This is a genomic window from Cellvibrio sp. BR, assembly GCF_000263355.1.
In the GTDB taxonomy this organism is placed as follows: Bacteria; Pseudomonadota; Gammaproteobacteria; order Pseudomonadales; family Cellvibrionaceae; genus Cellvibrio.
In genome coordinates, this window is record NZ_JH668203.1 from 57,672 (window position 1) to 173,014 (window position 115,343).

Genomic DNA, 115,343 nt, shown 5'->3' on the forward strand with positions numbered 1-115,343 from the left:
GCACTTCATATTTCGCCATTTATTTTTCCTTCTCAAAACTTACAAAAAAACAAAGCCGCTGTCTCCAGCGGCTTTGTTTATTGGTTGCCAATAACGCTATAACTTAAAAAGTATAACGCAAGCCAACCTGGTAACGAGCCCCCAAATCTTCCAGGGATAACAACTGAGCCTTTGAGCGACCATGAGTTCGATAGTTTTCACCAGTTACGTTGATACCTTCAGCTGTGACGCTCAAGTTATCATTGATTTCGTAACCAATAGAGACATCGATTTGTGCATAGTCCTCAACATATTCAGGTTGATTGCCGCCGCCTGCAGTCCGACTTTCAAGGAAGCTGTCACGCCAGTTGTAAGCAACGCGTACTTGCCATGCATCGCGATCGAAGAAACCAACGAAGTTAGCAGTATCTGACAAGCCTGTCATAGCAAACTGACCTTCGGTAGTCAGGTTATCAAACTCCACATCCGCATCAACCATAGTGTAGTTTGCTTGTACCCCAAAACCTGAATCACCAAACCAGTGTTGTACTGCGAATTCAAGACCATCAATCACTGTAGCCTTGTCATTAACAGGTTTGTTGACTTTCCACATCAGTAGCGGATCATCTCCATCAGCGCGAACCCAACGTCCATTGTCAGAAATAAAGGCCGAATCAGAATTTTCCAACACATAAGTGTGCAATGCTAATTCGTTAGCTTGTGGTATTCCGCTACCTACAGCCAATTGACCTAAACGCACGTCACGCAATCCGTAAGCAGACTCTTCAACAATTTGCGTACCAATGAAGTTATCAACGTCCTTGCGGAAATAACCCAAGGATACATAACTATCCTCGGTATAATACCATTCAGCAGAAACATCGGTATTAAAGGACTCCATTGGCTTCAAGTTTGGCACACCAGCGTTCGCAGTGCGGTTATACAAATCGTTCAAACCAACATCTGGACGCAAATCAACATAACTTGGACGACCAATAGTTTCGCTTAAAGAAAGACGCAATTTCAACGAATCAGTTGGGCTAATATCGAAGTCAATATTTGGCAACAAATAGTCATAAGAGCCTGAACCGGTTTGTAATGTTTTTTCACTTTCATAACGTACAGACCAGTCGTTGTCACCTTCCCACCAAAGTATTTCAGGCTCATTTACCAATGAGCGAGAGCTTACGTCGGTTTCTTCGTAGCGAACACCAACAAGTACATTTGATTCCATGCCGCCAAGTTCAAAATTAGAGTTAAATTGAACGTAAGCTGATTTAGATTCTTCTTCAATAGTACGATTAGTGGTGTAAATATTGTTCCATTGGATTTTGCCATTTACGAAATCATAGAAATCCGCTGGATAGGCTCCACTTGCATTAATTGCTTCGGCAGTTTCTATAATTTTTGGCAAATTAGCATCAACACCGATAAAAAATAATGGGTCATTGGTGGTTGAACCGTAATCGGGGAAGTCTTTACCAAAATCGCGCAACTCAAAATACTGGTCAGGATATGCAGCTGGATCTATACCATCCCAGTTACCAACACCTTGACGGTTATCACCTGACGCAAGACTTTCATTTGAGTCCTTACGCTGCTCAATACCAAATCTAAGTGCTGCATTTTCAAAGAAGCCGGAACCATTAAATTGAAATTCACCAGACAATTGCGTCTGTTCAATTTCAGTGCGGTTGCGCGAGCGTGGGTTATTGGTCATAGCGCCGCTAACATCGCCACCATCAAGTACGCCATTACAGTTACCACTACGGTATGGATCTCGCGGGGCGCGATTACGTAAAATACAATCATCAAAAGTCACACTCATCAAAGGCATGCTTTTGGACCAATCAACGTATTCACCAGTAACAACGTTGGCATTCATGCCAACATCAACACCATCACTAGCATTTTTTGCGCTAGAGCTGTGATGATCAAGTGCCAATGAGAATTGATCATTCACTTCAAATGCAAGATTGAGACCGACTGAATTATTATCGGTGTAAGACTCAACATGAGCACCAGCGAAGGACACATCTTTCAAGCGACTAACGCCGTTAGTAAGATAGGACTCACGGTAAATAACCGGAGTGCGAACAGCGCCATTGTCGAAGGTTAATTCTGAAATTGCATCGACATTAAACCAAACTGATTGTTGTGAGCGATCTGAAGTACGATCCAAACCGGAGTATGTGTAATCCAGAGTCGCAGTCAAACGCTCAGTTGGTTTGAATTGAAATACTGCTTGAGCATTGGTGCGCTCGCGCTCATTGTCTTGGACTTCATAACGCAAATCGGTTGGCAAGGCGTACAAATCGCCGTGATTTGGAGCATTATTGATTACTACGCCATCTTTGAAGCGTTCCACTGAGCGCTTGGTAAGATCTGGATTAGTTGAATCCCAAGTATTAATGTTTGCCCAGTTGTTTACAAAGTTGTTCGCGTTTGAATTGTCCCGGCGCTGATAAGAACCGGTAATAGCAACACCAAAGGTATCGTCATCGTTAACCCAGGAATACAACCCTGAAATTTCTGGTGTAATTTCATCACCTACACCCGAGCGCACAGTTTCATCTTGCGTTGCTTTCACGCCAATACTAGCGCGACTACCTGCTTCCAGCGGGCGAAGTGTTTTGATATTGATGGTGGCGCCAAGCCCACCTGTAGCTATATCCGCGCGGCCGGTTTTGTAAACCTCAACACCGAATACTGATTCTGATGCAAGATTGGCAAAATCATAGGCACGAGTTGATGAGTCGCCAGTATTGTTATTAGCAACTGCAGGCATTACGCGACCATTTAAGGTCACCATGTTCAACTCAGCACCAATACCACGAGCAGTTACTTGCGAGCCCTCACCATCAGAGCGATTGATGGATAAACCAGTGATACGCTGCAAAGACTCTGCGAGGTTTGTATCGGGCATTTTACCGATATCTTCTGCAGAAATTGCATCCACAACACCCACTGCATTGCGCTTGGTATCCATCGACTGCATTACCGATGCACGAATACCAGTAACCATCACCTCTTCGAGTTGACTGTCCTGTTGCGCCAACGCCATTCCGCTTACCCCAGCCGCCACTGAAGCAACTGCTGTGGTTAAAAGTTTCTTCTTAAAGCTTATTGTTTTGTACATGGAGCCCTCTCCTTTATTATCGTCGGGATTATATTTCCGGTACTGCTATGCCTGAAGCACGGCCCAAAGAAAGGCAACGCCTCAAGCATTTTCGCTCCAAACCCTGCAAGCGAATTCGCTCTCGCCTATCGCTGTCGTTATTAAAACGATTGCATGACTTTAGCCGAGATAATTAAACATAAACGTTAGAGTCGATCTCTTTTTCTTGCCAAACACTCAGAATGAAAAGTCAGGTGCCACTGATTTATTTTTTTGTTAACTGGAGCCAAAATTACCCCCATGTGACAGCGCTGTCAATCGATTAAAAATTAACTTTACACATATTATTTAACGAGACATGCAGAACACCTTATTGTCAAAAAGACACAAATAAGGTGTTTTCAGCTACTACAACTGCCAATCAATAGGAGATTTTCCTTGGGAGTGTAAGTAGTGATTTGCTTGGGAAAAATGTCCGCAGCCGATGAAACCGCGGTGTGCAGATAAGGGAGATGGGTGCGGTGCCTTGAGTACTAAATGCTTTTGTGGGTCAATAAAGGCAGCTTTTTTCTGGGCGTAACTTCCCCATAAGAGGAAAACAACACCAGCACATTGCTGATTTACCAGCTGAATCGCCTTGTCAGTAAATTGTTCCCAGCCCCGCCCTTGATGCGAACCGGCGGCAGCCTGTTGGACAGTCAATGTGGCATTGAGCATGAGCACACCTTGATTAGCCCATGCTTGTAAACATCCATGTCCTGGATGCTTAAAACCTATATCGCGCTGCAGCTCCTTAAACATATTTTGCAACGACGGCGGCACTTGAACACCCTGTTGCACCGAGAAGCATAAGCCATGAGCTTGATTGGGGCCGTGATAAGGATCTTGCCCAAGGATTACAACTTTGACCTGATCTAACGGCGTACTGTTGAATGCATTGAAAATATTCCTGGACTCCGGATAAATAACTTTACCCAGTTGCTTTTCCGCCAGCAGAAAGGCTTTTAACTGCTGCATGTAAGGCTGCTCAAACTCTGGCGCCAAATGAAGTAACCAGCTGGGATGAATATCTATCTTTTTAGCAGTCGCCATGATTTAACAGCCTCAGAATACTTACAAAAACACACAAGCAGAACTTTCAGGCAATAAAAAGCCCGACACCAGGCCGGGCTTTTTACAAGACTTACTGCGAAAAGTAAAACTTAGAGCTTGTCGCCGTGCTCAGCCAGATATTTAGCAACACCTGCTGGCGATGCGTCCATACCTGCGTCACCTTCTTTCCAGCCCGCAGGGCATACTTCGCCGTGTTGCTCATGGAAAATCAATGCATCAACAGTGCGAATGGTATCGTCAATGTTACGGCCAATTGGCAAGTCGTTAACGATTTGAGAGCGCACTACACCCGCTTCGTCGATGATGAAAGTGCCACGGAAAGCTACACCATCAGCAGACTCTACATCGAATGCTTTAGCAATTGAGTGGGTAATGTCAGCAACCAGAGTGTAACGAACTGGACCAATACCACCTTCGTTTACTGGAGTATTACGCCATGCGTTGTGGGTGAATTGTGAATCGATAGAAACACCAATCACTTCTACATTGCGCTTTTTGAACTCTTCTACGCGGTGATCAAATGCCAACAGCTCTGATGGACATACAAAGGTGAAGTCCAATGGATAGAAAAATACAACAGCTTTTTTGCCTTTGGTGGCTTCAGCAAAGTTGTAACCGTCTACGATTTCACCATTTGCCAATACGGCTGATGCGGTGAAGTCAGGTGCTTTTTTACCAACTAATACGCCCATGTTTAATCTCCTGATAGTTAAGACTGAGGGTTGAGGTTCAAAAATAAGGACAACAGCAATCGGATACCAAATCTATTCACTGTATGTGACGATTGGATGGTCAGTTATTGATTGCCTATTCTTCGTCGATAGTGCGTGGCTATCATACACATGCCTAGCCCTATGTCCCATTGATTTTCTATATGACAATTCCAAAACTAAGACTATTGGCCAACAACTGGCACCAAAATATATAAACAAGTTATAAGAAATAATAGCAATGCATTTCAAATAAGAATTTATCTCACAACTTGTTGACACAACTTCTCATTAGACTTAGAGTTTCATTCGTAATCATATTGAAGCCGCCTCTGCGACTTTGAGATCACTTCCTGAACAATCTGTGGAACTGTGCTATGTACGTTTGTGTATGCAAAGGCATAACTGATAGACAAATCAAAGCCGCTATTGATGATGGCGCCAATTCCTTGGGGCAGCTGCGCAAAGCATTGGGTGTTGCTAGCCAATGCGGTAAATGTTCAGTAATGACGCGCGAAATTCTGAATGAAGCGCTCAACGATACCCCTATGATCAACGGCTTACCGCAATTCTACGCCCTAGCCTAACTCCTGCTGCGCCGAATCAAGCACTAAAAAGAATCTAAATCATTTCGATTTTTAGTGCTTTTTCCTTCCCCATCAAATACTTAGATAAAATCCTACGCTTGACACTGAGCCATTCGGCGACCAGACTCTCCTTTTGTTATTTGACGCATTAAGGAGAACTCCATGAAAGGCGATCCACAAGTCATCGCAGTATTGAACAAGGTTCTGGGCAACGAGCTGGTGGCGATTAATCAATATTTCTTGCACGCACGCATGTACAAAGACTGGGGCTTAAAAGAGCTGGCCGATCACGAATATCACGAATCTATTGATGAAATGAAACACGCGGATGCATTGGTCGAGCGTATTCTGTTTTTAGAAGGGCTTCCAAACTTGCAAGACCTGGGTAAATTGCACATTGGTGAAAATACGCCGGAAATGCTCAAGTCTGACTTAAAACTCGAATTGAAAGCGATTCCTGACCTGCGCGACGGCATCATCATCTGCGAAGGTGTGCGTGATTTTGTAAGCCGCGACCTGTTAAAAAGTATCCTCGAATCCGAAGAAGAGCATGTTGATTGGCTGGAGACCCAGCTGTCATTGATTGATACTGTCGGTCTGCAGAATTATCTGCAGTCCAAAATGGGCTCAACCACTTGATTCTGAATAGCTGCCTGGAAAGGTATTAAAAGATAGTAAAAAGGAGCCTGCTGGCTCCTTTTTACTGTTGTGCTCGCGAGGGTTAAACCCACCCATTCCCTAATCTACATATTGATCCAACCATTTAATGCCCGCAATTTGAATACCCGGTCACCATGTTTTAGTACTACACCATCGACCAAAATATCCTGCACCACAAATTGACCGGTAGCGACTATATTGCCCACCCCCAAGGTTTGCCCGTTGATAACCACGCTGCTAATGCCACCGGCCAGATAATCATGACGCTGGTAGCTGATGGTCGGCATCTTCTGTTTGGTATTCCAGGGCAGCTCGTTAAAGTCCTGGACATGAGTCATGGAGTCAAAGGTGCGCGCAGGCTCACGCACAACCTCCGCAGGTGGCAACGCCGCTTGGGCCACTGAAGGACTAGCGAAAGGATCTACTACCGATTCCGAACCCGTCGCTTCTTCAGGGGCATAGAGTTGACTTACATCAGCCTCCATTGTTGGTTCTGGCGCAGCATCTTCCGCATAGAGATCTTTTATATCAGTCGCAGCAACTCCACTGCTATCCGGCCGGACAGCAACAGCACTCGCCAAGCTGGCGGCAGATTGAGAGGGCAACGGTTGCTGCGGTTGGACTGGAGCCACTACCGCCGGTGTTACAGGTTGACTAACCGGAGGTTGCACCTTGGCGGGCGCGGACTGAACGGGCGAAATAGCAGTTGCTGTCGGCGAGGTATTGGTTGTTTGCCAGCGCCAGATAATGACCGCCACTAGTACAATAATTAGCGCAGCCGCAACCCACCAATACCATGCACGGGCAGACTGCTCCGGTTCCAGCGCCAATGGCCGATGTTGGGTATTCAAATCCGGTACCGGTGTTTGATTTTTACGCTCGGTATCGGCGCGATTGAGGGCATCCAAAATTAACGACATAGAACTACAGCCCTTGTGCTTCTGAACCCTGCACATTTAAAAGCGCAGGTATTTTTTGTTCATCCAACTGGACCAGTGGTTTATCCACCCCCAGCACTTCATTGAGGCGACGCAAGGTTTGAGCGCCTATAACACCATCCGGCAGAATGTTTTGCGTGCGCTGAAAAAGCTCTACCCGTTTTTTAAGTTTTTCAGTGTAAAACTGGCGCGTCAGGGGTGCAGGTTGCTGATCAAGCTGGGCAAACTGTTCTGCCACCCAAGTGACTAAATCGCTTTTATCGCCCAACTGCAAACTTTTTTCGAACCCTTGCGGACGCGACCAGACATAATAAAAGTCGCCCGTCCACAGTGGCGCTATATCGCGCCAAGGGATAATCCGCTCCACCCCATTTTCGATAATCAGCACATAGTTTTCACTCAGCCCGACCAACAACAGGTACACCCACTTTTTATCGCTGGTCGCCAAGGTCATCAAGCCCGGGCGATTGATGTCCTTTAATTCATCCCAGGACGCGAGGCGCACTTTTTCGCAACTGTAGTTCACCGCAACCGACGCAAGGCACGGGTTGGTGATATCGCCTACAGCAAGGGAAAGATGATCAAACAGTACCAATTGCGCCGCCACTAAATCCCTTGTCGCCATCGCAATCAGTGGCGATTGTTCGTTCTGGGCACTGGATGACGCTGTACTACTTGAACTTGCGAATAAGGAAGATGATTGCGTTGGCTCATTTACTGCTTCCGCATTGGCCAAAGGTGCAGAGCTGGTTGAGAGCTCATCCGGCAACAAAAACCATACTGCCACCATCACCGCTGCAACAACTGCAACCAATAAGGCATGCCAGGAGGTGCGGGCAGCAGCAACTTTCTCCTCCTGGTGGGTAGCCGTGCCCGCGACTTCTTTGGCGGCAGAAGCGAAAATCTGTTTATCGATGTTGTGCTGATTTTGCGCATAGGCGCCGAGCAATAACCGTTCGCAGAGCACGTTGATTAACCGTGGAATACCACCGCTAAATTCGTGAATTTTTTTAATGATGGCATCGCTAAACGGGCGCTGATGATCCGGTAGACCGGCAACTTTCAGGCGGTGATGGATATAGGCTTTGGTTTCGGCGGGTGTAAGCGCTTCCAAATGAAAGCGGGCAGTGATGCGCTGGGATAATTGCCGCAATGCCGGGCGTGCTAATAGTTTTTTCAACTCAGGCTGCCCCACCAGCATAATTTGCAGCAGCTTTTCAGTGGTAGTTTCAAGGTTGGTAAGCAGGCGAATCTGCTCCAGCACCGGCACTTTTAACAGCTGCGCCTCATCTATCAGCAATACGGTTTTACGACCTTTGCGATGATTATCCAGCAGGAACTCATTGAGCGCGTCAGTCAGGTTTTTAACCGTTAACTCGTCGCTGATGTAACTCACCCCCAGCTCATCACAAATTGTGCAGAGCAACTCAGGCGCATTGGCCGTGGGGTTAAGGATAATCGCGATATCGGTATTTTCCGGCAGCTGCTCCAGCAGACAGCGAATAATTGTAGTTTTACCCGTGCCCACCTCGCCGGTGAGCATTACAAAACCACCGTTTTGGATGCCGTATAATAGGTGCGCCAACGCTTCCCGATGCTGATCGCTCATAAAGAGATAGCGCGGGTTAACGGCGATAGAAAAAGCGGGCTCTTTTAGCCCAAAAAATTCGTGATACATAGACGCAGCGGGACACAGTTATTATGAATGGCTAGGCAGGCCGGAATCATAACAGGCCGTGTCGGATACAGGCAGCCTCTTATTAGGTTGACGCACGCAAGCAACACCAGAATTGCCTAACACCGATCTCAAAAATGCACCCCCGCACCACGAGTAGCAACTACCGCTTCAATTTGATGCTGACTCCACAGGGCTTTGGCCAAAGCTTGCAGAGCATCCGGCTCGCCGTGTACTAAATAAAAGCGCGGGCTATCCACAAAACCGGCGGCCCAATCCAGCAATTGCTGCTGCCCGGCATGGGCGGAAAAACCGCCCAGGGTGTGAACTTTGGCGCGCACCATAATCTCCTGGCCAAAGAGTTTTATCTTCTTCACCCCATTTACCAGAATGCGCCCCAATGTGCCTTGGGCTTGGAAACCCACAAACACTAGATGAGTGTTTTTCTGCCAGAGGCGATGTTTGAAGTGATGGCGAATACGCCCGCCGGTACACATTCCGCTGCCCGCAATAATGATCGCCCCCGATTTGACATGATTGAGCGCCATGGACTCCTCCACACTGGCAGTAACAGTCAGACAAGGCAGAAACTCACTCAATGTGCGGCTGCGATATTCACTCATCACGGCGCGATCTTTGGCGTGCCAGTCATGGCGCATCTGCTCATAGACCTCAGTCACCGCGCCGCCCATGGGGCTATCCAGATAAACCCGCCAACCCTGCAACTTCCCTTGGTGATACATCACCCCTAACTGGAATAGCAGTTCCTGGGTGCGGCCGATAGCAAATGCAGGAATCAAAATATTGCCATTATCTGCCGAAGCTGCCGCCAGCACCTCCTCAAATTCAGCGATAGTGTCATCAAATGAGCGATGGTTACGGTCGCCATAAGTGCCCTCCATCAACACTACGTCGGCATGACGCAGTAGCGTCGGCTCAGGCATTAAGGAGGTGTCGGGATTACCCAAGTCGCCGGAAAAAACCAGTGTTTTAGTGCTTTCTCCCGCTCCCAAATGCAACTCAACAATCGCGGAACCAAGGATATGTCCTGCATCGTGAAACACCAGATTCACGTCAGCCCCGATTGCCTGAAGTACACCATAGGTGGAGGGTTCACAGAGCGCGAGGGCACGCTCCACATCCAAATCATCATATTCCGGCCGCAGCAATTCCTTGCCGGCACGTTCGCGGCGCAGGTTTTCGTAATCCAGATCGCGCAGATACAAACTCAGGGCATCTTTTAGCAAGATGGGCAATAAGCGTGCGGTGCCCTCGGTGCAGTAAATACTGCCGCGAAAGCCACCGCGCACTAACCGCGGCAAGCGGCCACTATGATCCAAATGCACATGGGACAAAATCACTGCATCAATAGCTGCCGGATCAAAGCTGAATGCCTGCTCTTCGCTGCCCTCCCCCTGCAGAATTCCACAATCAAGCAGGTAGCGTTTGCCAGCCGTTTCCAACAAATGACAGGAGCCGGTGACTTCCTGAGCCGCCCCCAAAAAAATGAGTTGATGCGCTTTGGCGTTATTCATACCGACTCCTTTATTGTTTTGACTTTTGTGTGCTCTCTATGGAGCTTAGCAGCTAAAGCGCCGCGCCGACTTGTCAGCTGGCGTTCCATTTTTCTGCACCTATCCCATGTTTAAAAGCCGCCTCAAACTGGCACACATTTCACCTTATGCTGTGCAACTATAGGTGGGTAGTTACTGCTGTCGGGACAATAAAGAGACCAGAGGAATTTATGATAAAAACCCTAACCACCAAACACCTCCCAATACTGCCAGCTGGTTTGGTATTACTAGCGAGCTATCACGCACAGAGTGAGAATGCGTTAATCGCCTACCCCGGTTACACCGGCGAATATCCAGGTTACACCCTGAAAGTCGATGAGCGTTTTGATCGTCTGGATAACATGCTATGGCGAGTAGGCGACGGCGCGGTGGGTCATGAGTCGGCGTGCCGTTTTACGCCACAAGGTGCGCAAGTAGAAAAGGGCTTACTGCATTTAATCGTCAACCAGGAAAAAGTACCCGCCAGCTGGTCAGAGGATCATCAACAGGAAAAGCGACCCTATGAGTATTCCTGCGGCGAATTGCGTACCGCACCCACTAAAACCATCAAATACGGGCGTTTTGAAACACGTATGAAAGCCCCTGCTCGTAGCGCTGCCAGCGGTTATATCTCTTCTTTGTTCACCTATACCAATAGCGGTTCACCGCGCGAGTGGGAGGAGATTGATGTGGAGCTGGAGGGCGGCCGCCCTGACAAGTTCCAAGCCAATTTGATTTATGGTTTGGATACCCCCAATTGGGTTGCTACCCGCGAATGGGGTGCATGGGAAGATAAAATTGAAGTAGGCCCGGTTGATGACTGGCGGGTATTTGCCATCGAGTGGGCACCCACTTTTATCAAATGGTATGTAGACGGCAAACTGGTCAAAACACTCGATCAGAGCCAGCTGGACTGCAAACCCGAATGTGCGCCCGGGCAGAAAAAGCCAACACCGATTCCCGACAACCTGACATCACTCATGATGAACTTCTGGATTCCCAACGATGAAATTCAGGATGTATTCGGCGGCAATAAAAAACACAACACCTACCCGATGGTGACTCAATACGACTGGATCAGAATTTACCAGTTGGATTCAGCCCCACTCGCGAATTATTGATTAGGTTTTTCTATCACCCGCAAAACGCATCTGCTCGACTACCCATTCCCCCTCCAGCCGACTGCTCCAAGGTCGGCTTTTTTACGTATAAGTGCTGGCTTCTGGTGCAAAGCGCGGCAGGTTAGATTGCCCGCCAAGCCCCAAATTGATACCATTGCGGCCTTTTTAAGCAGGGGCCCTTTTTTTACAGGCAACTCCTGGTAAGCAGCCCCCCTCGGCCGCAACCCTCTCCCGCCTTTATTATTGATTTCCTTACACAGAGAGTTTCTATGTCAGTTGATTTTCGTTCAGCTCCGCTATCCGCTTTGGCCAATCACGACGAGTTTGTACAGCGTCATATCGGCCCGGATGCCCAACAAACTGCCGCTATGCTGGCAACCCTGGGCGTCAGCTCAGTCAAGGAGCTGATCGACAAAACGGTGCCGGACAATATCCGCCTGAAAAACGAACTCAATCTGGGCGATGCGGTCAGCGAAGCCAATGCACTGGCCCAACTCAAAGCCATCGCCAGTAAGAACAAGATCTTCAAAAACTACATCGGCATGGGCTACCACGACACCCACGTGCCACTGGTGGTGCTGCGCAACGTATTGGAAAACCCGGGTTGGTACACGGCTTACACGCCCTACCAACCCGAAATCGCCCAAGGCCGTTTGGAGGCATTGCTCAACTACCAGCAAATGATCATCGACCTGACCGGGATGGAAATGGCCAACGCTTCGGTATTGGATGAAGGTACCGCCGCCGCTGAAGCCATGGCGATGTGTAAGCGTCAAAACAAGAAAAGTAAATCCGACGTGTTTTTTGTGGATGCAGATACTCACCCGCAAACCATCGCTGTGGTGAAAACCCGCGCCGAACATTTCGGTTTTGAAGTTTTTGTCGCCAAGGCCGATGAACTTATCAATGGCGACTACTTCGGCGCCCTGCTCTCTTACCCAGGCTCTAGCGGTCAGGTACGCGATTTAACCGCGCTAATTGAAACCGCCCATAACAACAATGCACTGGTAACAGTTGCATCGGACTTAATGGCGTTGATGCTGCTCAAATCTCCCGGCGCTATGGGCGCCGATGTGGTGGTCGGCACCAGCCAACGCTTCGGTGTGCCTATGGGTTTTGGCGGCCCGCACGCCGGCTTCTTCGCTTTCCGCGATGCTTACAAACGCTCCGCTCCCGGCCGCATTATTGGTGTGTCAATTGACGCGCGCGGCAAACAAGCACTGCGTATGGCGATGCAAACCCGCGAGCAACATATCCGTCGCGAAAAAGCCAACTCCAATATTTGTACCTCGCAGGTATTGCTCGCGGTGATGAGCGTGTTCTACGCGATTTACCACGGCCCCGACGGCCTGAAACGTATCGCCAACCGCATTCACCGCTTGACCGCGATTGCTGCAGCTGCATTAAAAGCCAAAGGTTTCGGCATTACCAACAACCAGTTCTTCGACACTATTACCGTCAATGTTGGCGACAATCAAAAAGCGATTTATCAAGCCGCATTAAACGCCGAAATTAATTTGCGTTTGATGGGCAGCGATTCATTGGGCATCAGCCTGAATGAAACAACGTCTGCTGCTGATCTGGAAGCATTGCTTGCTGTATTTGGCGTAACCGGAATTGAACTGACGTCATTTGATGAGCAAGTGCTTGCCGGAAAAAATATCACCGCCAACAACGCGATCCCGGCTGATTTATTGCGTAGCGATGCGGTATTGTCCCATCCAATATTCAACACCTATCACAGCGAAACTGAAATGCTGCGCTATTTAAAGCGCCTGGAATCAAGAGACATCGCGCTCAATAACGCGATGATTCCACTCGGCTCTTGCACCATGAAATTAAATGCAACTGCCGAGATGATTCCCGTCACCTGGCCGGAATTTGGCAAGTTGCATCCCTTTGCGCCGATTGACCAAGCCGAAGGCTACAAAGAATTATTCGAAGAGTTACAAGAGATGCTCAAAGCCTGCACCGGCTACGATGCCATCAGCTTGCAACCTAACGCTGGCTCACAAGGCGAGTACGCCGGCCTTGTTGCGATCAAAAAATATTTTGAAAGCAAAGGTGAAACCCAGCGCGATATTTGTTTGATTCCCGCATCAGCGCACGGCACCAATCCCGCATCAGCACAAATGGTGAGTTACAAAGTCGTCGTAGTTGCCTGCGATAACAAAGGCAACGTTGATCTTGCTGACCTCGCAGAGAAAATCGCCACTTACAATAATCAAATCGCCTGCATCATGGTGACTTACCCATCCACGCACGGTGTATTTGAAGAAGGCATTACGCAATTGTGCGATATGGTTCATGCAGTCGGCGGCCAGGTCTATATCGACGGCGCCAACATGAACGCACTCGTCGGCGTTGCCGCACCCGGTAAATTCGGTGGCGATGTGTCGCATTTGAATTTGCACAAAACTTTCTGTATTCCCCACGGCGGTGGCGGCCCAGGCATGGGGCCCATCGGCGTCGGCAAACACCTGGAGCCCTTCCTTGCTGCGCATCCGGTGCAAGCAGTTCCGGGAACTGATGTAAACAACGGCACTATTTCTGCTGCACCTTGGGGCTCCGCCAGTATTCTGCCGATCAGTTGGATGTACATCAAAATGATGGGCGCTGTGGGTATGCGCCAAGCGACTGAATTTGCGATGCTGAATGCAAACTACGTAGCGAAAAAATTGGAAGCCGCTTATCCGATTTTGTACAAAGGCACCAACGGTTTTGTTGCCCACGAATGCTTATTGGATTTGCGTCCCTTAAAAGAAGCGAGCGGCATCAGCGAAGAAGATATCGCCAAACGTTTGATGGACTTCGGTTTCCACGCGCCAACCATGTCGTTCCCGGTTGCGGGCACATTGATGATCGAACCAACCGAATCCGAATCCAAAATCGAATTGGATAAATTCATCGAAGCGATGCTGATTATCCGCAACGAAATCGAACAAGTGATCAAGGGTGAAATTGCCGCTGAAGCCAGTGCCCTGCACAATGCACCCCATACCCAGGACGATGTACTGGAAGAAAACTGGACCCGCGCCTACTCACGTGAAGTTGCCGGCCGCCCTGCCAGCTGGTTGAAAAACCACAAGGTATGGCCAACGGTAAACCGTATCGACAACGTGTATGGGGATCGGAATTTGGTTTGCTCATGCCCGAGTATCGACAGCTACATGGAGTAAAACAGCGCACGCACCATTATTTTTGACTCAAAATTGTAAAAGGAGCTGGTTAAGCTCCTTTTTCTTTGGGCATTTTTGGATAACTTCCTGTATATTACGCCGCTATTTTCCAACCCTGCATTTTCTAACCTTGCATAACATTAAGAGAGTCCTATGGCTGACTTATCCCTTTACAGAAACATCGGTATCTTCGCTCACGTGGACGCCGGTAAAACCACTACCACCGAGCGTATCCTCAAGCTCACTGGCCGTATCCACAAGCTTGGTGAAGTTCACGAAGGTGAATCCACTACTGACTTTATGGAACAGGAAGCTGAGCGCGGTATTACCATTCAGTCAGCAGCGGTAAGCTGTTTCTGGAAGGGTCACCGCTTCAACGTTATCGATACCCCCGGACACGTTGACTTCACTGTGGAAGTGTATCGTTCATTGAAAGTACTCGATGGCGGTATCGGCGTATTCTGTGGCTCAGGCGGCGTAGAGCCTCAGTCTGAAACCAACTGGCGCTATGCGAACGACGCCAAAGTATCGCGTCTGATTTTTGTTAACAAACTTGACCGTATCGGCGCTGACTTCCTGCGCGTTACCGATCAAGTGAAAAAAGTTCTGGGCGCCAAGCCTTTGATCATGACGTTGCCAATCGGCCGCGAAGATACCTTCGTTGGTGTTGTAGATTTGTTGACTCGCAAAGCTTACGTATGGGATGAATCTGGCCAACCAGAAAACTACACCATTACCGACGTACCAGCCGATATGGTTGACGACGTAGAAATGTACCGCGACCAAATGGTTGAAAATGCGGTAGAAATGGACGACGACCTGTTGATGGCCTACATGGAAGGTGAACAACCTTCGGTGGAAGACATCAAACGTTGCATCCGTAAGGGTACTCGCGACCTGGCTTTCTTCCCCACTTTCTGTGGTTCAGCTTTTAAAAACAAAGGCATGCAGCTGGTACTGGATGCGGTAGTTGATTACCTGCCAGCACCACAAGAAGTTAACCCGCAGCCTTTGACTGACGAAGAAGGTAATCCAAACGGTCAATTCGCCCTCGTGGATGCGAATGAGCCGTTCCGCGCGCTGGCGTTCAAAATCATGGACGACCGTTTCGGCGCCCTGACTTTCGTGCGTATCTACTCAGGCGTACTGAACAAAGGCGATACCATCCTTAACTCTTTCACTGGCAAAAGTGAACGTGTTGGCCGGATGGTTGAAATGCAAGCGAACGAGCGTACCGATCTGACCACCGCGCAAGCCGGTGACATTATTGCGCTAGTAGGCTTGAAGAACGTACAAACCGGTCACACCCTGTGTGATCCAAAGCACCCTTGTACCCTTGAACCCATGATCTTCCCTGAGCCAGTAATCTCGATTTCTGTTACTCCGAAAGACAAAGCCGGCGTAGAGAAAATGGGTATTGCGATCGGTAAGATGGTTGCAGAAGATCCTACCTTCCGCGTTGAAACGGATCAGGATTCAGGCGAAACCATCCTGAAAGGTATGGGTGAATTGCACCTGGATATTAAAGTAGACATCCTGAAGCGTACTTACGGTGTTGAGCTGATCGTTGGCCAACCACAGGTTGCCTACCGCGAAACCATTACCCGTGAGATCGAAGACAGCTACACCCACAAGAAGCAATCAGGTGGTTCTGGTCAGTACGGTAAGATCGACTACCGCATCAAGCCGGGCGAGCCAAACACCGGCTTTGTATTCAAAACCTCATGTGTTGGCGGTAGCGTTCCAAAAGAATTCTACCCAGCGATCGAAAAAGGCTTCAAGTCAATGATGGACACCGGTCCATTAGCTGGCTTCCCGGTATTGGACGTTGAAGTTGACCTGTTCGACGGTGCGTTCCACGCCGTTGACTCCTCGGCAATTGCGTTTGAAATCGCTGCAAAAGGCGCTTTCCGTCAATCTATGCCAAAAGCAGGTCCACAACTGCTTGAGCCAATCATGAAAGTTGACGTTTACGCTCCAGAAGATCACGTAGGTGATGTTATCGGCGACCTGAACCGTCGTCGCGGCATGATCTCTGGCCAAGAAGCCAACGTGACTGGCGTGCGTATCAAGGCTGACGTACCCCTTTCAGAAATGTTTGGTTACATCAGCACCCTGCGTACCATGACTTCAGGTCGCGGTCAGTTCTCTATGGAATTCTCTCACTACTCCGCATGCCCTGCGAACGTGGCTGAAGCAGTAATTGCCAAAGAGAAAGAAAAAAAAGCTGCCGCTGCTAAAAACTAAGGTTTAAGCAAACGCAAATAAGAAGGCCCCGCCAGTGCAAATTGGCGGGGCTTTTTTATGCAGTGAATTATTGTTTTGAAAAATTAGATTGGTCGCCGCAAGATTCGGGTCGCACTAACCAACATGCTTATTCATACTAAGGGCAACCATCCGGCAAATCCCCTTAGCGAGCTTAATTGTGATGCACCAACACGATATTGATTATGCCCGTATTGCAGCGGCCATTAATTTTATTAAAGATCATTTACAAGATCAGCCATCGCTGGATGAAATTGCGACTGCAGTGCAACTAAGTCCATTCCATTTTCAAAAGCTGTTTACCGAATGGGCTGGTGTAAGCCCCAAAAAATTCATGCAATATTTGACCTTGGAATACGCCAAATCCCTGCTCAGAAACGCTGATGCCACTCTGCTTGATACAGCACATGCAACCGGGCTATCGGGCACAAGTAGGCTACACGATCTATTCATTAGCCTTGAGGGAATGACACCGGGTGAATTTAAAAATGGTGGCACAGGGCTACAAATTAATTACCATTTTGCAGAAAGTCCGTTCGGGCAACTGATAGTAGCCTCTACCCACAAAGGTATCTGTCATTTGTTTTTTGTAACGGATAAACAACAAGCTATCGATAATTTAATTGCACGCTTTCCTAAAGCGTCGTTTAAGAACACAACGGATAAACTCCAACAAGATGCACTTAGCTTTTTTCAGAAAGATTGGCACCAACCGGATAAAATTAAACTCCACTTATCCGGCAGCCCCTTTCAACTAAAAGTATGGGAAAGTTTGCTCAAGGTTCCGATGGGAGCATTGGTAACTTATGGCACTATCGCAAAAAACATCGATAAACCCAGCGCCACCAGAGCGGTGGGTACAGCGATTGGAAGTAACCCAATCGCATTTTTAATCCCCTGCCATCGCGTGATTCAAAATACAGGGCGGCTGGGTGGATATATGTGGGGAGAGACGCGAAAATCAGCCATTATTGGCTGGGAAGCCGCACAGAAAAATAGTTAAGCGAAGAGCAGCAGTATGGATCTTTTTGAACACCTGAATAGTGAACCGCACAATTTATTGCCCTACAACGGCGAGGTGTTTTACTACGGAAAAATCCTGACACAGGAACAAGCTAATTATTATTTTCACGCGCTCATGGAAAAAATAGCTTGGGAGAATGATAAGGCGATGATCATGGGCAAAGAAATTATCACCAGGCGCAAAGTGGCATGGTATGGCGATGCCCCCTTCAGCTATACCTATTCCGGCACAACTAAAACCGCCCTGCCCTGGATCAATGAACTACTGGAACTCAAACAACTGGCCGAAACCGAAAGTAAAGAGTCATACAACTCCTGTCTGCTCAACTTGTATCACACTGGCGAAGAAGGTATGACATGGCACAGCGATGCTGAAATCGCCCTGAAGAAAAATGGGGCTATAGGTTCATTCAGCTTGGGCGCTGAACGAAAATTTTCTTTCAAACATAAAAAAACCAAACACCCTGTGGCAGTTATACTCGAGCACGGCAGCCTATTGGTTATGAAGGGCGAAACCCAAACCCATTGGCTGCACAGCTTACCCACCACAAAAAAAGTATTTACACCGCGCATCAACCTCACCTTTCGCTGTATCGTCCAACCTTGACGCACTCACCTGATTGAATGCTTTCTGTTGCCGATCAAATACGCCAATTGCCTGTGCCCAACAGACCGTAATTTGTATGCAAAGCAATAATATCCAAATCGCAAACTTCTGCACGGTGAAGTACATTTGTCACCTCCTCCCTATAGATTGATTACTGAAACTCCCATGTTATTAATAAAGGTGACAGAATATGGCACCAAATAATGGGAATTCAGTATGGGCAAAAATAATCGCTATTCACAAATAGACCGCCACGACCAATTGCTCGGATTACTGCGATCAGCTGATAGCCATAAAGTGGATGATCTTGCCTTCTCACTCACGGTCAGTCGGCGCACGCTATTGCGGGATTTGGATTTACTCAAACAGCGTGGTTATCCCATCGAAACCGAAGCGGGTCGCGGTGGCGGTGTGCGACTGTATAAACACTGGGGAATTGGGCGGCTACAATTAAACTATCAGGAAGTAATAGACCTTCTACTTTCAATATCCATTATGGAAAAACTGAACTCACCTATTTTTCTCACCCACTTAAACAGCGTCAAAAATAAGCTCTTTGCCAGTTTCCCTACAGAACAGCAAGCGCGCATTAAAAAAGTCAGGGAGCGTTTATTGATTGGCGAACTAGCGTCTGATTTTGTTACTAGCAGTTACCAAACCATTACCAGTAACGCCACCACACAACAAATAAGCACCGCATTCTTCGAACAAAAATCACTCTATATAGAATATTGCGATGAAAAGAAAAACCACAGCAAGCGCCGCATAGAACCGCATTATCTATTTTTGAATTGGCCCGTCTGGTACATACTGGCATGGGATACTGATAAAGATGCTTCGCGCTGTTTCAGACTGGATCGCGTTCAAAAAGCAACAGCGGAAAAAGAAGGGTTTCGCTTGAAAAAGGCGAACATATTAATGGAAGAAGCCGAGAAATATGCGAAAAAACTTTAGCGTGAGAATAATATAAATAAAGGAGATTATTAATCTCGCGGTTGCCACGCCTCATTTATTATCGCCCAACGCTCGTGATCCTTCCACTCAACCCCACCAATTCGCAAATAATTGCGAGAAAACCCCTCTTTTACAAACCCCGCTTTCGCAACTAACGCAATTGATGCAGCATTTTCCGGTTGAACATTGGCTTCCAGGCGATGTAAATTCAACACCTCAAATGCCTCTTTCAACAATAAAGCCAAGCCGCTGCGCATATGGCCTTTACCATGATGTGGATGAAATACTTCATATCCCAAATAGGCCGACTGAAAGTTGCCACGAATAATACCGGAGATGTTAAAGGTACCAATAATTTCATTAGTACCACGTTTACACAAAAAATAACGTCCTTCCTGCTGCAGGTAGGAGTTAAAATCGCTCGGCACACACACCCAAGGGTGATGGATAGATAAACTACGCGCATAAGCGAGCCTAATTTCATGTAAATCACCAAGTGCAGGCTTTCTTAAATAGACCATAAAAAACTCCTGAAAACCGTGCCCTCAATTACACCCTTAGCAAACCACGAAAACCTCTGACAGCATAATAGGACTCAGCGCCGTTATGGTAGACAAATACCTGGTTGTAACGGCGATCACAAAAAAGTGCGCCACCAAGCTCGCGGATAGACTCAGGGGTTTTCACCCAGCTTGAAGATTTCTTATCAAATTCTCCAAGCATTTGTAACTCGCGATATTGCTGTTCCGAGAGCAACTCAATACCCATAGACTCCGCCATTTCAACCGCGCTGCCATCAGGCTTGTGCTGTTTGCGCGATTCAAGTGCTTTACGGTCATAACAAATACTGCGCCGCCCAGTGGGGCTTTCTATTGAGCAATCGCAAAAAATAAATTCGCCCGTCGCATTATCACAGCCAATAACATCTGGCTCACCACCCGTGCGCTCCATTTCAAAAAGCACAGACAATTTTTCCACGTTTACCACTAATTTCGCCGCCACCGCCGCCCAATCAATCCCCACATGGCGACGAGTATTTTTCTCAAATCGAGTTTTAAGAACATGTATAAGTTCATTTATCTGTGTATCTTGCATAAGCTCCCTCCAGTCGTTAACTAAGCATAATTGTTATAGTGCAATAACCGTGCAGTACAATAAAATAACATATGAAAATATTAGTAAGCCATAGATGGCAACTCATACCGGGAAACCAATAAGTGCGATTAAGCAAGCGATTAACACAAATTGAGTCCTTGGTGGGCGCAGGCTACACCCACATATGGGACTGCTGCTGCGACCATGGTTTGTTGGGCGCCGCACTGCTATCACGTCAGGCAGCAGCACATATCCATTTCGTCGATATAGTGCCTGAGTTAATGCACGAGCTGAAAAATAAATTGCAACGGTTTTTTCCCGCCGATGCCTTAACCGCGAATAAAAGTACAAATTCCCGGTGGCATATTCACTGCTTGGATGTGGCATTGCTGCCATTAGATCACGTCGTTGGTAAGCAGTTAGTAATTATTGCGGGAGTGGGCGGTGATTTAATGACTGACTTCATCGAGGCAATCTGCACGCGTCACCCGACACTTGCAATAGATTTTTTACTCTGCCCAGTACACCATAACTTCACGCTTAGGCAGCAATTGATAAAACATGGTTTTGATTTACAACGCGAAGTATTAATAGAAGAGAACCAGCGGTTTTACGAGATTTTATTAGTTACCAGAAATCCACGCAGAAAAGCACTATGTTGTTCCGTTAACCCTGTCGGGGATCAGCTGTGGCATTGCGCTGACACCGAACAAATCACTATTGCCCATCAGTATTTGCAGAAAACCGTCGCCCATTATCAACGTATGCAACTGCGACCGAATGTAGATGTGCAGCATATAATTGATGCTTACAATGCAGTCAATGTGACTAGCGATTGAAACACTAAAAATACTTAACCCAGCGCCAACTGCTTTTACGCTTGAGCAACGCAAATTGTTTAGTTGGCCAATATAAAAGCACCGCGAGCACCACTGCAATTAGCCACACCCACCCCATATGCGCTACGCCAAAATAATCGCCGTGATTTTTTCCGCACAGCAATACGCACACCTCATAAATAACCAATAACACGTATAGGTGTAACAGGTAAAAGAACATGGGCGCTGCGCCATAGTGAGCGAGAAGATTACTGATTTTTTTCATTCGCCCTGCTTCCAACCAGCGCAGCAGAAAAAACATCACACCCAAGGTCAGCAATAAAAAATCCAGCGAGGGTGGATATTTGGTGAGGTTTAAAAATGACATTACCGTTTGCAGCGGGTTTTGCATCACCTGCCAAGGCAAGGTTTCCCCATAACTATTGGTGACGCGCAGTAACATAAATGCCGCCAGACACACACTACCCAAGCCGATTAACTTCGTAGCACGTTGGCTGCTGGAAAAAATATGGGCGTAGAGTGGCCCCGCCAAATAGCCAAGAATAATTACACCAATCCAGGGCAATACCGGGTAACTGGCTTTGAGTCGCACTGGACCTTCAGCGATTAAAAAGTTACGGTCATGCAATATAGTCCAGAGGGAATAACCCCATTCGCCGGGAGAAAATTGTATCGGCCCGAGAGCATTGTGGCCACAGACTATTAACAATCCTAATGCGAGTAACACGTATTTGTGCCAATGGGCGATTAACCCCAGCACTACCATACTCACGCCTATGGCCCAGATAACCTGCAACCAAATAGTGTGATAGCTACCCATCCATGAAAATGTGACCAGCGTAAATTCCAGCGCAATTAAAATCAGGCCACGCGTGATTAAAAACTCGCGCACTGGCCGCTGGCCGCCATCGTTTTTGTGTTGATAAAGCCATGCCGATAAACCTGTTAAAAACACAAAGGTTGGTGCACATAAATGCGCCAACAAGCGGCTAAAAAAAAGTATCAGCGACGTTGTTTCTACATCCATGGGGTCACTAATTTGATGATGATAAAATACGCGCTCACGCACATGATCCAACAACATAATTAGCATCACCAAGCCGCGCATCGCATCGATACTATTAATACGTACAGAGAGATTCATCGCGGCTAGCCGCCCGGTTTTATTCAGCATGGTTAACAACGTCCGTTAAAAATCGTACCGAAGGCTCACGCGCACACTGCGCGGCTCACCCGGCTGCGTCCAAAGCGGCGAATAGGAATTGAGTACATAATTTTCATCAAATAAATTATCTACCACCGCCTCCACTTGCCAGCGCGGAGTAATGGCAAAGGAACCAAATACCGACATCAACGTATAGGCAGGCAGTTGATAATTTGGGTTGACGGTATCGCCCAAACGCTCGCTGATATAGCGCACCCGCACACCAATATTGGCATCACGATTATAAATACGCAGCTGTTGCTTAAGCATTGCGCTCACACTGTGATCCGGCACATTGGAGATCGGACTACCAGCAGGCACTAACACACCCCACTCTATATTGACTGAATCAACTGCTGTGCCAGTATCCAAATAAGTATAAGAAATTTGTGCCTCAAGGCTGTCAGTGAGTGCACCACTTACATCGATTTCAATACCGCGACTATTTACCGCACCGAGGGTTGCAGAGAAGCCGGCATTCACGGGATCAGTGGTGAGCATATTGGTTTTTTCTGCATCAAAAAGTGCGATGGTTAACGCCCAGTCCGCAAGATTTATTTTGGTACCGACTTCAATCGATTCACTCAATTCCGGCTTAAAAGCATTGCCAGCATAATCAGTGCCGCTGAGCGGCACAAAACCTTCGGAATAACTCGAATAAATCGTCATGGCGGGATTCACCACAAACACCACACCAATGCGTGGCGACACCTGGGTATCATCCGCGTGCGACACAACATTTTTTAATTGCTCATGAATTTCCTGATCATAAGTATCCACTCGCACACCCACAAGCGCGCGCCAGCGATCGGTTAATTCAATTTGATCTTGCAGATAAACGCCAGTTGCCTGCTGGTGTTCCAAATTGGCATAAAGGGTTGCCGGTGTTCCCGCAACCGCTACTCCATACACGGGGTCATTGATATTGATTACGTAACTGCCTCTGACACCACGATAGCGTCCGAGCAATGTAAATAATTCGTAATCATAAGCATCGGCGCCGATTAATAAATTATGTGTCATCCCCGCCAGCGAAAGCTCACCGCTGAATTCAGCGCGTAGGGTTGTGTCTTTTGAATAATAATCGCGATAGCGACGCTGCCGCGTGAGCGTGACACCATCGTCGTAGAGTGATTGTCGGCCTGCGGCTAACTCTGCATCCGACGAGAAACCATTTAACTCGGATTCGCGATATCCAACACCAGTGTTAAATGACCAATCGCTCGACAATTGTTGTTGATAGGTTAACTGATGCCCTGTGGATTCAATCGTCGTCGGGCCATCACCCGGCTCACCCAAATAACGGCTGCGTGGCACCGTTTTAAAATCGTTATTCAACACCACATAACCGCGATCAAATAATTGCTCCTGTTTTAAATATTCAAACTCATACAGAAGCGATGCGTCGTCATTCAGCTTATAAAGTAATGAAGGTGTGATGACCTGTTTATCGCTCGTCACGTAATCGCGGAAACTACCATAATCTTGCACGGCACCATTGACCCGCAGTGCGAGCTGATCACTAATAGCTTGTGTGTAATCGCCTTCTACACGCTGCTGCTCAAAACTACCGCGGGTTACTTTTACATAACCCTCACTCGTGAATTGCGGTTTGCGTGTGATGATATTGATAGTGCCGCCGGGTTCGGAGCGACCATAAAGGGCTGAGCCGGGACCTTTTAGAATTTCAATTTGTTCGATATTGGACACATCGCGGTGACCACTAAAACCGCGCCCGCCATTAAACCCATTAATCAAATAGCTGGAGGGCATATTTTCATTGCCGGGAAATCCGCGCAGCGAAAAACTATCCCATAAACCGCCACCATCGTTCTGACGCGCGATGCTGGCAGAGAAATCCAGGGCTTCCTGAAAACGCGTAAGCGCCAGATCCTGAAAGGTCGATTTTTCGATAACTTGAATTGCTTGCGGCAACTCGGCACGGGGAATATTGCCGCGATAGGCTTGGTGCTGATGAGTAACCAACACCTCCTCGATTACCTCACCGCCCCTGCTTTCTTGCCCATCTACCGCAAGAGAAAAGCCACTCCACGATAAAATAAATGCTAACAAATTGATTTTAAAAGATTTTCTCATAGCAAACAGCTTCACACACCAATAAAACGTTATAATATAACACTATCTGTATGGCATACAAATCATTCAGCTTGAGCTCACCTGATAATGAGGGACAGAGAGCCGCGCAACAGGAACAAAGCGGATCAACAAAAAAGGAGCCAATTACTGGCTCCTTTTTCGATAAGCTTGTTGTGAAGCGTAAATATTAAGGTTGGGGATTCCACCCGCTGCCATTGCCAAAATTACTGAAAATGGCGGCGCGGCTGCTGTAATCGCTCATCACTTCCTCCTCAGTCAGCGAGTAAAAATGTGTCCAGCCACTTATATCTAACGGCGAACCGCTCAGGGTTTGTGTATTGAACTGACGTAACCCGGAGTTTGCCGAACCCACAACCGAAGGTGTATCGGTAAACGCATTACTTTTAATGTGCGCATCCACTTTGCAGTTAATTAACGCGATGCTGTCAAAACTGCTGCTACCACCGGTGCGCCCAATCACAGATTGACCATCGGGAATGTTGTGCCCAAGTGGGCCGGGGCCACGAGTAAAGTTAGAGTTTAAAAACACATAACCTTTATCGTTTACCGTAGGTGTGCGCGCTTGTAGTACATACCCTCCGCCACTATTGCCACGGGAATCACCGAGTGAACGAATTTCGCTTTCTTCAAACAGCGACACACGATTACCACCCCAAATAAAATCCACATTGCCAGCGATTAATGAACGATAGAACCAGTTATAACCTTTGAGCGAAATTGTGTCCTGCTCGCTGATTAAACTGATGTACTTGCCAATTAAACGCCCTTGGTCGCTATTAAAATAAATAGTTTCCGCTTGGCCGCCCTCACCAATCAACGTGGTGTTAGTGAGCGTGAAATGCTCAAGCACTAAATTATCCACCGATTCAATTAACCAAACCGCGCGGCCACCCAAAGCGCCTTCGGCAGTGCCGGTACCACCCGCGCCGGGGTTGAGTGTATTGTTGTTTTTATAGCGGATTTGTACGCCCTGTTGCGATTCACCGCTAATGGTCAGGTTGTTTTTATTACGCAGCAATAATGGCTCTTCATAGATTCCATTTTTAATGTGGATCTGCGTTTCAGTATTGATTGGAATATTTGCCATTACATAATTCAGCGCGCCTTGCAGCGTGCTGAAATCGGCAGGTGCATCATCATCCACCGTGATCACCGTACCGCTGGGTGCGTTTGGTTTGGTGGTAAAAATCCAACCGCCGGCTTTGCCCAAGCCATCAAATGCGAGACCACCAATCGTTGCATTAGTAATTGCACCCGGGCTGATACTGACGTAATAACTGGTGCCGTAATCCAGTGTTTTGTGGGGAGTGATATACAGGCTGTTGCCCTTCACTTCCACCAACGGCGCATTGATGGTGCGTAAGCGGGTTGGATCTGAACCTATATAGAGTTTTTCATCCACTAACTTGATGGTATCCACTACCGAGTCATCACTGAGTTTATAAATACGAATCGAACCCGCTGATGCGAGAGTTGGCGGCGAATCAAAGGTGATGCGCAATTTTCCATCCACCTGCGATTCCACGGCATTCACCGCAGGTTGTGTTAAACCATTCAAGTTATACACAGTGGGCGATTGCACAAATTGCGGCGCAATGCTGGCAATAATACTGCGTGTTAAATTTGGCTCACTGTTACTGATAAAAGTAATAGTTGCACTACCCGCACCTACCGGCACCAAATTTACCTGATTGCCCGAGCGATTAATTGCTACTACGTTAGTATCGCTACTCACTACCGAAAATTCATCTTCACTCAGGTCTGGCTTTTTGGCGCTTACCGTGACCACATAGGGCGCGTTATTTACTTCGCTGGCATAACTGACCGCGGCGGGAGAAATGTTTAATTGCGGCGGTTTGTCATTGGCATTGCCGATTTTTATGTCGTCAATTTCAAAGGATTTGTTTTTGGTATACAAACCAATAACACCTTTTCCGCTATAGGTAGCGTCGGTAAAGTTGCTACCGACTTTTTCGCCATTTAAATAAATTACATGCTGATTGCTGGTCAGTTCATAACGCACGGTGTACCACTGACCACCGCAATTACTGCCACAAGAATCAAAACGAATTGCCTGTTCGATAGGGGTATTAAACCGCGTCATTTGCGTGACAGCACCATTAATGCGTTTGGCATTTTCTACACGGGTGCTGGTGGTAGCATTTTGTACATTTAAACCGCCGCCGTACCAATTGTTATCATCCACATACCGCGCCAGCATATAAAGATGCTTGTCACTGGTGGTGCTATTAGTACGTGGGCGAATTTTTGCCTCGATAAAATAATCTGCCGAAGGAATGCTATTCATTACTGATTGATTCAACAGCAACAAAACACCACCGCTACTGCTAGCGGTAAAACGTAGACTTTTATTGCCATGCTCTTCATAAATATCAAACACACCATTGGCTTGAGGCGCGACATTATTTGCAGCAGTTTTCACATCCCAATTAGCAGTATTTAACCCACCGGAAAAATCATCGCAAAAATAAAGGCCAGTTGCCGGGCAGCTAAACACTGTGGCAATACTGGATTGTGCGCTGCTGCTCGCAACACTGCTGGACGATGAACTAACTGGCACTATCACAGCACTGCTTGCGCTGCTGGAAGATAGTGATGCAAGTGAAGATGAAAACTTCGCACTGGAAGCAATAGATGAACTCGATGAACTGGAAGGAACATAAACCGCTGCTTCCACGCCAGCACCAGGAATGTGTTTTACCAGGCTATACCAATAAACTTCAGCATTACTGTACAAACCTTTTACTTCAGGATACAGCCCGTGCAAGTCAGTAAACATTTCCCAATTGTCGGCAGCACTGTATGGGTTTAATCCATTCGCTAATTCCCACGCATCCGGCATACCGTCAAGATCAGTATCCAAGGGCGCAGCTGCAGAATTTAACGTGGGGTAACCGCCAACATCATTTGGTGAATCAATAATGCCGTTACCTGATGCACCACTAGCGCCGGCACCATTAACAACATCATTTACCACACGACTGTCGATAGCATCGCGACGCAAACTCGCACCGGAGGATTGCACCACCAGACCAAATGCATCATCCGGCGAATGGGTATTTACCTTGGCGTGATCTGCCATCGCAAAGGCGGTGGATTGAATGATTAACTCTTTTAAACTTGCATCATCGTAACGCACACCGTCTACATTGTTGGCAGTGACCTGCGGATTACCCTGTAAGAAATTGCCCTCCACAAAAACACGCCCAACCGGTTTTGCTACCGCACCATTTACCAGAAATTTCGGATCGAGTGTGCCTGCTGCTAATTGTGCATTGTAATCATTCAAGGTGGCGATGCGATCTTCTTCATACAGTGGGCGACGGCCACTCGCTAATACAATAAAATTTTTCACGCCGGACGCAACCGTCGCCGGGCCCGGCTTGTAATAGTTATTAATAAATTGCACATCGCGCCCTTCAGCGCCGTAAGGAGGATATTGCACATTGTTATAGATAATATTGTTGCGAATGTCCGCTACGCCATCCACACTCGGAATCGTTTTATTCGCAGTCCATTTATCCAAAATACCATCGATACGTGGATTACGGCTTTTATGATGAGCTAACATATTGTGGTGAAAACTGGTATTCACACCGCCCCAGTTACCACCATAACCATGTGACCCTTTTTCATGCCCGGAATTATTTAAACTTTCGCTCACAATATTCCATTGAAAGGTCACATTGTTGCTGGCATAAAGCGATGCAGTTTCATCTATTGCCCAACTGAAACTGCTGTGATCTACGATAATATTATTCAAATAACGCCCATCCAGCGCATCCACTTCTTGCGGCACCTGACCGGGGCGCGAGCGGATAAAACGAATCACCACATTATTAGTACCTTCTTTAATCCGGAGTGCTGCACCGCGCAACGTAATGCCATCCCCCGGCGCAGTTTGCCCGAGAATACTCACATCCCCATTGACGATTTCCAAATTTTTAGTGAGCTGAATATAACCACTTACCGCAAATAAAATAGTGCGCTTACCGGTTCTGTTTACGGCATAGCGCAAAGTGCCGGGGGTATCGGTATCCGCCAAACTTGTCACGTAATAAATATCGCCGCCGCGCCCACCCGTTGTTTTTGCACCAAATCCTTCCGCACCAGGAAACGCACGCGCAATTGTATTGAGGCTATAAAAAACTTCGCCGCTCGCCTGCCAAACCATTGATGATTGATTAAAAGGATGACTGCGATTGTGCCTGATGGTGATGGTATCGCTACTGGTGATGGTTTGATGCGGTGTTAAGTTGCCGATTGCAACGTCGCCATCAATAATTTGAGTGCCCTGCCCCGCTGCTATTAATTTTTGCGCCGCGTTTTTTAATGGCACTTCACCATTGCTCAGCGCGACTTTAAATACATAATCGTATTCAGTGCGATTGATGCGGGTTTCGCTCACTTTTATTAGCGACGTAACATTGAGATTAATGTCTTCGCTGGCGACCACTGATCCGGCAGCTGCGAGCGCAGAGCCAAACAACACCGCCCTCGCATATTGTCCTAAATAGTTACTGATATTTTTCATTAAATTTTCCTCACAGATTATTATTGCTTTTTCAAGGCTGATTAATTCTTGAAGCGTTATTCGTTTTTAAAGGGCCATAATTAAACGATGGCTGTGACTGGCTGTTTAGTTTTTCTGGTAAACGCCAGTGCCATACAGCCAAGCAATAACAGCAACACCGTGGAAGATTCAGGAACAGCCTGGGTCACAACGCGTGTTTGGCCTTTGCCAAGCGGATTAAAATCAGCGTCATAGACTAAAAAATCGAGCGCACCCGGTGCGTCAAAACCTGCGTAACTAAATGCAATTTTGAAACCGGACAGTGCATCGCCAAATGCTAGACCGGCGAATGAATAACTATCCAAAAAACCATCACCCAATAGCGCATCTGGCTGCACCACCAAACTATCCCAAGTGAAAGGGCTGGCAACAATTGTCAGATCGGCAAAAAGCTCGGGGGCAAAAAATACCGTGAATTCATGAATGAATTGATCGGGCTGATCATTGTGAATCGTTAAATCCATCGTCCACAGATTGCTATCCACTTGTTCATAACGTGTATCGATCACGACCGCATTGCTCTGCATAGCCAACAAGATCACACACAGCGCGAACAGATATTTACAGGGATTATTAATAGTCATTTTCCTTACCTCAAAGTTAACGTTGTTATTAGTCGCACCGGAAATTTGAAAAAAACCTGACCCTCAAGCGCTGATTGGCCTGATTAACATGCCGGCCTACTGCTGCCGGGTTGAGGGAAACTGGCTTTTATCAGCCTGATGGTGCCATTGGGGCGGTTGATCCCTCACCTGAGGTGCGGAAACAGCCAGGTAATACCGAAAATAACCTTTGCCTAACTCAAAACTGCTTATTGTTTTTATCTCTCACCACATATGGTTAGTTAAACCATATGACATTATGGTAATTGTGACCATAATTTATATCTAGTATGCTAAGTCGAAATAGCAAAGGATTTTGTCGTCAGATTCATCAAAAGACCCGAAATAATAGAGAGGGCAACAACCAACACTTTTACATACGGATAATGTTTTTATCGGCAAAAAAACCCCAAAGATAAAACCACAAAAGGTAAACCGATGAACAAATCGCTTATTCAGCGCCTCGCTTTTTATACCAGTTGCCTGTTAACGGCTGGCCTGCTCGGCTGCAACACAACGGCTACAAACACTCTGACCTCTGCAGCCAACTCGCCCTGGCAGGCGGATTTAGGCAATGGTTTTTACAAAAATCCGCTGATTCATGCCGATTATTCCGACCCTGATGTGATTCGGGTCGGCAAGCGCTATTACATGACCTCCTCCAGCTTTAACAACTCTCCGGGGCTGCCACTACTGCAATCGGAGGACATGGTGAATTGGGAGTTGGTGGGCCACGCCCTGCCCCAACAAGTGCCAGCCGAGGTATTTGCCAAACCACAACATGGCAAAGGCGTGTGGGCGCCCTGTTTGCGTTATCACAACAATAAATTCTGGATTTTTTACCCAGATCCGGATTTTGGTATTTACGTCATGACTGCGGAGAATTTTGCAGGCCCCTGGAGCGCACCGCATTTGTTGTTGGCAGGCAAAGGGATTATCGACCCCACCCCACTCTGGGACGAGGATGGCAATGCCTACCTGATGCATGCCTGGGCTAAAAGTCGTGCAGGTATTAACAATATGCTGACACTACGCAAAATGTCGCCCGATGGAAAAACCTTGTTGGATGACAAAGGTGAAGTAGTGATTGATGGCAATAAAATTCCCGGCTACATAACGCTGGAGGGACCAAAATTGTATAAACACAATGGCTACTACTATGTGTTTGCGCCATCAGGTGGTGTGGAGCATGGCTGGCAATCCGTATTTCGCGCAAAAAATATTAATGGCCCCTATGAACACAGAACCGTATTGGAACAGGGTTATACCTCAGTGAATGGCCCCCACCAGGGCGCTTGGGTACAAACGCCAGAAGGTAGCGATTGGTTTTTTCATTTTCAGGAACTGCGCGTCTATGGTCGCATAGTGCACTTACAACCCATGCACTGGGTAAACGATTGGCCGGTAATTGGCAAAGATGCGGATAACAACGGCACCGGCATGCCGGTACTGCGCCATAAAAAGCCCATCGCCGGAAACTTTGCGATTAAAAACCCCGCAACTACCGATGAATTTTCCAGTGAGCAACTCGGGTTTCAGTGGCAATGGAACGCTAACTGGAAAAGTGATTGGTATTCATTAAGCGCCAACAAAGGTTCCTTGCGTTTATACGCCGTAAATGATGAAGGCTACAGGCAGCAGCAAAACCTGTGGCATACACCATCACTCTTGTTACAAAAATTACCCGCCGATGAATTTGTAGTTGAAACCAAACTTGCATTGGAAAATTTAGCCGTTGGCGATACTGCCGGTTTGATTGTTTATGGTTTTGATTACCAGTGGCTTGGTATTAAAAAAACAGAAGCAGGACAAGAACTCATCTTAATGAACTGCACCAACGCCGAAGCTAATTGCAAAGAAACTCTGCTATCCCGCACCACTTACAAATCAGCGAAAATTTACTTGCGTATGACGCTTGAGCGCGGTGGTGTAGTGCAATTTTCCTACGGGGAAACTGCTAACTCCATAAAAAATATAGGCGAAACCTTTACCGCCATCCGCGGCCGCTGGGTAGGTGCACAAATGGGCCTGTTTACCTTAGGAAAAGCTAAGAGCTCGTTTGTGGATGTGGATTATTTCAGGGTGAAAGCGTTGTAGGTTCGTTAATTTTTACACCATAAAAAAACGCCATTAGAGAGAAGCTTTGATGGCGTTTTTATGATGAAAAAGAAAGATTAATCTGGCTGATAAATACTAATGGCATCGCGGCCACTGGCTTTGCTCATGTAAAGTGCTTCGTCCGCAAAGCGGATTAATTCTTCCGGGGCGCCATGGCGTGAACAGGCGATACCGATACTGAGCGAACAGGCGCGCTGTAATTTATTACTGTGAAGTTTTACGTAACCACTCAAACGCTCTGCCAATAACTTTAACCCATCGCTGTCGGTATTCAGGGCGGCAAGAATAAATTCATCACCGCCGACACGACAAGGGATGTCAGTGCTGCGCGCGATATGTTTCAACCCGTCACTGACGATTTTGATAATTGTATCGCCAGTTTCGTGGCCAAATTCATCGTTGAATTGTTTAAAGTCGTCGATATCAATCATCATTACCGACAAGGGTTGTTTGTTGCGACGGCTCAGCTTGATGGCAAATTCGTAGCGATGCTGGAACGCGCGGCGATTGAGCAACCCCGTTAAGGGATCGGTATTGGCAAGCGTGGCAAGGTTTTCAATTTGATCGCGCAGCGAATCCACTTTTGCTTCCGCGTTGCGCGCATCTAGCATGAGTTTTAGTTGTAGCGCGAGGGCGTCGGCAATATAACTGAGGCTTTCTATTTGATGGTTGCTCAGTTCAACTTTGTCATCGCTGGCACCGCACAGCGTACCAATCATTTGGTCGGCAATTTTAATCGGGAGCACCACAAAACTTTGCATCCCCAGAAGCGCTCCACCACTTTCGGGGAACCGTACTTGCACTTCCGCCGTTGCGGTAAGCTGTTCAGAGAGCATGAGCTGGCACATAGAGTCAGTCCAGGCGACCTGCGAACCTGACTCTACTTGCAAACTGCCCGTATTTTGGGCGAGCACCACAGTTTGCTGCTGCGCCTGCCAGTCAATGGTGGTTACAAAAGATGTTTTAAGCCCGGTGATATGGGTAATCAATTTCAGTAACGGGGTTGCCGCACTGATAAACGCATCTTGCTCTATTACTTCCAAACTGTTCATTAGTGGTGTCTCATAAACTCAACCCACAGTGTAGTGTAACTACGGGCAAAGGCAACAAAACACCACTGCTCACACTGGATTAAAAATGCTTATTTTGCCAGCCAGATTTCATCCAATTTTTTGCGCGGCGAAGGAACCTCTTTTGCACGCAACGGTTCGGGTAAAGCGTCTGTATTTCCGTGTTTGCCAATCACAAAAGCCATAATCACTTCCTCGCTGTTGTCATCCAACGTAAAGAATGTTTTTGCGGCGTCTTTGTGGATGCCTGCCATACCATGGCAATGCAAACCTTCCTGTTGGGCTTGCAATACCATACTCATCCACGCCGCACCCGAATCAAAAGCGCTATGGGCATTAGGTTTGCCGTTATGTTCAAAATTCTTTTTGGCAGCCAGAAAACCAATCACCGCTGCATCTTTAGCCCAGACTTGGTTGGCATCTACCAGCAATGCCAGATAATCGGCAAACGTCGAGTCGTTAGACGTGTAAAAGCGCCAGGGTTGAGCATTAAAACAGGAAGGGGCAAAACGCGCAGCATCAATAATGCGCGCAAGCACTTCAGGTTCGATACTGGTCTTGGTAAAAGCGCGTGGCGACCAGCGGTGTGAAAGCTGCTCCATAACCCCGGGTAGTGGATCGCGTAAGGAAAAATCAGTCGACATATAACATCCTCCCAGATTGAATACAGTGAATTAAACCAGAAGCTACGATACACGCAATCGACGATTGACGTATAGCCTTGTGATATACAAACCCGGAATAAGATTCCATTACTAGAAGCCCCACCAAGGATAAGAGAAATGCTATGTGCGCGAGCCAACAGAAAAACAATCCTCACAATGATAAAAATACCTCATGCCTCCAATTAAATGGAAACATAGCCAACCAACTAACACAGGTCTCAGCATTGCGATGCAGCCTATTGAACCGAAATCATCCTCCGCGGAAAAACAGCTAACCGAACTAATGCAAACCAAACCTGCTATACAAAAATTGCGCATTCTCACACTGAATATGCATAAAGGTTTTACGCCTTTTAACCGATTTATTTTACCGGAGTTACGTGAGGCGATACGCTCGCTATCCACTGAAATTGTGTTTCTCCAGGAAGTGCACGGTAGTCATAAACAACAAGCAAAGCGCCACGCTACTTGGCCCGAGACATCACAATATGAATATCTAGCAGACACTATTTGGCCAGAGTTTTCTTACGGACGTAACGCGGTATACCCGCATGGAGATCACGGCAACGCAATACTCAGCAAGTATCCCATCATTCGCTTCCAGAATCTGGATGTTTCAGTAGGCAAAATCGAGCAACGCGGGATTTTACATACAGTGTTGAAAGCTCCGGGCCACAATGAAGTACATGCAATTTGTGTACACATGGGGCTGCGCGAACACTACCGCACACAACAGTTACAGATGTTATGCAATTTGATTGAGCGTATCCCACCAACGGCACCTATAATTATCGCTGGCGATTTTAATGATTGGCGCAAGCGCGCCGACACCATTCTGGCGCGGTGCAACTTGTATGAAGCCTTCGTTAGTGAATATCAGCAACCCGCAAAAAGTTTTCCCGCACGTTGGCCGTTACTTTGCTTGGATAGGATTTATGTGCGTAATGTCACCACAAAAAATGCCCAGGTTCTATTTCAACGCCCCTGGTCCCACCTTTCCGACCACGCACCTTTGATGGTGGACATTCAGCTATGAAAAATAATTGGCGTGATGGTAATGACCTTACACTGCTTATTAACGGTGAGGAGTTTTTCCCGCGCGTCTTTGAAAGTCTACGAAACGCTCAGACAGAAATTTTGCTAGAAACTTTTATTATCAAAGATGACCCTATAGGCCAAACGCTTCAGCGGGAATTAATAGCGGCAGCGCAACGGGGAGTGAAAGTCGATATCACGATTGACGGTTATGGCAGTGGCGATTTAAGCGAGGATTTTACTGCGGCACTGATGGCGGCCGGGGTACGGTTACATATATTTAATCCGCAACCAAAACGCTGGGGAGTGCACCTGAACGTGTTCAGACGCTTGCATCGCAAACTCATTGTCATTGATCAGAAACTGGCATTTATTGGTGGAATCAATTTTTGTTTTGATCACATTAGCAACTCCGGCCCCGATGCCAAACAGGATTATGCCGTTGCAGTACAAGGCCCGGTAGTCGCAGACATTCACCAAACTTGTATGCACCTGTTAGTCACTGCTGCTGGCTACAACGAAAAAAACAACCCTATTCAACACACCACAACCACCGAGTCACCCGCTGCCGGTAGCCTACTTGCAATTGCTGCCGGTAGCGTACGTGCAATTGTAGTACAGCGTGATAATGCTCAACACCGCCGGGACATAGAACGGCAATATTTATTGGCTGCACGCACCGCGCAAAAGCGCCTGGTTATTGCCAATGCGTATTTTTTTCCCGGCTATAGATTATTGCGAGAATTGCGCCGGGCGGCGCGGCGCAAAGTAGAAGTGATTTTAATTTTGCAAGGCCAATCCGACGTTCCCTTGGCCTGTGCGTTGTCGCGTTTACTTTACAATTATTTATTGCGTGCAGACATCACAATCTATGAGTACTGCAAACGACAATTCCATGGCAAAGTAGCCGTTATGGATGAACACTGGGCTACGATTGGATCGAGCAATTTGGACCCGTTGAGCTTGTCATTAAATTTGGAAGCAAATCTTGTTATCGAAGATGAAGCGTTTAATCAACAGCTTTACCAAAACCTCATCACCCTCGCTGAACACAGTTGTGAAAAGTTAACACTAAAAAACACCTTGCGTGGCTTGTGGTGGCGAGCACCACTGATTTTTTTGAGCTTTCATTTCTTGCGTAAATTTCCCACTATCCTTGGCTGGCTACCGGGGCACGCGCATCATTTACAACTCGCGACACGCGCCGAACCAAACCCTTAAGGATAGTTTTGAACTTTACGGATAGTTCAGAACTTTTTTAATGTGCTGGATATTCTCACCTACCCACACCGGATTCACAGCGCCCCAACTCTGAATGGAATAAACCCCGTGGGTATTTTGCAGTTGAATATCCAATTCATGAATCGCGGCGAAGGTATCTTGCGCTGTACGCCGAGGCATACCGGTAGCCGCGATAATGTTGGGTACAGTGTTAATACCCTGTTCCACCAGATACGCAACGTAAATCCGGCGATAAAAGCTGGTTTTGGTTTTGCTGTGTTCACTCATCATATTAAGCAATGTTAAAACTCCTGAAGAATTCAAAAGAACCCACTTGGTGCAGGCTCTTTTGATTTGATTACCTATATCAATCAGCCATCGTCGGGTAATCAGTATAACCGACAGCATCGGCGGTATAAAAAGTAGATGAGTCAGGTGCATTGAGCGATGCGCCCAATTTAAAGCGGGCAGGTAAATCCGGATTGGCAAGAAACGGAACACCGAATGCAATTGCATCTACTTTTCCCGCAGCAATGGCCGCCGCGGCTTCGTCGGCTGAATAGCCCATGTTGCCTACTAATACCCCTTTATAATGCTCGCGCGCCGGTGTCATAACATCACCTTGCTGCGCCTGAAAAAAATCACCGCGCATCATATGCAAATACCCGAGATTAAAATCATTCAAACGTTTTGCCAACCAGGTGGTAAGTGCGATGGGATCGCTGTCGATCATGCTGTTGTAACTATTGAGAGGCGACAAACGCAAACCAACCTGCTTGCTATCCCACACTTCGCACACAGCGGCAATCACTTCCAGCAGCAAACGTGCCCGATTCTCAATCGGTCCACCATAGGCACCGCTGCGTTTGTTCGAACCATCGCGCAGGAATTGATCCAACAAATAGCCATTAGCACCATGCACCTCTACGCCATCAAAACCGGCTGCTTTTGCATTGATCGCCGCTTGTTTAAACCCGGCAACAATCCCCGGCAATTCGTCATCCGTTAACGCGCGCGGTTCGGTATAGGGTAATTTACCTTCAGGCGTATGCACTTCATCCTCAATCGCAATAGCACTCGGCGCAACGGGTTGTTTTCCATCGTTAAGGGCGGGATGACAAGCGCGACCGCCATGCCATATTTGCAAGAAGATCCTGCCACCTTTGGCGTGAACCGCATCGGTCACTAAACGCCAACCATCAATCTGGGCCTGCGAGTGAACTCCCGGCTCTTGCCAAAAAGCCGAGTTTCCCTCCATCGCCATAGTGGCTTCGGCTATGATTAAACCGGCGCTAGCACGCTGGGCATAGTATTCAGCCATCAGTGCATTGGGCTGATGCTCAAGACCGGCGCGGCAACGAGTAAGGGGTGCCATCCAGACGCGATTAGGAAGTTCAAGGTTGCCCATCTTCAAGGGGCGAAAAAGGATTTCGATAGTGCTCATAAAAACTCCGGTTAGCAGGTTGTTGAATAAGTTGTAAGCGATTCGGTACGCTTAAGCTGATTGAAACGATCAACCTGAGCGGGATAAGGTGTTTTATCATTACCTTAACACCCAGTAATCAACTTCACGCATTTTTTACGGAGAATTGCACATGCTCATCAACTGCGTCGCTTATCAAGAGGGGAAAAAGCTTTGCAGTATTCCCGTCGAAGAAATAAGTGATTATGTGAAAAAAACCGACTGTTTTGTATGGGTAGCCTTAAAGGATGCAGAGCCTACGGAATTGCAACAAATGCAGCAGGAATTTTGCTTGCATGAACTAGCAGTAGAAGATGCCCATACAGGTCATCAACGTCCTAAAATTGAAGAGTATGGCGATTCATTGTTTGCGGTGATGCACACTGTGGAATTTGTTGACGGTGAATTAAATGTTGGCGAAGTGGATGTATTTGTCGGTGAAAATTATGTGCTTTCTACCCGCAACCGTACCCAACAAGGTTTTCTCGGGGTGCGCGCCCGTTGCGAGCGCGAGCAGCATCACCTTGTGCAGGGTTCGGCATTTGTATTTTATGCGTTGATGGATGCCGTAGTAGATCGCTACTTTCCGATAGTCGTCGCATTTGAAACCGAATTGGAAACGATTGAAGACCAAATATTTACCAAAGGCTCCCAACGTACCAACATCGAGCGGCTGTATGAATTAAAACGGAAAGTAACCATTTTAAAACACGCAGTGGCACCACTCATGGAAGCCGTAGGCAAATTGGATGGTGGACGAGTGCCGCCCATTGTTGCCAATACCAAAGATTATTTCCGCGATGTACACGATCACCTTTACCGTATCAATACGTCTATCGATGCCATCCGCGACACCATAGGCACTGCTATTCAGGTGAACTTATCCATGGTGAGCATCGACGAAAGTGAAGTAAATAAACGTCTCGCCGCCTGGGCCGCCATATTTGCAGTAGCCACTGCATTTGTAGGTATCTGGGGGATGAACTTTGAGCACATGCCGGAACTAAAATGGAAATACGGCTATCCGGTGTCATTGGGCATTGTCTCGGTAATTTGTGTGTACTTGTATTACCGGTTTAAAAAATCGGGCTGGCTGTAATAAAAAATCACCGCGCAAGGCGGTGATTTTTTCGACGAACAAGCTCATTTCAGCTTATAGCTTCCTGCAGGTTTTTAATCGCCTCAACGGCAAAGCACTCAATGTACTCACCCTGCGCAATTGCGCCTATGGATTTTTTCAAGGGTACACGACGTGGGGTAAATTCAAATAATTCACTGCGCTCGGCGTAGTGGCGCACGCGCTGGCTCACCAATACCTCGCCCGGTTCAGCCGCCGCTTCCATACGCGCCGCCATGCTCACAGCGACGCCTTCCAAATCGGGAATATCGGTCACTTCGTTGTGCACCACTAACACTTCACCCAACTCAACACCAATGCGCAGCTCAAAACCAGCGGCACGCAATACGTTGCGGATCATGCACGCGCAGGATAGACCGGCGGTGGCATTTTTAAAGGTGACGCGCAATGAGTCCCCCTCCATGTTCGGGTGACCGGCGGCAAATTTTTTCAGAATGGGTTTTACCAAACCGCGAAACAGCGACAACTTTTCCGAGAGTTCACCATCCGACCATTTGGAAAACCCTTTGAGATCCATAAACAAAATGGTGAGGTTGCGCACCTGCTCGTGTTCATGATCTACCGCCAATTCCAATAAGCGCGGCCAAAACTCTTCGCGAATCGCCGCAACTTTTTCTTTGAGTTGAAAATGTAACTGGGTATTGTTGCGCAACATTAGCTGCGCTAATTGAATACGCTCTGCTTCTGCCTGCAATTGGTTTTTTAATTCCGTGGGGTTATGACTTCCCACCTCCTCCACCACAAATTTAACCAGCGCGCCACCAGCCACATCACTGATGGATTTCAAACGCAAAATAGTACCCCAATGGACTGCCGCTAAATGCTCGATAAAAATAGGTAGCGTGGCGAGTTCATGATCCGCCAGGCGATAGGGGTAACGCAATTCAATAGTAATCGCCTCGGCAAAAATACGCTCAAATTCATGGGGCCGATAAGTTGTTTTTTGTTTTGCGGATTTATCCCAAAAACTGTGGGTGCAACGAATATTATTAATTACCCAATTGGCCATATTGGCGTTCCAGAGCTTGGCACCACTGAGCTGGGTATTAATTAATTTTGCTTTGGCTAAGTTTGCTTCGCGCAAATCGCAATTACTGAGATCGGCATTAGTAAAATCGACTTTGTTCAAATCCATCCCGCGTAAACTTACGCCGGCTAAATTGACTGATTTACATTGTGCGCCCGTTAAATTGGCATCTTGTAGATCGCAATCCTGTAAACAGGCACCAACCAACAAAGCACCGGATAAATCCGCACCGCGCAAATTGGCACCGGTTAAATCGGTGTTGGTTAAATCCACACGCGCCAACTGTTGGCCTTCCAAATTACTGCCAGCTAACGAAACATCGCGCAGCATTAAACCGCTAATGTCCTGACCGCGAAAATCAATGTGCTCTAAAGTGGCATTTGTGGTATTCGCAGTGAGCAAATTCGCAAGGCGCAACTGTGAATAACTTAAATCGCAGCGGGTTAAATTAGTCGCAATTAATTTTGCCTGGGAAAAATCATTGTGCTGCAACTGCGAGCTATCACAATTGGCCCAAATTAAGTCCGCCTGTTTAAACACGCAGTGGGTAATGGTGGCATTGCGTAACGACACTTTGGAAAGGTCGTAATGGCTCAAATCCATTGCTGTTAATTCAATACCGTCTAAATTGATGGTGGCTGGTGCGCCTTTTTTGCGCCACTGGTTCCAGGCGCTCGCGCCCTGTCTCAGTTCATGTAGTATCCGTTCTTGATTCATGTATTCCGTCTGGATCGTCTGTAGATGGTGGATGTTATGGCGCGTTCAGTGTGAAAGCACGAGGCTCACAACAGGCGCTCTGGATTAATTATCAGGTACTGCAGGCTGGGCATTTTACGTTCAATTGCCCTACAGAGTCATGTACTTGTATACACCCACTAACCCAAGGCGTTAGCAACTGTACAACTCCCCCCACAACCAGCATCCAATCGGGCGTTTTCCGGGGAATGCTTTAACTCGGGGGAGGCTTTCTTTATAGTACGCCCGCTGAAAAAATTCTCCCGTTATTGGCCCTGGCCGATGACTTTTTCTACCGAGGTTTAGCCCCATGGCTCAATACGTATACAGCATGCACCGGCTTGGCAAAGTTGTGCCGCCCAAGCGTGAAATTTTGAAAGACATCTCCCTGTCATTTTTCCCCGGCGCCAAAATCGGTGTGCTCGGCCTGAACGGCTCGGGAAAATCTACCCTGCTGCGCATTATGGCGGGTGTGGATCAGGATTTTAACGGCGAAGCCCGCCCTATGCCGGGCATCAAAATCGGCTACTTGCCGCAGGAACCGCAGCTAGACCCAGCCAAAGACGTGCTGGGCAACGTGCAGGACGGTGTGCGCGAAGCGGTAGATGCGCTGGCAGAGCTGGATGCCATCTACGCCGCCTACGCCGAACCCGATGCCGACTTTGATGAACTCGCCAAAAAGCAAGCCAAGTGCGAAGACATCATCCAAGCGTGGGATGCGCACAACCTGCAGCACACGTTGGAAGTTGCGGCCGATGCATTGCGCCTGCCGCCGTGGGATGCAGACGTGACCGTCCTCTCCGGTGGTGAACGTCGCCGTGTGGCGCTCTGCCGCCTCTTGCTGTCGCGCCCCGACATGCTCTTGCTCGACGAACCCACCAACCACTTGGATGCTGAATCCGTTTACTGGTTGGAACAATTCCTTCACAGCTTCGCTGGCACCGTAGTGGCCATTACCCACGACCGCTACTTCCTCGATAACGCCGCCGGTTGGATTCTGGAACTCGACCGCGGCCACGGCATTCCCTACGAGGGCAACTACACCAGTTGGCTGGAACAGAAAGATGCCCGTTTAGAGCAGGAGCAACGTGCGGAAGCTGCGCACCAGAAAGCCCTGAAAACCGAATTGGAATGGGTACGCCAAAACCCCAAAGGCCGCCAAGCCAAGAGCAAGGCGCGTCTGGCGCGTTTTGATGAATTGCAATCGCAAGAATTCCAGGCCCGTAACGAAACCAACGAGATCTACATTCCGCCGGGTGAGCGTTTGGGCGACAAAGTCATCGTGCTGGAAAACGTGAGCAAGGGTTATGGCGATCGCCTGCTGATTGACAACCTGTCACTGAGCATCCCTAAGGGTGCTGTGGTGGGTATTGTCGGCGGTAACGGTGCGGGTAAATCTACCCTGTTCCGTATGATTGCAGGCACTGAAAAACCCGATAGCGGTACTGTGACTATTGGCGACACCGTAAAAGTGGCCTACGTAGAACAGAGCCGCGAAAACCTGGACGATAAAAAATCGGTATGGGAAGCGGTATCCGACGGTTTGGATATTTTGAAAATCGGCAACTACGAAGTTAGCTCGCGCTCCTACTTGGGTCGCTTTAACTTCAAGGGTGGCGATCAACAAAAACGTGTGGGTGAGCTCTCCGGTGGTGAGCGCGGCCGCTTGCACCTGGCCAATACCTTGAAACAAGGCGCCAACGTACTCTTGCTCGACGAACCGTCAAACGATTTGGATATCGAAACCCTGCGCGCGCTGGAAGATGCGATCCTCGCCTTCCCCGGCTGCGTATTGGTGATCTCGCATGACCGCTGGTTCCTCGATCGTATCGCAACGCATATCCTCGCTTACGAAGGTGATTCCGATATTGTTTTCTTTGAAGGCAACTACACGGAATACCACGAGGATTTCGTCAAACGTAAGGGGCATGATTCACAGCCGAAGCGGATGAAGTACAAACCGCTCAAGGCGTAAAAAGAAAGCAAAAGGCAGCCGTAAAAAGCTGCCTTTTTTTTCGCCTGTGTCACACTCCACCAAACCTGCACGCTCAATAAATACAACGACAATCACCACAACACTTGGGGAGTTTCCATGATCCAACAACGCCTGTTAATGATGCTACTGCTACTTGGCTGGTGCGCTGCGGCCAACGCCGAATCTGCCGGGTTAAACCTGACCAATACCTTTGCGGGCTGGTTCTGTGTGGGGCTCTTTGTAATAGCCTATGCATTTGTGATGCTCGAAGAGAAGTTCCACCTGCGCAAATCCAAACCGGTACTGGCAGCAGCGGGCATCATTTGGGTGATTATTGGTTGGATCTACACCCAACACGAACAGTCTGCCCTGGCTGAAGCCGCGTTTCGACACACCTTGCTGGAATTCGCAGAGTTGATGTTATTTCTGCTGGTAGCCATGACCTACATTAACGCCATGGATGAGCGCGGACTATTTAATGCACTGCGCGGTTGGATGATTAAAAAAGGCTTCACCTACAGACAGCTCTTTTGGATCACTGGCCTAATGGCGTTTTTCATCTCCCCCATTGCCGATAACCTCACCACTGCGTTATTGATGTGTGCAGTAGTATTAAAAATTGCTGAAAACGAAAAAGCGTTTATCAACATGTGCTGCGTCAATATTATTGTCGCCGCCAATGCAGGTGGCGCGTTTAGTCCTTTTGGTGACATAACCACATTGATGGTTTGGCAGGCCGGTAAAGTGGACTTTTTTACCTTCTTTAATTTGTTCATTCCATCGCTGGTAAATTTTATTGTACCCGCAGCGATTATGAGTTTTTTCATTAAAAACAAACCCTCACACAAGGATGCAGAAGATCTATTTTTAGAAACCCTCACTTACAAAGAGGGTGCGTTTCCAATCCTTTTTTTATTCCTTGCTACTATCGCCAGCGCGGTTCTTGGTCATGTAATCATTCACATGCCGCCGGTATTGGGCATGATGTTGGGTTTAGCCTATTTAAAAATCTATGGTTTCTATTTACGCAAAAAAGGCATAGTGGATTTAAAAAATGCCGAACAAATGCATACCGACTTTATGCCCAACAAAGATGAAAACCCCATCACCAAAGTGCCACTGCCGTTTGATGTATTTCAACCTTTGGCGCGCCTGGAGTGGGACACACTGCTATTTTTCTACGGCGTGATTATGTGTGTGGGCGGTTTGGGTTTTATGGGTTATTTAACCTTGCTGTCCGAATCGCTCTACGGCAATTTCAGCCACACCGTATCCAACGTAAGTTTGGGTTTGATCTCAGCGGTTATCGACAATATCCCGGTGATGTACGCCGTATTAACCATGGCCCCCGATTTCTCTCAAGGCCAATGGCTGTTAATTACCCTCACCACCGGTGTCGGCGGCAGTATGCTATCAATCGGTTCGGCGGCGGGCGTGGCACTCATGGGTCAAGCTCGCGGCTATTACAGCTTCCTCGGCCATTTGAAATGGACACCTGTAGTAGTGCTCGGTTACTTCACCAGCATTTATGTACACATTTGGTTAAATGCTGCGCTGATGTAAATAAACACGCCACACGAAAAAATAAAAAACTAACCGCAACGCAGATTAGCATTACTAATCTGCGTTTTTTTATTCGCACAAATGTGATTTGCCATCTACATTCATCCCGGTGCGGCAATATTTTTGCTGCACTGCATAAACGATGCACAGTGTCGGCAAATTCAACCGCCAGCTTGTACATCCGTAATATCGCGTAATACCCACTGGATTATCACGCCAGATATTATGATCAGTGATTACTCATTGTTTGATTTTTATTATTCAACGAGTAATCGATTCACCGCTAAACAGGGAGTTGATAACTATGCGGAACCTTCTAAAAAAACTTGCAACCAAAATAAGGATTCGTTATGAAAAACCTCACACCACCCACCCAAGTATTAATTGATACCGACGCCGATTTTGATGATTACCTGGCGATGTTGTATTTACTCAAACATCCCGCCATTCAAGTTACTGGCATTACCGTCACCGGCACTGGCGACGTGCATTTAACACCCGGCGTGCGCAATGTTAGCAATATGCTCACCTTGCTTGATGATCCCGCTGCACTAAAAATTCCTGTTGCACGCGGCGCACAAGCGCCGATGATTTACAGCAACACCTTTCCCGGCAGTGACCGCACCGCAGCCAACGAACATTACAACGCCGAATTTCCTGCCACTAATCCAACGCCTACTATTGATTGCGCACAAACTTTTTTGCGAGAGTATTTTATTAATAGCACTACCCCCACCACGATATTGTGTATTGGTGGCGGCTCCAATTATGGGAAGCTATTTGAATCAGCCAAAAGCGATCCACAATTGCGCGCGGCGCTGCAGAAAAATATCACTCGGATTGTGATGATGGGCGGAAATTTATTACCAGAATTTACCCCTCCCGGTTTTGAAGGTGCACAGGGAAACATCCAGGCCACCATGCAACCCACGCCCTACTACACCAACAAAGTAGCGGAGTGGAATATTTTTGTGGATGTACGTGGCGCCGAAGAAATTTTTGCCAGTGGTATTCCCATCACCCTGGTTGCCTTAAACGCAACCCAACAAGTGCCAATTACCGATGCGTTTGTTGCACAAATAAAACAAATCAATAACCCCGCCACCAACTTTCTCTACGCCGTATTAACCAGCAGCACTATTAAAGGTGGTATAGGAAAATATCTGGATTTTTGGGACCCTCTCGCCGCTTGTGTATTAACCACACCTTCGCTGGTCACGACACAAACCTTGTCGCTGCGCGTTGAGCAACAACTCAATGAGGAAGACGATAAGTCCGGCATGATCATTGTAGACAACCAGAGCGGCCATCCGCTTGACGTTGCACTCAGCGCCAACGCCGATGCGGTGTACAACACCTATTTGGAAATTATCGCGCGCTAAAAATCCTGATCATTCTTATCCAAATATTTTAATGACTAGCGAATATTTTTATTATCAATAAGGACCGTGTTATGAAACGTACTTTATTTGCACTGGCCTGCATTTTTGCAGCCAATACCACTCTCGCCGAAAACGCCAAAACCGAAGCCTATCGCGATGCTGCCATTTCCGCGCCAAAAGACTGGCAAGGCCCTAAATTTAGCCTGAGCCACAATTATCCCAAACAGCAACCTGCGCCGTGCACTGCCACTGAATGCCCCTGGCTTGCGATTGATTTAAATATGCAAACCGATTTTTCCGCCGCCGGTGTGCCCTCCTGGGAAAAAAATTCGGTATATAACCAATACATCATGAGTATTTTAAATTATGTGAAACAAGGTCAAACTCTAGACCTGAATAATGCAGAAGGTTTAAAGACTCAGGTCGATGGCAAAGATAAATGGTTTCACATTCCCTGGATGGCATTTGACCAACACACCGGACGCGAATTTGTGCACGGCTTAACCAATGAACGCACTGCAGTAATCAGCGATTTTTACGGCGAAGAGCGTCAGGGTTTACACGGGCTGCCCAATGCCAAAACGGGAACTCAAGCCGGTTTTGAAACCTGGGCGGTCGGGATGTACAACAACTATGGCGGCTACACCATCGGCCAAAGTTGGAGTAAAAAAGGCACGCCCAATATCGAAACCATTAATGGTATTACCTCCACTAAAGGCATGCCGTTTATGCAAGGCACTGTGGTAGTGAAATTTTTATTTACCACTGCCACGCCAACAGATGTTCCCTATTTAACGGGCAGCCCTGCATGGCAGGCAGATCGCCACGTAGAAACCAACCACAAATTTTCCTGTGAACGTAAAGTGCAAGAAGTGCGTTTGGTGCAGGTGGATGTAGCAGTAGTAGATGAACGCTCACCCAGCCGCTGGGTGTATGGCACCTTTGCCTATATCAACGGCCCAGGTAAAACAGTGTGGGACAATTTACAACCAGTTGGTTTGCAATGGGGTATGGATCCTTGGACATTCCCCGCCGTACCGAAAGCGGAATCCATTGCACCACGCCAGAGTGTGTTGAATGAATCCATTAGCGCCTTTGAACATTTTGGTTGCAATGGTCGCCTCGCTGGCCCAGTAGATAACAAACTCAGTTCCTGCATGTCCTGTCACGGTGGCGCTTTTGCTAACACCGCAGGTAATACTTTTGCCACTGGCGCTTACGGCCCACCTATTTTTGGTTTCCCTGGCATCTGTGAGCAATACAGTCAGGACAATGTAGAATATTTCCAAACCATTCAATTTCCACAGGGTTATACCGGTGGCAATTATCCAGACGCCATGAACCTGGACACCTCACTGCAAATGCAAATCGCACTGCAAGAGTGGTCACTGTTTAAAGCAAAAGGCAAAGCTGCTGCTGCCTGTGAGGTGCAATAATGAAAAAATTATTATTGGCAGTTAGTGTCTTAGCCATTGTTACTGGCAGTGCAATCGCACAGGAAAATATTTATAAAAATCTGCAACCCACCATTAGCGGCACACCACTCAATGAAGTGCCAGCGCAGCCTTTTGCGGCATCAGGTGTAGTGAAGCGCCCCTTCTTTGATTATTTTAATTGGCAAAATTTTATTGCGTTAATGTGGCCCAGCAAGGTGCAATCCCACGGCATTCCCTACAAACCGCAGGATGCAAAAGTCTTTGGTAAATACACGAAAGATTTACAACCAGTGTGGCTGGGGTGGAAATCGGCGTTTGATTTATTCCCGCAAAATGGTGATAAACCTATCGCTTGGGAACAAAACAATGGCACCGCCGTCTGTCGTAATATTAAGGCGGGTGACACTCGTCCGGTATTAATTACCGGCTCAAAATTTACCTCAGTAGCAGACGAACTGGATCAAGCTTTTGGCGGCCCGCTGCCGGATCAAACCGGTTTATTTACGCGCTATGAAGTGCGCATGAATAAAGTGGAATACGATTTTGTGCGCAGCAATGGCTATTACAACAAAAGTAACTGGCCAGCCGATGGCATTACCCTGCCCGCTGGCAATGGTGAAGAGGTTGCAGGTGTAATAGAAGTTAAAGCGGCCTGGCGGGATTTACGCAAAGTGGATAAAAAATTCCACTCGCGTTTTTTCACCTTGGAAAATGCGCTGGTTTCCATTCCAAACACCTGTACCGACAAACCCAACAGCATGATTGTGTGCGACTGCGAACCGACTACTGTTGGTCTGGTAGGCTTTCACATAGCACAAAAAACACCGGATTTTCCGCAGTGGGTTTGGGCTACTTTTGAACAGGTGGATAATTTGGGCGAGGACGCAAGCACACCCAAGGACATGCAACCCTCTTATTACGATCCGGAGCTTTATAGAAAGTATCCGCATGTATTGCGCGCAAATCCGGCGGCACACCCCGGCTCCAATCGCGTGCCTGAGGCTACAGATTTTAATCCCGAACCAATTAACGTTGTGCGTTTAAGCCAAATTCCCGATACGCCCAAACCCGCCGCCGGTGAACAGGATTACTCCACCACTGGCATGAACAACATGTATCGCGAAATGCTCAAAGGCACTGTGTGGGAGCACTATCAACTGATTGGCAGCCAATGGCCGCAATTGCCCTCTATTTCACCCAAAACCCCTACCGATGGCGATTTTGGCTGTGAGGATGGCACCGAAGTACAAGCCGGTGGCATGCCTTTCCCGCAATGCCAATTGGCGAACGTGACAATGGAAACCTATCACCAATACGACAGCTGCATGAACTGCCACCAAGGTGCACAACGCGCCGGTGCAGATTTCAGCTGGCTACTCGCCACACGTGCTTATATAGAGCCTACCGGCGAACTTAAAAAATAATTTCATCCACTAACACACAATACTGACTGCTACTTATGAGTCAGTATTGTGTGGCTTTTAATAAGTACTTGCATAAATAATCCTCACGAGTATGAGGCACTGGTACAGAGTTATAGTTTTGTCTGCCGCTTTGGAAACAAGCTATACCACAAAGGCCAGCACACCAACCAGATTGCTAAAACCCAAAAAATATAGCTAAACCACTCATCCAGTTGAACGGTTTTTTCTGGCTCATCAACATATAAAATCGCGGCAAGCAGTAAACAAGAAGCAATACCACCCGCTAAAACGCCCTTAAACCATTGGCGCCATTCATAAAGGGCATAGCTCCAAGCATACAGCTCAATCTTTTCCCTTTTATTTGTTGATGCAAACCGCCCTGCAGCTAATTCATCCAACCATTTAATGACGCCAGAACCATAAACAACAGTAAACCCGAGATACACAGCAGCAAGCCCATGTGCAAATTCAGCCACAGCCCCATTATACAGATCAATTGCAGTTGCCAAAAGCAGAATGAGATCAAGCAAAGGAACACAAAGTAAAACTGCTGTTCCGGTTTTTGGGAGTTTTAAAATGTAACGAAAAAATAGACCTAAAAACAGGAACACCCAAAACCCAACTTCACATCCGATAATTAACCACAAAAGCATTTTCAGTAATCCTTACTCTTTGAAACTATAAATGTCACGACCAAGGGTAGTTACTACTTTATTGATTAAAGGTATTGATTTTTTACCACAGTCACTTGTTAGCTTTTTACCTTAAATAGAAAACCACAATGCAAAACCAGTTATTGGCAATATAACAAACCCAAGTAAAGCTGGGATAGTGAGACCTGTGGGACCACGGAACATGCTAGCTGCAATATCAGTAGCAATTAGGCAACCTAGCCACAATAGTATGGGATGCCACCAGAGATGTTTATACCCAAGGAATATTAAAAATGCTATGCCGTTAATACGGACTAAAATCAAAAAACCTCGTAAAAAAAGACTAACCAAATATATAGACTCAAAGACATTTACTTTAGTGACGAAAGCTAACAGTTTATTAGACGACCACAGCCGTATATCTTCCCGTCGTATATCATTTCTTGTGCGAGATTGCAGCGACTTATAATTGCATAAATATCAGACAGTTAAAATTGGTTTAGGATTTTAAAAAATTGGTATTTCGGCGGTACCTTATCTCACGACCCTTCACAACATACCGGTAATTCCCTACCTGTTGGCGGCCGCTTCGCGAGGCAGTCATACAAATCAAAGCCAATTAAAGACTATTGCAGGATTAAGTGCTATCTGGAATTACACCTTATTACCGCCCTGCCCATTCATTACTAAAAATCAGCAAAAAAAGCCCGGCACATGGACGGGCAACTTCTGCTGTAGCGCACACAGTTACAGTGATTACTAATGAGCCGATTAGATGATCCCAATTCGCCGTATTGCCTTCATGCCCCAGATTAATGCGGATCAGCATTAACGACAGCCCAAGCAGAATGCAAAGTACAAAATTCCATGGCAGGTTAACGATAGCGATAAGTTCATCTAGCGAATAAGGTATTTGAATTAACATCGACGCATCAAGTTCTATGGAGCTGATTTCATCAATTTTGTTGGAGGAATTTGGAATGGAAGTGAGAATAGTTGGCGCGAATTTTTTATTTTCCCGTTTCATCGTGTGGCGCATCCACCGGTTTGGATTCGGGAGATCCTTTTTGCCGCAAGTAAATAGAAAAAACACAATGGCAGCCAGCGAAAGAAACTCACTGTGCCAGTTTTAAATGATTAAAACCAAAAACGATTTTCCGCAAAGACTTGCAGATAGGTAAGTTGCGCAACTCCTTCACTATTAACATCTTTCATCGTCCCAAATAGCCATTGCGACACCCGAAAAATCATCATTTAGTTGATCACAATGCCATTTCACGGCAGCTCTCAGCGCATTTTGTACATGCCATTACACAGACGAAACTAAACAATAATTCCAAATTAACGTTTAGTCCGTTCGCTTCCGCACCATAAATATAAATTGGCCTCAATGTGTGTTACCAAACATTCAAATAAAATTTCTACGCTTAGACTGCCCACAGCAGGTTGCAAATTGGCGGCCGCTCATTCACTACGGGAGATAAATGATGCGAACATCAATAAAACTATTGGGACTTGCTCTTGTGCTCAGCAGCGCAACAGCAATGGCGGCGAATAACGTTACTTATAATTCATCATCTATGTCGTCTGCGATGTCATCAGTGATGAAAGGTACAGCGACAAAAAATGCTGACAATACGGATTTGAACGCCCGTGATAAAAGTGGGGCCACCTTAACCCCACAAAATCAATCGAACGCTGAGCCAGATATTGAGGTTTTAGCGGCTGTGCGCAGTGCAATTGTAGAGGACGACGATCTCTCGACTGCGGCTCACAATGTAAAAATTATGGTGGAGGAAGGCGTAGTTACCTTGCGCGGCCCAGTAAAGAATGCAAATGAAAAAAACCGAGTAGAAGAACTCGCGCGCAACGTCGCGGGGGTTGTGAGTATTGATAACCGATTAGATATCGACACCAACTAAACCTTTGGAGATTTATTATGAAAAATGCAGTTTATTGTATTGCTCAAACTCGCGAACAAGCTGAAACCATCGTCGGTGGTTTAAAGAATGCTGGTTTTCTTAACACTGAAATTTCCGTACTTTTTGCCGACAAATCAGGCACGCGGGATTTCGCCCATGAACAAAATACCAAAATGCCTGAAGGTGCCGCTACCGGTGGCATTGCGGGAATGGGCGCAGGTGCTGCACTGGGTTGGCTAGCAGGTATCGGCAGCTTGGCAATTCCGGGTGTAGGCCCATTTATTGCTGCAGGCCCTATAATGGCGGCGCTCGGAGGCGCGGCTGTTGGTGGTGCTACTGGTGGGGTGATCGGTGGTTTAATCGGAATGGGCATACCTGAATATGAAGCCAAATTGTACGATGGCAAAATTCAAGGTGGTAATTCACTGATCTCTGTTCACACAGACAATTCTGACCAGGTAGACTCGGTGAAAGATATCTATAAACGTGCCGGTGCCGAAGACATTCATTCTACCTCTGAAGGAAGCGCACAGCGCAAAGCGTCTTGAACCTAGTGCGAAGTTATTTAAATGGATTTAAATATTAGTAAATCCAAATAAAAAAGCGCGACGTTAATCGCGCTTTTTTATTAACTATCTTTTCCAGAAAAATCTATACACGTCATTTTTCGTTTAATAGGGAAGATACAGGTGACCTAAGCGCGCTGGGTAACTCACCTAAGTTATGCACCATATTCTTAGTTACCGCGTGTAAATCAGGGTTGTGCGCTATGGAATCACTTTGTGGCGCAGATATTAATTTTTTACCACGGCGGCTTGTTATGGCTTTATTTTTTCTTCAACATACAACAACCATTTGTCTTTATTGTGGTAAATTATTTCAAAACTTTTAACGTGGTATGGCTTACCCATAAAAACAAGATACTTAAGACCTACAGAAAATCCAGGATGAATCTCACAGTCGGTCCAACCATATACCCTACCGCCATAGTTGGTCCAAAATTCTTCACTATTGTGATGATCAAAACTCGTTATTTCTTCCTCAAATAACGGATACCCTAGAATTTCGAAAAATTCTATAGGGCTCCCTTTATGCACCTTGATAGTTTCAAATTTATAATTTACTTCGTTACCGTTTTCGCTAATTGAAGCGCTTACTACCTTAGCCAAGACGATTTGACTAGTTCTTGAAATTAGTTCGTCGGGATGTACCGAGTGTATAGTCGGTTGCTCATCGCAAGAAAATGAAAAATGAGAAAATAATGCAAACAATAAAAATATTAGTCGGTTCATTCTATTTCCATAATGTTTAGCACAACGGCAGTTTGTAAGTTGTGGTTTTGGGGGTTACTTTTTCGCAGCAAAACCACAAAGCCGTAAGTCGAGTAAACCAAGGAAAATTACCCGTCAGCCCCTCACAGAACCGTACGTGACACTCTCGAGTCATATGGCTTTTGTTATTCCAATTATCAGTAATTGCTAAGAGATACGCGATAAAACTATTTACTCTTGGCACTCCTTGAAAACTGTTCAGCAGCACAGTGGCTTGTTAGGCGTGCGATAAAAATTAAGCTGACTGAACGTGGCTTGTTGTAACTTCCGCTATTAACTTACCAGATGTATCAGTAACCGTTGTTTTAACCACACTAACAGTACGACCTTTTTTGACATAATTTGATTTTGCCAAAAACGCTCCAGCCGTATTATTCCCTAGCAAATTGGCATTAATGTTTATTGCCAAAGGAAAGCCTTTCATACCTTTCTCAGGATTAACACCCTCAAGAACAAGTACAGATGCGTTTACATCAGCAAGCCACAAAGTAGCGCCCGCATTAACAGTACCAAAAGGATTCAATATACCTGGTTGTATTGGCATTTCAGATATAACTTCTTCTGATGACCTTTCAATAACCGTAAATTTAATATGACCTTGAACTTCCATGCTTATACCTTAAAAGTAAATTTATATATTATTGGCCTAACAGCATATTCAACGACATAGGCCATAGGCCGTATATCTAGAGAACAGATCTGAACATCCGCGCTGGGCACGAATTCGACTCTCATGATTTAGATTGTCGCAAACCGGCCATTAGCAGGCATCAAGAAACAGCTCAACTAATAGGTTCAATCTGCGCAGATAGAATAATGCATTTCTCCATTTTCAACCGCGCTATAACAGCCAAAACGATCATGCTCACTGCGCTCACATATGGCTGTGGCTGCTGTATTTTCAGGGCTAAAACACATACCCTCACAGTCGCTATCTGACCTACAAGGTTTTCCTCCGTCTTGGTAGTACACCACGCAGGAGGGAATTCCAAATATACCTACTCCTTCAATTTTTCCGCCAGATCTTTTACACGCATCAACGTCAATTTTTTTTAGTGCTTCTGCGCGCATTTTCTTCACATCCTTATCCGTTCTCCACTCATCGTATGCTGCACATCCTGAAAAAAGCATTAAATGTAATACTAAAAGTAATAGTTTCATTAGGTGGACTCAATCAACCAGTTACAAGTAAGGATGGGGGCAACTTTCGGCCATTAGCGGACCTTGGCGACGGGATACTCAGCAAGAGAAAAGACTGATTTTGATGCCGCACTTACCTAATTTTTACCACAGTCGTTTGTTATGTGAATTTGGTAAAACTACAGGCGATTGCTTTTGGCAAACGACTTTAAAGGTGCACGGTAGACCCAAATGAATATAGGCGCTATAAATAGAAAACAGAATAAAAATACTTTTAGGCCTATCCAATAGCTCCCAAGCTCAAGTCCCTTTACCACACCTAAAAAAATAGACCCAAAAAATGGGAGTGCTAGCACATACCCTAATACTTGAAAGAATTGTTTTTTATACATTCTTGATGCTCATTTCACATTTGGAACACTTTGTTATACTTTTTAAAATTTCGCTTTTACTTTTCTTCTTTATAGCCATATTTATCTGAAACTTCATACAACTGATTAATTGCATCCCGGTATTCATAGTATTCTTCCAGTGCTCTGGTTTGTTCATCCATAAATTCATCAAAAGTTTGCCCATGCTCAGAGGCTTGCTGCTGTAGAAATGTGTAAGCGAATGATGGTTTGTCGTCTTCTATATTCTTTTTATCAAAAGATAGGAGCTGAGCGTATATCTCAGCCATTCCCATTCTGAGTCCTTTACTTATGCCATCAATTTTTGCTTCTAAAACTGCATCATCATTTGAGTTCATTTAGTTTTCCATAAGTGTTTTTGGCACATAACATAACTCGGTTGCCTAACGCAGTGGTGAACGGCATAATTTTAGTTGCGGTTTTGTGGAATACTTTTGCGCAGCAAAACCACAAAACTGCGACTTAAAAACTGTCCAGCCACGAAGTGGCGATGCTTGAGCGATTTGTTAAATTTTTTCCAGAAAGCCAAACGAAGCCAAAATAACCCCACCAATAAAAGCGAACACGGAAATAACAATTAATGTGACCGCTGCATATCCCCACGGCGTGCCAGCTGGCTCGCCGGGCCTTTCAGATTTTAGTTGGTTAAGATGCTTAATTTGCGCTATGTAAGCAAAGACATTACCAAACGCCGCTAAAGCAATACCACCGCACATTAAGAACATGGAAGAGACAAACCAAGCCAAACCCTGCTGGTCTTTCTGGTTTCCCAGGAATGCGAGTAAAGCTATGACTCCACCGCCGTTTATTAGTATCGCGCTTTTCAATGCAGATGCACCTATAGCGATTACGGAGCGGAATTGTTCGAGCTGTGCTTCTTCTTTAAATTCCATTTGAGACCTTCTAGATGATTAGCCAATTTAACGTTTGGTTAAGGGGCGGGCTTTAGCCCGTCCCAGCGAGCGGAGCGAGCGATTTGAACCACTTGTTAGGGCATTAGTTGCCAAGCTTAATAAGCTCATCTAGCTCGGCTTGTAGCCGTGCGGTTCTTTCATTGGTTAGCGATTCTAGCTCTGAGAAATATATCAGGGGATAAATACTGCCATCTCGGTAACTGGCAGCGGCAGCCTCAGCTTGACTTACACTGTAGCGCTCCCACTCTGTTTGACTATTCATGAGTGATTGGCTTTCAAAGTCACCAACTCGACTATCTATTCCAGCAAGTGCTTCCTGCATTTTGAGTTTTGCCTTTTCAAGACTCTGTGCTGCTCGGGAGTTTAACTCTGTCTGAGTTAGGTCTTTCGACTGATTTTCACCTATTAGCGGTGCCGACTCTGATTGCAGAATCATGGCCTTGCTATGAATGGCTGCAGCTTTGCCGGTTAGCTTTGCTTCTAATTCCCGGAGCCCCTCAATATCTATACCTTGCTCATTCATTTGCTTGTGTATATCAAGCAATTTCTTATGTTTGTCGAGGGATTCTATTTGAGGCTTGTTCTCGATTCTTCGCTTAATCAGATAGCCAATGCCGCTAATGATTACGCCAAGTAGTATTAATCCAATTTTCTCGATCATAAGTATGGCTTCGATTTTTGGCCTTGCCCTAACAGTTTATTAAATTGCACCAACTATATAACCCACAGAACCTTATTCCAACTAATTTGGTGGGGTGCTGTATAACTCCAAAAGTAGATGAATCTTCATTCGATTTAGTTCGCGCCAAATCAAAGGGTTAACAGTCACTCCGAATTAATTATGGAGTTATACAGCACAAACAATCTCAATTAGTTACTGCGCTCATTTGGCTTAATTTCCGCTTTGGGCACGTTACTGTCCTTAAAAGCCGTTGCGGTTCGTAAACTCACCAGCAACCTACCTTGATTGTGCCATTGGTTAAAAATGGGTGCTGATCCGCTAACCCCAAAGGCCAAGTAAAGACTATTACACAACCCTGCGCCAACAATAATTACAGCTTATTACCGCCCTACTCATTTATGACTGAAAAAGTTCCAAAAAAAAGCCCAGCATATAGCTGGGCAAAGGTGGGGTTTACGACTAACAGCGGGTTTAAAATTGGCTGATAAATCTCCAAGCTTCTTGTGGAATCCAACTTTCAGGTTGGCCTGCGTCGTGTTGAGATGGCCAGTGGCCGCCGCATTTTTTCAAATCATTTTTGAAAAATTTTGATCTGAAATTCTAAAGCCCAGCCATACCGCAGCCACTAAACCGAGACGCCTCACGGCAATTAGAACCGATTAAAGAAGTTCCATGCTCCAGAGCTATAGAATGAAGGCTGGGAATGCCCACCGTTGAACGAACACCAGACAACAGGTTTACCTGCTGAACAGTTTTGGTACTCCACACAGGGAGATGGCTGCACCGGCACAGTCGTGTTAGAGCAACCGTTAGCTCTGACATAAGCATCGCGGGCTTGAGCACCAGAGCTTTGGCTTACCACAGTGTCGTTATTGCCGTGCGCAATCCAGGCCGCAGTCGCTGAACCGCTATCCACATGAGGCGTCAAGAAGGCACCTGATACAGGCGCGATAGCACGGAAGGTGGTTGGCAACTCGCGGCCCACTGCAAATGACATCATGCCACCGTAACTCCAACCGGTAGAGAAGATACGACTTTCGTCGATACACAGGGATGACTTCAGTTGGGTTAGCATCGACTGCAAGAAAGCTATGTCGCGGCCATTAGCATTTGTCCATCCGTCGGTGCCGGCGGCACGATCAGGCGCAACGAAAATCGCAGTGTTATTAGAGAGGCTTTTCATACCGTAGTAGCCTTGACCTACAACATCGTTCGCACTACCACCACGCCAGTGCCAACCGAAGACCAACTTGTAGGGATTGTTCTGGTTGTAGTTGCTCGGGATATCCAATACGTATTCGCGGTTCAATCCGTTAACGTTAATGGTACGACGGCCACTCGTTAATTTAGCCGGAGCGCCACAGCCAGCCGAACCGACACCAGTACCACCAGCTGATGACGAACTGCTGGAGACCGAAGAACTGCTTGAACGAGGCTCGCCAGTGACGCTACCGAAATTGATATAACCTTCGCAATGCAACCATTCGCTGGGCGCACCGCCACCGCAACGGTTATTCCCCCAAGCTCCAGTGTTTTCTGTCTGCGCTTCTGCTTGACGGGTTACACCGTTAACGTTGACGTAATCGATACGTACATCGGCATTGCCGCCATCATCATTGGCAAAGGCCACAACCACGTCGCCAACCAGAGCCGTTTCTACCGTGTAATTGTTCATGACGGTGCTCAAGGTCCAGGACTGTACCTCAGTACCACCTACGCTGAGAGTGATGGATTCGGTCGCTGTTGTGCCAAGTGCACGCACGGTAATAGCGTTACGAGCACCTGTCGGAACAGATGAAGCAGTGCGTGATGATGAACCCAATGCAACGGATGAGCTGGAGCGCGAAGAACTCACCACCGCTGTGCTGCTTGCCGCAGAACTTGCCGGTGCGGCTGAACAAAGAGTGCCATTAATTTGCGGGCGCTCGGCGGTAGCGCCATTTTTTACCCCTTGAAAACCGAATGACACAGTCTGCCCTGCGGCAATGTTACCATTCCAGGAGACGTTGGATGCGGTGTAAGGATTGCTGCCTGTGAGATTTGCATTCCAACTATTGGTCACACTGTTATTGGCGTACTGCCAATTCACACTCCAATTATTGACTGAAGCCGCTGTGTCATTTTTTATTTGGATACTGGCGACGAAACCATCGCTCCATTCGTTATCGATTTGATAGGTACAAGCAGCTGATGCAGTCTGTGCCGCTGCAGCCATTGCAGTTGCCATACCGAGAAATACAAGTGGTCGTTTTAAATGTTGCAGCCGCTGATGTGCGCTGGATTTACATGCGTTCATGGTTTTATTCCTTCATAAAAGGTACTAGAAAATCGCGAGTGCCGAACAATAATTCGCGATACCGAAGTAGGGTTAGCTGACGATAGTAAATTTTTATTTTTTATTCTGATCGTTATTGTTGTTCGTTGATGAATACTAAAAAACACAGTCATTGTCGGTATTTGTGGGAACCGAACCCCCGCTTTGGGGTTTACCAAAGCGGGGAAAAACTTACCGGGTAGCCGCAAACATTATTTCTTTAAGCGTAACAAACCGAGTTTGTATGGAATGGTGTTGTAATTGCTGTCTGGGCTAGGACCTGCTTCGCCTTGATAAAGGAATTCTAAATTACAAGGATCAACAGTCAGACGCTCGTCGTAACCTGAACGAATCAACTCGCCATGGCTAATACCGTTAGCCCATTTTCCAGTCGGCCATTCCACATTGTTGTTGCCCGCAAATGGATTTGCATCGGTATCCGCCAGTGGTGTCCAGGGGCCATCCAAACTGGTAGATGTCCAGGAACGGAACATGCGTGGGCCGCTCGGCCAAGCTTCCACTAATAATAAATATTTGTTTTGTCCATCCAACTTGTACACGTTGGGTGCTTCAAATAAATATTGGTTGCCATTGCCGCGATGATCCTCCATCACAATTGAATAACCGGAGAAGTTGGGGAAATTGGCGATAGTGGTTTTGGACATGTACAACACACCGTCGTCACGCGAGAAATACAAATAGCAGTGTGTCGCGTTACAAATCACCCAGAAGTCCAATGATCCCGCTGGCTCACCTTGCAACAATTTCCGCTTGGCGGTCCAATTAGGCCTACTAATATCGTCGGTAGTTGAATAAGCACCAGCCCACTGGGTAATCAAATACCATTTATTGTGCGGACGGAAATAAAATACTTGCGGTGCAACAGCATTACCTACCGTAGTTCCATTCATTGAAATATGCGGAGCCTGTTGCGCCGTGTTCCAATCGGTAAAGCTGGTGTACATGGATTTATAAGAGGTGTCGTAGTAAGTCGCGTACACATGGTAAGTGCCGTTGTATTTCACTACCGACGGATCTTTAATGGATTTCCAATTGGCGTTTTTCGGGCTAATTAATGGCCCGGTAGAAGTCCAGCGAAGCGGCGCTTTTAATTCACAGGTTTGTGCCGAGCTACTACTTGAACTACTGCTCGAACTGCTGGGTATTTGTGTCACCTGCCCGGCCACTGAAAAATCATCGGCGTAATAACTGATGCTGGTGTCCGTTGCTTCAATAATAAAATGTTGGAAAGCGGTCGCACCTAACTGGGTGTAATAACCTTGCAGCAAACGCCACTCACTGGATGACGCAGTAATGGTTGCAACATGGGTGTACTCATTGTAGGTAGACGTGTCCGAGTCATCCAAACGTTTTGCAGTAAGAGTGATTACTGAATCCGGTGTACCGGGTGCGAGTTTTACCCACACGGCAGCGTCATACTGGTTGCCGCTGGTGAGTGAACCCACAGCAAAGGTCAAGCCATGCCATGCGGCGGTGCGGCCAGAAATTAATGCACTGGCCGAACCGCTGCGTTTATCTGCCGTAGAACGAGTGACAGTGGCGGCAGTAGTTCCCCAATTGGTCAAGCCAGATTCCACACCACCGTTTTGTGCAAAATTATTGGCGGGAGCTGACGAAACGGCAGCGCTGCTGGAAGGTGAACTGCTCGCAGGTATTGAACTGGGTGCAACACTTGCGCGCGATGATGAACTGGCTGCCGCACCACCACACAAGCTGCCATTGATGGTTGGGCGCTCGGCGCTGCCACCATTTTTATTCACCTGAAACCCGAAGGAAACCGATTGCCCAGCGGCAATATTTCCATTCCAACTCATATTGGTGGCAGTGTAAGGATTACTGCCAGAAAAATTGGCGTTCCAACTATTCGTTATGCGATTGCTACCGTACTGCCAATTCACACCCCAATTGTTCACCGCTGCATTAGTATCATTTTTTACGGTGATGCTGGCGGTATATCCCGTTGACCATTCATTGTCCACTGTGTATGTACAGGCAGCGGAGGCCAGATTAGTCATCGCGAGCAGGCTTGCGCCCAAACCAATTACACCGCAACTTTTGCGCAATAATTGCGACAAGGTTGGCGGCAATAAATGGACGGAGTTATTTTGCTTATTCATCATTAGTCTCCATTGATTAATAAAGTTCTTTTGAGCATTCTTTGTTAAAAAGTGCTTTGTTAATAAGTGCTTTGGTAAAAGCACCGTGTTAAACAGCATTTCTGATTGTGATCAGATATTTTTTTATTGACCGAGCCGATATTTTTATAATTTGATTGGATAAGTTTATAAATTGATTAAATGGCTTTATGGATTAATTCGATAATAATCAAAATCCACATAACCCCCGGTAGCTTGGGTGGCATAATTAAATAACGCAAAGCGATAGCCCATAAAATGCTTGAGGTCGTAAGTCATGCGTAGGGTGTTGCCGATTACCGTCCAGTTATTGCCATCCAGGCTGTAATAAAATTTCGCCTGATCTGTTTGATTGCGAAAATCCATGTCGATACGGAAATAAACACGATCTTGATACAAACCAATACGCGTAATTTCCTGTGGTGTACCTGACGTGGTATCCACCATCACAATGGATTTATTGCCGTTGGATTTATTCACACCCACAAAACCATAGCGCGCTTGCAGTGCACCCAAGCCTGCGTAATCGCCATCTTTCATCGCTGCCGTTTCCAGCGCGATACGCGCCGAACTCTGTGGGCCGAAAGTGCGCTGTGTAAGCGTGTTGCGTGTAAACTCAAACGTGGAATCCAGACGCTTATTGGTGATGCGCAAAAAACCCGGGCGCGCGAGCAGTGACCAAGCAGAATTATCCGGGTTGTGATTCCATTGCCATTGCAGTGGCAATGTTGCTGAACCCTGCGAGCCCTGATTGAACTCATCGCTGGTTACAATGCCGTTTAGGGCTTTATTTTCGACAGTGAAGCCCAACTTTTGCGGCACTTTTCCACTCACACCCATTACCGGCCAACCGTCTTGCCAGCTCACGGGCACCAAATAAGGAATACGCCCTACTGCGCCGCTATCGCGAAATAAATAGGCGTACCAATTACCAGTAGGAGTGTCGATTAATCCACCCTGCGCCACACCTTGATCCTGTAAGACGACACGCCCTTCATAAGGCCCGGTTAAATTTGTGGCGCGGAAAATTAATTGTGTGCGTGATTTTCCCGAGGGCCAGGTGATTAATGAAATGTAATAGCGGCCATTGATTTTTTGCAGATGTGTACCTTCAGGTCGCACAATAAAATTGGTACCTGCCACCGCAGAGGATTTAGCAATAATGGTTTGATTTAAACCGCCCGCTTTAATCGCCGAAGCATCCGCCGTGAGTTCAATAATTTTTATATCATCAATACCGTAAGCCAAAAATGTGCGACTATTTTCAAAAAATAACGAGGCGTCGTGATACACACCATTCAAGGCGGAAACCGACCAAGGGCCGCGTTCAATATTATTGGTTTTGTAGATATAGGTTTTATTGGTGGTATAAGAAAAGGTGCTCACATAATAAATGCCGTTCACGTAGCGGATACTGCTTGCCCACGAACCCTTGCTGTAGGCGTTTTGGCCATTTTCCAAATTGAGCGCGCTGGTGTTATCCAATGTGGTGTAGGCGTAATTTACCAATGACCAATTCACCAGATCAGTGGATTTCATAATCGGTACACCAGGGCTCATGTGCATGGTGGTACTGCTCATGTAATAGGTATTACCGACACGAATTACCGATGGATCGGGAACATCGGCCCAAATATTCGGATTGCTCGCTTCAATCAAACTAATGGCGGAAGACGAACTGCTAGTGACCACCGACGAGGGTGTGGATGATGCAACAGAAGTGACAACTGAAGAATTTACTGATGAGCGCAGTGACGATATTGCAGAGGAAGCAGCGGATGACACTGGTACAGAATTGCCACAGAGCGCTCCGCTAACCTGCGGAATTTCTGCGGCCGCCGAACCCTTGGTGCCTTGAAAACCAAACTCTACGGTTTGATTCGGTTGAATACTGCTGTTCCAACTTAACTGTGTTGCTGAATAAGGGTTACTGCCCGAGACATTGGCATTCCAACTGTTACTAATGCGGTTATCACCAGCGTATTGCCAATTCACTGCCCAGCCATTGATAGCAGCTGTCGTATTATTGGTAATTTTTATCGCCGCTGTAAAACCGTTGTTCCATTGATTGGTAACTTGGTATTGGCAGCTTGCGTTTGCATTCCACGCAAAAAATAATGCACATAAACTGCTAGAAATTTTTGCAAATTGCGCCGCATGGCGAACACTTGCCTTGATAGTAGTAAACATGGGAATTCACCCTGATTATTGTTAAATGGGCGTGGTTTAACCAAGGGTGTGATCCACAAAATCCATTTTATGGATCACAGCAAAGCTGGTTTACTTGTTAGCCTGGTTATTTATTAATGTAATTGTTTAGCAACCAGGTCATTGCAGGGCGTGGCGTACCGTTTTCGGAAATCAAGCCAGAGCCTTCAATCCAGGTTCTGCCGTTTACATAACCCCAAATGGTGATGCCTTTAACCTGTGGGTGATCCCAAAATACCGGGAAGTGCGCCTGGAAGTTCTGCAGCTGAACCTGGTCATTGGTATCGCCAATATCGTATTCAGAAATATAAATAGGCTTGCCTACTTGATTCCAAATATTGTCGATTGCCGTTTTCACTTGCGCGGCGGTCATCCCCTTCAATTCGTGCGCTTGCAGGCCGACTGCATCTATGTAGTTGCCTTGCGCTTTGGCGAGTGCAATAAACTCATTGTGCTGCCAGCGAATATTGTTGTAGTCGTTGAGGATAAGAATGGAGTTTGGGCAATATTGGCGCGCTAATTGGAATACACGTTGAATCCAGTTATTGCCATACGCCCGCTGTGCATAACCCGCTGGTTGATGGCCGGGCACTGCTTCGTTCACCACATCGATCATTGCGGTATCCGGGTAGCGGGCGCAGTAATCGCGAATCCACTCTTCAATTTCTGCAGCAGTTTCCGTCGCACTCAAATTGTTGAGCCAAGAAGGTGACTGTGCCCCCCATATAAAGGTGTGTGCTTTTACCGGGATATTGTGTTGGCGTGCGTAGGCATAAATGCGATCAACCGGCGCCCAGTTGTACACATCGCGGGTACCTTCCACTGAGCCCCACTTACCTTCATTTTCGCCGGTAATTTGATTCCAGTAATTAATGAAATCAGAGCGAACTGCACCTGAGGTGGTGATATTGCCGATAAATTTGCGTGTAGTGCCACCCGTTGAACTGCTGCTGGAACTGCTACTGGACGAAGCCGCTTGCCCACCGATGGAGAAATCATCCGCGTAGTAACTTACCGTGGTGCTTTCGCCTTCAATAATAAAATGTTGGAACCCGGTGGTGCCGCTTTGGGTGTAATAACCTTGCAACAAACGCCACTCAGTGGACGATGCCGTCACGGTAGAGACACGGGTATATTCGTTGTAGGTTGTGCTGTCGCTATCGTCCAGACGTTTGCCGGTGAGGTGGATAACACTGTCAGGTGTGCCCGGTGCCAATTTCACCCACACCGCTACATCGTACTGATTGCCACTGACCAATGAACCCACATTGAAGGTAATGCCGTGCCAGTTGGCAGTGCGGCCGGAAATTAACGCACTTGCAGCACCGCTGCGTTTGTCTTGTGTGCTGCGCGTAACTGTTGCTGCGGTACTGCCCCAATTGGTCAAATTATTTTCCACACCGCCATTTTGCGCAAAATTGTTCGCAGGAACGGTATAACCACCGGATGAAGATGAACTGCTGGAAGTGCCTGGCATAGAACTGGGCACTGAGCTTGAAGACGGTGGCACTGAGCTAGGTGCTGAACTTGCCGATGAAGTTGTTGCACCACCACAGGCGGCGCCATTTACACTGGGGCGCTCGGCAGGTGCACCATTTTTATTGCCCTGAAAACCGAAGGTGACAGATTGGCCTACGGCGATGCTGCCGTTCCATGCCATGTTGGTTGCTGAATAAGGGTTGGAGCCAGAAAAATTGGCATTCCAGCCACTGGCCATACGGTTGTTCACATATTGCCAATTCACATTCCAATTATTAATGGGCGCACCCGTATCATTTTTAATAGTGATGTTGGCAACAAAACCGGTATTCCATTCACTTTCAATGGCGTAGGTACATGCCGCCATACTGGTTTGCGACAGCGCCGCGAGTGCGACACCAGCACCAATCAGCGCACAGGAGCGCTTGACTGTGTGGGTAATAAAGTTTGTTTTGTACATAGTGTTAATCTCCGCTTTTTATTAGTCGAATACCCGGTGCACATGTAAAAAAACCTGCGCAAAAAAAACAGGCTGTGCACTAGCTCCTTGATGTTAATCACAATGAGTAAAATAGAGCTGCTCAGCAGTAACCCAAGGCTATTGCTGAAGCGCGAGAATAGGTAAGCGGAGCAGAAAAAAATGGAATTATTGAAAGATTTTTTAAGAAATGTAAAAAGTTGAAGGTTTGCTGTAATTATTTTAATGTAAATTTAAACGACAAATTGCAAAATGATAACTAGTTTGTAGTGCATTTCCTTGCTGTGAAACGACGCATCTGTTACGGCTATCTGTTACAGAATATTTATAAAAAATATCGAAAAAAATCAAACCAACATCACATCAACGTGAAACTAATATCAAGACAGCTCTTTAATGGGATACAAGGCTTTAAAGGTTTTAGGCACACAACCATATTCCGCTTTAAATAATTTATTGAAATAAGACACATTGTTGTAACCCACCAAATACGCAATTTCAGATACATTCGCCTCTTCATTTTCCGACAGCAAGCGCGCCGCCTCGGTCAAACGTAATTTATTTAAATAAGCGGTGAAGGTAAGCCCCAACTCCTCTTTTAAAATGTCATTAATTTTGGTGCGATTGGTTCCCAGCGTGGTTGCGGCGATTTCCAAACTCAACTCAGGGTTGGCGTATTCCGTTGCCATAAACCGCAACACTGCACTTTTTTCTTTATCTTTTTGTGGCGCTATAGATAGTTTTTTATACGCCATCAAGGGCTGATCCAACCTGACCCTTTCGCGAATATCCACGGTTAATACCGCCACATAGCGACGCAATAAAACAATCAAGAACACAACCCACAACAGCACTACCAGCGCTATCGCTACATAGAGATAGGTAAAATTATTACCGAGCAACTGCACATCGGTTATTTTTACGTAGGAAGGAGTATTGAGCGGGCTTTGCAGCGAATTTACCCAGGCGAACCCCATGGTTTTATCCAAGCGGTAGCCGGTATCACTGTGCTCAAAGCCATAGCGCCCCAACCACCAATAAGGAGTGTCCAATTCATCAAATTGGATATTGATGGTGGCCCAATCATGACTGCACGAGAAAGCCGTAGAGGACACGCGGCGGGTTATGGGTTTATTAATATCGGTGACTTTGTCATCAAAACTAAACAGGGCAAATAGCAGCACATTTTTGGGGTCGCACAACACCTTAAACGACACGCTGCTGAATTGTGTAAGGTCAACCACTTTTTGGGGCTGTGCAGAATCCATAAACGCAATGGTGTAATGGGTATAGGGAAAGGGTTTGTGCGGGTCAAGAAAAAACTCGTATTCAACAGTCCCCACTTCATTCTTAAGGGAGAGACGGGTTTTGCCATCGGGGACTTTGGGCTCCACTGCGGAATGCCATAAATAATTGCCATCGCGCGCGGGAAACAGTGATGCCGTCAACTGTGATTTGGAGGCGCCCAGCTGCAACAACGCAGCCGAAAGCAGAAGCAGTGCAATAAAAGCGGCGAGTGCATTTTTATAAAACGTCAACATGATTAAAAGTGGCCATTAAGTTTATGCAAAATACCCCAGCGCTATTTCCATAGCTGCTGCAAACAGTGGGTGCGCGCCTCACCCATTACCACAACCCACAGCCAGCTACTGTGATAACACAGGCCAGCAGCGACAGGCGGTAATAAATTGTTATGGGAATCAATGCAATTAAACGAAAACTTTTATTATGTTGACCGAATAAAAACCAGCCGAATTTACCTATGAAAGAATTACTTTGCCTATAAAAAGAATGAAGCGCGTATAGGCAACTGCGCAGGCAAGAGTGCATAGGATTTTATCGCGAGGCAAAGGTACCACCGATACCAGAGCAAATGCACCCACTGGGTAAATATTTTTTAACTAACAAAAATCACCGGAGCGACTTACTGCACTTGGGACAATACTTTTTCCACATCAACACCAAAAATCATTACCCCCAATGGTTCAAATTTTTGGATAGTGTAAAGCGGCACACTCAGCTGTAATTGGAAGCGCTTGGTGGATTCATCGTAACTAATATCGCCAAAAATAAGGCTGTTGGCCGGCTTGTTGTAAGCGCGAATAAATTTCTCTTCATCGCCCTGCCAGTAATCCGAGGTCATATCGCTAATCGCCACATTAAGGCCGCGCTTGTCAGTCACTATAACCTCGGTGATCATATCCGGCGCCTGTTTTTTCATTTCGCGCAGCTCAGCAGAGAGCGGTTGATTGACCAATTCAATAGAGTAGGCAAAATCATTTTCTGCGAAAGCGTGTATCCATTGTTTATCGCGCGCATTAATTTCCTGCTGGCTCAATGTCGCGCTGGTTTTATTCGCCGCAACCAGCGCTGGCTCCAAACTGGGCAAGCGTTTCCAGCGCTCAATTTTTCGCCCGAGCAATTCTTTTATTTGTAACTGCTCGTAATCGGTTACTACAAAATTAACCGATGAGCAGCGCGTGATATGGCGATTGAATTCCACCAAAAAGCCCGGGTTCTGGTTTAAAAACTGTTCATTAAAGTAAACCCCGAGCGGCACATAGCGAAAGAAGCGCGACTGGAAGTGATTCAAATCCATATTCAGCTCTTTGCTCGCCTGTATAAAATGTTCACGGTCAGCAAGAATCACATCAATACGTTTGGACTGTAGCATTTTGATGAGCTGGGGCAGATTATTGCCACTCATCTCCACCTTGTAACCCGCCTCGGCGAGCCAGGTCTCCTGCTGGCTGCCCAAAATGGAACCCAGCCTGTACCCCTCACGCCAGGATTCGGGAGCGATAGTGTCATTGCGCCAAAACCAGTACCAATTTTCCAATACCAAAGGCGATGACAATACCGCATAAGGGTCGATTTGGCGCATGGGAATGGCGGTGAAAAAGCCATCAATACGGTTGCTTTTTACATCCTGATAGGCGCGCCGCCAGGGCATGATTTGCACCGCATATTCGCGCTGCATACGGCGGAAAATACACTGCAAATGCGGCAACAGATTTTGCTCATAACCCGTGGCCGAGCCAGCACTAAAAGCAGAGGAGTTATTAGTGGCTAAATTAATAACCGCGCCGGGTTTTCCGGGAGAGTCCAGTGGGGTATCGGCGGCAATACTTGATTCAGCCAATGCACCACCTGCCCACAGGGAAATCGCGATGAATACCAACAACAGTGACCGCATAACAAAGCTCCCGCCCATTCTGTCGCCATCCGCACAGTAATGATAATACCCAGAGAAAAGATTATAGATTGGATGTGCCGCTATGCCATTCTGATAACTGGCAGCAACTAGGGGACAGAAGAGAACTGCTGCAAAAAGTCGCTGCGCAGTGCCGTTTCGGTGGCAATGGCAAGGCGGGCGATGGAGTCCTCGCGCTGCTGATTGATGTCCAGCATGGTTGCAGATTCTGCACCAGCCCACGCCAGCAGTTTCTGCAGTGCAGCGGGCTGATCAAACAATCCGTGCAAGTAGGTGCCCATAATCGCACCGTCGTCACTGATGGCACCATCGGGTACTTGTTTGTCGGCGCCATCAATAGCGCAATTGAAATAACACGCCGGTTGCAATAACGCGGCACCGCGACTGATTCCAGTGTGAATTTCATAACCGGCGAGTTCAGTGTGTTTGTCCCACAATACACCGGTGCGCTGTTGCAATATTTTTTCTTCGGTCAGTTCGGTGCTGAGCGCCAAATACCCCAACCCGAGGGATGTACCCGGTGCAGATTCCACACCTTTGGGGTCGGCAATCGTTTCGCCCAGCATTTGAAAACCACCGCAAATACCGATTAGCTTTCCGCCATAACGCAGGTGTTTTTGAAGTTGTACATCCCAACCTTGCGCGCGCAAAAACTGCAAATCGGCACGGGTATTTTTGCTGCCGGGAATAATTACCAAGTCGCACGCAGGAATGGGTTGATTGGGCCCAACCCAGTGAAAATTAATCTGTGGGTGCAAACGCAGTGCGTCAAAATCGGTGTGATTGGAAATACGCGGCAACGCGAGCACTGCTACCTTTAATTGCGCCGCGCTTTTAGGGGCAGATGCGGTGAGCGCGTCCTCCGCATCCAAATACAAACCCTGCAAATAAGGGATCACCCCTAATACCGGCTTACCGGTTTTTTGCTCCAGCCAATCCAACCCGGATTGCAATAAACCTAAATCGCCGCGAAAGCGATTAATTACAAAACCTATCACTCGTGCTCGCTCGGATTCACTTAATAATTCCAGTGTGCCGACCAAATGCGCAAATACACCGCCACGATCGATATCCGCAATTAAAATCACCGGGCAATCCACCGCTTCGGCAAAACCCATATTGGCAATATCGCGGTCGCGCAAATTAATTTCCGCCGGGCTGCCCGCACCTTCTACCAAAATCACATCGTATTGCTGCTGCAAGCGTGCGTAGGAATCCAATACATAACCCATCGCCTCGGTTTTGTAATCGTGATAAACCGCCGCTTCCATATCGGTGACTGCTTTTCCCTGCACTATTATTTGCGCACGGGTATCACTGGTGGGTTTGATTAAAATCGGGTTCATATCCGTATGCGGTTCAAGCCCCGCCGCTTGCGCTTGCAGCGCTTGCGCACGGCCAATCTCACCACCATCAGTTGTGACAGCGGAATTGAGAGCCATATTTTGCGGTTTAAATGGCACTACCGAAATGCCGCGATTTTTTAAAATACGACACAAGGCCGCCACCAACGTGGTTTTACCCGCATCGGAGGTGGTGCCTTGCACCATTAAGGTCTTAGCGCCTTGGATCATTAGGGTTTTGCTAGAGAGGCTTACCACTCAATACCCTTCTGTGCTTTTACGCCGGCGTTAAAGGCGTGTTTGATGGCTTTGACTTCGCTAAAAGTATCAGCCAAGTCTTCCAGATATTTTTTAGCACCGCGCCCAGTGATGATTACGTTTTGGTTGCGCGGGCGATTTTGAATTGCGGTAATGACTTTATCTTTATCCAGATATTTGTAGTTAAGCATGTAGGTGAGTTCATCCAGCAATACCAAATGGATATCCGGATCGCGGAATACATGTTCACATTCTTCCCATACTTTTTCAGCGGCAGCTTTATCTTGTTCGGCGCTTTGGGTTTCCCAGGTAAAACCAGTGCCCATCACAAAATATTCCAACTGCGCATTGGCACCGCGAAAAACACTTTCGGTTAAAAAGTTTTTTTCGCCACATTCCCAAGTGCCCTTAATAAACTGCACTATGGCGACTTTGTAGCCATGACCAAGGCAACGCAGCGCCGTGCCAAAACCAGACGAGCTTTTCCCTTTGCCATCACCGGTTAATACAATGACTACACCGCGTTCTTCATCGGCGCGCGCGATAGCAGCATCAACAATTTCTTTGCGCTGCTGCATACGTTCTTGATGGCGTTTGGCTTTTTCATCGCTTTGGCTATGGTCGTCGGTCATGATGCGGCTCGCTAGTAAGTTAAGTGGCGGATATTTAGCGTCATGCCCGCGCATGCGGGTATCCAGAGTTTTAAACTTTGGACTCCTGCTTGCGCAGGAGTGACGAAGATTAAATTCCTCCCTTTACAGGAGGAATGGGTTTAATTAAACCATTAAAAACGATAAGTGATGCTAGCTTCGTAATTGCGTTCGGGTTGAGGGTACTGCCCCCAGCTTGCCTGCAGGCCGGCATAGCGCTCGTTCGTCAGGTTTTTAATGCGGCCAGCCAACTCCAATTGTTTGTATTCCCAAATTACATTCAAGTTAAACAACTGCAGTGCACTGACTTTTTCCATCGCGTTGGCGTCATCGTCATTTAAATAACGCGAACCCAAGTAAACAGATTCCAAATTTACAATCAGCGACTGCACTGGCTGGAAATTAATAGCGAGACTAAAGGTGTTTTCACTCACGTAGGGAATAGAATTACCTTTATTAACACCTTCACTTAACTCTGCATCGGTATAGGTGTAATTTCCACGCAAACCAATTTCATCGCTCAGCTGGAACTGCCCTTCAAAAATGAATCCCTGGCGCTCGGAATCAGGCAGGTTAATATTTTTATAAACAAAACTGTCAAAGGTGATTTCGTCATTCAAGGCCATATGGTAGAGCGAGTAAGTCACACTGGCTTTTTCGCCCGCCCATGCAGCACCGGCCTCGTAGGATTGACTGGTTTGCACCTCCAAAAATTCAACACCGGGTAACACCGCACCATTTTCATCAGCATTGGCGAAACGGAAACCGTCAGCATAACGCGCAAAAAGTCGCCACTGGGGATCAATTTGGTAATTCAAACCCAATTCACTCGCGTTGACTTTGTCGTCGTGCGCAGTTCCCAGTGCAAAATTTTCATCATCCACTGTGCTGTAGCGTACGCCAGTGGAAACGTTGAGTTTTTCCGTAATGGGATAAACCAACTGCGCATAGACACCTTCTACTTTTTGCGCAATATTGGTAAAGCCATCTTTAGTGGTGTAATCCGCATCCGTGTGATCGTAGCCCATAGTAACTACCGCCACACCATTACTGGTTGCAATATTGCCTACTACACGCGGAGTAATATTTTTTACTCGCAAATTACTGTCAGAACGCCAGGGCGAGTAACCGTCCACCAAATAGTAATCATCATAAAAGGCGATGCTGTCTTCATCGCGGTCAGCATATTCAGCAAGGAATTGCCAAGCCTCAGTAATATCTATACCGGTACCAACACGGATTAAATCGGTTTGCTGATCACCGTAGTTATTGGGCGAGTAGGTAACGCGAGCATCCACCGCCGCTTGCGCATTACTAATCGCACCAGGTAAACGCAGCTCATCATCAATCGCCTGCCCTTCAACAAATACAAAGCCTTTTGCAAAATCGTAACGCACATTTCCCAGTACGTTTTCATAGGCATTTTGGTTGTTATCGCGGTAGTTATCTGCATTGCGCTTTTGTGCGGAGACACTGTAACTCAAACCATTTTCAAAACCCTGACGCACACTGGCGGTGTAGTCTTCCAAATTATCGGTGCCACTGGTGGCGCTAATGGTGCCGTCGGTTTCGCCGACTGCTGCACGTTTGGTAATGATGTTGATTACACCACCGACTGCCTGATCACCGTACAACACACCCGCACTACCCTGCACAATTTCAATGCGCTCTACATCTTTTAACGAGACAGTGTTTAATGCCGGTGCTGCGAGGCTTGGGTTATTTAATTTGCGGCCATCCACCAATACCAACACGTTGTTGGCGCCTGACAAACCGCGCATGGATGCAGTGACATTACGCGCACCGCTGCCGTCGGAATCGGTGAGTTGAATACCCGCTTGGGTACGCAGTACTTCCGACAATAATTTTGCGCCGCTCACGCGAATTTCTTCTTCGCTAATGACTTTGATTTGCGTCGCAACCGGCATGGTTGCGGTTTCGCTGCGGGTTGCACTCACATACACGGTATCTAGTTTTTTCTCGGCGGCGATAGACACCGGCGCGACAATAGAAATAATCGCGGCACTGAGGCCACTCAGTAAAAACACGGTTGATTTGCTAGACATGAGATTCCTCAATCCAAAATGGGATGAGGGAGGGAAAGCGGAAAAATAGGTATGAGCCGCAGCCCAATACACACACAGATTTCCACCGATGTTGCCCTCCGCGACATCGTGAACAAAAAGGAGCAAATGCTCCGGTTTGAGGCTGGTATCGGACTCATTCACGCGGGATTAACACAGCGCAAATACACCGTTGCGGGGGCAGTGTCGGGATTGCATCGCCGTTAATAACGCAGGCGATACGCACCGACTTCCCATTGACTCTGATCCTGGCTTGCTCTGGTTAAAGAGCGATTACCCATCAGACACCTCGGGCGCGCAAGGTAAAGGCGCGCGCCATGCAAGTCAATCAATTCCTGCCAGCGGTACATCATGCAAATCACTACCCTTTAAAACAATATTACAATTGATATTATTTATCATTTGAGAATAAAATGGCGTCATTTACATCAGCCCCGAGAGCCAGACACCATGACCCACACCAAAACCCTGCTTGCCAGTGTTATCGCCAGCCTGTTATTGGCACCTGCTACCAGTTTTGCTGCAGAGCAACCGGGCAAACTCAAAACCGTAAAAGTGGAAGCCGACGCACTGGGCAATACCACGGAACAGACCGACGCCTATACCACCGGCAGCATGAGCACCGCGACCAAACTGGATTTGAGCATCCGCGAGACACCGCAATCGGTGTCGGTGATTACCAGCCAACAAATTGAAGACTTGAACATCACCACTATTAATGAAGCTCTCGATACCGCAACCGGTGTGAGCGTGAAGCGTTCGGAAACCGACCGCACCTACTTTGAAGCGCGCGGCTTTAACATCAACAACTTCCAAATGGATGGCGTAGGCATTCCCTTGCACTGGGGTTTGCTGGAAGGCGATATCGATATGGCCACCTATGACCGCGTGGAAATAGTGCGCGGCGCCAGTGGTTTGATGAGCGGTTTAGGCAGCCCCGCAGCCACCGTCAACCTGATCCGTAAACGCCCTACGGCGGAAACCCAAGCCAGTGCCAGCCTGACCCAGGCGCGCTGGGATGACACCCGCCTGCAAGCCGATGTGTCCGGCCAGGTAGCAGAACCCATTCGCGCCCGTGTGGTGGTAAGCGAACAGAGCCGCGACTCCTATTTGCAGGATTACCACAAAGACCTGAGCAGTACCTATGGTGTGGTGGAGGCCGATTTGGGCCTGAACACCCTGCTCACCGCTGGTATCAGCCGCCAAAAAAGTGAAGCCGACAGCCCTATGTGGGGCGCCCTCACCCTGACTTATCTGGCCGATGATGGCAGCAGTCGCCCCACCAACTTCCGTCGCTCTATGAACAGCTCGGCCGACTGGGCTTATTGGGATGTAAAAGACACCCGCAGTTTTGTGGAGCTGGACCACACCTGGGCCAACGGTTGGAATACCAAAGCCACCTACAACCGCACCAAAACCCAGGGCGCACAAGAGCTGCTTTATGTATACGGCACACTCAATGAAGATATGTCTGGCCTGGGTGGCTGGGCGGGCAAATTTGACCGCGAAACAGACATCAAACTCTTTGATGTCGCCACCAGCGGCGAATTTAAAACCGGTGACTTAACCCACAAATTGGTAGTGGGTTTCAATCAAGCCGACAACGAGGTGGATGAGTACGCTCTATATGACTACACCACCGGCAACGGCTTTCCGGCCATTACCAATATGGCCGAATGGACCGGCGATACCCCATACCCCACCTTTGCCGACATGCCCAATGGTGAAATCACCAGCGACAAACAAACCGGTGTCTACTTGGCGGGCCAGTTCAGTTTGAGCGACGACTTGAAACTGCTGACCGGCGCCCGTTCAGCGCGCTACGAAAGCGACAGCGTCAGCTACGGCGCCAATCTGAGTAAAAAAGATGATGTAGTGGTGCCCTACGCTGGCCTGACTTACGACCTGAGCAAACAACTCACGCTCTACACCAGCTACACCGAAACTTTTACCCCGCAAAGCGAGAGCAAGCTGTCCGGCGAGCGCCTTGATCCGGTGACAGGTGTAAATAAAGAAGTGGGGTTAAAAGGCGAATTCTTTGAAGGCAAACTCAACGCCAGTTTCGCGGTGTTTGAAACGGCACAAGAAGGTTTGGCGACAGTGGCCGGTTTTAATACCGACCCCACCCAGGGTGAAACCGGTAATTATTACGAGGGCGATAACTATGAATCGCGCGGTTTTGAATTTGAAATCGCCGGTGAACTGACCGAGCAAATCAACCTGGTGCTGGGTTACACCAACCTCACTATCGACGATAACAAGGGCGAAGTCTCGCGCACCTTTACGCCCAAACAATCCGCCAAATTTACCGTCAATTACTACCCGCAATTTGCGCCAGGTTTGAAGTTGGGAAGTTTTGTGGAATACCGTTCAGATACCTATCTGCGCGGCACAGTGATCGAGCAGGATGCATTGACGTTGGTGGATCTCTTTGCCAGCTACGAATTCAACGACAACTGGTCGGCATCACTCAACCTGAGCAACATCACAGACGAAACCTACCTGACCAGCTTCGAATACAGTCAGGCTTACTACGCCGAGCCGCGCAATATCAGCGCGACGATTCGTTGGCAGTATTGATTAAACCAAGCTTGTAATACTTCTCTAATTGCCCAATCGAAAAAACCGGGCGAAAAAAATGGGCGCTACGGCGCCCATTTTTAAAAGCATTAAATTATCCCTTTCTCAATTTTTTCAGCTAGTTTTTTAAATTCATCAAACATCCCTTTTTCAAAAAGCATTTCGTCAGTGAACATAGCCTCTTGAGGATCAGTGGAGTCATCCCATAGATGACTATAGCGTGAATGATTACGAAATCTGTATCCAGACGTACCGAACATCCTCGACACAATTAGTTTCTCGCCATTGATTATCTCTTCGTAACCAAACTGACCTTTAGGTAAGCCACCCTCAGCTTCCGTTTTGAAAAATTTTTCTTCGATAACGTTCACGAACCAAGCGAATCCTTCCTTGGGAATTTCTAACTCAGTCCCACCAACCCAATAACTAGCACCACCATCCAAGGGAGCATAAAGACCCTTTTTTGCCCACAATAGATACTCACCTTCTTTTAGCCAAAAACAGTAGTCATTTTCATTTAGGTGAGATTGAAACTCCGCGTATTGATAAACGATACGTGGATCGTTTATCAGATTTTCGGGGTCTGTATTGGAAATTTTTTTCATGCTATATCCTTAGCAATTAACGCTTTTTAAGATCTTAAAATTCTCGTTACATCATCTATCAATTCCTTTAAAACAAGTTCATCAGGGCTAGCTAATTCACGTGAAGATAGAATTGAATAGGTAAATGTAGTATCAGAGGCCAATTCTTTAGATGGATTTTTACCAGCTGCCGCATTGTCACGTATGAATATCATCTGATTTTTAATCGACGTTAATATATTTTTTGAAGTATATTGCGGGGGGGTCGTATCTATTGCGTCAATAACTTTCTGAGCTGCAATGCGAAGCGTGTTGTATTCCATTTTAAATTCCAATTTTATTCAAAGAAATAATAGTTTTTTTTGTTGTATCATTTACAAACAATTGTTTTCCGCCACCAACAGTACTCACTGGATTGTTTGGATTTGTCCAGTTATCAACAATAGGTTTTGAGTAAGACAACAACCCCTTGCCACAAGGCACTTTAAACGAAGTAAGGGTACGACCTTCAGCACTCAATCCCAATGCATCAGGAGTTTGATTGCTCATAGGATCAAACCAGTTTCCTGGAAATCCATGGGAGTTAACGTACTGAGTCATTTCATCAGGAGGAGGAAAAATCATGATTTCAACAGGTTTAGTTAGGTCTACGCCGCCATCAATGCCTGCCACTTCATCACCAATCGCGTTAGCAATTTGACTTTCAGAGAATCCATTAGATTCCAGAAAGAATCGACACAACTTTTCTCTTGCCTGGATATGGAAACTAGAACTGCCTTCACTTTTTGCCAATGCAACTTCTCTTGTGGTGGGCTCTTCATATACAAAAACGCTAAGGTCACTTTCTGATTGGGAGTTTTTATGCGTACCTAGAGCAGTGACATCAATCTTTCCAGGGTTCTCCGAAACTGATTTATCAACCGCACGATTAACTTCCGGTGCCAAGGGCACTGTTCTATCTGCAGTGGTTGCAGCGACATACTCCACCGCTTTTGACGGAGGGGCTTTGGGTGGCAAGGGGATTTTATAAGCCAATAATTCGCCGCTGGCGAGTAGTTGTAGGGCTTCGCTAAGCGCATTGTTCTTTTGCGCGGCGTTAAAAAGATTTTCGTTGGCCAGGTGCGCCAAAAACATATCACTGCTAATGCCCAAGTCATCCAACAATTGCCGGGCGGAGTCTGTCGTTTTAATCGGTTCGGGGATAAGGTCAGTGGCGCTATTAGGCTTGGGGCCCTTGATAATACTTAGCCCAACACCTTTTTTACCTGCCAGCGCGTGACTGGCATTGAGCGTTGGCAATTGATAGAGCATTAAATCGCCACGCATTATTGCCTGCGCCACGACCTGATATACCTCTCCCGGATGAGTTCCATGTAGATCAGGTAATCGTTGATGGACACGGTTAAGGATTTGCATCCATTGATCCGGGGCTACCGGCAACCTTGCCACAACGCGAAATGTCGAATAGGAATCGCTGGAATAAGGTTTTGCTGATGACGCGCGAGGAAGTGTGGCGCGACCGGCCAACTCATAGGCTTGGCCGGTATAGTCTTTAATGACTAGATTGATCACATTGGCATCCTTGTGTAGATGATCTTGAAAAAACGCGAGTGCGCAGTTTAAGGATTCAGCACTCCTTGTCCATAGCCTCACACTGTTTTACTGTGCAAATTGTGACGTCAGTTCAAGCAAGCGAAAACCCAATTTGTTGAGCATTTTCTTGGGATTTACCGCCCTAACTCACTCGCCCAACTCACCGGCCGTATAGGGTTGGTTGCGGTTTGCGGTTTGTGCACGAATATTGGCGACTTCATCAGCGCTGATTGCCTGTGCGGCATTGCCCCAGTTGTTGCGAATGTAGGTGGCTATGTCGGCAGTGTCCTGATCGCTGAAATTTGGATTAGCGCCCAAGCCCGGCATCATCATCGGTAATTGGTAATGCACACCATTCACGGTGATGGGGCCATTTAAACCGTGCAGTAATATTTTGATTAAACGTTCCGGTTCACCGGTAACCCATTCACTCTGTGCCAATGGCGGTGCCATGCCGTCCATGCCCTGCCCTTGTTTGCCGTGGCAACCAAAACAGGCTGCGCCACCGTCAAATAACGCCTGACCACGGTAGTATTGGTTTTGCTCCTGGGTGACAAGTTTGTTGAAATTACTTTCGATAATTTTTTGTTTGCCCACCAAATCCAGCAACGCAATTAATTCCTGACTGGCATCAGCGCCTAACAATGTTTTTAACGCTTGTTCGCGACCCGCGATACCACTGACTACCGCCTGATTCAAAAGCTCCTGATTAACTGAAGGCTGATCGCCATAATTCGCCAACAGGGTTTTGATCAGCGCCAAACTGGAATCGATTTTTAATTCACCGGCGCTAAGTGCAATTTGCAGGGCGACTTCATAGTCGCTCTTGGCCAGCTCTGTCAAACGCGGGGCAAATTGTTGCTGCTCGGCTTTGGACAAATGCATTAGCAACGCGATTGCTGAAATTTGAACCTTGGGGTGAGAAGAATGCAAGCCGGCGCGGATGCTGTTGGCATTAACAGCATTTAATCCCTCCAGCGTCCAGAGTGCATTGATTTGTGCGCGGTGATCGCGGCTTTGTTGCACAAGGCGACTAATCGCCTCAGTCACACTTTTATCGTTCTGTTGGATGATCAAGCGTCTGGCGGTATCGCGATACCAACCATTGGCGTGCGCCAAATAGGGAACAAATTGCGCAGTGGTTTTACCCTCCAATTGTGGCTTGGGAGCCAAAGGGTTAGTAGCCCAACGCAGGCGATAAATGCGCCCCAGCGTGCTGTTATGTTTATGGAGTTGGCGACTTTCTGATTGCTCACGCAAATAGCTGGTTAAATATTCTTTATGCTGGATAACACCGTGGTACATATCGAGAATATAAAGTGAACCATCGGGTGCGGTGTATAAATTTACCGGGCGAAACCGTTCATCGGTGGAGGCGAGAATTTCACCTTGCGGATAAATCTCCTCGCCGCGAAATTGCCCTTGCTCTTCAATAATACGTCTGGCCGATATCAAATTGGCCGCCGGTTCCGGGGTAAAAGCAACACCATAAAATTCAGCGGGAAATTGATCCCCGCGATAAACCACACTGCCGCTTGCCGCAGTGAAATTAATTAATTTGCCTTTATTTGGCCCTGTAGCAACCAGGGTCTCCGGCAGATAAGCGCGGTTCACGCCCGGGTTAATTCGCGCTGGATATATTTGGTTGCCACCAATGCTCTGCGCTTTTATTTCCTGCACCAAACCGGGGTTTTTATTCAATGAATTAGGGCGCAAATATTCGCCCTGCGCTGGCGCACTGTTCCAGGTGTGAAACAGGCGGCCATAGTCATCCATGCTCATGCCCCACTGGCCGCGATATTCAGTCGTGGCGCTCGCCATTTTCCAGTAACGGTTGCGATAAATTTCTTCCGCACCCGCAGGCAATTCACTATCGAGTGGCAATATTTTGTAACGGCGATCACTTTTGGCGTTGTAGTACCAATTGTCCAACCCAAACAACATGCCATTGGCTTTGTGCTCAACACTGCCGCCTTGGGCATAGGTTGGATCAACCACTTCACGCACCCCCAATTTATCGCCTGCCAGAACTTCGGCAAAATACAACTGGGTTTGATCCGCGTAGAGAATACCGCCTTTAACCAACACAATGGTGCGCGGCAAAATCACATCATTTAAAAATACTTTGCGCTTATCAACTTTACCGTCGCCGTTTGTATCCTCAAGGATGGCGATATTACCTTTGGGGATTTCTTCATTATTGCCGTCCAAATCAGGCATAAAGGTGTTCATCTCCGCCACCCACATACGCCCGTTACCATCGAAACTCATGGCCACCGGGCTAAAAACATGGGGTTCGGCGGCAACATTTTCTATGACAAAACCAGGCTGCAGCTGCATGGACTTTAATGCTTGTGGCACCGCTAAAACCGGCGAGGGAGGAATATCCTCGGCGGCAATCGGCGGTGTCATATCCTCGCCCTTGCGATCACCGAGATTTCTTACCGGCGTGCTTTTTGTTGCATCAAGTTTTGTTGCTTCGTTTTTTTGGGTATCAAGCGCGGCGTTTTTTTCTGAATGTAAATTATCTGTACTGCAGCTGACTATTGATAAACCCAGCAGTGCACAAATCAACAGATGTGCGTTTGATTTTTTGAAATTTATTCTTGGTTTTTTGAAATCTATTGACGTAGACAAAATTTATTCCAGCTCAGTTATAAATACATTGCGAAAGCGAACGATGTTATTGGTGGTGCCTGTGGTTTTCAGCAATTCACTGCCGTGGTGCTGCAAGCCAATAAAACCCTGGGTGTCTTTGTTATCTTTGACGTGAGTAGTGAGCACACCGTTTAGATAAATTTTAATATCACTGCCACGGCATTCGATGCGGTACTGGTTCCACTCAAGATGGCGATAAGCGTTAGCCATTTCATTGGTCCATACACCCAAATAATTTTTTACAAAATCGGCATCGGGGAAAGAGCGCGTCGGATGCACTGGATGCAACCATTCACGCCGCGCCTGATCATACAAACCGCCGCTCCACTTGCGCTCGCTCGGGTCCACTTCGGCCTGATAACCCATCGCTTGCTGACGATTGTTATCGGTTTTGATCTGACCGCGAAACATGATGCCGGAATTACTGTATTCACTCACATCCGGCATCAAGACTTCAGCCGTCAGAATAAAATTCTTATAGGTTTTTTTGGTGGTTAAAAACCAATTGTCGGTAGAGTTAAGAATCAACTCACCCGCTTTGACCTGGGCACTGCCATAGTCATAAATATTGTTAAACTGACTTAATTTATCGTCAATCAAATTAACCGGTTGGGGCTCTTGTGGCCCTGCACAGGCAGTAATAGGCATGAGTAACAAAAGGGAAATTATTGTATTTTTTAGCATGGCAAATGAGACTCAAGGGAACAATGAGAAAATCTTAGGGCGCTTTTTTAAATCGAACATAATACAAATAAGACTTAAATGACACTTGGTTTGCATAAGTTTAAATTTACTTTTGATGTAAATAGTTCCCGTTTGCTATAGTGCCGCATCTGAAAAATAATGCTTTGCGTATTTGATTGCCATAATCACTTGCCGTGAAGCACATATACCATTGCAACCCACTGTTAACCGAAGGAACTTCACATGCGTCACTCTGCTCTGCCTGCTGCACACGCAGTCAAATTTTTACCAAAACCATTGGCCATGGGTATCGCGCTGGCCTTGAGTGGCGGTGCTTTTATGTCATTGCCTGCTATTGCTGAAACCAAAGCCCTGCCGAAAGTGGTAGTGGTAGGAACGGAACTGGGCGATGCCGAGCGCCAACCCGGTTCGGTAGGGATTGTCACCGAAGAAGATTTAGAGCTGCGCCAACCCCGCTCGACCGAAGAAGCGCTCCGCTCCGTACCCGGTGTGGCAATTAAACCCGAAGAAGAAAGCGCGATTGTGGCCAATATTGGTATTCGCGGCTTGAGTTCTGCCGATTACAAAACCCTGATCCTGGAAGACGGCGTGCCCATCGCACCTGGCCTGTTTGTGGGCAATGGCCGCTACTACAACCCGCGTATCCAGCGCATGGAAACCATTGAAGTATTAAAAGGCGCGGCTTCATTGCGCTACGGCCCCAGCACCATCGGTGGCGTGATCAACTACATCACCAAACAACCGGAAGACGGCGTGCAGTTAGAAGCCCGCGCTGGCTCCTTTAATAGCCGCGAAGCGACTCTGGAAGTGGGTGGCTCCAGCCCATCACAAGAGGCCCAGTTTGGCGCGTTCATTACCCATGCCAGCAGCGATGGTTTTATGGACAAAGGCTATGACATGACCGATGTGATGATCAAAACCGGCATGGCAATAGGCGATAACCAATGGCTGGGAGTGAAAATCAGCGATTACGATAGCGAAGCTAATATTTCCTATCGCGGGGTGTTCCTGCAGCAATATAAGGATGGCGTGGACGAAAACCCGGCACCGGACGACTACTTCATCAGCGGCCGCCGTGGTGTAGATATCAACCACGAGTGGGATATCAACGCCACCACAAAACTCACCACCTTGGTATTTGGCAGCGAAACCTATCGCGATTACTGGCGTTACAACACCGACAACACCGCTTCTGCCGCCGCTGGTCAGTGGGTTTATCTGGACACACTCAACGGCAACAACCGCAGCTTTGAACGTTTTGGTGTAGATAGCCGCCTTAAGCTGCAACACCAATTGTTTGGCATCGCCAACGAAGCCGAATTTGGTGTGCGTTTGATGAATGAATCCATGGATGACGTGACTGTCGCCGCTACGCGCGCTACCCCGCGCACCGGCACCATCAACAAAGACCAGGTTGAATCTGCCGATAGCCTGGCGCTGTATGCGCAAAACCGTTTTGTGGTCACTGAACGGTTAGCGGTTACCGCAGGTCTGCGCGTAGAAAGTTACGAACAAACCACTAAAAACAAACGCGCCGCGACCAACAACGAAGCGGACACCTCCAACACCGAAGTGCTGCCCGGTTTAGGTGCCACCTACCAAATCAACAGCGCCTTGCAAGGTTTCGCCAGTGTTTATGAGGCCTTCTCACCCGCACTGAATGGCGATGCATTGAATGGTTTGGAAGACCAGAAGTTGGATGCCGAGCGCTCAGTCAACGTTGAGGCTGGCCTGCGCGGCGCGCGCGACAAGGTGAACTACGAGTTAACCTTCTTCCGCATGGATTTCGACAACCAGATCATCCCCGCCAACTCCAACAGCCAGTTCCAACGCACCAATGGCGGTGAAACTCTGCACCAAGGTCTTGAAGCGGCACTGGGCTGGGATTTGGGTGCTGGTTTTAGCCTGAACTCAAGCGCCACCTATATCCCGGATGCAGAGTTTGTCGGCGCACGCCGCGATGCCAACGGCAATATCACCACCCCCGATGGCAACCGTGTGACCTATGTTCCTGAGTGGGTAACCAACCTGAGCCTGGAATACAAAACCGGCAAACTGCGCACCGCAATCAGCTTTCACCACACCGGTGAGCAATACACCGACGTGCAAAATACCAAGCCGATCACCGAAAGCACCTCAGGTTTCTTCACCGGCCAAATCGACAGCTACACCTTGGTGGATTTGAATGCTATCTATGAATTCAGCAAAGACCTGAGCATCAGCGCCAGCGCCAAAAACCTGACCGATGAAAACTACATCGCCAGCCTGCGCCAAGGTATCTACGTGGGTACTGAACGCACTATCGATGTGGGTGTGAAGTTTAAGTTCTAACATCAGCCCTGCTGCAGTAAACAAAACCAAAAAGCCACCCTCGCGGTGGCTTTTTGGTTTTATGGCTATGCACAAAAGGTTGCCTCATCAAATTGTTATAGTATAACATCACCCAAAATTTGAGAGACTCGGTATATCGCGCTGGGTTGATGGCTTTCTGATGTTGGTGAGGATGTTATGACGATGAACAAATCCCTTTTGTGGTTGGCGCTGGCTGCAGCAAGCGGTTCGGCCTTGGCACAGGTAGAAGGTGTGGTGCTCGACCCGGCGGGGATGCCGATTGCGGGGGCGACGATTGAGGTGGTGGGTACCAAAATCCGTACTACTGCTAATGAACGCGGTGAGTTTCAGTTGCCGCAGGTGAAGGATAAGCACGTCGAGCTGCATGTGCGTGCGCCCGACTACACCCACAGAACCTTGCATGTGCATGAAGGCGATGGCCCGGTGGAGCTGGTACTCACCAGCACCACGCTGGAAATTGTGAATGTGGTGGGCCTGCCTTGGCATGCGTCCAATATGGAATCGGCCCAGCCGGTGAATGTGCTCGGCGGCGAGACGTTGCGCGAGCGTCAGGCATCTACTCTGGGTGAAACCCTGAAGCATGAAGTGGGTGTGCATTCCAACTATTACGGTCCGGTGGCAAGCAGCCCGATTATTCGCGGCTTGGAAGGCCCACGGGTATTGGTCACTCAAAATGGTTTGGATGCGGGCGATGCCTCCCGTGTTGGTCCCGACCATGCAGTCGCGGCGGAAGCCTCTACCGCGCGCCAAATTGAAATTCTGCGTGGCCCGGCGACGTTGTTTTACGGCAGTGGCGCGATCGGCGGGGTAGTGAATGTGGTGGATGACCGCGTTCCACAAAGCACCGACACCTTTGGTGAATGGCGCTTGCAGCAGGATTCCGTCGCCGATGACAAACTCGTCTCTGCCAGTGGCAATACCGGCATGGGCAGCATGGGCTTGCATTTGGATGGTTTCTGGCGCGAGGCAGATAACTACAAAATCCCCGGTGCTGCAGAAGTAGAAACCCACGAAGAACATGAAGAAGAAGGCCACGACGAGCACAACGATGATCGCCTTGCCAATTCCTGGAGTGAAGCCAAGGGTTTTAATGCTGGCGTTAGTCAGGTAATGGATGAAGGGTTTGTTGGTCTGTCCTACGGTTTGTTGGATCGCCAATACGGCATCCCCGGTCATGGCCACGGTGGCGACGAAGAAGTGGACGTGTACGCCGATGTGAAACAACATCGCCTCCAGTTTTTGAGCGAGTTGAATCTGGAGCACGAATTTTTTAGCGCCAGCAATACACGTTTTGGTTTTACCGATTACGAGCACAGCGAAATCGAAAACGGTGAGGTGGGAACAACCTTCCGCAACGAAACTGCAGAGGCACGCTGGGAATTATTCCATCACCCCATTGCTGAATGGCGCGGTGCATTGAGCCTGCATTACAAACACAGCGATTTTGAAGCGATTGGTGAAGAGGCATTCACACCGCCGAGCGAAACCGGAACGCTCGCGCTCGGTTTGATGGAAGAGCGTCACTTTGGCGATGTGTTAGTGCAGCTAGGTGCACGTATCGAGCAGGTAAAAATTACGGCGGATAATTTGCAGGTTGATCTGAATGAACACGATCACGCCGATGAAGATGAGCACGCTGAAGAATACCTGCGCGTATTTTCCATCGACCAGGAAGCAACGCCTTTTAGTGCTTCAGCGGGTGTGGTGTGGGATTTCACTCCCGGTTACAACATCGGTGTTTCTTATACTCACGCCGAACGCACGCCCTCTGCTGCCGAATTATTATCCTTCGGCCCACATATTGGTTCCGGTTTGTACGAAGTGGGTGCGCTGTTGCAATTAGTGAATGATGAAGACGGCGAATTCCATTTTGATTTAGCGCGTACTGATTTGGAATTGGAAACCTCTAACAATATCGATATTTCCCTGCGCAAATTTGAAGGCGATTTTGGTTTTATCCTCAACGCCTTTTACAACCGCATCGACGATTATTATTACCTCGCCGACACCGGTTTAACCCGTGAAAGTGGTGATGCGCACGATCATGGCGCGGAAGATGAGCACGATCACAGCAGCGAATTACCGGTATTTATTTATCAAGCGCGCGATGCCGAACTCTACGGTTTTGAAACCGAATTTGTGTGGCAATTAGCCGCGCCGTTAAAGCTCAGCCTCACCAGCGACTACATTCGCGCGCAATTAGTAGATGGCGGCGATTTACCGCGCATTCCACCGCTGCGTGTGGGCGCGCGTGCAGAATATGAAGTGGGTAACTGGCGCGCGGAATTAAGCAGCCAACATTATTTTGAGCAGGACAACATCGATTCATTTGAAACCACTACCGACGCTTACACCCTGGTGGATATGCAAGTGAGTTATGCGCTGAGTGACGGTTTAAAAATTTATGTGAAAGGGAACAACCTCACCGACGAATACGCGCGCGTCCATGCGTCATTCCTTAAAGACAAAGCTCCACTGCCCGCACGTTCCTTTGCGCTGGGTGTGAGCGGTAGTTTTTAGCGCTCACGCTTCCTAAACCACTGGCTTGAACTCAAGCATGCCCGCTAATGCGGGCGTGACGGGACAGCTTTTACCATTAGTTTTTATTTACAGATGAATATTTAAAAGGGCAATTTAAATGATGAAAAAGAACGCCGTTTCCAGCCTAACGCTAATCATGATCGCCGCCTTCTTGGGCGGCTGTGGTGGCAGCGACACCAAAATAGTTGAGCGCGAACCCGTGCCCATCGAAGACGATCATGACCATGACGACGACCATGATCACGACGATGAGCTGACGCAAGGCCGTTTGCTGATCAGCGCAAAAGACCAAGCCAAAGTCAGCATCATCGACATTAAAGAAAAACAATTGCTGGAGGAATTTACCTTCACCGAAGCGCCCAGTGCGATTTACGCCAGCCCAAGTTATCGCTACGGTTATGTTATTCAACGCACAGCGGATTTGGTGAATGTGATTGACAGCGGCTTGTCGCAAGAAGATCACGGCGACCATAAAGACGACGTGATTGAAGCACCGATGCAAATGAGTTTTAACGCGAATGGTTCGCGCCCAACCCACTTCACCGGCAACCACACCCAATCGGTTATTTTTTACGATGGCAATGCCACCACTGCCACACCAGCGAGCGTTGCTGTGTATACCGAAAGCGATATCGCCAACAACACGGCGGGCACGCGTTTGCAATACACCACTCACATGCACGGTGCTGCACAAGGGCGCGGTGATTATTTAATTTCCACGGTGCGCGATGCCGCAACAGAAAGCACACTGCCCGATCGCGTTGCAGTTTATAAAGCAGAAGCAGGTGTATTTACTGAGCAAGAAATATTTACCGAAACCTGCCCCGGTTTGCACGGCAGCGCACAAAATGAAAATCAAATCGCCTTTGGTTGCACTGACGGTGTGTTAGTTATCACCCAAAATGGCGACAACTTTACTGCCGCAAAAATTACCAACCCCACCAGTTTTACCGGCACTACCCGCATTGGCACAGTGCTGGGCGATGAAGCGCTAGAGCAGTTTGTGGGCATAGCAGCAGGGCAATTTTTTGCACTGGATACAACGGCCGCCAGCATCACCGCCATTAACTGGTTGGACACCAGCCTTGCTACACCACCCACTGCACTGGCCTATGGTTTTGCCGATGCCGGTGAACTGTTTGTGATTCTGGACAACCAAGGCGGCCTGACCGTTATTCACACCCATGATTGGGCCGTGGTGGATCGCCTGCAAGTGATCACCAGCAACATCGCCGCCCTGCCCACGGGCAGCCGCTTTGAACTGGCAATCACACCGGGCCACCATATTTATGTGAGCGATCCAATCGCCAACCAAATTAAACAGGTGGATCTGGATTCATTAAATGTGACAGATAGCATCCAGTTGGATTTTGTACCCAACAAATTTACCTGGCTGGGTATCGCCGAACCCGAGGGTAATCACCACTAACGTGAACCACGCCTAACCCCTTAGGGGTTCACGCCTTGCAGCGGTGCCTTTTGGCACCGCTTTTTTTTGCCCACGCACAGCCACAATCCCCAGAGTTTTTCAGCCGGTTTCATTGCAGTAAGTTAATTTTCATCCACACTCAACTTTTAGAGGGCGGGCGACGTACTGACACTGAATGTGCGATAACACCGCCGCAACACAGGAACATCACCTGAGTGCCGTTGGAATGAAAGGAGTTTGGCTATGATCGGTCGCACCAACAAAACCTTTAAACGCCATGTGCTGGTGGTTGAAGATCAGCTGGCTAATTTGGATAGCACGCGCGGCCGTGCCTTGCATGATTTGGTGAGCGAATTCCAACAGCGGCAAGTAGAGCTGGTGCAAGCGCGCTCCTATGATGACGGCCATGCAGCCATTATTTCGGATGCGGGTTTTCACTGCATTTTTGTGGATTGGACCCTGGGCGACAACGAAGCGGAGAGCCATGCTGAAGTGATGGAGCTACTGCGCACCATTCGCCAACGCAACGCCAATGTGCCCATCTTTTTAATGGCGGATCGCGCCGCCAAACAAACTCTGACCGTGGAAGCCATGGAGCTGGCCGATGAATTTGTATGGACACTGGAGGACACTGCCCCCTTTATCGTGGGCCGTGCGCTGGCTGCAGTGGATCGCTACCTGGATAACCTCTTACCGCCCTTTACCGACGCCCTGTTGCGCTACAGCCAAAAAGACGAACACTCCTGGGCAGCGCCCGGCCACCAAGGCGGGATTGCTTTTACCAAGTCAGCAGTAGGCCGGGTATTTTTCGATTTTTTTGGCGAGAATTTATTTCGCACCGACGGCGGCATAGAGCGCGGCAGCCTCGGTTCGGTGCTCGACCATACCGGCCCGGTAGAGGCATCGGAAAAATTTGCCGCACGGGTATTTGGTGCCCATGAATCCTACGCGGTACTCAATGGCACCTCCGGCTCCAATCGCGCCATTTTTATGGCCTGCGTCGGTGAAAACCAGTTTGCCCTGTGCGATCGCAATTGCCACAAATCTATTGAGCAGGGGCTGGTATTGTCAGGCGGTATTCCGGTGTATTTCACCCCCACCCGCAATCGCTACGGCATCATTGGGCCAATCCCGGCCGATAGGTTCAACCCCCAGGCCATAGCCCAAGCGATTCAGCAGCACCCGCTGCACGCGCAGGCCAGCAGCGACAAACCCGTCTACGCCGTAGTCACCAACTGTACCTACGACGGCATGTGCCTGGATGCCGCCCGCGCCGAGGCGGTGCTCGCGCAGTCGGTAGACCGTATTCATTTTGATGAAGCCTGGTATGGCTATGCGCGCTTCAACCCTATGTACGAAGGCCGCTATGCCATGCGTGGCGACCCGCGCGACCACACCGAACCGGCGCCCACTGTTTTTGCCACCCACTCCACTCACAAGCTGCTCGCGGCGCTGTCGCAATCCTCCTATATTCATGTACGCAATGGTCGCAACCCTATCGAACACAGCCGCTTTAATGAATCGTTTGTGATTCAGGCGACAACATCGCCGCTCTATACACTCTTTGCCTCTAATGAAATTGGCGCCGCGATGATGGAGGGCAGCAGCGGCTATAGCCTGACGCAGGATGTGATTCGCGAAGCAGTGGATTTCCGTCAGGCGCTGGCAAGGGCGCACCGGGAGTTTGCGCAAAAAGGCGATTGGTTTTTTCAGCCCTGGAACTCACCGCAAATTCGCGACGCACAAAGCGGAAAATGGGTTGCTTTTGCCGATGCCGACCCGGAACAACTGGCCACTGACCCAAGCTGCTGGGTACTGGAACCAGGTGCGGCCTGGCACGGTTTTGGCGGTCTGGAAAAACATTGGTGCCTACTCGACCCGATGAAAGCCGGCATTATGGTGCCGGGCATGGGGCTGGATGGGCAGATGGAAGCGGTGGGCATTCCCGCCCCCGTGTTAAGCGCGTTTCTTTATCGCAACAATATTATTCCCTCGCGCACCACCGATTTTATGGTGCTCTGCCTGTTCAGCATCGGCATTACCAAAGGCAAGTGGGGCACCCTGATCAACGTGCTGCTCGCCTTCAAACGCCACTACGACAACAACACTCTGCTGGAGCAGGTATTACCAGACTTGGTGGATTTAGCCCCCGCCCGCTACCGCGCCATGGGTTTGCAAGACTTGGCCACCGAAATGTTCAACTACATGCGCACCAGCCACATGGATGCATTACAGGCCGAAGCATTTAGCAACTTGCCACAAATTGCCTGCACGCCGCGCAAAGCGTTTCAACAACTGCAAGCGGGTGCGGCGGAGTTACTGCCGCTGGTACAAACGGCCAACCGCGTTACCGGTGTGGGCATCATGCCCTATCCACCGGGTATTCCCATTGTCATGCCCGGTGAAAACCTCGGCCCACTCGACGGCCCCTGGCTGAGTTACATCACCGCCCTGCAGGATTGGAGCAAACGCTTTCCGGGCTTTGAAAAAGAAGTTGAAGGCGCAGTACACAAAGACGACGGCTATCATTTTTGGTGTTTGAAATAAAACGTTCAATAGATGCTCGCCATACTGGATGAGTACCGAAATATCCCCCTAACAAGAGACGGAGTTTATGCTGAAAACAAGACCCACACTTTCATTTATCCAGTCACCTAACCAAACTCGCCGCACCACTTACCTGCGGCGCACAACCCTTGCCCGGCTGATGGGGGCAGTGCTACTGGGGTGCATTGCCCTGCCCGCGGCCGCGAGTAATTTCGGCTTTATGAAAAACACCCTGCCTAGCCAATTGTCTGACAGCGACATGCAGCAATTGAAAGTGGAAATTAGTACCGTACTGGAGCAAACGCCCGACAAAAAAATCACCCAATGGCAAGCACCGCAATCCAAACTCAGCGTAAAAATCCTGCCTAAACTCAGTTACACCGAAGCGGGAATTCCCTGTCGTCGCACGCTGTTAAATTTCTCTTCTGCGCCCAAAAACACTGAAACCTATGGCTTCACCATTTGCAAAAATGCACAAGGCCAATGGCAGATTAGCCAATCGCGCCTGCAAACCCTGGGTAACGAGGATCTGGCCCTCATCGAAACTCACGCCCTGCAAGCACTGAATGACAACAGCATGGGCACCCCCATCACCTGGTTTAACCCCAATTCCAAAATCAACGGCACAGTGGTGCTGGTGAGTGCGGCGCAAAAAAATCAACAGCCGTGTAAAACCCTCGCCATCAGTTTATTTGATGCCGAAGGTGTATCGCTCGAAGGGCAGTATTTGTTGTGCAACGGCGCAGAGGGTTGGAAGCGCGCCAGTTTCTAAGATTGTTAAGCGTTGCGTTTTTATCAAAATCTATCGATCAATATTGTGCTTAGTCCTATGGAGAAAATGGCAATGATTGTTCGCAACCGCTACACCAAAACCGAAATTAAAACCAAAATCGATTTCATTTTTTTAAAAGGTTTGAGCCTGGCGATACCTTTCATAATTAGCAGTGTTTTTTTCACTGGTTCTGCCGCCGCACAAACTCCGTCACCAACCACCGTGTTATTTGAAAATGTGAAAGTGTTCGACGGCAAAAGCGGCAAACTTTCTGCACCCACCAATGTGTTGGTGCGCGGCAATAAAATAGAAAAAATTTCTGCTACACCTATCCCCGTTAATAAACGTGCAGACACACTGATTATTAATGGCGAGGGGCGCACGCTCATGCCGGGGTTAATTGATGCGCACTTTCACATGATGATGACGGCTACACCCCTGCAGGTGGCGCTAAACGGTGAGCCGGGGTATTTGAATTTAATTGCTGCGCGCGAAGCAAAAAACACATTGCTGCGTGGTTTTACCAGTGTGCGCGATTTGGCCGGGCCAGTGTTCAGCATCAAACGGGCGATAGATGAAAGTTTGATTGAAGGGCCGCGCATTTGGCCTTCGGGGGCGATGATTTCGCAAACCAGTGGTCACGCGGATTATCGCAGCCTGAATGAATTACCACGTACCGCCAACAGCCATTTACATCATTCAGAAGTCACCGGTGGTGCCGCGATTGCCGATGGCGCCGACGAAGTTTTACGCCGCACCCGCGAACAATTAATGCTCGGCGCATCGCAAATAAAATTAGCGGCAGGCGGTGGTGTCTCCTCCAACTACGACCCACTGGATGTTGCGCAATATACCGAGGCGGAATTTCGCGCAGCGGTGGATGCTGCAGAAAATTGGGGCACCTATGTCACCGTGCATGCCTACACACCGCGCGCTATTCAAACCGCCATTAATGCGGGCGTAAAAGTGATAGACCACGCGCAATTAATTGATGAAGCCACCGCAAAACTCGCGGCAAAAAAAGGCGTGTGGCTCAGCTTACAACCCTTTCTTGACGATGAAGATGCCAACCCGCAACCAGAAGGTTCCGCCAATCGGGCGAAACAATTGCAAGTCACCCAAGGTACCGACACTGCATTTGCCTTGGCAAAAAAATACAACATCAAAGTTGCCTGGGGCACCGACAGTTTATTCGATGCAAAACTCACCGCGCGCCAGGGTGCGCAGCTCGCCAAAATGATCCGCTGGTACACACCCGCCGAGGTATTAATGATGGCCACCAGTGGCAATGCCGAACTGCTGGCGCTCTCCGGCCCACGCAACCCCTACCCCGGTAAATTGGGGGTAATCGAACCGGGGGCATTGGCAGACCTGTTACTGGTTGATGGCGACCCGCTGGCCGATATCAATTTGGTGACAGACCCGGAGAAAAATTTTCTGGTGATTATGAAAGACGGAAAAATTGCGAAACAAATAATGCGCTAATCCCTAGCCAGAACTATCGCCCACCACCTCAAAAGGATCGCCGCCATGCAGACCCGTGCTCTTATTGCTGCCGTGTTTTGTTTAGCTTTAGTTGGTTGTGACAAACCCGCTCCGGCGGGCCCAAGCCCGGTGCAAGTGAGTGTTCAACAACCGGAGCGACGAGCGATAGAAATTGAGCGGGATTTTATCGGCGAGGTGGCGGCCGTTGAGGAGGCGGAAATTCGCTCCAAAGTGAATGGCCGTGTGCTTTCGGTAGAGTTTGAGGAAGGCAGTTTGGTGCAGCAGGGGCAGCCGCTGTTTCGTATCGACAGCGACAGTTTACTCGCGGCTCTGAACGAGGCCAAAGCCAATGTGAGCAAGGCGCAAGCCGACCAAACCAAGGTGCTGGCCGATCAAACGCGCTATAAAACCCTGGTGGAGAAAGGCACTATTTCCCGCCAGGCTTACGACGACATTATCAACAAAGTCGCGCAAGCCAAAGCCGCACTGGACGCAGCGCAGGCGCAATTAAATCAGGCGCAAACCATGATGCAGGAGTCCGCGATTGTGTCGCCCTACAATGGCCGCATCGGGCGGGCACAAGTCAAAATTGGCGAATTGGTGACGGCCAACCAAACGCTGATGGCGACGGTATCCACCACCGAAAGCGTGCGTGTGGATTTCGCCCTGAGCGAGCGCGATTATCTGCAACTGGTGCGCCCGATTCTGGAATCCAACCAACCCCGCCCGCTGCTTCCGGTCAAACTTCTTTTGGCCGACGGCAGCCTCTACCCCGAGAGCGGTTTAATCACCTTTTCTGACCGCACCATCTCCAGCGATACCGGCACTTTTGCCGTGGCCGCCACCTTCCCCAACCCACAGGAAGTATTACGCCCGGGCATGTTTGGGCGCATTCGCGCCGTGGTAAAACAAATTGATGACGCCCTGTTAATTCCCAACCGCGCCGTGCAGGAAGTGCTGGATAGAAATTTTATTAGCCTGGTGGATAGCAGCGGCACGGTAGAACAACGGGAAGTCAAACTGGGCGCCCAGGCCAATGGTTTTGTGCAAATCATCAGTGGCCTGAGTGAAGGTGAACAGGTGATTGTGGATGGCCACCATAAAGCGCGCCCAGGCATGCAGGTTAAGGCCATTGCCATTGATAGCCCCGCTGTTATTGAGAGCGCCGCTGTTATTGAGAGCCCCGCTGTTATTGAGAGCGCTGGCCCCGACGCTGCAGTCAACGCTGCACAGGGGGATTAATCATGGCTCATTTTTTTATTGATCGCCCCGTGTTTGCGATTGTGCTGTCGCTGTTTATTTCACTCTGCGGCGCACTGGCGCTGAGTGTGTTGCCCATTGCCCAATACCCGCAAATCACCTTGCCCACCATCAACGTCAGCACCGCTTATGTGGGCGCCAATGCCGAGGTGGTACAGGAAAGTGTGGCGCAGGTGATTGAGGATAAGGTCAACGGTGTGGAGGGCATGCTGTATATGGATTCGCAATCCAACGGCAGTGGGCTCTATTCACTCAACGTCACTTTTGGGCTGGAACGCAACGCCGATATGGCCGCGGTACTCACCCAAAACCGCGCCGCTACCGCCAACCCGAGTTTGCCCGGCGAAGTGACTCAAGCGGGCGTGACCATTCGCAAACAGACACCCGATGTACTCATGTACTACGCCCTGCATTCCCCCAAAGGCAGTTACGACCAGTTGTTCCTGAAAAATTACGGCAGCATCTACATTACCGATGTGCTCAAACGTATTCCCGGTGTAGGTAACGTGAATGAATACGGCGCCGATTTTGGCATGCGTATTTGGCTCGAGCCCACCCAAATGGCCAAACACGGGGTGACCGCCAACGATGTAAGCCAAGCCCTGCGCGAACAAAATACCCAGGTGCCCGCCGGAACCTTTGGCCAATACCCGGCGCCCGCCACCCAAAGTTCACAATACTCAGCGCTGGTGCAAGGGCGATTGGTGCAACCGGAAGAATTCTGTGCGGTGATCCTGAAAAGCAACAGCAAGGGCGGTTTTGTGCGCTTGGGCGATGTCGCCCGCTGCGAGTTAACCGCAAAAGATTTCCTCTATTTCGGTTCCTTCAAAGGTAATCCCGCCGCTATTTACGCCATCAACCTCACACCCGATGCCAATGCGCTGGACGTTGCCGAGCAAATCCGCGCGGAACTGGCGCGCGTGCAAGGTGATTTCCCGCCTGATCTGGCGCTGGATATAGTCACCGACAACACCATTTTTGTGACTGAATCCATGCGCGAGGTACTCAAAACTTTTGTGGAGGCCATGCTATTGGTGCTGGTGGTCGTCACGTTATTTTTGCAAAGCTGGCGCGCCACACTGATTCCCATGCTCGCCGTACCGGTGAGCCTGATTGGTACTCTGGCGGTATTTGTGGCCTTGGGTTTTTCCATCAATACCCTCACCCTGTTTGCGCTGGTATTGGCGATAGGCATAGTGGTGGACGATGCCATCGTCGTCGTGGAAGCAGTTGAACATCACATGGAGCACAATCGCTTAACCGCACGAGACGCTACCGTCCGCGCCATGCGCGAAGTCTCGGGGCCGGTGATTGCCATAGCCTTGGTGCTCTGCGCGGTGTTTGTGCCGGTGGCGCTGCTGGGAGGAATATCGGGCGTGATGTTTCGCCAGTTTGGCCTGACGGTCGCGGTGGCGGTGTTGATCTCGGCGCTGGTCGCCCTGACCCTCACACCCGCCCTGTGCGCCATGCTGTTACGCCACAAAGACCCCAAAGATAACAGCCTGATCCAACGCTTTTTTGCCGGATTCAACCGCCAGTTTGACGCCATCACCACCCGCTATGGGCGCGGTGTAGCCCTGGGTATTCGCCGCAGTACTCTCGCATTGCTGCTACTGGTTGGGCTGGTGATCGCCACCGGCGGGTTATTCAAACAAGTGCCCACCACCTTTGTGCCGGATGAAGATCAGGGTTACTTTTTAGCCGCTGTCACCCTGCCGGAAGCGGCCACCTTGGCGCGCACGCAAGAAACCATGCGCCGGGTGGAAGCCCTGGCACTGCAAATTCCGGGGGTGGATAAAACCATTGGCGTCAGTGGTGTAAACCTGTTGGTCGGGGCGCCGCAATCCAACGCGGGATTATTGGTGATCCGGCTTGAGGATTGGTCAGAGCGCACCACGGCGGAGACCTCACTGCGCGCGATTATCGGCAGTTTCTACGCCCAGGCGCAGGGGATTACCGAGGCACAGGTGCTGCCGTTTAACCCACCAGCCATTCCCGGGCTATCAGCCACCGGCGGCTTTAGCATGATGCTGCAGGATAAATCCGGTAAAGGTGCCAAAGCGCTGGAAGAAGTCGCCAATAATTTTGTGGCGGCGGCGCAACAACGGCCGGAAATTGGCTCGGTATTCTCCAAACTGCAAACCTCCACCCCGGCTATTCGTATTCATGTGGATCGCGAAAAAGCAAAAAAACTCGGGGTGCCGCTATCAGAGGTATTCTCCACCCTGCAGGCCATGCTCGGCGGTTTACAGGTGAACGACTTCTCGCGGTTTGGTCGCACCTATAAGGTCACCTTGCAAGCCGACAGCGCCTTTCGCGACAACACCGAAGCACTGGGGTTGCTATTTGTGCGCAGCAACCAGGGCCATATGGTGCCGCTCTCCACGTTGGTCAGTACCGAAAAAACGGGCACGCCGTTTGTGCTAAAACGTTTTAACGGTTACACCGCCGCCGAGATTGGCGGGAAACCAGCTACAGGTTTCAGCTCTGGAGAAACCCTGGCAGCACTGGCCGCCGTAGCGGCGGAAACCCTACCCGAGGGCTATGGTTTTGAATGGGCGGGGCTGTCGCGGCAAGAGCAGGAAAGTGCGGGGCAAACCGCACCTATTTTGGCCCTGGCGCTGGTGGTGGTATTTCTGTTCCTCGCGGCACTCTATGAGAGCTGGGCGATTCCCTTTGCAGTGCTCTTGTCCCTACCCTTCGGAATTTTTGGTGCCATGTTTACCCTGTGGATTACCGGCGCGCCGGGGTCGGTTTACACCCAAATCGGTTTGGTATTGGTGATTGGCCTCGCTGCCAAGAACGCCATTTTGATTGTGGAGTTTGCCAAAATGAAATACGAACAAGGCCAAGCCCTGCGCGATGCAGCGCTGGAAGCGGCACTGCTGCGCCTGCGTCCAATACTTATGACTTCTTTCGCGTTTATCCTCGGGGTCGTGCCTTTGGTTCTGGCCTCCGGTGCCGGTGCTGGCGCGCGGGTAACCTTGGGGTTAACAGTATTTGGCGGGATGTTGGTTGCGACCCTGCTGGCGATTTTTATGGTGCCCCTGCTCTACTGCCTGGTGCAGGGACTGGCAGAAAAAATCAGCGGAAAACCCAGGTTAGCTAAACCCGCGACAGCGGAGCATTAAAGAATAAGCGCGCCGCGCAGATGAAAAAATCCGCGCGGCGCACATGAGTCGCTGAAAACCTTACAGAAATTATCGCCCGCTGTTTTGTTCAATCACCCGCGGTTCGGCCACGGGAATCAATTTGCCATCGCGCAATTCAATCGCCTGTGAAGCCCCCATGCGCGACCAGACTTTCAGGTCGTGGCCTTTTTCCTGCAACGCTTCCTGTACCGGTTGCGGCATGCGCGCTTCCACAAATAATTGATTCGGGTTCCACTGCTGGTGAATACGTGGCTGTGCCATGGCTTCCGCCAATGGCATATTGTCCTGCAGGCGATACAGCAGCGTTTGCACTACTTGCGAGATAATCGTGGGCCCACCCGCCGCGCCGAGCGTCATCACCGGTTGGTCGCCTTTAAATACCAGCGTCGGGCTCATGCTGGACAATGGGCGTTTTTTTGCAGCAACCGCGTTCGCATCTGACCCCACCAAACCAAACGCATTGGCTGCACCCACCTGCGCAGAAAAATCATCCATTTGGTTGTTGAGCACCACACCGGTACCGGGAATAACGACCTTACTACCAAAACTGGTGTTTACCGTGGAGGTAATGGCAACCCAATTGCCGTGCAAATCTGCCGCGGCGATATGGGTGGTGTGTTTGTTCATCAGGTGCTGGATATCCACTTCAGGATTGCCGTGGGTGATCGCGGCCGTGGTTTTTTCCAAACTGATTTTTTGGGCAATGCTGCGCGCGTAATTTTTATCGGTAAGACCGCGCGGCACACGGGTGAAATCCGCATCGCCCAACCAATGGGCGCGATCGGCAAAGGCAAATTTCATCGCCTCGGCAATCAGGTGATAGCGCTCGCTGGTGGTGGTTTTTTCCAAATCAAATTGTTCAAGAATATTCAGGATTTGCGCCACATGGGTTCCGCCGGAACTGGGCGGTGGAAAACCATAAAGGGTGTAACCGGCAAATTCGGAAACGATTGGTTTGCGCATTTTGATTTGGTAATTGGAAAAATCTTTGCGGGTGATCAAACCACCATTTTGCTGCATCCAGCGCTCGGTTTTGCGCGCAAAATCGCCCTGATAAAAATAGGCTGACCCCTGCTTGGCAATCGCACGATAAGTATCTGCCAAATCCACCTGACGCAGTTCACTGCCAGCCACCCAAGGCTGTTGTTTAGCATCCAGATAAATCGCGGCACTGGCAGGAAATTTCGCCAAATTAGGCGCGGTTGCTGCCAATCGCTCCGCGAGACTATGGGACACCACAAACCCCTTATCCGCCAACTCGGCGGAGGGCAAAATTAAATCCCGCCAGCGCAACGCAGCACCCAATTGCCGCAACTTATCCAACGCCAATACCGAACCGGGAACTCCCACGGCCAACGCACCGGTGCGGCTCAACTCCGGATTAGCCTTGCCATCCACCAAAAACATATCGCGTGTTGCCGCCGCTGGCGCCATCTCACGCCCATCAATCGCAAGCACCCGCCCATCGGCCAAACGCACCAGAATAAAACAGCCACCACCAATGCCCGAGTTATGGCCATCCACTACACCCAGTGCAAAGGTTGCTGCAATCGCCGCATCCAACGCATTACCACCGCGCGCCACCATATCCATCGCAATCTGCGTGGCATAGGGGTTCACTGTCGCCACCGCCACCTTGCCGTCAGCACTGACGCGGGCGTAGTCATTTTCCGTAGAGTGTGATGGTAATTTTGTTTCAGCGGTACTTGCGGCTGTCGCAGAGGCGTAAATCAGACAACTCAGGGCAGCAAAGGTAAATAGCCAGTTCTTCATCATTATTTCCTGGGCAATAACAAACAATCAGAGGGGAAAAGCTAACCCAGCATACAAGCATGCCAACAACGACGGCAAATAAGAAAAGTTAATACCAAGAAATACCGCGCAATAAACAGCGATAACGCGTAGAAGTGATGAAGGAAAGGAAAATATAAGGTAGGCCCAATAACTCGGTCTAAACAACTGGATCTAAACCATTCAATCTAAACAATTCAACCTAAACAACGCAGCCTAAACAACAAGCGCAGAATTTTTTTATGAATTCTGCGCCCGAGAAAAAATTAAAAAATCAACGCCTCCGCCGGTTGTAAGGTAATGCGTTCAGTCAGGTTGATTTCCTTGCCGCTGAGTTTTTCGGTGCGTGCACCTTGCAGTGCGATGGGGATTTGTACCTCGGCGGCTGTGCTTGAATTTAAATTAATCACTACCCACAGGCTGCCGGTCTCGCCAATTTTTTCTACCAGCCAAACATCCTGATTATCCACCGGGTAATAACGGATTTCGTCCGGTTGTTTGAGGGTTGGGTTGTTGTTGCGCACGGCGATTAAACGTTTGTAGTGATTGAGCAGGGAATTTGCGTTGGCACTTTGCGCCGCGACTGATAAGCCTTTGCCTTGCAGCCCTTGCCAATAATTGGCAAACCAGCCTTCGTGGTTTTGCACCCAGGGGAACCACTTGCCTTGATCCAACCAAAAATTGGCGGTGCTATTAAAACCGGCGGAGGGCTCGTCGTTCCATTGCATAATCGCGCGGCGGTATTGATCATCGCCGGTTTTGTATTGCGACATACCAATTTCTTCGCCGTAATACAGGTACAAAGTGCCAGGAGTTGTCATTAATAAACTCGCGGCAATTTTTGCTTTGTTCATATCGCCGTTGAGCGACAACATGATGCGGTTTTGATCGTGATTGGTGAGGAAGGGTGAAAAATAATTCATCGGTGCGGCCGCTTTGCGCGCTTGCAAATTGGCCCACAGATTTTCGCGATTTTGTTGCATGGCATTATTGCCGAGGGTGCCGAAATCTGCGCTTTGTTTAACCGCGGGGTTGAGGATATCAACCACCATGGTGCCAAAATCAAAATCAAAAGCGGAGTCCAAACCTTTGCCGTTGTCGCGGTATTTGCCGATGGTATTTAGATCTGCCCAAGCTTCGGCAACTAACATGGCATCAGGCTTTATGGATTTCACGTGTTGGGTAAAAATAGTCCAGTAGTCGATAGTGCCTTGGGTATCCGCTTGCAATGGATAACCGCCCTCTTCCACCGCATAACGCACTGCATCCAAACGGAAACCATCCACACCTTTTTCTAACCAGAAAGTGGCGAGTTTATTTAATTCATCGATCACGACTTGTTTGGTGAGATTTAAATCCGGCTGGCTGCCACCGAAGGCGCCGTAATAATAGGCTTTGCGTGTTTCATTCCAATGCCATACCGCCGCCGGGTTGGATTCGCTCGACCAGGGCTGGCCCCAACCGCTTTCGGGGCGGTCGTCGCGCCAAATAAAATAATCCTCGTAACCCGCTTCTTTATTGGCAGATTTAATAAACCAATCGTGCTTATCGGAGATGTGATTGAGCACTAAATCCAGAATCACTTTGATGTCGCGCTTGTGGGCTTCGGCGATAAAGTTTTCAAACTCTGCCATGGTGCCGTAGTCGGATTCGACGTTGTAAAAATCCTGAAAGTCGTAACCGTGATAAGAAGGCGCTTCAAACACCGGCGTCAGCCAAATACCGTTCACCCCCAACCCTTTCAGGTAATCCAGCTTGCTGGTCATGCCGTTGAAATCACCGCTGCCATCGCCGTCGGCATCCTGAAAAGAGCGCGGCCAGATCTCGTAAATAATGGCGTTATGCCACCAGGCATTGGCATCTTCATTAATCACAAGGGATTGATAAGCCGCACTGCTGGCAGTTGCACTGGTGGGCGTTTGGTTAAGAAGTTGGTTTTGATTGGGGGGAGTGGAAGTACCGGATTCGGAACAACCAGCGAGCAGGCTCGCAGCAATAAACAGGGAAAGCAGGCGTTTCATGAAGTGGGCTCCATTGGGTATTAGCATTATGAGAATGAGCTTTGTGAGTAAAGCCCATTCATAACACCAGTGCCAAGCCCTGCTTTGCCCCTGCGCCTATGAATACGTATGCGTCAGCTTAATTATCGTCTTCCTGGTCGATTTTACAGGCGAGCACCTTGTCGATGCGGCGGCCATCCATATCCACAATTTCCAGCTGCCAGCCTTGCAATTGGGCTTTGTCGCCCGTAGCGGGCATGCGCCCAATCAGCAACATCATCAGCCCGTTAAGAGTTTGGTAATCACCCTCGTCCGGCAGTTCGGCAAGCTCAAGGCAGTCTTTAATATCCAGCACTGGCAGCATGCCATCGAGCAGGAAGGAGCCGTCATCGCGGCGAATAATAAACGCGTCCTGATCATCTTCACTGATAAATTCACCGGTGAGTGCTTCCAGCAAATCCTGCAGGGTGACTATGCCTTTCATATCGCCATATTCATCCACGACAAACACCATTTGGCTGCGCGAGGAACGGAAGAACTCCAATAACTCCATCGCCGTGAGCGATTCCGGCACTACCTGGCAGGGTTGCGCCATAGTCGCTAAATCCACTTGATTGCCGCGAATGGCTTCAGCCAATAACTCTTTGGCGTTGATGATGCCAATTACATTGTCATTTTGTTTGGTGCACACCGGAAACCGCGTATGGGGCGATTGCATAACACGCGCATAGTTGTCCTCCAGCGACAAAGCGGTATCCAGATAGATGACATCCGCGCGCGGCACCATCAGTGACACAATGCTGCGCGCTTCAAGACGCAGTACATTTTTCACCATGGTGTGCTCTTGCTCCTCCAATATGCCCGAGCTTGAGCCCTCATCCAGCATCGCGTGAATATCCTCTTCAGTAACCTGATGCCCCTGCATTTGGTGAAAACCCATAATGCGCATTAAATAACGGGTGGACATAGAGAGCAGCGCGACAAAGGGTTTGGTGAGGATCGCCAATAACTGCATGGGTCTTGCCATCACGCAGGCGATGCGCTCGGCACTGAGCTGACCGATACGCTTGGGCACTAACTCGCCCACCACAATGGATAAATAAGTGACCACCACTACCACCAAAATGGTGGCGAAGTTATCGCTAATATTGGTGGGCACACCGAGGGTTTGCAGCCACAGGGCAAAGGGTTCGGCGAATACAGACTCCCCAAAAATACCGTTCATGATACCGATAGAGGTAATACCGATCTGGACGGTGGAAAGGAACTGGGTGGGCTCTTCCGCGAGTTTTAATGCAGCCGCCGCCGATTGGCTGCCCTTAGCCGCCAGAGCAGTAAGGCGGGACTTTTTTGCCGTCACTATGGCAATTTCCGACATGGCAAATACGCCGTTAAGCACAATAAGACCCAGCAGTACAAAAAATTCCATAAATGCCTACTAAAATATTCATAAATAGTGGAGCCTTTGGCGCCACTCTGTTACAAGAGCGGGCGAGTATAGCACTCATCAATTTAATCGATGCAGTGCTACGCTGTAGCCATTTCCCGTTGATTCACTATTCCCGTGCCAAGGATTTTATGAAGACGCAAGCATTGCCCAGCCAGCCGTTAGAGCCGCAAGCTACCCCTACAGACACAAGTGCACCAATCACCAATAAAAACCCCGCCGGAGCGATTGACCGCGAAGATGCCATGGCAATTGCCAAGCACTTCTCGCAGTACCTCACGCCACAATTGGCGCTGAGCGAGACGCTGAAGCACGAGGTTTATCAATTGCGCCACAAAGTCTATTGCGAAGAGTTGCATTTTGAGGACACCAAACCCGAACAAATCGAGCAGGATGAATTTGACCAGCGCTCGGTTCACTGTGCCATTCGCCATATCAAAAGCGAACAACTGGCAGGTACAGTGCGTGTCATCACCACCAAAAGCAGCGATGATTTACTGCCACTGCAAAAATACTGTGCACAGGCTGTAACCCACGAAAGCCTTGCCCCCCACAACTTTTTACCCCATCAAATTTGTGAGTTGTCGCGCCTGGCCGTACCCGCGCTGTTTCGCAAACGCCAATCCGACCAGCAGGAAGGTGCAGCGACCGGGGTAATCAATGAAGAGACATTCTCCGCCCACGAAATGCGCGCGTTTCCCTACATTGCGGTGAGCCTGTACTTATCTGCCATGGCGCTGTGTCACAAAACCCGCCGGGTGCATATTTATTTGATGATGGAGCCGCGCTTGGCGCGCAGCCTCAAATTTGTAGGGATTCACTGCACTCAGCTGGGGCCGGTGGTGGAATATCACGGTCAGCGTGCCGCCTATTATGTGGATGTACGCGAAGCGCGCCGCACACTAAACCCCGGCTACCGCAAACTGCTCAGTTTTATCGAAGCCGAGCTGTTTAATCACACACTGGTTAACACCTGAATATTTTAGGAAGAACAGCGACACAACCGCATCAACCAGCGCTCCATCCGCTCAAATGCGGTTGGGTGATATACCACCCAACCGCCAATCAGCCCCAGCAAACTGCCCAAGACAATATCCAACAAGCGCGCCCGCAATAGCACCTCAGGCACCCAATTCACAGCAGTCGCCTCTGCAAAGAGTACGGTCAACGGCGTGATAAAAATCACCGCGAGGCCGTAATTGCGCATCACTAAAAACTCCACAACAAAGGTCAACAGCATTATTAAGAGTGCGATAGCTACAGGGTTAAGTGGCAGCGTGAATAACAGTGCAGCCAAAACCAGCCCGAGCGCCGTTCCAAACACTCGATGCAGCTTGCGCTGCACCACCATGCGGAAACTGGCACCTTGCATAACGGCAGCACAGGAAATAGGTACCCAATAGGGGTTATCCAGCGACAAGGCAATTGCAATCACATATGAAGTGGCGACAAAAAAGGCGATGACACCTGCTTCCAGTATCAGCGCAAAAGGGCGCACCACAGTGGCTGCAGCGGGAGCCTCCTGCGGCGGATAAGCGCGCGGAAGAAGGCTGTAAAACAACGCCAAAAAGCAGGAAAACCCCGCACCGGCAGCGACCAACCCCGCGCGCAGAGGCAACTGGGCAACACCAGAGGGTTGAATAATACCAATCACCGCCACCAGGATAAAAAAGAAACTGCCCGGCGGTGCTACAGCGTAAAACCGGGTGATAAGTGTGGCGCCAAACACCGCCACAAAAAGCGCCGCTGTCGCCGTATAAACGCTAAAACTGGCACCGAGCCCCAAGGCAAAACAGGCAACTAATCCCAGAGAACACCAAAATAAGCGGCGCATGCGTTGCAACAATGGCAGCGGTTGGATATACAAAAACACCATGGCTCCCATCGCCGCCAAAATAGCCAGATCCACGCGCCCAAGCAGTGCCCCAACCAGCGCAGGAACACCCGCCCCCAGCGCGACCATAAACGGAATATGCCAAGGGCGATTGGCGGTTTTTATCTGGATCAAGGTTTGCAGCTGGGAGGGGAAACCGGGCACATAAACTCCTTAGTCGAGGAAGCTGGGCACCTTTTGCAGGTGGGCGGGCAGCAGCGGGTTGTGCAGCACAAAGTAGTCCCCCTGCTGCTGTTTGATCAAGGCGATTTCAGCGGCAAAGGTGCGCGTAAACAACTCATCAAATGAACCATCGGACTGGGCAATGCGCAACCCCTCCTCCAGGCGCTGGGCCAATTCCGACTCATGAATGCTCACATAAAACACAAAAGGCAAAGGAAAATAGAGCAAAGGGCGCTGTGCCACTACCATCTTGTAGCCCCGTTCAGCCTGACTCTCCAGTAGCAGTGGCGCCTCCACAATACTCATGGGGACATAGTCATAGCGCTTGGCGTTTAACATCGCCAGTACATTGCTGATATTGGAGCTGTCTTGCACCTGATAGCCATTGGCGCGATAAACATCCGTATCCACCCAGCCACGCACTTGCCCCGCCACGAGACGTTTTAAGGCAGATACCTGGGTGATGGCGGCAAAACGAGCCTGATCCTCGCTCCGGACAATCAAGTGACGATACCCCAGCAAGCCTTTATAAAGCGGGATATCAATCCGGATAGCAGGATCAGCGCTTCGCCCCACCGACTGACTCACCCGCCGCCAAGGGCCGACCTGCACATTGATTATTTTCCCCCGGCTCAGCTCGCGTCGCACACGGGGCGTGGAGAATTCGGCTTTTACGCGCAGGATTTTGAATGCACCATGACTGCTACGGGTTTTATCCAGCGCCAGCCGTAACAGCTGCACCTGATAATCATCGCGCTTGGGGGTTACTCCCCAATCCCAATAGCGGTATTCCATGGTTTCTTTGGTGCCCGGCTCGGTATTCGGCTGGGCGCTGACCAAGGGCGCGCCCAGTGCCAACAGCACTAATAGGCCGTAGCCGACAAGGGCATGGTTAGAGAAAAAATGCTCTCGATTGATTTGACTCATAACGGCAAACACAATTTTTTATTAGCTTTATATACAAACACAGGGGGCAAGCACTGATCGCGACTGCTGGGTAGGTTAACACCCGCAGGCCGCATTTACCCTTGGCTGGATGGTTTTTTATTTCTTAAAAATCCCGCTAAATCAAGCTTTTAGGAATAAGAACAGCCAGAGCCTTCACCGGTAACCCAGCCAATTGATCAGGCAATCGCTCGCTTTCTTTGACTAAACAGGAGTTTATATTGCCTTTACATTTGAGAAGAATTATCATTAACACTGTTTTGTTATTTAACCCTTGCCAAGGCTAGTGCTTCGTTGATGTCGTCCAAACACAGCTCACTGATTTCTCTTCTGCTCGTTGCTGGTGTGCATCTGGGAGCATTAGCGGCAATCGTTTTGTCCGCGCCTGAACCCGCGCCGGTGGAGATAGTTCAACCCACTATTCAAGGTGTGATTGTGATGGCGGAACCAGAGCCAACGCCACCACCGCCCGAACCGCTCCCGCCACCACCACCCCCGGAAAAAAAGCCGGAGCCAACGCCCAAGCCAAAACCCAAACCGCTGCCCAAAGCACCGCCGTCCGAGCGGGCAGTAAAGGCACCCGAACCAGAACCACTACCGACTCCACCGGTCGCACAACCGGCTGAACCCAAACCGGCAGCACCTGCACCCGTAGTGCCACCGCGCGCCGATGCCGGGCAAATCAGCAACCCCGCACCAGCCTACCCCAGCCTCTCGCGGCGTTTACGGGAAGAAGGGCTGGTGGTGCTTGAAATTCTCATTCGCGCCGACGGCAGCGTCGGCGAGATAAAACTGAAAGCCAGCAGTGGTTTCAAACGGCTGGATGAAGCGGCGATCAATGCTGTGAAACGTTGGCGTTACCAACCCGCCACCCAGGGCGGCCAAGCCATCGATTTCTGGTACGAACAGCCACTCGAATTTAATTTGCACTGATTGTTTTACTCGGATTGCCACAACTGATTTTTACTTCTACCGCTACAACGAGGTTTTTATGGATTCACCTTACGGCATAGCTTCCATTTGGGCACAGGGCGACGCACTGATCAAAGGTGTCGCAATTATTTTGCTCGTCATGTCCATCGCCAGCTGGTGGGTAATTGTGGTGCGCGCCTGGGGCCTGTGGCGCCTGCGCAGCTCGGCTCAGGGCTTAAACGATTTCTGGCACGCCCAAAGTTTTGCCGAGGGTTTGCGCACCTTGGGGGAAGATCGCACTACTCCATTTCGCCATTTAGCCGAAGAAGGCCAGGCGGCGCTGGATCACCACAGCAACCACAAAGATGACTTGCACGGTCACTTGCCGCTCGCCGAATGGCTCACTGCCTGCTTGCGTGGTTCTATCGATGAAAGCGCCGAACGTTTACAGCGTGGTTTGGCGGTGTTGGCGTCAGTGGGATCTACTGCGCCGTTTGTAGGTTTGTTTGGCACCGTGTGGGGTATTTACCATGCGTTGGTTGGCATTGGTGTATCGGGTCAGGCGAGTATCGACAAGGTAGCCGGCCCGGTAGGTGAAGCATTGATCATGACCGCCTTTGGTTTGGCCGTCGCCATTCCAGCGGTGTTGGGTTACAACGCCTTAAACCGCGCCAATAAAGGTGTACTCAACAAGCTCAACCGTTTTGCCCATCAGCTGCACGCCTATTTCATCACCGGCAGCCCGATGCAAAACAAAGGCACCATCACCAAACTTACTCCGCGCAAAGAGGGTTAAGCCATGGCATTTGGTGGAGGTCTCGACGACGATAGCGAAGTCATGAGCGAAATCAACATGACGCCCTTGGTGGATGTCATGTTGGTATTGCTGATTATTTTTATTATCACCGTGCCGGTATTAACCCATTCGGTAAAAGTGGATTTACCGCGTGCCGACAATACCCCCAATGAATTAAAACCGGAAACCATCAGCCTTGCCGTCAATGCCGACGGGGCGATTTTCTGGAACGAAACCCAAGTCAGTTTTGAGGATTTGGAAGCCCGCCTCACCGCTGAAGCAAGCAAACAACCGCAACCGGAAATTCACATTCGCGGCGATAAAGCGGCGGCCTACGAACATGTGATACAAACTATGGCGGCGGTGCAGCGAGCGGGTATTTTAAAATTAGGATTTGTCACCGAACCCGGCAATTAGCCGGGTTTTTATTTTTAGCGGGCTTAATGCTGTGCGGGGCTAATGCGGTGCAGGTTTAGGTTGGCCATCGTCCCGCCAAGGTTTGCCATCGCAAGTGGCATAGTGCGGGCAAGTGTCCATACAACCCCGGCAGGGCAAATGCACCGGGGTATTATTTTCGGTGGGGCTGACTGGCTGCGACATGTTCTCTCCATTATCTATTTAGGTGGGTTATCCGGTTATACGCAAGTCGCCGCCGTTTAGGCGCATATCCCTGCAGTTATTCTTCGCCCAACTGATATATTCACTCGACACCCTATCAATAACTCACCTTTCCGTTGAATAACATCTCACCCAATGAATAACACCACTGCTTCAGATCACCCACAGCCAGCCCCGCTGGTTAATACCCGTCACAGCGCGATTATTCGCTTGGCGCTTCCCATTATTCTCGCCAATGCCGCCGTGCCCTTGCTGGGTTTAGTGGATACCGCCGTGATCGGCCACAGCGGCACCGCTGCAGATTTGGGCGCAATTGCGCTGGGTTCGCTGATTTTCAGTTTTCTCTTCTGGGGTTTTGGTTTTTTGCGCATGGGCACCAGCGGTTTTACCGCCCAGGCGGCGGGCGCCGGTGATTACCGCGAAGTGCGCACGGCTTATGGACGAGCGCTGCTGCTGGGCGTTGCAATTGGGTTGCTACTGATCTTGCTGCAGTACCCGTTAAATCTGCTCGCGTTTTGGTTGTTGGATGGCAGTGTTGCCGTTGAGCAAGCCGCGCAGGTTTATATGCATACGCGCATTTGGGGCGCACCAGCCACACTCGCCACCTACTCGATTATGGGCACGCTGATTGGCCTTGGGCACACCCGGCAATTACTCTGGCTACAACTGCTATTAAATGGCATGAACTTAATTCTGGATGTGGTTTTTGTTGTGGGGTTTGACTGGGGGGTGCGCGGCATAGCGCTAGGTACGGTTATCGCCGAATGGACTTGTGTGCTAGTGGGCGCGGGGGTTCTTTATCGGGTGCTACGCAAACCGCAAACGGAATCTTTTTTTATCTGGTCACATATTTTTCAGCGCAGCGCATTAGTCAGCACCTTAAAAACCAATAGCGACATCATGTGGCGCACGCTGTTTATGCTCACCGGTTTTGGTTGGTTCGCCAATCAAGGGGCGCAATTTGGCGATACGGTGCTCGCGGCCAACCATATCCTGTTACAGTTTTTGTCCTTTGCGGCGTTTTTTCTGGATGGTTTTGCGTTTGCGTTGGAGTCGCTGGTAGGTAAAGCCATAGGTGCGCGCAATCGCCAGTTGTTTGATCGCGTGATTGTGGTCTCCACCCAAATTGCTGCTGCCTGTGCCGCCGGATTAATGCTTTTATTGTTGCTGTTTGGACCGCTGGCGATTAACGCATTGAACCCGCATCCAGCCATCCAACTGCAAGCGCAAACTTACCTGCCCTATGCCGCTACTTATGTGTTGTTGTCATTTATGGCATTTCAGCTGGACGGGATTTTTATTGGCGCCACCGCCAGCCGCGCCATGCGTAACGCGGCGCTGGTATCGCTGCTGATATTCCTCGCTGCCGCGTGGCTGCTCGTTGAATGGGCTGGCAACCAGGGTCTGTGGTTGGCATTTATTCTCTACGTTATCGCCCGCGCACTTGCGCTCGGGGCTTATTTACCGGCGTTGCGTCGGCAGTTGCCACCCACCGCAAGCACCGGCTAACGAGCCCGACTAACAAACTCGGTTAACGATCTCGACTAAAAAGTTACGCTTTATAAAAAATACGCATCAACTACTGACTTGATGCTTTTGCAGGTGTTTCTCCAACAACTGCATAAAGCGCGGCTCGGGGCCGATATCCTCATACAGCGGATCACCCATTTCATCGGTGGCGATCACTCGATTGCCCTGCACATAGGGAAAACTTTCCTCCACCATATTTAACGCGGCGGATAAAAGTTCACGAATTAATTGCTCCTTGGTGCGTTTGGGGTACATCTCCGCCAAAGCATCAATACGCGCCGCATCTTCAATGGTGAGATGCACATTGTAGGTATCCTTGGTCAGAATCCCCTGCGCCTGTTTTTCCCACTCGCTAACCAAACCTTTTAACGACATATATCTGCTCCTTTTACTGCAATTAAGAGAGAAACAATTGTTCGCTGCCCAGACTGAACGGTAAATGAACTGTGAGGCGCAATGTGAGGTGTACCCTGCGTTGTGTCATGTATTGAGTGTAGTCCACCGATTGTCATTAACGCCCTGCGCACGTAAAAAATCCTTACAAATATTCACATTAGCCCAGTGACAAAATGGCAACCTACCGTAGCAAATTCAACCGACAGCAGCTATGGTTAGCAACACAAAAACAATAATCGCCATCCGCTAAATAGGTTCAGCCGCACCCACAAAAACAATCACCTTAGAAACATTCACAATAGAAACAACAGAGACAAAAACAATGACGAAAAAAATAATTCCTTTAGTTGTCAGTCTGGGGCTGGCTTTCGGCAGCCAACTCACTCTCGCGGCAGACAAAACTTTCAAATGGCCAAACGGTGCCAAGGCGGCAATAAACCTGGCCTATGACGATGCCCTACCCTCGCAGTTGGATAACGCGATCCCGGCGCTGGACAAATACGGCTTAAAAGGTAGTTTTTATTTAACGCTGGGGGCAGACACAGTTGCTACGCGCATGGCTGACTGGCGCAAAGCAGCGGTGAATGGCCATGAGCTTGCCAACCACACACTGTTTCACCAGTGCTCACGTAAAGGTGCCGGGCGCGAATGGGTTCATCCGGAAAATGATTTGGACAAGGTCAGCGCTACCCAACTCGCCGCACAAATTCGCGTAGGCAATATTATGCTGCATGCGATTGATGGCAAAACCGAGCGTACTTTCACGACTCCCTGCGGCGATTTAAACGCAGCCGGCACGCCCTATTTACCCTTGGTAAAAAGTGAATTTGTTGCGGCCAAAGCCGCGTTTGGTACTGTGGTGCCGGACATGAAAACCCTTGACCCCTACGCGGTAGTAGTGGCTACCCCGGCCGAGGTAAGTGGTAAGGAATTAATTGCACTGGTAAAAGAAGCGGCTGCAAAAGGCACCATGATGAATTTCACCCTTCATGGTATTGGCGGCGATCACCTGAGTATTTCTAATGAGGCGCACGAAGAATTGTTAAAGTATCTCGCGGACAATAAAGATATTTATTGGACCGATACTTTTATCAATATTATGAAGTACGTGAAAGAACAACAGAAAACCCTGAATTAAATTCTATCATCCACCACATCCGCTACAGCGAAATCGCGCACACCAAACAGATTGACTCTACTGGTGTTCGCGACTGAAAAAACACACTTACTTCATCGTCCTACCCGCGAACGCGGGTATCCATAAAAATCAAGAGCTTAATTAAACTTCCAAAAATAACTTTTCTTTGCTGGCAATTAATAATTCATGCACCGCGCTGCGTTGATTATTGGCATTGAGCTTTTTCATCAACTCGGCATATTCCTGTAAGCGCCTGTCACCATATTCATAAGCTTCACGCTCAACTAATTTATAATTTTCAAACTGCTGACGCTCGGTTTCTTTATTGACTTCTTGTTCCATCCAGAGATTATTCACCCGGTCACCCGTCATGGATAAAATGCGGCTATTATCTGCAGTTTTACGCTCATGCACATAGGTGTAATTAGCACCCAACATATCCAGCGAGTCATTAGGGGTATGTTCAAATTTGCTGTAACTAAAGTCGTAACGGGTATTTTGTTTTATCAACAAATTATCACCGTTTTGCTCGGTACGAGTCTGTTGCTCCAGTGTCAAACTCATCGCGGCCACTTGTGAGTAATAACCCGGGTTGTGATACACCGGAGAGCGAAAGCTGGCCGTAAAATCCGGCATGCCGGAATCAAATGCGGCGATGGCTTCTTGCGCAGCATCACTCTCCGTATCCCCTTCAGCAATAACAGATTTTAAAAAACTGCCAAACACTGAATTAAACGCATCCAACATAAACCGCTTGGAAGCATTGGGAGCTGCACTTTCGTCGCTTGCCTGCGCGATTAAATCCAGGTATTGCTGTAGCACATCGCGTTCAAGGTTTGGTGTGCCCGCCAAACTTTGCAACTGGCTGGTGATATTGACGCTATAACCCTTTACATCCTCTGCGCGCAGGGTTTGGGTTTGCGCGACCTCATCCACACTGAATTCATAACTGTGTTCAACGTAGGTATCCGTCGCAGGATTGAAGCGCTGCAAGGTGAAATTGAACCCGGTAATAAATTGGGTATCAACATCTTTTAAGCCGCGCAGTTGGGTAGTGTCGGCGCGAAAAAATTCATCGCCCATAGCCCCCAATTTTTCCATTAAGGCGGCCAGCGCTTTTTGTTCGCCTTCTGACAAATCGCCATCCACAACCAATGAAAACTCCATCACTGAAGTGCCATCGCGAATATTATTGCGGCTGAATTGGATATTGATGCTATCGCCATCTTTCGTGCGCAGATTCAAAAATACTGACTCAATGCGCTTGCCTTTCGCGGCGGAGAAATCCGGGGAAAACTTATCGACAGCGACCTTAGGTGGTACGCGAAATTGACGAACCTCATTGCGATATTCACTGGTTTCGCGGCTCAGTGCCGCAACCTGACTAAACAGGCTGCTCACGGAAAATTTGGCTTTGTTGTCTTTGATTTGCGTAAGTGAATTCACCAGCGCCTGGTTCGCGGCCTGGGCGGCAGCACCGGTGTGGGATTTGTCGCGCACATAGGTCGCAACCACCATGGGCTCGGAATAAACCGGCGGTGGGTCAATCACCGGATTAATGGTGACAATCGCAGCGGGCGAGCCTACCGCTTCAGGTGAGACAGGCGCCGGGGTTGGGGCCAATGGCGCCGTGGTAACGGGGCTGTTACGGGATATAGCATCAGTCAGATTCAGGACAGAAATTTCCATGGGATAGCATCTCCATTAATTCCCTATGCTTATCGGCAGATATCCCAAAAACTTTTGCCTTATTCCGCCAACAATGCCATTAACACGCCATTCGTCCAGCCAAAACCGTCCTGCAACTCGTATTCGCCGCCGCCGCCGGGTAGGTGAATATCGTAAACGTTATATTTCTCTACCAACTTACCGGTAGTGTGGTAGACCTCGCGATTTAAATTTACCCAGCGGGATTTAACCTGATCCGCAGTGTCGTAGTGTTGGTAGTGGCGCAGACCTTGAATCGCCAACCACTGCAGGGGTGCCCAGCCGTTGGGGGCGTCCCACTGCTGACCGGTGTTGGCCAGTGTGGTGGTGAGGCCACCGGCTTGTAAAAAATCCTGCGCGATTTTTTGTGCAACTTGATCGGCCATGGACTGATCCACCATGCCGAAATACAGTGGAAAAATGGCTGCGAGCGACAGCACTGGCGTTTGTTGTTGCGCACTAACATCGTAGTCGTGAAAAAAACCGGTTGTTTCATTCCAAAAATATTTCAATACAGCCTGCTGACGCTGCCCAGCCAAACGCAAAAATTTATCGGCTTCAGCGCGATTACCTTCCAAGGCATAAATGTGCGCTAACATTTTTTCCATATTAAACAGCAGCGCATTGAGATCCACCGGGACTATGTCAGTGGTGTGAATAGTTTTCATGTCCGCAGGATTTTTAAACCAGCGGCTGCTGAAATCCCACCCGGATTCCGCTGCCGCGCGCACATGGCGATAAAGCTCTGCTTTGTTCGCACCTGCGCCTTCCGCCAGTTCATAGTCTTCTTTGAATGATTCCGGCCGCGGTGCGGCTATATCGTCCCAGTAGCGATTCAATACACTGCCGTCGGCCATGCGCACCACGCGGCGATGAGCAGGTGCAGCTGCCGTTAATTGCAACGCTCCGCTCATCCAGAATTCATATTCTTTAACAAGCGATGGCAAATACTGCGCATAGATTTTTTCGCCTTTATGCTGCGCCAATAACTCGACCATCAATGCAAAAAAGGGTGGTTGTGAACGGCCTTCGTAGTATGTGCGGTTGCCATTGGGAATAAACCCACGGCTATTAATCAGGTAAGAAAAATTATTCACCATGCCTTCAATTAAATCCCAGCGACCAGAAACCTGCAGGCCAAGCATAGTGAAATAACTATCCCAATAATAAACTTCGCGAAAGCGCCCACCGGGCACCACATAGGCATTGGGTAGCTGAATTAAACTGCCATTGGTATTCACGGCAGTATGGGGTTGGCGCGTCAGCAAATCCCAAAGCTGGCTAATATGCTGTTCCACCGGTTGATTGATATCACTTTTAAAATCGGCGGCAACCCCATGGGGTAATTCAAAATGTTCACGCACGAATTTTTCCAAATCAAAATCCGGTTGTGTTTTTTGAGTTTGGTACAGCGCCGCAATTTGCGCCATGGGTTGATGAGGAATGCTATCCACAAAGGTTTTGGAGTCGGGAAACAAATTGGATAGCTGAATTTCTTTAAACATAATTGCTTGGTTGCCATCGACAGAAGTGAAAAGAATGGACGATGTTGCGCTTGTCTGCTGGGTAGAATTTTGCGCTGATGGGATTTCATTGTTGTCACTACAGGCCATCAGCAATAGTGCCAGTAGCAAGCCGATAATTGCTGGTTTCATCGACCACTCCGTGAAGTCAAAAAGGGAGCCGGCCTTGGGCGCGGCTCCAAAGGCTATAGCGCGGATTAGAAGTTGTAACCCAGGCTCAGCTTCACATTGCGCGGCAGAATGTAACGGCCATTAGCCGATGCACCAGTCGCACGAGGGTCACTTTCGGTCAGCGCCAACTCATCGGTGGCATTGTCTACCGCTAACTGGATATTCAGGTTGTCGATATTCACTTGCACACCGAGATCCAATTTAGTGTAGCTGTCCAACGTATTGGTGTTGGCATTATCACCATAGCGATCACTGATCACACTGTAAGTCGCGTAGAGCGATGTCTCCACATTGCCGCCCAACGTGAGGTTATAGCTCGGTGTTAAGCGCATCATGTGGGTGGGTTGACGCAGTACTTGATTACCGGCCAGTGGTCCGTTGTCGATCTCTGGTTCTTGTACTGTCGCATTTAAATCCAGCGTGAAATCACCCAAGTACAATTTACCATCCAGCTCTACACCAATTGCTTTGGTTTCCAAACGACTACAGCTGGCAGCGCCCACATCACAGAAAGGTTGGCCTTTGGTTTTGTTGGAAAAACCGGTGGCATAAAGTGAGTAGTTATCGCGCGACAATTTGTAACCCAACTCCAACTGACTCACATCAATAATCAAATCCGAGCCGTTGTTAAAATCGCCACGGAAATCGCGGTAGGCATCAAAGTCCGGGTATTTAAAACCGTCGTTGATACGCACGAACACACCCATATCATCGCGGAAATTCCAGTTGGCAGCAGCGGTGTAAGCAGTGTTACTTTCATCGGCATCGACAAAAAAATCATCGCGGCCATCCAGCGCGCCGTCATCTACTGCATAACTGGTTTGGCGATTCGCAAGGCGCACACCAGCGTCCAGCGTTACATCGCCAATGTAGGTTTCACCGGCGATATAAAACGCATTTTCACGGGCGTCGCCGCGGGCATCCACATCGTATTTCCAACCACAGGTGGCAACATCAGCCCCCTGGCAGGGATCACTAATACTCGCTGCACTGACTTGCTCGCCGTTGTGACCCAGTTGATACCATTTTTGATTGCCAATGGACCATTGCTCACTGACATCCCATGCGGAACTGTAATAGCCGAGGGTGAGTTTAAAATCGTCCCAGCGCTTGCCCAGGCTTAAATCGTTGTTAAACGCACTGATATCTTTTTTTACCACCCAGGGGCCAAATTGTTGCACCAGTTGGTTGGCCGCAAGGGGTGCACCGGTCACTGTCTCACCAGCTACGCCACCATTCAAACTGCCCAAGGTCACTGCTGCGCCCTGAGGCACAAAACCAAAAGTATCGGCATCACCTTTGGTCAAACTGAAGCGATCGATAAAGGTCCAGTCATTGGCCAGGTTTAATTCCAGCGAGCCGCCGGTCACACTGCCATCCCAACCGCGCCCTTCGCCCATATCCATGGATTCCCAATTGATCGCCGAACCGCCGTTGCCATCCGCGCCAGACATAGGCACTAATACGTGGCGATTGCGTTGGCCGACCTGGGTGTAACCCGCATCCAACCCGGTTTCAACACCGTTTACATCCAGCGCCACCGGCAAATACCAGGTGCCGTGGTCGTCGGTGCTGCGATGGAACAGATTGGCTTTGCCGTTATCGAGGATTTTGGTGAGGTTGACGGTGAACTGATGACCCTCTTCCGCATTAAAACCGGCATCGCGCACACCGGGCGATGAGCTGACATAACCGCCGATCATGTAATACAAGTCGTCCGCGAGCTTGCCACTGACCATACCGTCGATGCGTTGCAAATCGTAATCCGAGGTGGTGTAACGCAGCGCGCCTTCCGTCTCTTCACCACCCTCTTTCAAAATAAAGTTAGTGGTTAATCCCACTTGGCCGTTGGAGTACACGGGGTTGGGGCCACCGCGCAAACCCTCCAGCCGCTCAATGGTTTCATCCACCCGGAACAGGGTGGAGTTCTCCATAAACGACAAAGTCGGTGCCGGGAAAATTGCCAGGCCATTAATCGCTACGGTGACAAAATCGGCATCGCCACCACTGGGCAGACCACGCACAAAAATATTGGCGCCAGACACACCGCCCGAACTCTCCACCCACACACCGGGGATGGTTTTTAATAAATCGGCGGTACTGGCTGGGGATACTTGTTTGATCTCTGCATCGTCCACCGTGGAAATCGCGAAGCTGGCATCAAAGCGCTTCACGCTGGCACCGCCCGGCGTACCGGTAACGATTAACTCTTCAATTGTGTCACCGCCGTCCTGCGCCATCACTGGCGCCTGCACCAAACCCAGCGCAACCGCACCAAGGGCAAGGTTCAGGCAGGATTTACGGTGATGATTAACCTTAATAATGGCTCGTGTAAGTAGATTGATTTTCATGGGTTCTCCCCTGTCGTGGGCTAGTTATTGTTGGATTGCTATCGTTCTGTGTTGATTGTGTTGCCTCTTGCCGCAGGAACTTCACCCTTGCAAAGCCCCTGTCCAAATAATATTAGAACTCAAAAAATCAAATTGCAATCGTTTGCAATATATTTTGCAAACGATTGCGAAAAAACCTGCAAACGATTGCCAAAGGAAAAATAGGTGATTAGACTCATTTCTCGGGAGATACTTAACGCCGTTAATAACAATGGCGCGACAAAAAACACAATAACGAGAACAGTGTTATGGCAATCACCAACCGACACCTGATGATTCTGGTGCTCATGTGCAACTACTTCCTGTTCGGCTTACTGCTGAACAGCGTCGGCATAGTCATATTGCAATCCATCAACAGCTTTGGCGTAAGCAAAGAAAGCGCAGCGCTGCTGGAAGGTTTTAAGGATTTACCCATCGCCATAGTGTCGTTTTTTGTCGCCTCGCTACTGCCCCGCCTCGGCTACCGCAAAGCCATGCTGATAGCGGTAGCGCTGGTGTTGTTGGCCTGTCTCGCCATGCCGGTGATTGCCAGTTTTTGGGCGACTAAATTGTTTTTTCTCTGCGTAGGCTCAGCATTTGCGCTGATTAAAGTCTCGGTCTATGCCAGCGTGGGACTGCTCACCAACAGCAAGCAAAACCACGCCAGCCTGCTCAACAGCATTGAAGGGATTTTTATGTGCGGGGTCTTATCGGGCTATTGGATTTTCAGTGCGTTTATCGATGACCAGAACCCAGCCAGCAGCGCGTGGCTTAATGTGTATTGGCTGATTGCCGGACTCTGCGCCTTCAACTTGTTGCTGATGTTCACGGTTAAATTTGATGATCGCCCAGCTACTGATTCCAC

87 protein-coding genes and 1 riboswitch (2 of these 88 cut by a window edge) are annotated in these 115,343 nt (G+C 48.6%); of the genes, 36 read left to right on the forward strand and 51 right to left on the reverse strand.

The window, feature by feature from the left end:
* From O59_RS13465 to O59_RS13480, 4 genes are all read right to left on the reverse strand, one after another.
* Nucleotides 1–19, reverse strand: partial view of a SapC family protein gene (locus O59_RS13465; protein ID WP_007643655.1) — the 5' end (the start) only. Its footprint begins 704 nt before the window's first position; the window shows 19 of its 723 coding nt (coding positions 1–19); its start codon is at nt 17–19; its stop codon lies off the left edge, out of view.
* 84 nt (nt 20–103) lie between these two features.
* Entirely contained in the window at nt 104–3,118 is a 3,015-nt protein-coding gene (locus O59_RS13470; protein WP_040392693.1) for a TonB-dependent receptor, read from the reverse strand.
* A 387-nt stretch (nt 3,119–3,505) separates the two neighbouring features.
* Nucleotides 3,506–4,189, reverse strand: a complete 684-nt coding sequence (gene ung, locus O59_RS13475) for a uracil-DNA glycosylase (protein WP_007643659.1) — start codon at nt 4,187–4,189, stop codon at nt 3,506–3,508.
* A gap of 110 nt (nt 4,190–4,299) precedes the next feature.
* A complete protein-coding gene (locus tag O59_RS13480; protein ID WP_007643661.1) occupies nt 4,300–4,902 on the reverse strand; it encodes a peroxiredoxin in 603 nt (200 codons plus the stop codon).
* 395 nt (nt 4,903–5,297) lie between these two features.
* Here O59_RS13480 and O59_RS13485 point away from each other — a divergent pair, with 395 nt between their 5' ends.
* Together O59_RS13485 and bfr are read left to right on the forward strand one after the other, a co-directional pair.
* Entirely contained in the window at nt 5,298–5,507 is a 210-nt protein-coding gene (locus tag O59_RS13485; RefSeq protein ID WP_007643663.1) for a bacterioferritin-associated ferredoxin, read from the forward strand.
* Nucleotides 5,508–5,669: 162 nt separating this feature from the next.
* Nucleotides 5,670–6,146, forward strand: a complete 477-nt coding sequence (gene bfr / locus O59_RS13490; protein WP_007643664.1) for a bacterioferritin — start codon at nt 5,670–5,672, stop codon at nt 6,144–6,146.
* A gap of 104 nt (nt 6,147–6,250) precedes the next feature.
* Here bfr and O59_RS13495 read toward each other — a convergent pair whose 3' ends face one another.
* The 3 genes from O59_RS13495 to O59_RS13505 all read right to left on the reverse strand — a co-directional run bounded on the left by O59_RS13495 (nt 6,251) and on the right by O59_RS13505 (nt 10,315).
* Nucleotides 6,251–7,087 (reverse strand): general secretion pathway protein GspB, encoded by an 837-nt coding sequence (locus O59_RS13495; RefSeq protein ID WP_007643665.1) that lies wholly within the window; start codon nt 7,085–7,087, stop codon nt 6,251–6,253.
* Nucleotides 7,088–7,091: 4 nt separating this feature from the next.
* Nucleotides 7,092–8,783, reverse strand: coding sequence for an ExeA family protein (locus tag O59_RS13500; protein ID WP_007643667.1), 1,692 nt, complete (start codon nt 8,781–8,783; stop codon nt 7,092–7,094).
* A gap of 128 nt (nt 8,784–8,911) precedes the next feature.
* Nucleotides 8,912–10,315: an MBL fold metallo-hydrolase RNA specificity domain-containing protein gene (locus O59_RS13505; RefSeq protein WP_007643668.1), complete on the reverse strand. Its 1,404-nt coding sequence runs from the start codon at nt 10,313–10,315 to the stop codon at nt 8,912–8,914.
* Between the two features lie 209 nt (nt 10,316–10,524).
* Here O59_RS13505 and O59_RS13510 point away from each other — a divergent pair, with 209 nt between their 5' ends.
* The 6 genes from O59_RS13510 to O59_RS13540 all read left to right on the forward strand — a co-directional run bounded on the left by O59_RS13510 (nt 10,525) and on the right by O59_RS13540 (nt 19,482).
* Nucleotides 10,525–11,454, forward strand: a complete 930-nt coding sequence (locus O59_RS13510; protein WP_007643669.1) for a family 16 glycosylhydrolase — start codon at nt 10,525–10,527, stop codon at nt 11,452–11,454.
* A 269-nt stretch (nt 11,455–11,723) separates the two neighbouring features.
* Nucleotides 11,724–14,633: an aminomethyl-transferring glycine dehydrogenase gene (gene gcvP, locus O59_RS13520; protein ID WP_007643670.1), complete on the forward strand. Its 2,910-nt coding sequence runs from the start codon at nt 11,724–11,726 to the stop codon at nt 14,631–14,633.
* Between the two features lie 153 nt (nt 14,634–14,786).
* A complete protein-coding gene (gene fusA, locus O59_RS13525; RefSeq protein ID WP_040392698.1) occupies nt 14,787–16,880 on the forward strand; it encodes an elongation factor G in 2,094 nt (697 codons plus the stop codon).
* A 181-nt stretch (nt 16,881–17,061) separates the two neighbouring features.
* Entirely contained in the window at nt 17,062–17,901 is an 840-nt protein-coding gene (locus tag O59_RS13530) for a methylated-DNA--[protein]-cysteine S-methyltransferase (RefSeq protein ID WP_007643672.1), read from the forward strand.
* Nucleotides 17,902–17,916: 15 nt separating this feature from the next.
* A complete protein-coding gene (locus O59_RS13535) occupies nt 17,917–18,528 on the forward strand; it encodes an alpha-ketoglutarate-dependent dioxygenase AlkB (protein ID WP_007643673.1) in 612 nt (203 codons plus the stop codon).
* Nucleotides 18,529–18,744: 216 nt separating this feature from the next.
* On the forward strand, nt 18,745–19,482 hold the full coding sequence (locus O59_RS13540) for a YafY family protein (protein ID WP_007643675.1): 738 nt from the start codon (nt 18,745–18,747) through the stop codon (nt 19,480–19,482).
* A 29-nt stretch (nt 19,483–19,511) separates the two neighbouring features.
* Here O59_RS13540 and O59_RS13545 read toward each other — a convergent pair whose 3' ends face one another.
* Both O59_RS13545 and O59_RS13550 read right to left on the reverse strand, forming a co-directional pair.
* On the reverse strand, nt 19,512–20,003 hold the full coding sequence (locus tag O59_RS13545) for a GNAT family N-acetyltransferase (RefSeq protein ID WP_007643677.1): 492 nt from the start codon (nt 20,001–20,003) through the stop codon (nt 19,512–19,514).
* A 28-nt stretch (nt 20,004–20,031) separates the two neighbouring features.
* Complete coding sequence (locus O59_RS13550; RefSeq protein WP_007643679.1) at nt 20,032–20,577, reverse strand: DUF4256 domain-containing protein; 546 nt, start codon at nt 20,575–20,577, stop codon at nt 20,032–20,034.
* Between the two features lie 122 nt (nt 20,578–20,699).
* Between O59_RS13550 and O59_RS13555 the strand changes: the two genes are divergently transcribed.
* On the forward strand, nt 20,700–21,416 hold the full coding sequence (locus O59_RS13555) for a tRNA (adenine(22)-N(1))-methyltransferase TrmK (RefSeq protein WP_007643681.1): 717 nt from the start codon (nt 20,700–20,702) through the stop codon (nt 21,414–21,416).
* 4 nt (nt 21,417–21,420) lie between these two features.
* Here the strand turns inward: O59_RS13555 and O59_RS13560 are convergent, their stop codons facing one another.
* From O59_RS13560 to O59_RS13580, 4 genes are all read right to left on the reverse strand, one after another.
* Nucleotides 21,421–22,590 carry a DUF1624 domain-containing protein gene (locus O59_RS13560; protein ID WP_007643683.1) on the reverse strand — a complete coding sequence of 390 codons (1,170 nt, stop codon included), beginning with the start codon at nt 22,588–22,590 and terminating at the stop codon, nt 21,421–21,423.
* A 15-nt stretch (nt 22,591–22,605) separates the two neighbouring features.
* Entirely contained in the window at nt 22,606–24,717 is a 2,112-nt protein-coding gene (locus tag O59_RS13565) for a TonB-dependent siderophore receptor (RefSeq protein ID WP_040392706.1), read from the reverse strand.
* 187 nt (nt 24,718–24,904) lie between these two features.
* Nucleotides 24,905–29,293 carry a pectinesterase family protein gene (locus tag O59_RS21080; RefSeq protein WP_007643692.1) on the reverse strand — a complete coding sequence of 1,463 codons (4,389 nt, stop codon included), beginning with the start codon at nt 29,291–29,293 and terminating at the stop codon, nt 24,905–24,907.
* An 80-nt stretch (nt 29,294–29,373) separates the two neighbouring features.
* Nucleotides 29,374–29,916 (reverse strand): PEP-CTERM sorting domain-containing protein, encoded by a 543-nt coding sequence (locus tag O59_RS13580; RefSeq protein ID WP_007643694.1) that lies wholly within the window; start codon nt 29,914–29,916, stop codon nt 29,374–29,376.
* A gap of 456 nt (nt 29,917–30,372) precedes the next feature.
* Here O59_RS13580 and O59_RS13585 point away from each other — a divergent pair, with 456 nt between their 5' ends.
* Nucleotides 30,373–32,031: a glycoside hydrolase 43 family protein gene (locus O59_RS13585; RefSeq protein WP_007643697.1), complete on the forward strand. Its 1,659-nt coding sequence runs from the start codon at nt 30,373–30,375 to the stop codon at nt 32,029–32,031.
* Nucleotides 32,032–32,108: 77 nt separating this feature from the next.
* Here O59_RS13585 and O59_RS13590 read toward each other — a convergent pair whose 3' ends face one another.
* Nucleotides 32,109–33,104, reverse strand: a complete 996-nt coding sequence (locus O59_RS13590; protein ID WP_007643699.1) for a sensor domain-containing diguanylate cyclase — start codon at nt 33,102–33,104, stop codon at nt 32,109–32,111.
* Between the two features lie 89 nt (nt 33,105–33,193).
* Nucleotides 33,194–33,766, reverse strand: a complete 573-nt coding sequence (locus O59_RS13595) for a nitroreductase family protein (RefSeq protein WP_040392708.1) — start codon at nt 33,764–33,766, stop codon at nt 33,194–33,196.
* A 250-nt stretch (nt 33,767–34,016) separates the two neighbouring features.
* Between O59_RS13595 and O59_RS13600 the strand changes: the two genes are divergently transcribed.
* Nucleotides 34,017–34,823 carry an endonuclease/exonuclease/phosphatase family protein gene (locus O59_RS13600; RefSeq protein ID WP_007643702.1) on the forward strand — a complete coding sequence of 269 codons (807 nt, stop codon included), beginning with the start codon at nt 34,017–34,019 and terminating at the stop codon, nt 34,821–34,823.
* A complete protein-coding gene (gene clsB, locus O59_RS13605) occupies nt 34,820–36,043 on the forward strand; it encodes a cardiolipin synthase ClsB (protein ID WP_007643707.1) in 1,224 nt (407 codons plus the stop codon). Before O59_RS13600 ends, clsB begins: the two co-directional genes overlap by 4 nt.
* Before the next feature lie 15 nt (nt 36,044–36,058).
* Here the strand turns inward: clsB and O59_RS13610 are convergent, their stop codons facing one another.
* Together O59_RS13610 and O59_RS13615 are read right to left on the reverse strand one after the other, a co-directional pair.
* Nucleotides 36,059–36,334 (reverse strand): helix-turn-helix domain-containing protein, encoded by a 276-nt coding sequence (locus tag O59_RS13610; RefSeq protein ID WP_007643708.1) that lies wholly within the window; start codon nt 36,332–36,334, stop codon nt 36,059–36,061.
* Nucleotides 36,335–36,410: 76 nt separating this feature from the next.
* Complete coding sequence (locus O59_RS13615; RefSeq protein WP_040392713.1) at nt 36,411–37,487, reverse strand: alkene reductase; 1,077 nt, start codon at nt 37,485–37,487, stop codon at nt 36,411–36,413.
* 151 nt (nt 37,488–37,638) lie between these two features.
* On the opposite strand from O59_RS13615, the gene corA reads away from it, so the two are divergent.
* Nucleotides 37,639–38,604: a magnesium/cobalt transporter CorA gene (gene corA / locus O59_RS13620; RefSeq protein ID WP_007643712.1), complete on the forward strand. Its 966-nt coding sequence runs from the start codon at nt 37,639–37,641 to the stop codon at nt 38,602–38,604.
* Nucleotides 38,605–38,653: 49 nt separating this feature from the next.
* Here the strand turns inward: corA and O59_RS13625 are convergent, their stop codons facing one another.
* Nucleotides 38,654–40,387 carry a pentapeptide repeat-containing protein gene (locus O59_RS13625; protein WP_007643713.1) on the reverse strand — a complete coding sequence of 578 codons (1,734 nt, stop codon included), beginning with the start codon at nt 40,385–40,387 and terminating at the stop codon, nt 38,654–38,656.
* Between the two features lie 328 nt (nt 40,388–40,715).
* Here O59_RS13625 and ettA point away from each other — a divergent pair, with 328 nt between their 5' ends.
* The 5 genes from ettA (at nt 40,716) to O59_RS13650 (ending at nt 48,185) form a co-directional block, all read left to right on the forward strand.
* A complete protein-coding gene (gene ettA / locus O59_RS13630) occupies nt 40,716–42,380 on the forward strand; it encodes an energy-dependent translational throttle protein EttA (RefSeq protein ID WP_040392715.1) in 1,665 nt (554 codons plus the stop codon).
* Between the two features lie 117 nt (nt 42,381–42,497).
* On the forward strand, nt 42,498–43,943 hold the full coding sequence (gene nhaD / locus O59_RS13635) for a sodium:proton antiporter NhaD (protein ID WP_007643716.1): 1,446 nt from the start codon (nt 42,498–42,500) through the stop codon (nt 43,941–43,943).
* A 350-nt stretch (nt 43,944–44,293) separates the two neighbouring features.
* Complete coding sequence (locus O59_RS13640; RefSeq protein ID WP_007643720.1) at nt 44,294–45,325, forward strand: nucleoside hydrolase; 1,032 nt, start codon at nt 44,294–44,296, stop codon at nt 45,323–45,325.
* Between the two features lie 71 nt (nt 45,326–45,396).
* A complete protein-coding gene (locus O59_RS13645; protein WP_007643722.1) occupies nt 45,397–46,761 on the forward strand; it encodes a hypothetical protein in 1,365 nt (454 codons plus the stop codon).
* Entirely contained in the window at nt 46,761–48,185 is a 1,425-nt protein-coding gene (locus O59_RS13650) for a hypothetical protein (RefSeq protein WP_007643724.1), read from the forward strand. Before O59_RS13645 ends, O59_RS13650 begins: the two co-directional genes overlap by 1 nt.
* A 110-nt stretch (nt 48,186–48,295) precedes the next feature.
* On the opposite strand, the gene O59_RS13655 is transcribed toward O59_RS13650, so the two are convergent.
* From O59_RS13655 to O59_RS22320, 3 genes are all read right to left on the reverse strand, one after another.
* A complete protein-coding gene (locus O59_RS13655) occupies nt 48,296–48,838 on the reverse strand; it encodes a hypothetical protein (RefSeq protein WP_007643725.1) in 543 nt (180 codons plus the stop codon).
* A gap of 664 nt (nt 48,839–49,502) precedes the next feature.
* Nucleotides 49,503–49,865, reverse strand: a complete 363-nt coding sequence (locus O59_RS13660; RefSeq protein ID WP_007643726.1) for a hypothetical protein — start codon at nt 49,863–49,865, stop codon at nt 49,503–49,505.
* Nucleotides 49,849–49,914 (reverse strand): DUF6766 family protein, encoded by a 66-nt coding sequence (locus O59_RS22320; RefSeq protein ID WP_369728749.1) that lies wholly within the window; start codon nt 49,912–49,914, stop codon nt 49,849–49,851. Before O59_RS22320 ends, O59_RS13660 begins: the two co-directional genes overlap by 17 nt.
* Nucleotides 49,915–50,322: 408 nt before the next feature.
* Between O59_RS22320 and O59_RS13665 the strand changes: the two genes are divergently transcribed.
* Together O59_RS13665 and O59_RS13670 are read left to right on the forward strand one after the other, a co-directional pair.
* Complete coding sequence (locus tag O59_RS13665; protein ID WP_198284809.1) at nt 50,323–50,760, forward strand: BON domain-containing protein; 438 nt, start codon at nt 50,323–50,325, stop codon at nt 50,758–50,760.
* A gap of 17 nt (nt 50,761–50,777) precedes the next feature.
* Nucleotides 50,778–51,308 carry a hypothetical protein gene (locus O59_RS13670; RefSeq protein ID WP_007643738.1) on the forward strand — a complete coding sequence of 177 codons (531 nt, stop codon included), beginning with the start codon at nt 50,778–50,780 and terminating at the stop codon, nt 51,306–51,308.
* A gap of 270 nt (nt 51,309–51,578) precedes the next feature.
* Here the strand turns inward: O59_RS13670 and O59_RS13675 are convergent, their stop codons facing one another.
* The 15 genes from O59_RS13675 to O59_RS13750 all read right to left on the reverse strand — a co-directional run bounded on the left by O59_RS13675 (nt 51,579) and on the right by O59_RS13750 (nt 71,403).
* The gene (locus tag O59_RS13675) at nt 51,579–52,052 is read right to left on the reverse strand and encodes a hypothetical protein (RefSeq protein WP_040392717.1); all 474 of its coding nucleotides are present in this window, start codon (nt 52,050–52,052) and stop codon (nt 51,579–51,581) included.
* 274 nt (nt 52,053–52,326) lie between these two features.
* Nucleotides 52,327–52,701 (reverse strand): PaaI family thioesterase, encoded by a 375-nt coding sequence (locus O59_RS13680; RefSeq protein ID WP_040392719.1) that lies wholly within the window; start codon nt 52,699–52,701, stop codon nt 52,327–52,329.
* A 185-nt stretch (nt 52,702–52,886) separates the two neighbouring features.
* Nucleotides 52,887–53,252, reverse strand: a complete 366-nt coding sequence (locus O59_RS21705; protein WP_157152582.1) for a hypothetical protein — start codon at nt 53,250–53,252, stop codon at nt 52,887–52,889.
* A gap of 427 nt (nt 53,253–53,679) precedes the next feature.
* Nucleotides 53,680–53,979 (reverse strand): hypothetical protein, encoded by a 300-nt coding sequence (locus tag O59_RS13695; RefSeq protein WP_040392724.1) that lies wholly within the window; start codon nt 53,977–53,979, stop codon nt 53,680–53,682.
* Between the two features lie 168 nt (nt 53,980–54,147).
* Nucleotides 54,148–54,534, reverse strand: coding sequence for a hypothetical protein (locus tag O59_RS21085; protein WP_007643744.1), 387 nt, complete (start codon nt 54,532–54,534; stop codon nt 54,148–54,150).
* A 103-nt stretch (nt 54,535–54,637) separates the two neighbouring features.
* Nucleotides 54,638–55,216 carry a lysozyme inhibitor LprI family protein gene (locus tag O59_RS13705; protein ID WP_007643746.1) on the reverse strand — a complete coding sequence of 193 codons (579 nt, stop codon included), beginning with the start codon at nt 55,214–55,216 and terminating at the stop codon, nt 54,638–54,640.
* Nucleotides 55,217–55,886: 670 nt separating this feature from the next.
* Nucleotides 55,887–57,533, reverse strand: coding sequence for a cellulose binding domain-containing protein (locus O59_RS21845; protein WP_007643747.1), 1,647 nt, complete (start codon nt 57,531–57,533; stop codon nt 55,887–55,889).
* Nucleotides 57,534–57,763: 230 nt separating this feature from the next.
* Nucleotides 57,764–59,692 carry a non-reducing end alpha-L-arabinofuranosidase family hydrolase gene (locus O59_RS13715; RefSeq protein ID WP_007643749.1) on the reverse strand — a complete coding sequence of 643 codons (1,929 nt, stop codon included), beginning with the start codon at nt 59,690–59,692 and terminating at the stop codon, nt 57,764–57,766.
* 183 nt (nt 59,693–59,875) lie between these two features.
* On the reverse strand, nt 59,876–61,897 hold the full coding sequence (locus O59_RS13720) for a family 43 glycosylhydrolase (protein WP_007643752.1): 2,022 nt from the start codon (nt 61,895–61,897) through the stop codon (nt 59,876–59,878).
* A gap of 106 nt (nt 61,898–62,003) precedes the next feature.
* Nucleotides 62,004–63,854 carry an endo-1,4-beta-xylanase gene (locus O59_RS13725; RefSeq protein ID WP_007643754.1) on the reverse strand — a complete coding sequence of 617 codons (1,851 nt, stop codon included), beginning with the start codon at nt 63,852–63,854 and terminating at the stop codon, nt 62,004–62,006.
* Nucleotides 63,855–64,252: 398 nt separating this feature from the next.
* Nucleotides 64,253–65,413 (reverse strand): AraC family transcriptional regulator, encoded by a 1,161-nt coding sequence (locus O59_RS13730; protein ID WP_007643757.1) that lies wholly within the window; start codon nt 65,411–65,413, stop codon nt 64,253–64,255.
* A 383-nt stretch (nt 65,414–65,796) separates the two neighbouring features.
* Nucleotides 65,797–67,068, reverse strand: coding sequence for an ABC transporter substrate-binding protein (locus O59_RS13735; protein ID WP_007643758.1), 1,272 nt, complete (start codon nt 67,066–67,068; stop codon nt 65,797–65,799).
* Nucleotides 67,069–67,175: 107 nt separating this feature from the next.
* The gene (locus O59_RS13740) at nt 67,176–68,660 is read right to left on the reverse strand and encodes a cobyric acid synthase (RefSeq protein WP_232283092.1); all 1,485 of its coding nucleotides are present in this window, start codon (nt 68,658–68,660) and stop codon (nt 67,176–67,178) included.
* A 20-nt stretch (nt 68,661–68,680) separates the two neighbouring features.
* Nucleotides 68,681–69,319 carry a cob(I)yrinic acid a,c-diamide adenosyltransferase gene (gene cobO / locus O59_RS13745; protein WP_040392925.1) on the reverse strand — a complete coding sequence of 213 codons (639 nt, stop codon included), beginning with the start codon at nt 69,317–69,319 and terminating at the stop codon, nt 68,681–68,683.
* Between the two features lie 152 nt (nt 69,320–69,471).
* On the reverse strand, nt 69,472–71,403 hold the full coding sequence (locus O59_RS13750) for a TonB-dependent receptor (protein ID WP_040392727.1): 1,932 nt from the start codon (nt 71,401–71,403) through the stop codon (nt 69,472–69,474).
* Between the two features lie 122 nt (nt 71,404–71,525).
* A riboswitch (cobalamin riboswitch) is annotated at nt 71,526–71,728 on the reverse strand.
* Between the two features lie 143 nt (nt 71,729–71,871).
* On the opposite strand from O59_RS13750, the gene O59_RS13755 reads away from it, so the two are divergent.
* On the forward strand, nt 71,872–74,001 hold the full coding sequence (locus O59_RS13755) for a TonB-dependent siderophore receptor (RefSeq protein ID WP_007643765.1): 2,130 nt from the start codon (nt 71,872–71,874) through the stop codon (nt 73,999–74,001).
* A gap of 89 nt (nt 74,002–74,090) precedes the next feature.
* Here O59_RS13755 and O59_RS21095 read toward each other — a convergent pair whose 3' ends face one another.
* The 5 genes from O59_RS21095 to O59_RS13780 form a co-directional block, all read right to left on the reverse strand.
* On the reverse strand, nt 74,091–74,606 hold the full coding sequence (locus tag O59_RS21095) for a hypothetical protein (RefSeq protein ID WP_007643766.1): 516 nt from the start codon (nt 74,604–74,606) through the stop codon (nt 74,091–74,093).
* A 26-nt stretch (nt 74,607–74,632) separates the two neighbouring features.
* Complete coding sequence (locus tag O59_RS13765; protein ID WP_040392728.1) at nt 74,633–74,908, reverse strand: hypothetical protein; 276 nt, start codon at nt 74,906–74,908, stop codon at nt 74,633–74,635.
* 1 nt (nt 74,909) lies between these two features.
* Nucleotides 74,910–76,157 carry a hypothetical protein gene (locus O59_RS13770; RefSeq protein WP_007643767.1) on the reverse strand — a complete coding sequence of 416 codons (1,248 nt, stop codon included), beginning with the start codon at nt 76,155–76,157 and terminating at the stop codon, nt 74,910–74,912.
* Between the two features lie 168 nt (nt 76,158–76,325).
* Nucleotides 76,326–78,590, reverse strand: coding sequence for a PVC-type heme-binding CxxCH protein (locus tag O59_RS13775; protein ID WP_157152583.1), 2,265 nt, complete (start codon nt 78,588–78,590; stop codon nt 76,326–76,328).
* A gap of 228 nt (nt 78,591–78,818) precedes the next feature.
* The gene (locus O59_RS13780; RefSeq protein ID WP_007643769.1) at nt 78,819–79,520 is read right to left on the reverse strand and encodes a DUF1080 domain-containing protein; all 702 of its coding nucleotides are present in this window, start codon (nt 79,518–79,520) and stop codon (nt 78,819–78,821) included.
* 243 nt (nt 79,521–79,763) lie between these two features.
* Between O59_RS13780 and O59_RS13785 the strand changes: the two genes are divergently transcribed.
* The 8 genes from O59_RS13785 to O59_RS13820 all read left to right on the forward strand — a co-directional run bounded on the left by O59_RS13785 (nt 79,764) and on the right by O59_RS13820 (nt 95,058).
* Complete coding sequence (locus O59_RS13785; RefSeq protein WP_007643770.1) at nt 79,764–81,872, forward strand: TonB-dependent receptor domain-containing protein; 2,109 nt, start codon at nt 79,764–79,766, stop codon at nt 81,870–81,872.
* A 183-nt stretch (nt 81,873–82,055) separates the two neighbouring features.
* On the forward strand, nt 82,056–84,413 hold the full coding sequence (locus tag O59_RS13790) for a TonB-dependent receptor (protein WP_007643771.1): 2,358 nt from the start codon (nt 82,056–82,058) through the stop codon (nt 84,411–84,413).
* A 118-nt stretch (nt 84,414–84,531) separates the two neighbouring features.
* A complete protein-coding gene (locus O59_RS13795) occupies nt 84,532–85,863 on the forward strand; it encodes a hypothetical protein (protein WP_007643773.1) in 1,332 nt (443 codons plus the stop codon).
* Nucleotides 85,864–86,106: 243 nt separating this feature from the next.
* Nucleotides 86,107–88,410 carry an Orn/Lys/Arg decarboxylase N-terminal domain-containing protein gene (locus O59_RS13800; RefSeq protein WP_007643774.1) on the forward strand — a complete coding sequence of 768 codons (2,304 nt, stop codon included), beginning with the start codon at nt 86,107–86,109 and terminating at the stop codon, nt 88,408–88,410.
* Nucleotides 88,411–88,477: 67 nt separating this feature from the next.
* Entirely contained in the window at nt 88,478–89,182 is a 705-nt protein-coding gene (locus O59_RS13805) for a hypothetical protein (protein ID WP_007643775.1), read from the forward strand.
* Nucleotides 89,183–89,254: 72 nt separating this feature from the next.
* A complete protein-coding gene (locus O59_RS13810; RefSeq protein ID WP_040392729.1) occupies nt 89,255–90,667 on the forward strand; it encodes an amidohydrolase family protein in 1,413 nt (470 codons plus the stop codon).
* Between the two features lie 45 nt (nt 90,668–90,712).
* The gene (locus O59_RS13815; RefSeq protein WP_007643778.1) at nt 90,713–91,909 is read left to right on the forward strand and encodes an efflux RND transporter periplasmic adaptor subunit; all 1,197 of its coding nucleotides are present in this window, start codon (nt 90,713–90,715) and stop codon (nt 91,907–91,909) included.
* 2 nt (nt 91,910–91,911) lie between these two features.
* Complete coding sequence (locus O59_RS13820) at nt 91,912–95,058, forward strand: efflux RND transporter permease subunit (protein WP_007643779.1); 3,147 nt, start codon at nt 91,912–91,914, stop codon at nt 95,056–95,058.
* Between the two features lie 69 nt (nt 95,059–95,127).
* On the opposite strand, the gene ggt is transcribed toward O59_RS13820, so the two are convergent.
* The 3 genes from ggt to O59_RS13835 form a co-directional block, all read right to left on the reverse strand.
* The gene (gene ggt / locus O59_RS13825; RefSeq protein ID WP_040392731.1) at nt 95,128–96,852 is read right to left on the reverse strand and encodes a gamma-glutamyltransferase; all 1,725 of its coding nucleotides are present in this window, start codon (nt 96,850–96,852) and stop codon (nt 95,128–95,130) included.
* Between the two features lie 284 nt (nt 96,853–97,136).
* Complete coding sequence (locus O59_RS13830) at nt 97,137–98,891, reverse strand: alpha-amylase family glycosyl hydrolase (protein WP_007643783.1); 1,755 nt, start codon at nt 98,889–98,891, stop codon at nt 97,137–97,139.
* A gap of 118 nt (nt 98,892–99,009) precedes the next feature.
* Nucleotides 99,010–100,299 carry a hemolysin family protein gene (locus tag O59_RS13835; protein ID WP_007643785.1) on the reverse strand — a complete coding sequence of 430 codons (1,290 nt, stop codon included), beginning with the start codon at nt 100,297–100,299 and terminating at the stop codon, nt 99,010–99,012.
* 149 nt (nt 100,300–100,448) lie between these two features.
* Here O59_RS13835 and O59_RS13840 point away from each other — a divergent pair, with 149 nt between their 5' ends.
* Nucleotides 100,449–101,294, forward strand: coding sequence for a PEP-CTERM/exosortase system-associated acyltransferase (locus tag O59_RS13840; protein WP_050977075.1), 846 nt, complete (start codon nt 100,449–100,451; stop codon nt 101,292–101,294).
* A 5-nt stretch (nt 101,295–101,299) separates the two neighbouring features.
* On the opposite strand, the gene O59_RS13845 is transcribed toward O59_RS13840, so the two are convergent.
* Both O59_RS13845 and O59_RS13850 read right to left on the reverse strand, forming a co-directional pair.
* Nucleotides 101,300–102,355, reverse strand: a complete 1,056-nt coding sequence (locus O59_RS13845; protein WP_007643789.1) for an FUSC family protein — start codon at nt 102,353–102,355, stop codon at nt 101,300–101,302.
* A gap of 9 nt (nt 102,356–102,364) precedes the next feature.
* Complete coding sequence (locus tag O59_RS13850; protein ID WP_050977076.1) at nt 102,365–103,300, reverse strand: transporter substrate-binding domain-containing protein; 936 nt, start codon at nt 103,298–103,300, stop codon at nt 102,365–102,367.
* 315 nt (nt 103,301–103,615) lie between these two features.
* Here O59_RS13850 and O59_RS13855 point away from each other — a divergent pair, with 315 nt between their 5' ends.
* The 3 genes from O59_RS13855 to O59_RS13865 are packed head-to-tail and all read left to right on the forward strand — an operon-like array spanning nt 103,616 to nt 105,443.
* The gene (locus O59_RS13855) at nt 103,616–104,251 is read left to right on the forward strand and encodes an energy transducer TonB (protein WP_007643792.1); all 636 of its coding nucleotides are present in this window, start codon (nt 103,616–103,618) and stop codon (nt 104,249–104,251) included.
* Between the two features lie 58 nt (nt 104,252–104,309).
* Nucleotides 104,310–105,026: a MotA/TolQ/ExbB proton channel family protein gene (locus O59_RS13860; RefSeq protein ID WP_007643794.1), complete on the forward strand. Its 717-nt coding sequence runs from the start codon at nt 104,310–104,312 to the stop codon at nt 105,024–105,026.
* 3 nt (nt 105,027–105,029) lie between these two features.
* Nucleotides 105,030–105,443: a biopolymer transporter ExbD gene (locus tag O59_RS13865; protein ID WP_007643796.1), complete on the forward strand. Its 414-nt coding sequence runs from the start codon at nt 105,030–105,032 to the stop codon at nt 105,441–105,443.
* Between the two features lie 39 nt (nt 105,444–105,482).
* Here O59_RS13865 and O59_RS21720 read toward each other — a convergent pair whose 3' ends face one another.
* Nucleotides 105,483–105,626, reverse strand: a complete 144-nt coding sequence (locus O59_RS21720; protein ID WP_007643798.1) for a hypothetical protein — start codon at nt 105,624–105,626, stop codon at nt 105,483–105,485.
* A gap of 153 nt (nt 105,627–105,779) precedes the next feature.
* On the opposite strand from O59_RS21720, the gene O59_RS13870 reads away from it, so the two are divergent.
* The gene (locus O59_RS13870; protein WP_007643800.1) at nt 105,780–107,153 is read left to right on the forward strand and encodes an MATE family efflux transporter; all 1,374 of its coding nucleotides are present in this window, start codon (nt 105,780–105,782) and stop codon (nt 107,151–107,153) included.
* Between the two features lie 66 nt (nt 107,154–107,219).
* On the opposite strand, the gene O59_RS13875 is transcribed toward O59_RS13870, so the two are convergent.
* The gene (locus tag O59_RS13875) at nt 107,220–107,549 is read right to left on the reverse strand and encodes a hypothetical protein (protein ID WP_007643802.1); all 330 of its coding nucleotides are present in this window, start codon (nt 107,547–107,549) and stop codon (nt 107,220–107,222) included.
* 343 nt (nt 107,550–107,892) lie between these two features.
* Here O59_RS13875 and O59_RS13880 point away from each other — a divergent pair, with 343 nt between their 5' ends.
* Entirely contained in the window at nt 107,893–108,708 is an 816-nt protein-coding gene (locus O59_RS13880; RefSeq protein ID WP_007643804.1) for a polysaccharide deacetylase family protein, read from the forward strand.
* A gap of 141 nt (nt 108,709–108,849) precedes the next feature.
* On the opposite strand, the gene O59_RS13885 is transcribed toward O59_RS13880, so the two are convergent.
* From O59_RS13885 to O59_RS13895, 3 genes are all read right to left on the reverse strand, one after another.
* A complete protein-coding gene (locus tag O59_RS13885) occupies nt 108,850–110,397 on the reverse strand; it encodes a hypothetical protein (RefSeq protein ID WP_007643807.1) in 1,548 nt (515 codons plus the stop codon).
* A gap of 59 nt (nt 110,398–110,456) precedes the next feature.
* Entirely contained in the window at nt 110,457–112,070 is a 1,614-nt protein-coding gene (gene treF / locus O59_RS13890; protein ID WP_007643809.1) for an alpha,alpha-trehalase TreF, read from the reverse strand.
* 65 nt (nt 112,071–112,135) lie between these two features.
* Nucleotides 112,136–114,460 (reverse strand): TonB-dependent receptor, encoded by a 2,325-nt coding sequence (locus O59_RS13895; RefSeq protein WP_007643811.1) that lies wholly within the window; start codon nt 114,458–114,460, stop codon nt 112,136–112,138.
* Nucleotides 114,461–114,747: 287 nt separating this feature from the next.
* On the opposite strand from O59_RS13895, the gene O59_RS13900 reads away from it, so the two are divergent.
* On the forward strand, nt 114,748–115,343 hold the 5' end (the start) of the coding sequence (locus O59_RS13900; RefSeq protein WP_007643815.1) for a sugar MFS transporter. It continues 694 nt past the right edge of the window; only the first 596 of its 1,290 coding nucleotides appear in the window; the start codon lies at nt 114,748–114,750; the stop codon falls past the right edge of the window.

What these genes read in the sequence shown, in the direction of transcription:
- O59_RS13470 (WP_040392693.1), bottom strand. Translation starts at nt 3,118, where the DNA reads ATGTACAAAACAATAAGCTTTAAGAAGAAACTTTTAACCACAGCAGTT.
- ung (WP_007643659.1), bottom strand. Translation starts at nt 4,189, where the DNA reads ATGGCGACTGCTAAAAAGATAGATATTCATCCCAGCTGGTTACTTCAT.
- O59_RS13480 (WP_007643661.1), bottom strand. Translation starts at nt 4,902, where the DNA reads ATGGGCGTATTAGTTGGTAAAAAAGCACCTGACTTCACCGCATCAGCC.
- O59_RS13485 (WP_007643663.1), top strand. Translation starts at nt 5,298, where the DNA reads ATGTACGTTTGTGTATGCAAAGGCATAACTGATAGACAAATCAAAGCC.
- bfr (WP_007643664.1), top strand. Translation starts at nt 5,670, where the DNA reads ATGAAAGGCGATCCACAAGTCATCGCAGTATTGAACAAGGTTCTGGGC.
- O59_RS13495 (WP_007643665.1), bottom strand. Translation starts at nt 7,087, where the DNA reads ATGTCGTTAATTTTGGATGCCCTCAATCGCGCCGATACCGAGCGTAAA.
- O59_RS13500 (WP_007643667.1), bottom strand. Translation starts at nt 8,783, where the DNA reads ATGTATCACGAATTTTTTGGGCTAAAAGAGCCCGCTTTTTCTATCGCC.
- O59_RS13505 (WP_007643668.1), bottom strand. Translation starts at nt 10,315, where the DNA reads ATGAATAACGCCAAAGCGCATCAACTCATTTTTTTGGGGGCGGCTCAG.
- O59_RS13510 (WP_007643669.1), top strand. Translation starts at nt 10,525, where the DNA reads ATGATAAAAACCCTAACCACCAAACACCTCCCAATACTGCCAGCTGGT.
- gcvP (WP_007643670.1), top strand. Translation starts at nt 11,724, where the DNA reads ATGTCAGTTGATTTTCGTTCAGCTCCGCTATCCGCTTTGGCCAATCAC.
- fusA (WP_040392698.1), top strand. Translation starts at nt 14,787, where the DNA reads ATGGCTGACTTATCCCTTTACAGAAACATCGGTATCTTCGCTCACGTG.
- O59_RS13530 (WP_007643672.1), top strand. Translation starts at nt 17,062, where the DNA reads ATGCACCAACACGATATTGATTATGCCCGTATTGCAGCGGCCATTAAT.
- O59_RS13535 (WP_007643673.1), top strand. Translation starts at nt 17,917, where the DNA reads ATGGATCTTTTTGAACACCTGAATAGTGAACCGCACAATTTATTGCCC.
- O59_RS13540 (WP_007643675.1), top strand. Translation starts at nt 18,745, where the DNA reads ATGGGCAAAAATAATCGCTATTCACAAATAGACCGCCACGACCAATTG.
- O59_RS13545 (WP_007643677.1), bottom strand. Translation starts at nt 20,003, where the DNA reads ATGGTCTATTTAAGAAAGCCTGCACTTGGTGATTTACATGAAATTAGG.
- O59_RS13550 (WP_007643679.1), bottom strand. Translation starts at nt 20,577, where the DNA reads ATGCAAGATACACAGATAAATGAACTTATACATGTTCTTAAAACTCGA.
- O59_RS13560 (WP_007643683.1), bottom strand. Translation starts at nt 22,590, where the DNA reads ATGCTGAATAAAACCGGGCGGCTAGCCGCGATGAATCTCTCTGTACGT.
- O59_RS13565 (WP_040392706.1), bottom strand. Translation starts at nt 24,717, where the DNA reads ATGAGAAAATCTTTTAAAATCAATTTGTTAGCATTTATTTTATCGTGG.
- O59_RS21080 (WP_007643692.1), bottom strand. Translation starts at nt 29,293, where the DNA reads ATGAAAAATATCAGTAACTATTTAGGACAATATGCGAGGGCGGTGTTG.
- O59_RS13580 (WP_007643694.1), bottom strand. Translation starts at nt 29,916, where the DNA reads ATGACTATTAATAATCCCTGTAAATATCTGTTCGCGCTGTGTGTGATC.
- O59_RS13585 (WP_007643697.1), top strand. Translation starts at nt 30,373, where the DNA reads ATGAACAAATCGCTTATTCAGCGCCTCGCTTTTTATACCAGTTGCCTG.
- O59_RS13590 (WP_007643699.1), bottom strand. Translation starts at nt 33,104, where the DNA reads ATGAACAGTTTGGAAGTAATAGAGCAAGATGCGTTTATCAGTGCGGCA.
- O59_RS13595 (WP_040392708.1), bottom strand. Translation starts at nt 33,766, where the DNA reads ATGTCGACTGATTTTTCCTTACGCGATCCACTACCCGGGGTTATGGAG.
- O59_RS13600 (WP_007643702.1), top strand. Translation starts at nt 34,017, where the DNA reads ATGCAGCCTATTGAACCGAAATCATCCTCCGCGGAAAAACAGCTAACC.
- clsB (WP_007643707.1), top strand. Translation starts at nt 34,820, where the DNA reads ATGAAAAATAATTGGCGTGATGGTAATGACCTTACACTGCTTATTAAC.
- O59_RS13610 (WP_007643708.1), bottom strand. Translation starts at nt 36,334, where the DNA reads ATGATGAGTGAACACAGCAAAACCAAAACCAGCTTTTATCGCCGGATT.
- O59_RS13615 (WP_040392713.1), bottom strand. Translation starts at nt 37,487, where the DNA reads ATGAGCACTATCGAAATCCTTTTTCGCCCCTTGAAGATGGGCAACCTT.
- corA (WP_007643712.1), top strand. Translation starts at nt 37,639, where the DNA reads ATGCTCATCAACTGCGTCGCTTATCAAGAGGGGAAAAAGCTTTGCAGT.
- O59_RS13625 (WP_007643713.1), bottom strand. Translation starts at nt 40,387, where the DNA reads ATGAATCAAGAACGGATACTACATGAACTGAGACAGGGCGCGAGCGCC.
- ettA (WP_040392715.1), top strand. Translation starts at nt 40,716, where the DNA reads ATGGCTCAATACGTATACAGCATGCACCGGCTTGGCAAAGTTGTGCCG.
- nhaD (WP_007643716.1), top strand. Translation starts at nt 42,498, where the DNA reads ATGATCCAACAACGCCTGTTAATGATGCTACTGCTACTTGGCTGGTGC.
- O59_RS13640 (WP_007643720.1), top strand. Translation starts at nt 44,294, where the DNA reads ATGAAAAACCTCACACCACCCACCCAAGTATTAATTGATACCGACGCC.
- O59_RS13645 (WP_007643722.1), top strand. Translation starts at nt 45,397, where the DNA reads ATGAAACGTACTTTATTTGCACTGGCCTGCATTTTTGCAGCCAATACC.
- O59_RS13650 (WP_007643724.1), top strand. Translation starts at nt 46,761, where the DNA reads ATGAAAAAATTATTATTGGCAGTTAGTGTCTTAGCCATTGTTACTGGC.
- O59_RS13655 (WP_007643725.1), bottom strand. Translation starts at nt 48,838, where the DNA reads ATGCTTTTGTGGTTAATTATCGGATGTGAAGTTGGGTTTTGGGTGTTC.
- O59_RS13660 (WP_007643726.1), bottom strand. Translation starts at nt 49,865, where the DNA reads ATGAAACGGGAAAATAAAAAATTCGCGCCAACTATTCTCACTTCCATT.
- O59_RS13665 (WP_198284809.1), top strand. Translation starts at nt 50,323, where the DNA reads ATGATGCGAACATCAATAAAACTATTGGGACTTGCTCTTGTGCTCAGC.
- O59_RS13670 (WP_007643738.1), top strand. Translation starts at nt 50,778, where the DNA reads ATGAAAAATGCAGTTTATTGTATTGCTCAAACTCGCGAACAAGCTGAA.
- O59_RS13675 (WP_040392717.1), bottom strand. Translation starts at nt 52,052, where the DNA reads ATGAACCGACTAATATTTTTATTGTTTGCATTATTTTCTCATTTTTCA.
- O59_RS13680 (WP_040392719.1), bottom strand. Translation starts at nt 52,701, where the DNA reads ATGGAAGTTCAAGGTCATATTAAATTTACGGTTATTGAAAGGTCATCA.
- O59_RS21705 (WP_157152582.1), bottom strand. Translation starts at nt 53,252, where the DNA reads ATGAAACTATTACTTTTAGTATTACATTTAATGCTTTTTTCAGGATGT.
- O59_RS13695 (WP_040392724.1), bottom strand. Translation starts at nt 53,979, where the DNA reads ATGAACTCAAATGATGATGCAGTTTTAGAAGCAAAAATTGATGGCATA.
- O59_RS21085 (WP_007643744.1), bottom strand. Translation starts at nt 54,534, where the DNA reads ATGGAATTTAAAGAAGAAGCACAGCTCGAACAATTCCGCTCCGTAATC.
- O59_RS13705 (WP_007643746.1), bottom strand. Translation starts at nt 55,216, where the DNA reads ATGATCGAGAAAATTGGATTAATACTACTTGGCGTAATCATTAGCGGC.
- O59_RS21845 (WP_007643747.1), bottom strand. Translation starts at nt 57,533, where the DNA reads ATGAACGCATGTAAATCCAGCGCACATCAGCGGCTGCAACATTTAAAA.
- O59_RS13715 (WP_007643749.1), bottom strand. Translation starts at nt 59,692, where the DNA reads ATGATGAATAAGCAAAATAACTCCGTCCATTTATTGCCGCCAACCTTG.
- O59_RS13720 (WP_007643752.1), bottom strand. Translation starts at nt 61,897, where the DNA reads ATGTTTACTACTATCAAGGCAAGTGTTCGCCATGCGGCGCAATTTGCA.
- O59_RS13725 (WP_007643754.1), bottom strand. Translation starts at nt 63,854, where the DNA reads ATGTACAAAACAAACTTTATTACCCACACAGTCAAGCGCTCCTGTGCG.
- O59_RS13730 (WP_007643757.1), bottom strand. Translation starts at nt 65,413, where the DNA reads ATGTTGACGTTTTATAAAAATGCACTCGCCGCTTTTATTGCACTGCTT.
- O59_RS13735 (WP_007643758.1), bottom strand. Translation starts at nt 67,068, where the DNA reads ATGCGGTCACTGTTGTTGGTATTCATCGCGATTTCCCTGTGGGCAGGT.
- O59_RS13740 (WP_232283092.1), bottom strand. Translation starts at nt 68,660, where the DNA reads ATGATCCAAGGCGCTAAGACCTTAATGGTGCAAGGCACCACCTCCGAT.
- cobO (WP_040392925.1), bottom strand. Translation starts at nt 69,319, where the DNA reads ATGACCGACGACCATAGCCAAAGCGATGAAAAAGCCAAACGCCATCAA.
- O59_RS13750 (WP_040392727.1), bottom strand. Translation starts at nt 71,403, where the DNA reads ATGTCTAGCAAATCAACCGTGTTTTTACTGAGTGGCCTCAGTGCCGCG.
- O59_RS13755 (WP_007643765.1), top strand. Translation starts at nt 71,872, where the DNA reads ATGACCCACACCAAAACCCTGCTTGCCAGTGTTATCGCCAGCCTGTTA.
- O59_RS21095 (WP_007643766.1), bottom strand. Translation starts at nt 74,606, where the DNA reads ATGAAAAAAATTTCCAATACAGACCCCGAAAATCTGATAAACGATCCA.
- O59_RS13765 (WP_040392728.1), bottom strand. Translation starts at nt 74,908, where the DNA reads ATGGAATACAACACGCTTCGCATTGCAGCTCAGAAAGTTATTGACGCA.
- O59_RS13775 (WP_157152583.1), bottom strand. Translation starts at nt 78,590, where the DNA reads ATGACACCGCCGATTGCCGCCGAGGATATTCCTCCCTCGCCGGTTTTA.
- O59_RS13780 (WP_007643769.1), bottom strand. Translation starts at nt 79,520, where the DNA reads ATGCTAAAAAATACAATAATTTCCCTTTTGTTACTCATGCCTATTACT.
- O59_RS13785 (WP_007643770.1), top strand. Translation starts at nt 79,764, where the DNA reads ATGCGTCACTCTGCTCTGCCTGCTGCACACGCAGTCAAATTTTTACCA.
- O59_RS13790 (WP_007643771.1), top strand. Translation starts at nt 82,056, where the DNA reads ATGAACAAATCCCTTTTGTGGTTGGCGCTGGCTGCAGCAAGCGGTTCG.
- O59_RS13795 (WP_007643773.1), top strand. Translation starts at nt 84,532, where the DNA reads ATGATGAAAAAGAACGCCGTTTCCAGCCTAACGCTAATCATGATCGCC.
- O59_RS13800 (WP_007643774.1), top strand. Translation starts at nt 86,107, where the DNA reads ATGATCGGTCGCACCAACAAAACCTTTAAACGCCATGTGCTGGTGGTT.
- O59_RS13805 (WP_007643775.1), top strand. Translation starts at nt 88,478, where the DNA reads ATGCTGAAAACAAGACCCACACTTTCATTTATCCAGTCACCTAACCAA.
- O59_RS13810 (WP_040392729.1), top strand. Translation starts at nt 89,255, where the DNA reads ATGATTGTTCGCAACCGCTACACCAAAACCGAAATTAAAACCAAAATC.
- O59_RS13815 (WP_007643778.1), top strand. Translation starts at nt 90,713, where the DNA reads ATGCAGACCCGTGCTCTTATTGCTGCCGTGTTTTGTTTAGCTTTAGTT.
- O59_RS13820 (WP_007643779.1), top strand. Translation starts at nt 91,912, where the DNA reads ATGGCTCATTTTTTTATTGATCGCCCCGTGTTTGCGATTGTGCTGTCG.
- ggt (WP_040392731.1), bottom strand. Translation starts at nt 96,852, where the DNA reads ATGAAGAACTGGCTATTTACCTTTGCTGCCCTGAGTTGTCTGATTTAC.
- O59_RS13830 (WP_007643783.1), bottom strand. Translation starts at nt 98,891, where the DNA reads ATGAAACGCCTGCTTTCCCTGTTTATTGCTGCGAGCCTGCTCGCTGGT.
- O59_RS13835 (WP_007643785.1), bottom strand. Translation starts at nt 100,299, where the DNA reads ATGGAATTTTTTGTACTGCTGGGTCTTATTGTGCTTAACGGCGTATTT.
- O59_RS13840 (WP_050977075.1), top strand. Translation starts at nt 100,449, where the DNA reads ATGAAGACGCAAGCATTGCCCAGCCAGCCGTTAGAGCCGCAAGCTACC.
- O59_RS13850 (WP_050977076.1), bottom strand. Translation starts at nt 103,300, where the DNA reads ATGAGTCAAATCAATCGAGAGCATTTTTTCTCTAACCATGCCCTTGTC.
- O59_RS13855 (WP_007643792.1), top strand. Translation starts at nt 103,616, where the DNA reads ATGTCGTCCAAACACAGCTCACTGATTTCTCTTCTGCTCGTTGCTGGT.
- O59_RS13860 (WP_007643794.1), top strand. Translation starts at nt 104,310, where the DNA reads ATGGATTCACCTTACGGCATAGCTTCCATTTGGGCACAGGGCGACGCA.
- O59_RS13865 (WP_007643796.1), top strand. Translation starts at nt 105,030, where the DNA reads ATGGCATTTGGTGGAGGTCTCGACGACGATAGCGAAGTCATGAGCGAA.
- O59_RS21720 (WP_007643798.1), bottom strand. Translation starts at nt 105,626, where the DNA reads ATGTCGCAGCCAGTCAGCCCCACCGAAAATAATACCCCGGTGCATTTG.
- O59_RS13870 (WP_007643800.1), top strand. Translation starts at nt 105,780, where the DNA reads ATGAATAACACCACTGCTTCAGATCACCCACAGCCAGCCCCGCTGGTT.
- O59_RS13875 (WP_007643802.1), bottom strand. Translation starts at nt 107,549, where the DNA reads ATGTCGTTAAAAGGTTTGGTTAGCGAGTGGGAAAAACAGGCGCAGGGG.
- O59_RS13880 (WP_007643804.1), top strand. Translation starts at nt 107,893, where the DNA reads ATGACGAAAAAAATAATTCCTTTAGTTGTCAGTCTGGGGCTGGCTTTC.
- O59_RS13885 (WP_007643807.1), bottom strand. Translation starts at nt 110,397, where the DNA reads ATGGAAATTTCTGTCCTGAATCTGACTGATGCTATATCCCGTAACAGC.
- treF (WP_007643809.1), bottom strand. Translation starts at nt 112,070, where the DNA reads ATGAAACCAGCAATTATCGGCTTGCTACTGGCACTATTGCTGATGGCC.
- O59_RS13895 (WP_007643811.1), bottom strand. Translation starts at nt 114,460, where the DNA reads ATGAAAATCAATCTACTTACACGAGCCATTATTAAGGTTAATCATCAC.